General features: G+C 73.1%; 101 protein-coding genes and 1 pseudogene (1 of these 102 running past the window's edge). 44 read left to right on the top strand and 58 right to left on the bottom strand.

All coding sequences use genetic code 11. The features are described 5' to 3' along the window. Positions 1-142: 142 nt before the first annotated feature. From ACIRQF_RS02150 to ACIRQF_RS02120, 7 genes are all read right to left on the bottom strand, one after another. Entirely contained in the window at positions 143-2,377 is a 2,235-nt protein-coding gene (locus tag ACIRQF_RS02150; RefSeq protein WP_404088073.1) for a protein kinase, read from the bottom strand. Between the two features lie 109 nt (positions 2,378-2,486). Continuing rightward, positions 2,487-2,819 (bottom strand): hypothetical protein, encoded by a 333-nt coding sequence (locus ACIRQF_RS02145; protein WP_376627872.1) that lies wholly within the window; start codon positions 2,817-2,819, stop codon positions 2,487-2,489. A gap of 9 nt (positions 2,820-2,828) precedes the next feature. After that, positions 2,829-3,089: a DUF6296 family protein gene (locus ACIRQF_RS02140; protein ID WP_376627870.1), complete on the bottom strand. Its 261-nt coding sequence runs from the start codon at positions 3,087-3,089 to the stop codon at positions 2,829-2,831. 103 nt (positions 3,090-3,192) lie between these two features. After that, on the bottom strand, positions 3,193-3,969 hold the full coding sequence (locus ACIRQF_RS02135; RefSeq protein ID WP_404088070.1) for an alpha-ketoglutarate-dependent dioxygenase AlkB: 777 nt from the start codon (positions 3,967-3,969) through the stop codon (positions 3,193-3,195). Then, on the bottom strand, positions 3,953-5,185 hold the full coding sequence (locus ACIRQF_RS02130) for a hypothetical protein (RefSeq protein WP_404088069.1): 1,233 nt from the start codon (positions 5,183-5,185) through the stop codon (positions 3,953-3,955). Before ACIRQF_RS02130 ends, ACIRQF_RS02135 begins: the two co-directional genes overlap by 17 nt. Before the next feature lie 201 nt (positions 5,186-5,386). Continuing rightward, positions 5,387-6,214 carry an N-formylglutamate amidohydrolase gene (locus tag ACIRQF_RS02125; RefSeq protein WP_404088067.1) on the bottom strand — a complete coding sequence of 276 codons (828 nt, stop codon included), beginning with the start codon at positions 6,212-6,214 and terminating at the stop codon, positions 5,387-5,389. Positions 6,215-6,287: 73 nt separating this feature from the next. Next, on the bottom strand, positions 6,288-7,259 hold the full coding sequence (locus ACIRQF_RS02120; RefSeq protein ID WP_404088065.1) for an aldo/keto reductase family oxidoreductase: 972 nt from the start codon (positions 7,257-7,259) through the stop codon (positions 6,288-6,290). Positions 7,260-7,551: 292 nt separating this feature from the next. Between ACIRQF_RS02120 and ACIRQF_RS02115 the strand changes: the two genes are divergently transcribed. Then, a complete protein-coding gene (locus ACIRQF_RS02115; RefSeq protein WP_404088063.1) occupies positions 7,552-8,082 on the top strand; it encodes an HPP family protein in 531 nt (176 codons plus the stop codon). 102 nt (positions 8,083-8,184) lie between these two features. On the opposite strand, the gene ACIRQF_RS02110 is transcribed toward ACIRQF_RS02115, so the two are convergent. The 3 genes from ACIRQF_RS02110 to ACIRQF_RS02100 form a co-directional block, all read right to left on the bottom strand. Next, complete coding sequence (locus tag ACIRQF_RS02110; protein WP_376627862.1) at positions 8,185-8,883, bottom strand: beta-glucanase; 699 nt, start codon at positions 8,881-8,883, stop codon at positions 8,185-8,187. A 115-nt stretch (positions 8,884-8,998) separates the two neighbouring features. Next, positions 8,999-10,048, bottom strand: a complete 1,050-nt coding sequence (locus ACIRQF_RS02105) for a mechanosensitive ion channel family protein (protein ID WP_376627860.1) — start codon at positions 10,046-10,048, stop codon at positions 8,999-9,001. 103 nt (positions 10,049-10,151) lie between these two features. Continuing rightward, a complete protein-coding gene (locus ACIRQF_RS02100) occupies positions 10,152-10,586 on the bottom strand; it encodes an ATP-binding protein (protein ID WP_404088060.1) in 435 nt (144 codons plus the stop codon). 170 nt (positions 10,587-10,756) lie between these two features. Between ACIRQF_RS02100 and ACIRQF_RS02095 the strand changes: the two genes are divergently transcribed. After that, a complete protein-coding gene (locus tag ACIRQF_RS02095; protein WP_404089486.1) occupies positions 10,757-11,617 on the top strand; it encodes an RNA polymerase sigma factor SigF in 861 nt (286 codons plus the stop codon). Positions 11,618-11,757: 140 nt separating this feature from the next. Here ACIRQF_RS02095 and ehuA read toward each other — a convergent pair whose 3' ends face one another. From ehuA to ACIRQF_RS02050, 9 genes are all read right to left on the bottom strand, one after another. After that, on the bottom strand, positions 11,758-12,567 hold the full coding sequence (ehuA, locus tag ACIRQF_RS02090; protein WP_404089483.1) for an ectoine/hydroxyectoine ABC transporter ATP-binding protein EhuA: 810 nt from the start codon (positions 12,565-12,567) through the stop codon (positions 11,758-11,760). A gap of 67 nt (positions 12,568-12,634) precedes the next feature. After that, entirely contained in the window at positions 12,635-13,270 is a 636-nt protein-coding gene (gene ehuD, locus ACIRQF_RS02085; RefSeq protein ID WP_382477736.1) for an ectoine/hydroxyectoine ABC transporter permease subunit EhuD, read from the bottom strand. After that, positions 13,270-13,944 (bottom strand): ectoine/hydroxyectoine ABC transporter permease subunit EhuC, encoded by a 675-nt coding sequence (gene ehuC / locus ACIRQF_RS02080; RefSeq protein ID WP_382477739.1) that lies wholly within the window; start codon positions 13,942-13,944, stop codon positions 13,270-13,272. Before ehuC ends, ehuD begins: the two co-directional genes overlap by 1 nt. Then, positions 13,941-14,858, bottom strand: a complete 918-nt coding sequence (gene ehuB / locus ACIRQF_RS02075) for an ectoine/hydroxyectoine ABC transporter substrate-binding protein EhuB (RefSeq protein WP_404088058.1) — start codon at positions 14,856-14,858, stop codon at positions 13,941-13,943. The genes ehuC and ehuB overlap by 4 nt, the downstream gene beginning before the upstream one ends. A gap of 47 nt (positions 14,859-14,905) precedes the next feature. Further along, on the bottom strand, positions 14,906-15,805 hold the full coding sequence (gene thpD, locus ACIRQF_RS02070; protein WP_382477746.1) for an ectoine hydroxylase: 900 nt from the start codon (positions 15,803-15,805) through the stop codon (positions 14,906-14,908). A gap of 154 nt (positions 15,806-15,959) precedes the next feature. After that, on the bottom strand, positions 15,960-16,364 hold the full coding sequence (locus tag ACIRQF_RS02065; RefSeq protein WP_404088055.1) for an ectoine synthase: 405 nt from the start codon (positions 16,362-16,364) through the stop codon (positions 15,960-15,962). Positions 16,365-16,392: 28 nt separating this feature from the next. Next, on the bottom strand, positions 16,393-17,679 hold the full coding sequence (ectB, locus tag ACIRQF_RS02060) for a diaminobutyrate--2-oxoglutarate transaminase (protein WP_376627847.1): 1,287 nt from the start codon (positions 17,677-17,679) through the stop codon (positions 16,393-16,395). A 94-nt stretch (positions 17,680-17,773) separates the two neighbouring features. Further along, positions 17,774-18,307: a diaminobutyrate acetyltransferase gene (ectA, locus tag ACIRQF_RS02055; protein WP_382477749.1), complete on the bottom strand. Its 534-nt coding sequence runs from the start codon at positions 18,305-18,307 to the stop codon at positions 17,774-17,776. A 351-nt stretch (positions 18,308-18,658) separates the two neighbouring features. Beyond that, positions 18,659-19,120, bottom strand: coding sequence for a DUF5709 domain-containing protein (locus ACIRQF_RS02050; protein ID WP_376627843.1), 462 nt, complete (start codon positions 19,118-19,120; stop codon positions 18,659-18,661). Positions 19,121-19,673: 553 nt separating this feature from the next. Between ACIRQF_RS02050 and ACIRQF_RS02045 the strand changes: the two genes are divergently transcribed. Then, positions 19,674-20,663: a Gfo/Idh/MocA family protein gene (locus ACIRQF_RS02045; RefSeq protein WP_382477752.1), complete on the top strand. Its 990-nt coding sequence runs from the start codon at positions 19,674-19,676 to the stop codon at positions 20,661-20,663. A gap of 106 nt (positions 20,664-20,769) precedes the next feature. On the opposite strand, the gene ACIRQF_RS02040 is transcribed toward ACIRQF_RS02045, so the two are convergent. Next, positions 20,770-21,708 (bottom strand): GlxA family transcriptional regulator, encoded by a 939-nt coding sequence (locus tag ACIRQF_RS02040; RefSeq protein ID WP_404088052.1) that lies wholly within the window; start codon positions 21,706-21,708, stop codon positions 20,770-20,772. Positions 21,709-21,941: 233 nt separating this feature from the next. Between ACIRQF_RS02040 and ACIRQF_RS02035 the strand changes: the two genes are divergently transcribed. The 8 genes from ACIRQF_RS02035 (at position 21,942) to fusA (ending at position 32,137) form a co-directional block, all read left to right on the top strand. Further along, on the top strand, positions 21,942-22,400 hold the full coding sequence (locus tag ACIRQF_RS02035) for a hypothetical protein (protein WP_404088050.1): 459 nt from the start codon (positions 21,942-21,944) through the stop codon (positions 22,398-22,400). Then, a complete protein-coding gene (locus ACIRQF_RS02030) occupies positions 22,397-22,711 on the top strand; it encodes a DUF3817 domain-containing protein (protein WP_404088048.1) in 315 nt (104 codons plus the stop codon). The genes ACIRQF_RS02035 and ACIRQF_RS02030 overlap by 4 nt, the downstream gene beginning before the upstream one ends. A gap of 151 nt (positions 22,712-22,862) precedes the next feature. Continuing rightward, positions 22,863-23,435, top strand: a complete 573-nt coding sequence (locus ACIRQF_RS02025) for a hypothetical protein (protein WP_404088046.1) — start codon at positions 22,863-22,865, stop codon at positions 23,433-23,435. Positions 23,436-23,647: 212 nt separating this feature from the next. Further along, on the top strand, positions 23,648-25,078 hold the full coding sequence (locus ACIRQF_RS02020) for a tetratricopeptide repeat protein (RefSeq protein WP_404088044.1): 1,431 nt from the start codon (positions 23,648-23,650) through the stop codon (positions 25,076-25,078). Then, positions 25,075-26,136: a tetratricopeptide repeat protein gene (locus ACIRQF_RS02015; protein WP_404088042.1), complete on the top strand. Its 1,062-nt coding sequence runs from the start codon at positions 25,075-25,077 to the stop codon at positions 26,134-26,136. Before ACIRQF_RS02020 ends, ACIRQF_RS02015 begins: the two co-directional genes overlap by 4 nt. Beyond that, entirely contained in the window at positions 26,133-27,203 is a 1,071-nt protein-coding gene (locus tag ACIRQF_RS02010) for a tetratricopeptide repeat protein (RefSeq protein WP_404088040.1), read from the top strand. The genes ACIRQF_RS02015 and ACIRQF_RS02010 overlap by 4 nt, the downstream gene beginning before the upstream one ends. A gap of 278 nt (positions 27,204-27,481) precedes the next feature. Next, positions 27,482-29,743 carry an RICIN domain-containing protein gene (locus ACIRQF_RS02005; protein ID WP_404088038.1) on the top strand — a complete coding sequence of 754 codons (2,262 nt, stop codon included), beginning with the start codon at positions 27,482-27,484 and terminating at the stop codon, positions 29,741-29,743. A gap of 375 nt (positions 29,744-30,118) precedes the next feature. Further along, on the top strand, positions 30,119-32,137 hold the full coding sequence (gene fusA / locus ACIRQF_RS02000; RefSeq protein WP_404088036.1) for an elongation factor G: 2,019 nt from the start codon (positions 30,119-30,121) through the stop codon (positions 32,135-32,137). Positions 32,138-32,307: 170 nt separating this feature from the next. Here the strand turns inward: fusA and ACIRQF_RS01995 are convergent, their stop codons facing one another. The 3 genes from ACIRQF_RS01995 to ACIRQF_RS01985 all read right to left on the bottom strand — a co-directional run bounded on the left by ACIRQF_RS01995 (position 32,308) and on the right by ACIRQF_RS01985 (position 34,715). Beyond that, positions 32,308-33,540, bottom strand: a complete 1,233-nt coding sequence (locus ACIRQF_RS01995) for a nitric oxide synthase oxygenase (RefSeq protein WP_404088034.1) — start codon at positions 33,538-33,540, stop codon at positions 32,308-32,310. A gap of 127 nt (positions 33,541-33,667) precedes the next feature. Beyond that, entirely contained in the window at positions 33,668-34,105 is a 438-nt protein-coding gene (locus ACIRQF_RS01990) for a nitroreductase family deazaflavin-dependent oxidoreductase (RefSeq protein ID WP_376627821.1), read from the bottom strand. Between the two features lie 187 nt (positions 34,106-34,292). Further along, positions 34,293-34,715, bottom strand: coding sequence for a DUF2690 domain-containing protein (locus tag ACIRQF_RS01985; protein ID WP_404088032.1), 423 nt, complete (start codon positions 34,713-34,715; stop codon positions 34,293-34,295). A 210-nt stretch (positions 34,716-34,925) separates the two neighbouring features. On the opposite strand from ACIRQF_RS01985, the gene ACIRQF_RS01980 reads away from it, so the two are divergent. The 3 genes from ACIRQF_RS01980 to ACIRQF_RS01970 are packed head-to-tail and all read left to right on the top strand — an operon-like array spanning position 34,926 to position 37,369. Continuing rightward, complete coding sequence (locus tag ACIRQF_RS01980; protein WP_404088030.1) at positions 34,926-36,176, top strand: sensor histidine kinase; 1,251 nt, start codon at positions 34,926-34,928, stop codon at positions 36,174-36,176. Next, positions 36,173-36,859, top strand: a complete 687-nt coding sequence (locus ACIRQF_RS01975) for a response regulator (protein WP_404088028.1) — start codon at positions 36,173-36,175, stop codon at positions 36,857-36,859. The genes ACIRQF_RS01980 and ACIRQF_RS01975 overlap by 4 nt, the downstream gene beginning before the upstream one ends. A gap of 21 nt (positions 36,860-36,880) precedes the next feature. Continuing rightward, complete coding sequence (locus tag ACIRQF_RS01970) at positions 36,881-37,369, top strand: HIT family protein (RefSeq protein WP_404088026.1); 489 nt, start codon at positions 36,881-36,883, stop codon at positions 37,367-37,369. 166 nt (positions 37,370-37,535) lie between these two features. On the opposite strand, the gene ACIRQF_RS01965 is transcribed toward ACIRQF_RS01970, so the two are convergent. Further along, positions 37,536-37,907 (bottom strand): hypothetical protein, encoded by a 372-nt coding sequence (locus ACIRQF_RS01965; protein ID WP_404088024.1) that lies wholly within the window; start codon positions 37,905-37,907, stop codon positions 37,536-37,538. A 196-nt stretch (positions 37,908-38,103) separates the two neighbouring features. Between ACIRQF_RS01965 and ACIRQF_RS01960 the strand changes: the two genes are divergently transcribed. Together ACIRQF_RS01960 and ACIRQF_RS01955 are read left to right on the top strand one after the other, a co-directional pair. Beyond that, complete coding sequence (locus ACIRQF_RS01960; RefSeq protein ID WP_404088022.1) at positions 38,104-38,472, top strand: DUF6083 domain-containing protein; 369 nt, start codon at positions 38,104-38,106, stop codon at positions 38,470-38,472. A gap of 141 nt (positions 38,473-38,613) precedes the next feature. Next, positions 38,614-39,684, top strand: coding sequence for a chitinase (locus ACIRQF_RS01955; protein ID WP_376627809.1), 1,071 nt, complete (start codon positions 38,614-38,616; stop codon positions 39,682-39,684). Positions 39,685-39,808: 124 nt separating this feature from the next. Here the strand turns inward: ACIRQF_RS01955 and ACIRQF_RS01950 are convergent, their stop codons facing one another. From ACIRQF_RS01950 to ACIRQF_RS01930, 5 genes are all read right to left on the bottom strand, one after another. After that, positions 39,809-41,257 carry a cellulose binding domain-containing protein gene (locus ACIRQF_RS01950; protein WP_404088019.1) on the bottom strand — a complete coding sequence of 483 codons (1,449 nt, stop codon included), beginning with the start codon at positions 41,255-41,257 and terminating at the stop codon, positions 39,809-39,811. A 149-nt stretch (positions 41,258-41,406) separates the two neighbouring features. Continuing rightward, positions 41,407-43,005 (bottom strand): beta-N-acetylhexosaminidase, encoded by a 1,599-nt coding sequence (locus ACIRQF_RS01945; RefSeq protein WP_404088017.1) that lies wholly within the window; start codon positions 43,003-43,005, stop codon positions 41,407-41,409. A 100-nt stretch (positions 43,006-43,105) separates the two neighbouring features. Beyond that, positions 43,106-43,936 (bottom strand): carbohydrate ABC transporter permease, encoded by an 831-nt coding sequence (locus ACIRQF_RS01940; protein WP_404088015.1) that lies wholly within the window; start codon positions 43,934-43,936, stop codon positions 43,106-43,108. Then, entirely contained in the window at positions 43,933-44,853 is a 921-nt protein-coding gene (locus ACIRQF_RS01935) for a carbohydrate ABC transporter permease (RefSeq protein ID WP_389755686.1), read from the bottom strand. Before ACIRQF_RS01935 ends, ACIRQF_RS01940 begins: the two co-directional genes overlap by 4 nt. A 2-nt stretch (positions 44,854-44,855) precedes the next feature. Beyond that, complete coding sequence (locus tag ACIRQF_RS01930) at positions 44,856-46,136, bottom strand: extracellular solute-binding protein (RefSeq protein ID WP_404088013.1); 1,281 nt, start codon at positions 46,134-46,136, stop codon at positions 44,856-44,858. A 238-nt stretch (positions 46,137-46,374) separates the two neighbouring features. Between ACIRQF_RS01930 and ACIRQF_RS01925 the strand changes: the two genes are divergently transcribed. From ACIRQF_RS01925 to ACIRQF_RS01915, 3 genes are all read left to right on the top strand, one after another. Next, complete coding sequence (locus ACIRQF_RS01925; protein ID WP_404088011.1) at positions 46,375-47,220, top strand: GntR family transcriptional regulator; 846 nt, start codon at positions 46,375-46,377, stop codon at positions 47,218-47,220. A 109-nt stretch (positions 47,221-47,329) separates the two neighbouring features. Further along, positions 47,330-48,622: an MFS transporter gene (locus tag ACIRQF_RS01920; protein WP_404088009.1), complete on the top strand. Its 1,293-nt coding sequence runs from the start codon at positions 47,330-47,332 to the stop codon at positions 48,620-48,622. A 102-nt stretch (positions 48,623-48,724) separates the two neighbouring features. Further along, a complete protein-coding gene (locus tag ACIRQF_RS01915) occupies positions 48,725-50,203 on the top strand; it encodes a glutamate-cysteine ligase family protein (protein WP_382477810.1) in 1,479 nt (492 codons plus the stop codon). 79 nt (positions 50,204-50,282) lie between these two features. On the opposite strand, the gene ACIRQF_RS01910 is transcribed toward ACIRQF_RS01915, so the two are convergent. Next, complete coding sequence (locus tag ACIRQF_RS01910; protein ID WP_404088007.1) at positions 50,283-51,578, bottom strand: serine/threonine-protein kinase; 1,296 nt, start codon at positions 51,576-51,578, stop codon at positions 50,283-50,285. A gap of 300 nt (positions 51,579-51,878) precedes the next feature. Between ACIRQF_RS01910 and ACIRQF_RS01905 the strand changes: the two genes are divergently transcribed. Next, the gene (locus tag ACIRQF_RS01905; RefSeq protein ID WP_404088005.1) at positions 51,879-52,376 is read left to right on the top strand and encodes a hypothetical protein; all 498 of its coding nucleotides are present in this window, start codon (positions 51,879-51,881) and stop codon (positions 52,374-52,376) included. A 63-nt stretch (positions 52,377-52,439) separates the two neighbouring features. Here ACIRQF_RS01905 and ACIRQF_RS01900 read toward each other — a convergent pair whose 3' ends face one another. The 10 genes from ACIRQF_RS01900 to ACIRQF_RS01855 form a co-directional block, all read right to left on the bottom strand. Continuing rightward, on the bottom strand, positions 52,440-52,793 hold the full coding sequence (locus ACIRQF_RS01900; protein WP_376627788.1) for a UBP-type zinc finger domain-containing protein: 354 nt from the start codon (positions 52,791-52,793) through the stop codon (positions 52,440-52,442). Further along, positions 52,790-54,313 carry an ATP-binding protein gene (locus ACIRQF_RS01895; protein ID WP_376627786.1) on the bottom strand — a complete coding sequence of 508 codons (1,524 nt, stop codon included), beginning with the start codon at positions 54,311-54,313 and terminating at the stop codon, positions 52,790-52,792. The genes ACIRQF_RS01900 and ACIRQF_RS01895 overlap by 4 nt, the downstream gene beginning before the upstream one ends. Continuing rightward, the gene (locus ACIRQF_RS01890) at positions 54,310-55,986 is read right to left on the bottom strand and encodes an FAD-dependent oxidoreductase (RefSeq protein ID WP_404088002.1); all 1,677 of its coding nucleotides are present in this window, start codon (positions 55,984-55,986) and stop codon (positions 54,310-54,312) included. The genes ACIRQF_RS01895 and ACIRQF_RS01890 overlap by 4 nt, the downstream gene beginning before the upstream one ends. A 132-nt stretch (positions 55,987-56,118) precedes the next feature. Further along, entirely contained in the window at positions 56,119-56,856 is a 738-nt protein-coding gene (locus tag ACIRQF_RS01885; RefSeq protein WP_404088000.1) for a hypothetical protein, read from the bottom strand. Between the two features lie 115 nt (positions 56,857-56,971). Then, positions 56,972-58,159, bottom strand: a complete 1,188-nt coding sequence (locus ACIRQF_RS01880; RefSeq protein ID WP_404087998.1) for an SGNH/GDSL hydrolase family protein — start codon at positions 58,157-58,159, stop codon at positions 56,972-56,974. A gap of 23 nt (positions 58,160-58,182) precedes the next feature. Beyond that, on the bottom strand, positions 58,183-58,776 hold the full coding sequence (locus ACIRQF_RS01875) for a TetR/AcrR family transcriptional regulator (RefSeq protein WP_382477820.1): 594 nt from the start codon (positions 58,774-58,776) through the stop codon (positions 58,183-58,185). Between the two features lie 233 nt (positions 58,777-59,009). After that, complete coding sequence (locus tag ACIRQF_RS01870) at positions 59,010-60,323, bottom strand: low temperature requirement protein A (protein ID WP_404087996.1); 1,314 nt, start codon at positions 60,321-60,323, stop codon at positions 59,010-59,012. Between the two features lie 805 nt (positions 60,324-61,128). After that, the gene (locus ACIRQF_RS01865) at positions 61,129-61,656 is read right to left on the bottom strand and encodes an NUDIX hydrolase family protein (protein ID WP_376628438.1); all 528 of its coding nucleotides are present in this window, start codon (positions 61,654-61,656) and stop codon (positions 61,129-61,131) included. Positions 61,657-61,772: 116 nt separating this feature from the next. Further along, complete coding sequence (locus ACIRQF_RS01860) at positions 61,773-63,434, bottom strand: TROVE domain-containing protein (protein WP_404087994.1); 1,662 nt, start codon at positions 63,432-63,434, stop codon at positions 61,773-61,775. Between the two features lie 354 nt (positions 63,435-63,788). Then, on the bottom strand, positions 63,789-64,001 hold the full coding sequence (locus ACIRQF_RS01855) for a hypothetical protein (RefSeq protein WP_404087992.1): 213 nt from the start codon (positions 63,999-64,001) through the stop codon (positions 63,789-63,791). Between the two features lie 289 nt (positions 64,002-64,290). Between ACIRQF_RS01855 and ACIRQF_RS01850 the strand changes: the two genes are divergently transcribed. The 3 genes from ACIRQF_RS01850 to ACIRQF_RS01840 all read left to right on the top strand — a co-directional run bounded on the left by ACIRQF_RS01850 (position 64,291) and on the right by ACIRQF_RS01840 (position 68,389). Beyond that, entirely contained in the window at positions 64,291-65,502 is a 1,212-nt protein-coding gene (locus tag ACIRQF_RS01850; RefSeq protein ID WP_404087990.1) for a 4-hydroxybenzoate 3-monooxygenase, read from the top strand. A 134-nt stretch (positions 65,503-65,636) separates the two neighbouring features. Then, entirely contained in the window at positions 65,637-67,454 is a 1,818-nt protein-coding gene (locus ACIRQF_RS01845; RefSeq protein WP_404087988.1) for a methyltransferase, read from the top strand. Between the two features lie 116 nt (positions 67,455-67,570). Continuing rightward, positions 67,571-68,389, top strand: a complete 819-nt coding sequence (locus tag ACIRQF_RS01840; protein WP_404087986.1) for a class I SAM-dependent methyltransferase — start codon at positions 67,571-67,573, stop codon at positions 68,387-68,389. Positions 68,390-68,510: 121 nt separating this feature from the next. Here ACIRQF_RS01840 and ACIRQF_RS01835 read toward each other — a convergent pair whose 3' ends face one another. The 3 genes from ACIRQF_RS01835 to ACIRQF_RS01825 all read right to left on the bottom strand — a co-directional run bounded on the left by ACIRQF_RS01835 (position 68,511) and on the right by ACIRQF_RS01825 (position 70,846). Beyond that, positions 68,511-69,656 (bottom strand): RNA polymerase sigma factor, encoded by a 1,146-nt coding sequence (locus tag ACIRQF_RS01835; protein ID WP_404089480.1) that lies wholly within the window; start codon positions 69,654-69,656, stop codon positions 68,511-68,513. Between the two features lie 8 nt (positions 69,657-69,664). Continuing rightward, entirely contained in the window at positions 69,665-70,072 is a 408-nt protein-coding gene (locus tag ACIRQF_RS01830) for a YciI family protein (protein WP_376627769.1), read from the bottom strand. A 198-nt stretch (positions 70,073-70,270) separates the two neighbouring features. Beyond that, a complete protein-coding gene (locus ACIRQF_RS01825; protein WP_376627767.1) occupies positions 70,271-70,846 on the bottom strand; it encodes a TetR/AcrR family transcriptional regulator in 576 nt (191 codons plus the stop codon). 131 nt (positions 70,847-70,977) lie between these two features. On the opposite strand from ACIRQF_RS01825, the gene ACIRQF_RS01820 reads away from it, so the two are divergent. Beyond that, entirely contained in the window at positions 70,978-71,823 is an 846-nt protein-coding gene (locus ACIRQF_RS01820) for an SDR family oxidoreductase (RefSeq protein WP_389755632.1), read from the top strand. Positions 71,824-71,982: 159 nt separating this feature from the next. Here the strand turns inward: ACIRQF_RS01820 and ACIRQF_RS01815 are convergent, their stop codons facing one another. Beyond that, complete coding sequence (locus ACIRQF_RS01815; protein ID WP_404087983.1) at positions 71,983-72,645, bottom strand: TetR/AcrR family transcriptional regulator; 663 nt, start codon at positions 72,643-72,645, stop codon at positions 71,983-71,985. Between the two features lie 221 nt (positions 72,646-72,866). Here ACIRQF_RS01815 and ACIRQF_RS01810 point away from each other — a divergent pair, with 221 nt between their 5' ends. Both ACIRQF_RS01810 and ACIRQF_RS01805 read left to right on the top strand, forming a co-directional pair. Then, on the top strand, positions 72,867-73,898 hold the full coding sequence (locus tag ACIRQF_RS01810; protein ID WP_404087981.1) for a medium chain dehydrogenase/reductase family protein: 1,032 nt from the start codon (positions 72,867-72,869) through the stop codon (positions 73,896-73,898). A 170-nt stretch (positions 73,899-74,068) separates the two neighbouring features. Further along, on the top strand, positions 74,069-74,572 hold the full coding sequence (locus ACIRQF_RS01805) for a GyrI-like domain-containing protein (protein WP_404087979.1): 504 nt from the start codon (positions 74,069-74,071) through the stop codon (positions 74,570-74,572). Positions 74,573-74,739: 167 nt separating this feature from the next. Here the strand turns inward: ACIRQF_RS01805 and ACIRQF_RS01800 are convergent, their stop codons facing one another. Both ACIRQF_RS01800 and htpX read right to left on the bottom strand, forming a co-directional pair. Continuing rightward, positions 74,740-75,486 carry a hypothetical protein gene (locus ACIRQF_RS01800; protein ID WP_404089478.1) on the bottom strand — a complete coding sequence of 249 codons (747 nt, stop codon included), beginning with the start codon at positions 75,484-75,486 and terminating at the stop codon, positions 74,740-74,742. Between the two features lie 5 nt (positions 75,487-75,491). Further along, positions 75,492-76,409, bottom strand: a complete 918-nt coding sequence (gene htpX, locus ACIRQF_RS01795; RefSeq protein WP_404087977.1) for a zinc metalloprotease HtpX — start codon at positions 76,407-76,409, stop codon at positions 75,492-75,494. Between the two features lie 368 nt (positions 76,410-76,777). On the opposite strand from htpX, the gene ACIRQF_RS01790 reads away from it, so the two are divergent. The 6 genes and pseudogenes from ACIRQF_RS01790 (at position 76,778) to ACIRQF_RS01765 (ending at position 84,020) form a co-directional block, all read left to right on the top strand. Continuing rightward, complete coding sequence (locus ACIRQF_RS01790) at positions 76,778-77,545, top strand: GntR family transcriptional regulator (RefSeq protein WP_376627757.1); 768 nt, start codon at positions 76,778-76,780, stop codon at positions 77,543-77,545. Between the two features lie 229 nt (positions 77,546-77,774). After that, the gene (locus tag ACIRQF_RS01785) at positions 77,775-78,002 is read left to right on the top strand and encodes a ferredoxin family protein (RefSeq protein WP_376627755.1); all 228 of its coding nucleotides are present in this window, start codon (positions 77,775-77,777) and stop codon (positions 78,000-78,002) included. Between the two features lie 14 nt (positions 78,003-78,016). Continuing rightward, positions 78,017-79,360, top strand: coding sequence for an ABC transporter substrate-binding protein (locus ACIRQF_RS01780; RefSeq protein ID WP_376627753.1), 1,344 nt, complete (start codon positions 78,017-78,019; stop codon positions 79,358-79,360). Further along, positions 79,357-80,154: pseudogene (locus ACIRQF_RS01775) on the top strand (ABC transporter permease); the annotation flags it as partial. The gene ACIRQF_RS01780 and the pseudogene ACIRQF_RS01775, both read left to right, overlap by 4 nt. Before the next feature lie 320 nt (positions 80,155-80,474). Next, positions 80,475-81,218 (top strand): ABC transporter ATP-binding protein, encoded by a 744-nt coding sequence (locus ACIRQF_RS01770; protein ID WP_404087974.1) that lies wholly within the window; start codon positions 80,475-80,477, stop codon positions 81,216-81,218. A gap of 54 nt (positions 81,219-81,272) precedes the next feature. Then, on the top strand, positions 81,273-84,020 hold the full coding sequence (locus ACIRQF_RS01765) for a fumarate reductase/succinate dehydrogenase flavoprotein subunit (protein WP_404087972.1): 2,748 nt from the start codon (positions 81,273-81,275) through the stop codon (positions 84,018-84,020). A gap of 117 nt (positions 84,021-84,137) precedes the next feature. Here the strand turns inward: ACIRQF_RS01765 and ACIRQF_RS01760 are convergent, their stop codons facing one another. The 3 genes from ACIRQF_RS01760 to ACIRQF_RS01750 all read right to left on the bottom strand — a co-directional run bounded on the left by ACIRQF_RS01760 (position 84,138) and on the right by ACIRQF_RS01750 (position 86,627). Beyond that, entirely contained in the window at positions 84,138-85,088 is a 951-nt protein-coding gene (locus tag ACIRQF_RS01760) for an immunity 49 family protein (protein WP_404087970.1), read from the bottom strand. Positions 85,089-85,133: 45 nt separating this feature from the next. Continuing rightward, positions 85,134-85,688 carry a rhodanese-like domain-containing protein gene (locus ACIRQF_RS01755; RefSeq protein WP_404087968.1) on the bottom strand — a complete coding sequence of 185 codons (555 nt, stop codon included), beginning with the start codon at positions 85,686-85,688 and terminating at the stop codon, positions 85,134-85,136. Positions 85,689-85,868: 180 nt separating this feature from the next. Continuing rightward, complete coding sequence (locus ACIRQF_RS01750) at positions 85,869-86,627, bottom strand: TetR/AcrR family transcriptional regulator (RefSeq protein WP_404087966.1); 759 nt, start codon at positions 86,625-86,627, stop codon at positions 85,869-85,871. A 151-nt stretch (positions 86,628-86,778) separates the two neighbouring features. Between ACIRQF_RS01750 and ACIRQF_RS01745 the strand changes: the two genes are divergently transcribed. Continuing rightward, a complete protein-coding gene (locus ACIRQF_RS01745) occupies positions 86,779-88,002 on the top strand; it encodes a saccharopine dehydrogenase family protein (protein ID WP_382477858.1) in 1,224 nt (407 codons plus the stop codon). Between the two features lie 303 nt (positions 88,003-88,305). Next, a complete protein-coding gene (locus ACIRQF_RS01740; RefSeq protein WP_404087964.1) occupies positions 88,306-88,947 on the top strand; it encodes a hypothetical protein in 642 nt (213 codons plus the stop codon). Positions 88,948-88,977: 30 nt separating this feature from the next. Here ACIRQF_RS01740 and ACIRQF_RS01735 read toward each other — a convergent pair whose 3' ends face one another. From ACIRQF_RS01735 to ACIRQF_RS01705, 7 genes are all read right to left on the bottom strand, one after another. Continuing rightward, the gene (locus ACIRQF_RS01735) at positions 88,978-90,378 is read right to left on the bottom strand and encodes an aminobutyraldehyde dehydrogenase (RefSeq protein ID WP_404087962.1); all 1,401 of its coding nucleotides are present in this window, start codon (positions 90,376-90,378) and stop codon (positions 88,978-88,980) included. Then, positions 90,371-91,684 (bottom strand): flavin monoamine oxidase family protein, encoded by a 1,314-nt coding sequence (locus ACIRQF_RS01730; protein ID WP_404087960.1) that lies wholly within the window; start codon positions 91,682-91,684, stop codon positions 90,371-90,373. The genes ACIRQF_RS01735 and ACIRQF_RS01730 overlap by 8 nt, the downstream gene beginning before the upstream one ends. A 24-nt stretch (positions 91,685-91,708) precedes the next feature. Beyond that, on the bottom strand, positions 91,709-92,869 hold the full coding sequence (locus tag ACIRQF_RS01725; protein WP_404087958.1) for an ABC transporter ATP-binding protein: 1,161 nt from the start codon (positions 92,867-92,869) through the stop codon (positions 91,709-91,711). 5 nt (positions 92,870-92,874) lie between these two features. Next, positions 92,875-93,711 (bottom strand): ABC transporter permease, encoded by an 837-nt coding sequence (locus ACIRQF_RS01720; protein WP_404087956.1) that lies wholly within the window; start codon positions 93,709-93,711, stop codon positions 92,875-92,877. After that, entirely contained in the window at positions 93,708-94,598 is an 891-nt protein-coding gene (locus tag ACIRQF_RS01715; protein ID WP_382477868.1) for an ABC transporter permease, read from the bottom strand. Before ACIRQF_RS01715 ends, ACIRQF_RS01720 begins: the two co-directional genes overlap by 4 nt. A 1-nt stretch (position 94,599) precedes the next feature. Beyond that, a complete protein-coding gene (locus ACIRQF_RS01710; RefSeq protein WP_389755585.1) occupies positions 94,600-95,730 on the bottom strand; it encodes a spermidine/putrescine ABC transporter substrate-binding protein in 1,131 nt (376 codons plus the stop codon). A 209-nt stretch (positions 95,731-95,939) separates the two neighbouring features. Then, on the bottom strand, positions 95,940-97,223 hold the full coding sequence (locus tag ACIRQF_RS01705) for an aromatic ring-hydroxylating dioxygenase subunit alpha (protein ID WP_404087953.1): 1,284 nt from the start codon (positions 97,221-97,223) through the stop codon (positions 95,940-95,942). Between the two features lie 530 nt (positions 97,224-97,753). On the opposite strand from ACIRQF_RS01705, the gene ACIRQF_RS01700 reads away from it, so the two are divergent. From ACIRQF_RS01700 to ACIRQF_RS01655, 10 genes are all read left to right on the top strand, one after another. Beyond that, on the top strand, positions 97,754-98,269 hold the full coding sequence (locus ACIRQF_RS01700; RefSeq protein WP_404087951.1) for a hypothetical protein: 516 nt from the start codon (positions 97,754-97,756) through the stop codon (positions 98,267-98,269). Further along, positions 98,266-99,939 (top strand): NADH-ubiquinone oxidoreductase-F iron-sulfur binding region domain-containing protein, encoded by a 1,674-nt coding sequence (locus ACIRQF_RS01695; RefSeq protein ID WP_404087949.1) that lies wholly within the window; start codon positions 98,266-98,268, stop codon positions 99,937-99,939. The genes ACIRQF_RS01700 and ACIRQF_RS01695 overlap by 4 nt, the downstream gene beginning before the upstream one ends. Further along, a complete protein-coding gene (locus tag ACIRQF_RS01690) occupies positions 99,936-100,127 on the top strand; it encodes a ferredoxin (protein ID WP_404087947.1) in 192 nt (63 codons plus the stop codon). Before ACIRQF_RS01695 ends, ACIRQF_RS01690 begins: the two co-directional genes overlap by 4 nt. A 1-nt stretch (position 100,128) precedes the next feature. After that, a complete protein-coding gene (locus ACIRQF_RS01685) occupies positions 100,129-102,201 on the top strand; it encodes an acetate--CoA ligase family protein (RefSeq protein ID WP_404087945.1) in 2,073 nt (690 codons plus the stop codon). A gap of 135 nt (positions 102,202-102,336) precedes the next feature. Continuing rightward, positions 102,337-103,506, top strand: a complete 1,170-nt coding sequence (locus ACIRQF_RS01680; RefSeq protein WP_382477881.1) for an acyl-CoA dehydrogenase family protein — start codon at positions 102,337-102,339, stop codon at positions 103,504-103,506. A gap of 210 nt (positions 103,507-103,716) precedes the next feature. Beyond that, positions 103,717-104,889, top strand: coding sequence for an acyl-CoA dehydrogenase family protein (locus ACIRQF_RS01675; RefSeq protein WP_404087943.1), 1,173 nt, complete (start codon positions 103,717-103,719; stop codon positions 104,887-104,889). Positions 104,890-105,198: 309 nt separating this feature from the next. Continuing rightward, positions 105,199-105,810, top strand: a complete 612-nt coding sequence (locus ACIRQF_RS01670) for a TetR/AcrR family transcriptional regulator (RefSeq protein WP_404087941.1) — start codon at positions 105,199-105,201, stop codon at positions 105,808-105,810. Positions 105,811-105,940: 130 nt separating this feature from the next. Then, on the top strand, positions 105,941-106,786 hold the full coding sequence (locus ACIRQF_RS01665) for a class I SAM-dependent methyltransferase (RefSeq protein WP_404087939.1): 846 nt from the start codon (positions 105,941-105,943) through the stop codon (positions 106,784-106,786). A gap of 493 nt (positions 106,787-107,279) precedes the next feature. Beyond that, positions 107,280-108,116, top strand: a complete 837-nt coding sequence (locus ACIRQF_RS01660) for an undecaprenyl-diphosphate phosphatase (protein WP_404087937.1) — start codon at positions 107,280-107,282, stop codon at positions 108,114-108,116. A gap of 68 nt (positions 108,117-108,184) precedes the next feature. Beyond that, positions 108,185-108,424, top strand: coding sequence for a CsbD family protein (locus ACIRQF_RS01655; protein WP_376627708.1), 240 nt, complete (start codon positions 108,185-108,187; stop codon positions 108,422-108,424). Between the two features lie 105 nt (positions 108,425-108,529). Here ACIRQF_RS01655 and ACIRQF_RS01650 read toward each other — a convergent pair whose 3' ends face one another. Next, entirely contained in the window at positions 108,530-109,585 is a 1,056-nt protein-coding gene (locus ACIRQF_RS01650) for a pyridoxal-phosphate dependent enzyme (RefSeq protein ID WP_404087935.1), read from the bottom strand. After that, positions 109,506-110,050, bottom strand: the 3' portion of a protein-coding gene (locus ACIRQF_RS01645; protein ID WP_404087933.1) for a GHMP kinase. 505 nt of this gene lie beyond the right edge of the window; the window shows 545 of its 1,050 coding nt (coding positions 506-1,050); its start codon lies beyond the right edge, outside the window — the gene reads right to left on this strand; the stop codon is at positions 109,506-109,508. Before ACIRQF_RS01645 ends, ACIRQF_RS01650 begins: the two co-directional genes overlap by 80 nt.

Here is a 110,050-nt window from a genome sequence, read left to right as displayed (position 1 = left end):
CACCACCCCCCGGCCCCCCGCCCGTGCCCCAGCCCCCCCCCCCCCGCCAGCGCCCCCCCCGGGCGGGGGGGGGGCCCCGCGCGCCCCCCCCCCCCCCCCGCCGCGGCGTCTCGCACCGGCTCCTGGGAGCGGGCCGGGGGCGTCACCGCCAGGCCGGGTGGCCCTCCGACACCGTGCCGGTCGTGAGGCGCCGCTCGCCCGTGCCGTCCGCCCGGACCGCCCAGATCACCGGCTTCTCGTACGGCCCGCGCACGAATGCCAGCCAGTTGCCGTCCGCCGACCACGCCGGGTCCATCTCGTGCTCCGCCGTCCTCACCAGCGGCCGGTCCCCGGTGCCGTCGGCGCGCACCAGCCGGATGTCGCCCCGCGTGGCCCCCTGGTAGGTCCCGGCGGTGTACGCGAAGGTCTTGCCGTCCGGCGACCAGACGGCGTCCAGCGCCGGATGGGGCAGCCGGGTCACCTGCTCGGGCTCCTTGCCGGGGTTCGACGGATCCACGACGTGGACCTGCCAGTCGCCCGCGCCCGACGCCTCCAGCGATACCGCGATCCGCGAGCCGTCGGGCGACCACGACGGGTCCTCCACCCGGCCGGTCCCGTGGGTGAGCTGACGGGCCGAACCGTCGGCCACCTTCACCTCGAACAACTGCTGTACGCCGTCCTGCTTGCGCAGCACCGCCAGCCGTGTGCCGTCCGGCGACCACGAAACCCGCCCGCCCGAGACGGCCGCCACCCGCCGCGCGTCGGAGCCGTCGGCCTTCGCCGTCCACACCGCCGTACCCTCGGGCGTCTTACGGGTGAAGGCGAACGAGGCCCGGTCCGGCGCCCATTGCGGAAGGGTGTCGCACGAGCCGCCCGGAACCAGCCGCCGCGGCTCGTCCCTGGTCGACGGACGGACGGCGATCACCGCGTGACAACTCCGCGGCCAGCCGGGCGCGGTGTCCTCGCGCACCAGAAGCTGAGTGTCCGGGAAGGCGGCGGGCCCCGCGACGGCCGACGACGTGCCGCCCCCGGGCTTCGCCCCGGTGCCGGGCTCCCCCTTCCACGGCTGCCACACCAACAGCCCGCCGACGGCCGCGGCCGCGACGAGGGCGGCGAGGACCGCCGCGCGGCGGCGGCGGCGCCGGGGGGCCGGGGCCGGGTACGCGTCCGGGCCGCCGGGCGGCGGAACGGGCGTGGTCGGCTGCCCCGGCCCCGAGGGCCCGGGCGTGGGCGTGGGCGGCGGTGAGGGGACGGGCACCGGCGGCGTGCCCGGCCCGGCGGCCGTCGGTTCGCCGGCCGTCCCGGAACCGGACACGGCCGTCGGCTCGCTCCCTGTCCCCGGACCGGAGACCGGTGTCCGCCCGCTCCCTGCTTCAGGACCGGAGACGGGCGTCGGCCCGCCTGCCGCGCCGGGCCCGCTCGGGGCGGTGGGTGCGGGCGTGCCGCTCGCGGGCCCCGGCTCGACCGCCGTCGGTTCCGGAGGCGTCTGCGCCGGGCCCGGCTCCTCCCGGAGGACCGAGGTGCCCGGCTGCCCCGGGACGGTGCCGAGGAGACGGGTGGCGGCGTCCGGGAGCCAGCCGCCGTCAGGCCGGTGGTGGACCGTCAGGGCGTCGAGGAAGGCCGCGGGGGTGGGGCGGGCCGCAGGGTCCTTCGCCAGGCAGGCGGCGACGAGCTCCCGCAGGGACGCGGGCACGGCGCCGAGGTCCGGCTCCTCGTGGACGACCCGGTAGAGCCAGCCCACCGACGAGCCGTCGCCGAACGGCGAGCCGCCCGCGGCCTGGCTGAGCACGACCCCCAGCGCGAACATGTCGACGGCCGGGGTGATGGTGCCGGCGGTGAGCTGCTCGGGGGCGAGGTAGCCCGGGGTCCCGACCTGGAGGCCGGTACGGGTGAGGGCCGCCGTCCCGTCCAGGGCGCGGGCGATCCCGAAGTCGATGACGCGCGGCCCGTCCTCGGCCACGATGATGTTGGCCGGCTTGAGGTCGCGGTGGACCACCCCGGCCCGGTGGATCGCGTCCAGGGCCTCGGCCAGTCCGGCGGCGAGCACGGTGAGGCTGTCCTCGGGAAGCGCCCCCACCTCGTCGAGGACCGCTCGCAGCGTGGGTCCGGGCACGTACGCGGTGACCAGCCAGGCCGGATGCCCGTCGGGATCCGCGTCGACGACCGGCGCCGTGTGGAATCCGCCGACCTGCCGCGCCGCCGTCACCTCACGGGCGAACCGGCGCCGGAACTCCGGGTCGGTGCTCAGATCCGGCCGTACGACCTTGACCGCGACCGCCCGGCCGGACCGGGAGCGGCCGAGATAGACGACGCCCATGCCCCCCTGGCCGAGCCGTCCGACCAGCCGGTACCGGCCGTCTCCGACCGACTCCGGGTCCCCCGCCTCCAACGGCTTCATGCTGCCCCCTCACCAGACGTACTGTGCAGGCCTCTCCTACCAGCCGCACGGTGTCCGGGTCGAGCACCGCGCGGTCCGGGCGTCGGGAGCGGCCCGCGGCGGATCCCGCTCAGCCCTCCAGGGAGTGCTCCTCCCAGGTCTCGTCGTCGGGGTCGTACTCGGTCCGAGCGGACTCCCAGGTGGCCGAGGCCAGCTCCACGCCGGGGACGTTCCCGAGCAGAGCGATCGGGTCGATGAAGTGGGCGAGCGAACCGGACGGATCGAGGTCGATGGCCTCGACGGACTGGGCGCGCTCCCCTTCGTCCATGTACTCGTCGTCCCGGACCTGGGCGAGCGCGGCGTCCTTGAGGGCCTGCTCGTCGGTGATCTCGGCGACGAGTTCGATGGTGACCCGCACGTAGCGCGGGCCGGACTGCTCGGATGCGGGTTCGAAGGTGGTCATCCGCGAAGCTTAGGCGACGTCCGGAACTGCGTCGTCCGGGCCCTCGGGAAGCGGCCGGGCGACGACACCCTGGGGAGGCTGCTGGTGTCCGCCGGAGGCGAGGACGCGCACTTCGCCGCGGTCGCTGATCTCCGCGCGGACGATGCCGGTCGGGTCGGCGTACACGGGATGGCCGCCGGGCCCCGATGCCGAAGTGCGCTCGACGACCAGGACGTCGCGGGCCGAGCCCGCCCCGTCGAAGAACACCAGTTCGTACCTGCGTGCGCTCACCCGGCCAGTTTACGCCCGCCCGCGGATCCGGGGGCGGGCGTGGACAGCGCCAGGGGCCCCTCCGGAAGCGGCGCCCGGACCGGCAGGGGTGCTCCACGGGCCCTCACGGCCGGACCGGCGGCATCAGATCGCTCTCGCTGACGGTGTACGTCAGCGGAGGGTAGACGAAGTCCGTCTCGTCGTTCTCACGGCGCCGCAGTCGGTAGAACTCGCGCCGCTGCTCGTCGTCGGCCGACGTGAGGCGCGCACCCTGCGGCAGGTACACCTCGCCGTCGTGGAACCGGAGGGCGGTCTTCGACCTCCGGAACGTCACGCCGAGCCATTCGTTCTCGGTTGCCCGCCCGGGCGCCTCCAGCACGATCCTGTGCCTGAAGCGCCGGTTCGACGCGACGGAGAACGCGACGATGCCGTTGTGGACGAGGGGGATCTCGAACGTCTCGTCATCGCCCGCCTTCGAGACGAAGATCAGCTTCCTGGGCGGGCCGGCCTCGGGATGCCGGTAGCAGGAGAAGACGGCGATGAACGACTCGTCGGCCAGGTCGAGAGCCTGGTCGGAATGGCCGCCCATGGTCCGGTAGGCGTTCGTGTAGCGCTCGATGAGAGCGTTGTCGAAACCGACCGGCAGCGCAGCGCGTTCCCGGATCCGTCGCGCCAGCCGCTCGTGCACCGGCCGGAAATGCTGCGGCGGACCGCTGTACCGGGTGGTGGTGCGAACGAGGGGCACACCGCCCGACCCGTCGACCCTGGTGAGAACCGCGGCTCGCCGGCCCTTCCCCACGTCCTCCAGCCGAGCCGATGCGGACAGCTCCTCGAAGGGATTCCCCTCGATCGCCGAAGCGCACGAGATGATCTCGTCCGAAATCCTAGACGCGGGGGGCACGATAGTCTCCCGTGTTCATGCTGAAGGGGAATGCGTCGCCGTAGTCGATGAAGGACGCGGTCCTGTTCTCCTCGGCGTACAGCCTGCGCAGCTCGTCCATGCCGTCCGGCGTGGGCGGCCCCAGCTCCACCAGGTCTCCGCCCACCTTGAGGAAGGTCCGGCCGTCCCGGTGCACGGCCTCCGCGCTCGAACAGCGCACCACGTATCCCAGGCGGGTGGGGAGCACCTCGGGGTCCAGGGCCGCGGGCCGGATCTCGTGTGTGTAGAGGCGGTTGGTGGACAGCGGCATGAAGAACACCGAGCCGGGGTGGAGCGTCAGAGTGAACTGCTGCGGTAGCGCGCCCCCGTCGCGTCCCGCGGCCGGCTCCTTGAGGCGGAAGTGGAGCCGGGTCAGCCCGCTCGTGCCCTTCACACCGTGGTCGAAGGGGTCCTCGGCCAGGGGCCGCAGTTTGTCGAGCCGGTCGTAGAAGGTGCAGAAGGCCATGATGCCGTTGCCGGGCATGTCCTTGGTCTTGTCGGCGTGCGCCGAGATCCTGGCCTTCGACTGCCTGCGCTCCGGCGTGGCAGGGGTGTTGTGGTAGATCTGGGCGAGGACGTGGTTCAGCGGCGCCTGGTTCCGGAAGACGGTGGCGGCCTCGCGGTTCAGTTCCCCGACGATGTGCGTGTCGGTCGGGCGGAAACCCTCGGTCGGCCCCGAGAGGTTCGTGGAGCACCGGAGCAGGCGGAAATGCAGGTCGTCACCGCTCCGCGTGACGGGCGTCAGATAGATTCCGCTGCGACGGGCCGTTCCCGGCTTGGTGGACTCCGTCAGGGACTGGAACGCGTGCTCCGCACGGATCCGTCCGAAGTGATCGGCGTCGAGTCCGAAGAAGCGGCGGTAGTACACGCCGACGCCGTGTACGCGGAGGGGGACGCGACCGACGTCGACGAAGGTCCAGGGGCCGTCGGCATCCTCGTGACAGCCGTGCGACAGTTCCCGGATCACGAACACCCGGGCGGCCGCACGCAGGTGGCGGGCGTCGATCCGGGATATGTCGCCGCACAGGTAGACGGTCTTCCGCGCGAGGTCGGGCGAGCCGGAGGCAAGGGCCTCCGGCGTGATCGTGGAACCGAAGAAGTCCTTGAGCGCGTCATGGTCCCGCAGCGTCGCTGGCGCGACCAGGAGGGTGTGCGCGTCCTCGACGCGGGCCTCCGCGGACTCTGTCGTGCGGTTCAATCGGCACCTGTCCTTTCAGGATCTCTCGATGGATGGCCTACGTCGGCCCACGTCGGCCTACGTCGGCCGGTGTCGGTCGGTGTCGACCGGTCTCCGGCCGACCGCCGCCCGGGTCCCGGCGGAGGTCGGGATGACCGTGCGCGGCGCGTCCGCCGTGCCCGGTGGGGCGCAGGGCGCGACGCCCGCGCAGGGCTTCCGTCCCTACCCGCCCACCGCGTCCGTGACCGCGTCGACCAGGGCGGCCAGCGCGACGCCCAGGGCCCGCGCCCCCGGTCCGGCAGGGCCGCCGGGCTCGGTCATGTACAGGTCGCGGCGAAGCTCCACCATGAGGGCGCTCACCCGGGCATCCCGCCCGTAGTGCGCCAGCGGTACGTACGTGCCGGCGAACGGGCTGTCGGTGCCCACGCCGCCGAAACCGGCGAACGCCCGCCGCGCCGCCGCCAGCAGCGCGGGCGGGGTGTGGAAGGAGTCCGTGCCGAGGCAGACGGGAGGCCGGGAGCCGTCGCCGTGCAGCTCGTAGGGGAGCGCGGCGGTCGGGTACGAGTGCACGTCGACGATCACCGCGCGGCCCGTCGCCGCGAGCCGTTCGTCGACGGCGCGCGTCATCGCCTCGGCGTACGGGGCGAAGTAACGCTCCACGAGCGGCGCGGGGTCGAAACCGGCCGGGCGCAGCTCCGCCCGGTGCGTCGTCCGTGTGTACACGGCGCCCATCCCGACGGCGAGCATCTCCTCGCGCTCGTCGGGGAAGCGCTCGGGGTCGACGACCAGCCGCGAGAGGCGGTTGACGAACCGCCAGGGCGGGGTGGCGGCCGATGCCGCGGCCACGTCGGCGACGAGGTCCGTGTGCCCGTCGGTGATGTGGTCGAGCTCGCGCTCCAGCTCCGCGTCACCGAGGACGATGCCGGCGCGCACCTCCGCGGGGAGCCGCCGGGACGAGTGCGGCACGTGGAGCAGGACGGGGGAGTCCGGGGCGCCGGCGACGAGCTCGAAGGAGGGGTCGGCGGAGGACGGCGAGGCGGGGTCGGGCATCGAGCGGGGCTCCTTGGGACGGACGGACGAACGGGCGCTGGAGGAGGGACGGTTCGCTGCGGGTGCGGGCCCGCTACGGCAGGGCGGCGCCGCGAGCGGTGATCCACAGGCGGTACCACTCCTCGTGCCCCAGGTCCGGGTCGTCGACGGCCGCGCCCCGGCAGGCGCGGATCCGGTCGGGGTTGGTGGTGCCGATGACCGGGGAGATCCGGGCGGGATGGCGCTGCAGCCACCACAGCACGACGGTCTCCGGGGTGGTGCCCTTGGCCTTGGCGAGTTCGGTGACGAGCTCGGCGGTGGCGTGCTCCTCGGGGGTCTGCTGCCGTCCGGTGTAGCGTCCCTGCGCCAGCGGCGCCCAGGCCTGGAGGGCGACCCCGTGGTGCAGGCAGTGCTCGACCGTGCCCGCCGGGAAGCCGACACCGGCCGAGGCGGGCGTGTTGACCAGGACGCCGTCCTCCAGCCAGTCCCTGCGCAGCAGGCTCATCTCCAGCTGGTTCGCGGCCAGCGGCAGTTCCAGGTGTGCCTGGAGCCGGGCGATCTGGGCGGCGTTCATGTTGGAGACGCCGAACCGGCGCACGAGCCCCTGCCGGTGCAGCGACTCCAGCGCCTCCGCGATCTCGGCCGGATCGGCGAGCGGGTCGGGCCGGTGCAACAGGAGCACGTCCAGGGCGTCCGTGCGCAGCCGGGTCAGGCTCTCCTCGACCTTCCGTACGAGGGTCGCCCCGCGCAGGTCGTAGATGCCGGGCCGGTCCTCGTCGCCGAGCCGGATGCCGCACTTCGACTGGAGCGTGATCCGCTCGCGCAGTCCGGGCGTGCGGGCGAGTACCTCGCCGAACACGGCCTCGGCCTTGCCGTGGCGGTAGATGTCGGCGTGGTCGAAGGCGGTGATACCGCTCTCCAGGGCCGCCTGGATCGCCGCCTCGGCGGCGTCGACGTCGGCAGGGGTGTAGGGGCTCGGGTCCCAGCCGCCGCCGAGCCCCATGCAGCCGAGGAGGACACGGTCGGTGCGGACAGCAGGGCGCGAGGTGTCGGTCGTCGAGGTCACGGGCTCACCCTGCCACAGGCTGCCCGGCGCCAGAGCGGGGAGACCCGTGCCGGCGAGGGGCCTGCGCGCCGCGGGCCCGATGTGATCCCACCCACCCCGGCCCTCGCTGCTTCAACGATTTGTATACAATCTGGGTGGCGCGCCGCCCCTCACCGGACGGCGCAGGCGTGGGCGCAAGGGCGGGCCCGCTGTCGATCACAGCGTCCGTAAGCCCGCTCTCCCCGATCCCCGTCCTCTCTCCCGGTCTCCGGCTCCCGCCGGCCCGAGGCCGCCCGCCAGGAAACACCACCGCATGAGCACCGACACCGCAGCCTCCGAGACCCCGACCAGGCCCCGCATCGCGGGCCGAGCCCCGGCCCGCCCGGCCCCGGCGGCGGCCGTGCACAGCGTCAGCGCCGTCACGCTCGTCCTGCTGGGCCTCGTGGCGATCGGCGCGGCCATCCACGAGCCCGTCCTGATCCCGCCCCTGGCCGCCAGCGCCGCCCTCGTGCACAGCGTGCCCACGCTCCCCTTCTCGCAGCCGCGCAGTGTCGTCGTCAGCCACCTCCTCGCGGCCGCCGCCGGCTATGCGACCCTCGCCGTGGCGGGAGCCGGATCCGCCGCCGCGGCCGTCGCCGCCGGCGTCACCCTGGCCCTGACGACCCTCGCGCGCACCCCGCACGCACCCGCCTGCGCCACCGCGGTCGTGATCGTCCTCCAGTCCCCCTCCCCGGCCCGCTTCGTCCCCCTCCTCTTCGGCGCCTCGGTCGTCCTGGTCCTGATGGAGTTCGTCCTCTCCCGCATCCGCCGCGACGCTCCCCGCTACCCGTCCTACTGGTGGTGACCAGCGCCGTCCCCGTCGGGGCCGGTCACCGCCCCCGGCAGAGGAGCCGGCCGCCGGCCGTGCGATGCGTGGGTGCGGGCGCCGGCCGGAGGCCGTCCGTGGTCACCGGGGGTCGTCCGTGAGGGGACGGGCGCCGGGGCGGAGGACGCGGAGGTCGCGGACCTCGTAGGACATCGCCGTCGTGCCGGGGGACGGTGCCGGGTGGTAACGGCCCGCGCAGACCGACAGGTTCACGATCAGGTAGGCGTGCCAGGAGCGGCCGACGCCGCGGTGGTCCGCGAAGACCTCCTCGTCGTCGAGCCACCACACCACCGAGCGGGACCCGAACTCGGTCCGCAGCCGGATCCAGCCGCCCGGGCGGACGCCGGGGGAGCGGTGGTAGCGGTGGGTGCCGCGCACGTGGTTGGAGAGCTCCAGCAGGTCGGGGTTGTCGGGGTGGTACTCGAAGACGTCGACCTCCTGCCCGCCGTCGCGCCAGGTCCAGATCGCCGGCCACGCGCCCGTCTCCTCGGGCAGGCGCACCCGCGCCTCCAGGGTGTCGCCGGTGCGCACCTCGAAGCCCTGTGGGCTTCCCTCGGTCGTGAGGAGACCGGTGTCCCACAGTCCGTCCCGGCGGCGGGTCGCGCGGAAGACCCCGGACCGCGCGTAGGCGGGATCGGCCGTCAGGTGGTCCAGCTTGTTGTCGCCCGGATTGACCGGCCCGCCGTCGGGATAGGCCCACGAGCGGCCCGCGACCCACTGTTCCGACGAGCCGAAGTCGGCGGTGAAGACGGGCTCTCCGGCCCGTGACGATGTCGGCATGGCTGCTCCTCACTTCGGTGGCCGCGCGGGGCAGGCCGTCTCCGGCTGTACTGCCCGCAGGGCGCACCGAGATGCGGAACGCTCCGCTCCTTGTCTGCAAGTCGCCACGTCGGGGTCACGCCCGGGACATGGCGTCGGCCTGGGCGGTCACCACCCGGGGCAGCGCGCCGGGGTGCTCGCGCGTGAGCCAGCCGACCAGCTCCTCCCGTACCGCGCAGCGTGTGGTCCACAGGTCGTCGGCGTCCTTGGCGGTCACCAGGGCGCGGACCGTGACACAGGTGGGCGAGGTGTCGGTGACGGCCAGGTCCCAGGCCCGGCCGTCCCACGTCGGGCAGCTGTCCAGGAACTCGCGCAGCCGCGCGCGCATCCGCGCCACCGGCACGGTGTGGTCGCAGTGGACGAAGACCGTGCCCGTCATCTCGGCACCGCCGCGCGACCAGTTCTCGAACGGGCGCGAGGTGAAGTACGAGACGGGCAGCGTGACCCGTCGCTCGTCCCAGGTCCGTACGGCCAGGAACGTCAGGGTCACCTCCTCCACGATCCCCCATTCCCCGTCCACGACGACCGTGTCGCCGAGCCGGACCATGTCACCGAACGCGATCTGGAAGCCGGCGAAGAGGTTCCCCAGCGTCGACTGGGCAGCCACACCCGCCACGATGCCGATGATCCCGGCAGAGGCGAGCAACGAGGTCCCGACCGCCCGGAACGCCGGGAAGGTCACCAGCGCCACGGCCGCCGCGAGCACCCCCACGGCGACGGTGACCACCCGCATGATCAGCGTGACCTGGGTACGGACCCGCCGCACCCGTGCCGCGTCACGCGACCGCCCCGCGTAGCGCGTGTACGAGGACTCGACGACGGCCGAGGCCACCCGTATCGCCAGCCAGGCGCCGCCGCCGATCAGGCACAGCACCAGGAGATGGGCCACCGTGCCGGCGCGCTCCTCCAGCGGCGCCCAGCGCGTGGCGCGGAACGTCCAGCCGAGCAGGGCCGTGAACAGGACGACGTACAGCGGTGTGCGGCACCGGCGCAGCAGCCCCCACAGCGGGGTCTCGGGGTGGCGCGCGTCGGCTTTCCGCGCGACCAGGTCCGCGGCGCGGACCGCGGCCAGCGCCACCGCTGCCGAGCCGCCCAGGACGATGACCAGTCGAAGAAGGTTCTCCATGACTCCCCAGTCGATGTGTGCGAAATGCGGAACGAATGCGTGACGGATGCGAGGCGGATACGGGACGAATCGGGCGAACGAGTCGACGGACGCGCGCGCACGCTCAGCGGTCCACCGCCACCACCGCGCGCACCGTCTTGCCCCCGCGCCCCACGTCCACGGACACCTCACGGGACAGGCGCAGCACGATCGGCCACCCGAAGCCGCCCGGCCGCAGGTCCTTCGGCAGCGTGTACCGCGGTGCCCGCGGGCTGGAGTCGCTCACCGCCACCGTCACGCTGTCCCTCCCCACGCAGACCGCGAAACCCGTCACCCCGCCCGCGTGCCGCAGCGCGTTGGTCACCAGCTCCGACGCCACCAGCAGGACGTCCTCGACCTGTTCGGGCCTTCTCGCCGCGCCGGACCCCAGCGCGAGACGGATCTCCTGGCGTGCCTGTGCCGAGGTGCGTACGTGCGCCTCTCCCCGGTCCCCGAGGTCGTACGCCTCCCGCACGGGCGTCGACGGGTGGGACCGTACGTCGCCCTGACTGTTCATCATGAGCCCCTTTCCTCCCAGTTGGTGTGATTCGGGCACTTCCCGCCTGCCCTCGGGCACCCAAAAGATGCCTGCCGAAAATTGGTACGCGTGCCCGCGCGAAGTCGGGGTAGGCGATACGCCACAGGCGAACGTTCGGCGAAAAACAGGAGGTTGTCCCCGTGCGGACCGAGATGGCCAAGGCGACGACGACGGCCGTGAACGACGGCTCGTGCCAGGACCTGCCCGTGCTCGAGGCTCCTCACGAGGTCGCGCCCCAGGACGCGCGCGCCCTGTCGAAGGTGTTCCTGCGCGAGTTGGCGGCACGCGAGGAGGGGACGGAGGGACACCAGTACGTCCGCAACACCCTCATCGAGATGAACATGTCGCTGGTGCGGTACGCGGCGAACCGCTTCCGCGCCCGCGGCGACGAGATGGAGGACATCGTCCAGGTCGGGACGATCGGCCTGATCAAGGCGATCGACCGCTTCGACCTGAGCCGGGAGGTGGAGTTCGCGACCTTCGCGGTGCCCTACATCGTGGGTGAGATCAAGCGCTTCTTCCGTGACACGACCTGGGCCGTGCACGTGCCCCGCCGCCTCCAGGAGGCGCGCGTGGAACTGGCGAAGGCCAACGAGGAACTGGGCTCGCGACTCGGCCGGTCGCCGAGCGTCGCCGAACTCGCCGAGGCGATGGACCGTACCGAGGAGGAGGTGATCGAGGCGCAGATCGCCGCCAACGGCTATTCCTCCACCTCGCTCGACGCCGCCCTCGGCAACGGCGACGACGAGGACGTCGACGCCTCGCTGTCCGACTTCATCGGCGAGGAGGACCCGGCGCTCGAACTCTTCGAGGACTTCCACACCCTCGCCCCGCTCGTCGAGCGTCTCGACGAGCGCGACCGGCTGCTGCTGCACCTGCGCTTCGTGGAGGAGCGGACCCAGTCGGAGATCGGCGCCCGGCTCGGCGTCTCCCAGATGCACGTCTCGCGTCTCCTCGCCCGCAGCCTCGGGCGACTGCGCGAGGGCATGCTCGTCGACCCTCCCGCCAAGTGAGCGGCCGGCACGGGGGCGGCCCGGCCCGGTACGGCCGGGCGCGGGTGTGACCGGCCCGGCGCGGGCGCGACGACGGCCGGGCCGGGGGCGTACCACCTGACGGTGTACGCCCCCGGCCCGGCACCCGTCCCTCCGCGACCTCACCTGACCGAGCGCAGGAACGCCCTGGTCCGCTCGTGCGACGGCGCGTCGAGGAGTTCCCCGGCCCCTCCCGACTCCACGATCCGTCCCCGGTCGAACATCAGGATCCGGTCCGACACGTCCCGTGCGAAGCCCATCTCGTGCGTGACGCAGAGCAACGTGATGTCCGTGTCCCGCGCGATGTCCCGCAACACGTCCAGCACCTCGGCGACCAGCTCCGGGTCGAGCGCGGACGTCACCTCGTCGAGGAGCAGGATCTCCGGCCGCATGGCGAGCGCCCGGGCGATCGCCACCCGCTGCTGCTGGCCGCCGGAGAGCCGGGTGGGCCGGGCGTCCACCTTGTCGGCGAGGCCGACCATGGCGAGCAGGTCCCTGGCCCGGGCCGCCGCCTCCTCGCGGTCCTCGCGCAGCACGTGCACGGGCGCCTCGACGACGTTCTCCAGCACGCTCATGTGGGGGAACAGGTTGAACTGCTGGAAGACCATGCCGATCCCGCGCCGACGGTCGGCGAGATACCGCTCGCTCGCCGGCACGAGCTCGCCCCCGGGCCGGGCCGGCATGTGCGAGTAGGGCGCGCCGTCCACGTGGATGACGCCCTCCGTCACCCGCTCCAGGGTCATGAGGAGTCGCAGGATCGTGGTCTTGCCGGACCCGCTCGGCCCGATGAGCGTCACGCGCTCGCCGCGACCGACCGTCAGGTCGAGGCCGTCGAGCACCGTGTTGTCCCCGTAGCGCTTGCGGACGCCGTCGAACCGGACCGCCTCGGCGGCCCCCTCCCCGTCACCGCCGCCGGTCCTCTGCAGCGGCAGCCGGCTCGCCTGCTCCGTCTCCTCCGGGGCCACCGGCCCGTCCAGGGCCTTCCCCCCGCTCCTGTTGTCAGTGGGCAAGGCGTGCCTCCAGTCGTCGTACCAGCACGGACGTCGGCCAGCTCGCCAGCAGGAACACCACGGCGGCCAGCGTGAAACTCTCCAGATAGGCGAAGTGGGTGCTGCCGAAGGTGCTCGCCGAGTCGACCATCTCGTGCACCGTGATCACCGAGAGCAGCGGTGTCTCCTTGAACATGGAGACGGCGTAGTTGCCGAGCGGGGGCAGCACGTTGCGCACCGCCTGCGGCAGCACCACGGCCCGCCACACCCGCCGGCGCGGCAGGGACAGCGCCGTGCACGCCTCCCACTGGCCCCGGGGCACCCCCTCGATGCCCGTCCGGTACACCTCGGACAGATACGTGGCGTAGTGCACGCCGAGCACCAGGACCCCGAGCGCCAGGGCGTCCAGACCGGGGATCAGCACCCACGCCGCGAAGAGCTGCACCAGGAGCGGCGTCGAACGGACGAACGCGGCGGCGCCGTTCACCGGCGCGGCCACCCACCGCGGACCCGCGCGTCCGACGAGCGCCAGGACAAGCCCCAGCACCGCCGCCACCCCGAAGCCGAGCACGGTCGCCACCAGGGTGACCCCGAAGCCCTCCAGCACGACGGGCAGTGCGGCCCACGCGGCGTCCCCGTCCCACATCACGCACCACCGCCCATTCCGAGCCGCGCCTTGGCGGCCCGCTCCAACGCGTTCATCGACAGACTCAGGACCGCGGCCAGCGCCCCGTACACCGCCAGCAGCACCAGGTAGGCCGCCGCCGTGTCACCCGTCGCCGACCGCAACTGGTCGATCTCGAAGGTGAGGTCGGGCACCGTGACCAGCGACAGCAGCGGTGTCGCCTTCAACAGCTGCACCAGCAGGTTCTTGAACGGCGCGACCATCAGCGCGTGCGCCTGCGGCAGCACCACCCGCCGCAGGCGCAGCCCGGGCCCCATGCCCAGGGCGACCGCCGCCTCGGTCTGGGTGCGGGGCACCGCCGCGACGGCGCCCCGCACCACCTCGGCGCCGTACGCGCCGTAGTTGAGGCCGAGCGCGAGGACGGCGCAGGCCAGCGGCTCGAGCCGGAAGCCCAGCATCGGGAGCGCGAAGAAGAGCCAGAAGAGCTGTACGTAGAGGGAGGTGCCCCGGAAGAACTCCACGACGACCCGCACCCCGCCCCGTACGGCGAGGTGCCGGGAGCGCGAGAGGAGCCCGAGGGCGTAGGCCACGACGAGGGCGGAGGCGGCGCCCAGCAGCGTCGCCTCCACCGTGACCAGCAGCCCCTCGCCCAGCCGGGGCAACGCCCGCCGGAACTCCGGCAGGAACTCCGTCACGCCGGCCCCTTGCCCGCGCACAGGTCGGCGGTGCGCAGCGAACGGGGTGGTGCCTCCTTCGCGGTGAAACCGAAGCGGCCGACCAGCCCTACGTAGCGGCCCGCGTCACCGGTGATCTTCGCGAGTTCGCGGTCGAAGGCGTCCCGCAGGTCCCGCGCTCCCGGCCGGAAGACGGCCCCGCCGGCGCTCCACTGCCGGACCCCGCCGACCTCGGGGACGAACGGGCTGCCCACCTCCACCGCCGCGCCCTGGTTCGTCCGGGCGAGCCAGCGCAGCGAGATCCCCGTCAGCGCGAAGGCGTCGATCCGGCCCGCCAGCAGCGCGTCGAGCCCGTCCTGCTGCTTGGCCAGCGACTTCACGGCATCGTCGGGGACTCCCGCCGCCTTCGCGTAGGAGGCCTCCACCGCCGCGGTGAGCACTCCCACCGTGGCGCCCTCGCGGGCACAGGACGCGAAGTCGCTCAGCCGCTTCGGATTCCCCTGGCGGACCATCAGCGCGGTGGGGGAGACGAACTCCGGCTGGGAGAAGATCACCTTGCCGCAGCGCTCCGGTGTGATCGACATCCCCGCGCTCACGACGTCGAAACGGCCCGCGAGCAGGCCCGGGATGAGGGAGCCGAACTCGGTGAGCGCCGGTCGCAGCTCCGGTACGCCCAGGGCCTTGAATATCGCGCGGTGGAGCGTGGGCGCCTCGCCGGAGAGCTCGCCGCCGTCCTGGAAGCCGTACGGCGCCTCACCGGCGAAGCCGACCTTCACGAAGCCCTGCTCGCGCAGCTTCGCGAGCAGCCCGACGTCCTCCTTGGGCGTTCCCGTGCCCACCTCGGTGCGGCTGCAGGCCGCCAGCAGTCCGGCCGCCCCGAGCGCGGGAGCCAGGGCGAGGAAACCGCGCCGGTCGAGCTGTGCGGGACGGGACATGACGGTCCTTCCGGAGGGGGCGGGGGCGGTGCGGTGGGTGGGGGATGTCACCCGATGGGCGTGTAGTCGCGCGAGGCGATGAACGAGGGCCGCCGGACCGGCGCGGCGAACGGGGCCTCCGGGCGGTTCTCGACGCTGTTGAAGACGAGGAACACGTTGCTGCGCGGATACGGGGTGATGTTGTCGCCCGAACCGTGCAGCGCGTTGCAGTCGAACCAGGTCGCGGACCCGGGCGCGCCCGTGAACTGGCGGATGCCGCACGCCTCGGCGAAGCGCGTGAGAGCGGCGTCCGACGGGGTGCCGGCGTCCTGCATCTGCAGCGACTTCTTGTAGTTGTCCTTCGGGGTGGCGCCTTCGCAGCCGAGGAAGGTCCGGTGTGAACCCGGCATGATCATCAGGCTGCCGTTGGTCGCGTGGTTCGCGGTCAGTGCGATCGACACCGAGACGGTCCGCATCTGCGGCAGGCCGTCCTCGGCGTGCCAGGTCTCGAAGTCGGAGTGCCAGTAGAAGCCGCTGGCCCCGAAGCCGGGCTTCACGTTGACCCGCGACTGGTGGACGTACACGTCGGAGCCGAGGATCTGGCGGGCCCGCCCGACGACCCGGGGGTCGGCGGCCAGCCGGGCGAAGACCTCGCTGATCCGGTGCACCTCGAAGACCGAGCGGATCTCCTGCGAGTGCGGCTCCACGACGGCCCGTTCGTCCTCGCGCACCTTCGGGTCGGTGACGAGCCGGTCCAGCTCGGCCCGCAGCTCCACGACCTCGTCCGGGGTGACGAGCGCGTCGACCGTGGCGAAGCCGTCGCGCTCGAACTCCTCCAGTTCACGGGCCCAGAAGGGGCCGGGTGTCGCGGGGGCGGACCACACGACGGGGTCCTTGCGGCCGACGAGCACCTCTTCGGTGCCGCGGGTGGGGTAGAGGTCGACGGGACGGGTCGGTGCGGAGGTCATGAGGGGCGGTGCCTGCCTTTCTCGTGTCTCTTGTCGCGGGTGTCGCGTTGTGTCGTGTGCCATGTGTGCCGCGTGGGCTGTTCGTGTCGCGTGCGCTGCATGGGCCGCGGGTGTCTCGGGCGTCTCGTGGTCTCGTGACGGCCGAGACACGACGTCAGGCGGGGTCCGGCTCGGTGAGCAGCGGGTAGACGCCGTTCTCGTCGTGGTCCTCACGGCCCGTCACCGGCGGGTTGAAGACGCACAGGCAGCGGAAGTCCTCCTTGACCTTGAGCGAATGCCGCTCGTGTCCGTCGAGGAGGTACATCGTTCCGGGCACGATCGTGTAGGTGCGGCCCGTCTCGTGGTCGGTGAGCTCGGCCTCGCCGGCGGTGCAGACGACGGCCTCGACGTGGTTCGCGTACCACATGGACGTCTCGGTCCCGGCGTACAGCATCGTCTCGTGCAGGGAGAAGCCCACCCGCTCGCGGGCCAGGACGATGCGCTTGCTCTCCCAGGTGCCGGAGGCGGCACGCACGTGGCGGTCGGTGTTCTCGATCTCGGCGAAGCTACGGACGATCATGGATGAGGTCTCTCCTTCTTGCGGCGGGTCAGGCGGCGAGGGCGCGGTCGGCGGCGTGGCGTACGGAACGGGCCAGGATGCCGAGCCCCTCGTCGAGCTCGTCGTCCGTCGCCGTCAGCGGCGGCAGCAGCTTGACGACCTCGCCGTGCGGCCCCGAGGTCTCCAGGAGCAGCCCGAGCTCGAAGGCGCGCCGGCACACGGCCTCGGCGCGCTCGCCGTCGGCGAACTCCAGGCCCCAGACGAGCCCCCGGCCCCGGTAGCCGATGCCCGTCCGCCCGTCGTCGCCGCACAGGTCGCCGAGGGCCTGCTCGACCCGGTCGGCCCGGCTCAGGGTGCGCTCGCGCAGGGCGCCGTCGCTCCAGTACGCGTCCAGCGCGGCGGTCGCGGTGACGAAGGCCGGGTTGTTGCCGCGGAAGGTGCCGTTGTGCTCGCCCGGCTGCCACTGGTCCAGCTCCGGGCGGAAGAGGCACAGCGCCATCGGCAGTCCGTAGCCGCTGATGGACTTGGACAGCGTGACGATGTCGGGCGTGATGCCCGCCTCCTCGAAGGAGAAGAAGTCACCGGTGCGGCCGCAGCCCATCTGCACGTCGTCGACGATCAGGAGCATGTCGTGGCGCCGGCACAGGTCCGCGAGCCCGCGCAGCCATTCGGCCCGGGCGACGTTGATGCCGCCCTCGCCCTGCACCGTCTCCACGATGACGGCCGCCGGGTGGTCGAGGCCGGAGCCGGGATCCGCGAGGAGCTTCTCGAACCACAGGAAGTCCGGCACCTGGCCGCCGAGGTAGTGGTCGAAGGGCATCTGCGCGGCGTGGTTCAGGGGGACGCCCGCGCCGGCCCGCTTGGTCGCGTTGCCGGTGACGGCGAGCGAGCCGAGGGACATCCCGTGGAAGGCGTTGGTGAAGGAGACCACGGTCTCCCGCCCGGTCACCTTGCGGGCCAGTTTCAGGGCCGCCTCGACGGCGTTGGTGCCGGTCGGGCCCGGGAACATGACCTTGTAGGGCAGGGCGCGCGGTTCGAGGACCGTCGCGCGGAAGGTCTCCAGGAAGTCGCGCTTGGCCGTCGTCGACATGTCGAGGCCGTGCGTGACGCCGTCGCTCGCGAGGTAGTCGAGCAGGGCCCGCTTCAGGACCGGGTTGTTGTGGCCGTAGTTGAGGGAGCCCGCTCCGGCGAAGAAGTCGAGGAAGGGGCGCCCGTGTTCGTCGTACAGCCGGCTTCCCCGCGCCTGCTCGAAGACCACCGGCCAGGCGCGGCAGTAGCTGCGCACCTCGGATTCGACGGTCTCGAAGACGGACGGGGCGATGTCGGTGAGGGTCACGGTTCTCCCGGTTCTCGATGGGGTTGGTGAGGAAGTTCAGGCGTGCGTACGCCGCGGGCGGCGGGTCGGGACGACCTGCCGGGGGCGGCGCGGGTCAGGCCGCCGCCGGGCCGATGCGGTAGAGCACCTCGGGCTCGTGGACACCGGCGTCGGACGCGTCGGGGAACGAGGTGGTCGGAAAGAGGACCTCCCGGGTCACGGTCGCGCCGTGGCGGCGCGCGTAGGAGCGGAAGAGCCGGTCGGAAGGCACGTTCCCCGGGGTGACCGTGGCCTCGAGCCGGACCGGCCCGTGCTCCGCCGCCACCCGGGCGGCGAGAGCGTCGAGCAGGGCTCCGGCTACCCCGGTTCCCCGGTGCGAACCGTCCACGGCCACCTGCCAGACGAAGAGCGTCCCCGGCGCCTCCGGGCGCAGATAACCGGTCACGAATCCGACCGCGCGCCCCGCGTCGTCACGGGCGACGGCGCTGGTCGCGGCGAAGTCGCGGCACCACAGGAGGTAGCTGTAGGGCGAGTTGACGTCCAGGTCCCCCGACTCGCGGGCGATGCGCCAGAGATCGGCACCGTCCGTCACCTCGGCGGGTCCGATGGCGACGTCGGTCCTCGGGGATGTCATGTGTGCTGTGGTCATGTGGGCCGAAGCTACCCAGCGCGTCGATGAACTTCCTGGTCCGGAAGGGTTGCGCGAGGCGGGAAAATGCGATAGGTGCGCAACATTCGTTCGACCGGGAAGTCCGTCACTTCGCACCCGTAAAACGGGTGGGTAACGGGACAAAATGCCCGTTTATAACGGATGGGTAACGGCTCTGGGGTGTTTGGTACGCCCATCACGATCTTGTGCGAACCTGCCGCCCTTCACGTTTGAAGTGGCCCGGCGGGGTCAGAAGTACGCGTTCGGGCAACCGGCGGCTTCGGCGCGAGCCGGCTCGGCAGGGCGTCCGGGGAGAGGAGCCGGGGTCGGATCCGGTGGCGGATCCCGGGCTCACTCCTCGTCGACGAGGTGCACGGCCGCCTCCTCGGCGGACGCCGCGCCACCGTCGATGCCGACGTCACGGGCATAGCCCTCCAGCGGGGACAGGGCGAGGCCGTTGTCCGGTGCCACGAGGCGACCGGCCCGGTGGTCGCCCACCTCGCGGTCCAGCGGCTCGCCGTCGGTGTCGACGGAGTCGCCGATCCCGTCCCAGTCGGGGTCGAGGGCGTCCTCGGGCGTCTCCACGGCGAGCCGCTGGTCCAGCGTCTCGCCTCGCAGCCGCTCGGCCGCGGTGACCCCGATGCGCTCGACGGCCCACGGGCGGTCCGGCGGTACGTACCCCTCCTCGACGGGGTCGACGGGCCCGACCAGTGTGTCCGAGGCGTCGAGCAGGCCCGCGTCGTCCTGGATCTCGCTGCCGTCGGGCTGGTAGACGTCGTCGCCCCAGGCCTCGCCGGCGTCGTTCTCGATCATGCGGAACACTCCAGCCTCTTCGATCGGCACGCGCCGCACTTCCATGCTCCGTGTCCCGCCCGCGACCCGCCACCCCACGACCGGACCGGTCGGCGCCCAGGTGCCCCTGAGCCTCCGCCCGACCGGCGCCCGTGCGTCCCTCCGGTCCCCATGCCGGTCGGACCTCGCATCTCCTCGCGTCTCCCCGGGCCTCCCGGGGTGTGCGGGCCCGGGGCCCCTTCGCACCACGCCGCGGGGCCGGGGCCCGGCGTCCCCGTCAAGCCGGGACCGTGGCCCCCGCATCCCCCGACCCGCCGGGACCATCGCCCCCGCATCCCCCGTCCCGCCGGGACCATGGCCCCCGCACCCCCCGACCTGCCGGGACCTGCGGCCCGCCGTCCCCCGTCCCGCCGGGACCGTGGCCCCCGCATCCCCGACCCGCCGGGACCTGCGGCCCGCCGCGTCCACACACCGGTCGTACTCGGCCCGGGACACCCCGCCACCCCTATGCTCCGGTGCTCCGGGCAGCCGACGCGGGTCGGCAGCGGCCCGTGACACGAGGGGTGGGGACGGCATGGGCGGGACCGTACGGTGGGGTGTGCTGGCCACGGGAGGCATCGCGGCCTCCTTCACGACCGATCTGCTGGCGATGCCCGACGCGGAGGTCGTCGCGGTGGCATCACGCAGCGCGGAGTCCGCGGAAGCCTTCGCCGACCGGTTCGGGATACCGAGGGCGTACGGCGACTGGGCGAAGCTCGCCGCGGACCCGGACGTCGACGTCGTGTACGTGGCCACTCCGCACGCCGCCCACCGCGCCGCGGCGGGACTCTGCCTGGAGGCGGGGCGTGCGGTGCTCTGCGAGAAGGCGTTCACGCTCAACGCCCGCGAGGCCGGGGAACTCGTCGCGCTCGCCCGCGAGCGCGAGCTGTTCCTGATGGAGGCCATGTGGACGTACTGCAACCCCCTCGTCCGCGAGCTCACCCGGCTCGTCGCCGACGGCGCCGTCGGCGAGGTCCGCACGGTGCAGGCCGACTTCGGACTGGCCGGCCCGTTCGACCCCGGTCACCGGCTGCGCGACCCGGCCCTGGGCGGCGGCGCGCTGCTCGACCTGGGCGTCTACCCCGTGTCCTTCGCCCAGCTCCTGCTCGGTGAGCCCGATCGCGTGCAGGCGCACGCGCTGCTGTCGCCCGAGGGCGTGGACCTCAACACCGGCATGCTGCTCGGCTGGGACTCCGGCGCGAGCGCGCTCCTGTCCTGCTCGATCGTGGCCGACACGCCTCTCACGGCCTCCATCACCGGAACCGCCGGCCGGATCGACGTACCCCGCGGCTTCTTCTCCCCGGAGCGTTTCGTACTCCACCGCTACGGCCACGAGCCGGAGGAGTTCACCGCGCGAGGGCGCCACGACACCCTCCAGCACGAGGCGGCCGAGGTCATGCGCTGCCTCAGGGCGGGCGAGACGGAGTCGCCGCTGGTACCGCTGGACGGATCGGTCGCGCTGATGCGCACGCTGGACGCCGTACGGGAACGGATCGGCGTGCGCTATCCGGCGGACGCCGTGTAGGGGGGTGTCGCCCCGCGGCGGAACCGCCCCTACGGGCGGCGCGCCACGAAGACGGGCGGCGCGCCACGAAGACGGACGGCGGGCCACCGGGGTCGGCGGCCCCCGTTCAGCCGAAGCTGCGCCGATAGGAGTGCGGGCTCACTCCCGTGGTGCGCTTGAAGCGGTCCCGGAAGGCGGTGGGGGAGCCGAACCCGACCTGGGCGCCGATCCGTTCGACGGAGTGCCGCGTGGTCTCCAGCAGGTGCTGTGCCTGCCGGACCCGCGCCCGGTGCAGCCACTGGAGCGGCGTTGTCCCGGTCTGCTCGCGGAACCGGCGGATCAGCGTCCGGGTGCTCGTCCCGGCCCGCGCGGCGATGTCGTCGAGGGTGAACGCGCGGCCGAGGTTGTCCTGCAGCCAGGCGAGCAGCGGCTCCAGGTCGGAGCCCCGGGGCACCGGAGGGCGGTCGTGGACGATGAACTGCGCCTGGCCGCCTTCGCGTTCCAGCGGCACGACGGCCATCCGGGCGGCGTCGGCGGCGACCGCGGAACCGTAGTCGGCGCGGATCATGTGCAGACACAGGTCGAGCCCCGCAGCCGCGCCGGCCGAGGTGAGGAACTGCCCGTTGTCGACGTAGAGCACGTCGGGGTCGACCGTCAGGCGCGGAAAGGTCTCGGCCAGCAGATCGGCCGCGATCCAGTGCGTGGTCACCCGCAGCCCGTCGAGGAGCCCCGTCGCCGCCAGCGGAAACGTCCCCGCGCAGATGGACGCGATCCGCGTCCCGTCAGCCGCCGCCGCGCACAGCGCGTCGCGTACCTCCTCGGGCAGGGGCGCCGTCGGATCGGCCGTCCCCGGTACGACGACGGTGTCCGCCTCCCGCAGCGCCTCGAGCCCCCAGGGCGCGCGCAGAGCGAACGTCCCCGCGTCGATCTCGGGCCGCGCGGCGCACACCCGCACCTGGTAGCCCGCGCGTCCGTCGGGCAACCGGGCGCGCGTGAACGCCTCGACGGGCGTCGCGAGGTCGAAGGGGATCACCCGGTCCAGGGCGAGGACGGCGACGGTGTGCATGGCGGGAATATAGCCGTCCGCGGGAGGCGGCGGTGCCGGCCGGCGAGGGCCTGCATCCTGTCTTCTCGCAGTTCGGAGGGCATCGGATGCGCTTCGACGGCATGTGTCACTTTTCCGTTGACACCTGGCACTCCCGCCACTGGGACCTCGTGCGGCTACGGCATAGCGTCGGCACCGCCGGGCCGTCAGGTCGCCGGCGAAGCCCCCGCCATACGCTCCTCGAAGGCTCCCCCGTGACCAAGCTCTTCCTCACCCTGCACGTCCTGGCCGCGATCGTGGCCGTCGGACCCGTGACCGTCGCCGCGAGCATGTTCCCGCCCGCCCTCCGCCGCGCCCGCCGGGCGCCGGACGATCCGGATCCCCGCGCCGCCCTCCGCACCCTGCACCGCGTCTGCCGCGTCTACGCCGTCCTCGGCATCGCCGTACCGGTCTTCGGATTCGCCACCGCGAGCAGCCTCGGCGTACTCGGCAGTGCCTGGCTCATCGCCTCCGTCGTCCTCACCGCCGGCGCCGCCGCGATCCTCGCCCTGGCGATCCTCCCGGCCCAGGAGCGTGCCCTGGCCACCCTCGGCGAGGCGGGCGGCGAGGCGGCCGGCCGGCGCCTGGCGATGCTCGCGGGTGTCTTCAACCTGCTCTGGGCCACCGTCACCGTCCTGATGATCGTCCGCCCCGGCTCCACCACCGGAGCGTGACCGTGGACCCGGGCCTCCGCCCGCTGCGCCTCGCCGCGCACGCCGAACTCGCCACGCTCGTCGTGATGCTGGCCAATCTGGCGACCCTGCACCTGCGCCCCGTCTCGTCCCTGACGGGCCCGGCGCACGGCTGCGCGTACCTCTTCGTCATCGGCGCGACCTGGCGCCTCACCCGCGGCAGCACCCTGACCAGGGTGGTCGCCCTCGTGCCCGGATTCGGCGGTCTCCTCGCCCTCCGGCGCCTGCGCGCGCACCGCCTCTCCACCGGCTGGACCAATCCCGGATGTGAACCTGGGGCGCCCACGGGGTAAAACGAAGGGCAACACCCCTCTCATTCGAACGGACACGCGCGCGTTGAGCATGCTTCCTGGATCACGTCTGCCAGGCAGGACCTGGACGATCCGACTCAGCGGTCATCCCGACCACTCCGCGACGGTCACCTGCACCACGGCGGGCTGCCGCATGCCCGCCCGGTCCAGGGACGTCCAGGCCCTGCGCGTCTTCGCCTCCGAACACGCCCGGGCGCACGCCCGCCTGGCCACCCTCCGCCCGAACGCCGCCTGCGCCTGCGGCGCCAGCGGCTGCCGGCACCACACCGCCCGGGCCACCTGCACCGGCCGGACGCTCCTCGTCCTCATCCACAACCCGGTCCTCGCCGAGGTCTGGACGCTCGCCGAGATCTGCCAGGCCTGCGCGCCCCTGATCTCGCACGCCACCGTCGTCGCGGGAGCCGGCCCCGCCGGCGCCAACGAGTCCCTGGCCGCCCGGGCCGCAGCGGCGGCCGCTGCCGCTGCGACGGGTGGGACAGGGGCCACGGGCGGGACCGGAGCGCCGCCCGGCGCCCCTCCGGCGGCGTCGCCGGGCACCCCCGCGACCCCGCCCGCCGTGCCGATGATGTTCTCCTCGCCGGAGGCCGCGGGCGGCCCCGGCGTACCCCAGCCGCACCGCCGACGCCCGCGCCGGGACGGCGGCCGGGGTGGAAGGGGCGGTCAGGGCGGTCAGGGCGGGAACCGCCCGGCCCGCGGCCGTTCCTGACGCCTCGGCGCCCTCCGTCCCACGGCGGAGGGCGGACCAGGATCCGGTCGAGGGCCGCCTCGGCGGCCGTCGCGCGGACGGTGTCGGCGGAGGCTTCCGCATGGCCGAACGGCGCCGCCCGCGCGGCCGTCGGGGAGCGGAGAGCCGCCCACCGATGATCACGACCACACCCGGTGAACGGGGCCGTCGGCGCTTTTTCTAGGCTGACCCCCATGTCCGACGAGTCTCCCCTCATCCGTAGCCTGCGCGCCGCCGTCGCCGCCGCTCCCGAAGACGTACCTCTGCGGCTGCACTTCGCCGAACTGCTCCTTGCCGAGGGGAGAAACGACGAGGCCGTCAGCCAGGCCGCCGTCGCGCTCCAGCACGCTCCGGGCGACCCCGCGGCGCGGGACCTGATGGTCCGGGCCATGAACCTGCCGGCGCCCACCCCGCCGCCCGCCGCGCCCACGTCGCCGGCGCCCCGCCACACGGAGCCCCCGAAGGCCGACGCGACGGGCTCGGAGGCGGGACGCCCGGACAGCACGAGCCCGGACGGGACGGACGCGACCGCCACCGGCCCGGACCCGGTGGTCCCCAAGGCGCCCGAGGCGGACCCGCCGGGCTCGGAGTCCGCCGCCCGGCCCCCCGCCGGCCCGTCCGCCTTCGACTGGGCCGCCGCCGAGCAGGACGTGGCGGATCTCGTCGGCCCCCGGTTCGCCGATCACGCCACCGAACAGCCGCTGACCTCCGACGGCAGCGGTGACGCGGGCGACGCGTCCGCCTGGGACATCGACGGGCCGGGCGACGTACGCCTCGCCGACGTCGGCGGTATGCAGGAGGTGAAGGACCGTCTGGAGGCCGCGTTCCTCGCCCCCATGAGGAACCCCGAGCTGCGCCGTCTCTACGGCAAGTCGCTCCGAGGCGGCCTGCTCCTCTACGGGCCGCCCGGCTGCGGCAAGACGTTCATCGCGCGTGCCGTGGCCGGTGAACTCGGTGCCGGCTTCATGTCGGTGTCGCTCTCGGACATCCTGGACATGTACATCGGCACGTCGGAGAAGAACGTCCACGACATCTTCGAGGCCGCCCGGCGCCAGGCTCCCTGCGTCGTCTTCCTCGACGAGCTGGACGCCCTCGGCGCCAAGCGCTCCCGCACCCACCACAGCGGACTGCGCAACGTCGTCAACCAGCTCCTCACCGAGCTCGACGGCATCGACGGCGACCGCAACGAGGGCGTGTTCGTGCTCGCCGCGACCAACGTGCCCTGGGACGTCGACCTCGCCCTCCGCCGCCCGGGCCGCCTGGACCGCACCCTGCTGGTCCTGCCGCCCGACGCCCCGGCCCGGGAGGCGATCCTCCGCTACCACCTGCGCGACCGGCCCATCGAGTCGGTCGACCTGGGCAAGGTCGTCAAGGCCACCGAGGACTTCTCCGGCGCCGACCTGGCACACGTCTGCGAGACGGCCGCCGAGGCCGCGCTCCTGGACTCCGCGCGCAGCGGCACCGTCCGCATGATCGGCACCAAGGACCTGCTGCAGGCCGCCAAGCAGATCCGGCCGTCCAGCGAGTCCTGGTTCGCCTCCGCCCGCAACGTGGCCATGTTCGCCAACGACGGCGGCATGTACGACGACCTCGTCGCCTACCTGAAGAAGAAGCGCAAGCTGTGACGACGCACCCTCAGGTCGAACGGGCGCGGGTCCTCTACGAGATGATGCGCCCGGAGGAGGCCCACGCGCTGCTCGGCCCTGCCCTCGCCGAGGACCCCGACGACCACCGGGCGTGGAGCCTGCTCGGCCAGGTCCTGTGGACCCTGGGCCGGGACTCCGAGGCCTACGCCGCCGCCATGGAGTCGCTCCGCCTCGAACCCGGCTTCCTCGACGCGCACTGCGTCCGCGGCTACGCCCTGCGCACGCTGGGCCGGCTGGAGGAGGCCGAGGCGGCCCAGCGCGAGGCCATGCGCATCGACCCGTACGCGTGGGGCCCGCGCCGCCAGCTCGCCGAACTGCTCCTCGAGCTGGCCCCGGACCGCCCCGAGGAGGCGCTCGAACACGCGCAGGTGGCGGTGAAGGAGGGCCCCGAGGTGGCGTACTGCTGGGTGACCCTGCACAAGGTGGCCACCTTCCACCAGCGCCCTGACCTGGCCGAGGAGGCCATCCGGCAGATCATCCGGATCGACCCGACGCACACGCTCGCCGTCACCGTCTCCACCGAGCGCGAGGCCGCCAGGCCCGGCACGTCCGCCGCCCGCGCCGCCGACCTGTACGCGGGCGGACTCGCCGCGGCGCCCCACTCCGAGGCGCTGCGCGAGGACCTCGACCGGGCCGTCTACCGGATGCTCCGCGGCACCCGCTGGCTCGCCCTGCTCTGCCTCGCCATGGCCGCCGTCACCACCGACGTCTTCCCCACCGAGGGAGAGCCGAAGGAACTGCCGGTCGACCTCGGCACCCGCCTGTGGGCGCTCACCCTGATGGGCGCGGTCTGGGGCTTCGGCGCCTGGCGCCGCTACCGGCGCATGCGCACCGGCGCCCGGCTCACCGTGCTCTCGCTCGTCCGCCGCTCCTTCTGGCCCCGGGTCGTGCTGTGCCAGGCCACCTGGGCCACCCTGTGCGCGCTGCTCCTCGTCCTGGTGCCGTGGACCGACCGCACCGTCCCCCAGGTCCTCTTCTGGCTGGGACTCGTACCGAACCTGCTGAGCATCACCCACGACAGGGACAAGGTCGGATGAGCCTCGAACTGCGCCAGGCGGACGCACTCGTCGAACTCGGGCGCTACGAGCAGGCCGCCGCGCTGCTCGCCAAGCACCTCGCCACGGAGTCCGAGGACGCGGCCGCGCTCGTCCTGCTCGCCCGCTGCCGGCACCGCCTCGGCGACGAACAGCAGGCCCTCGCGACCGTCGAGCAGGCCCTGCGGGCCGAACCCGACTCCGTCGGCGCCTGGCTGATGCGCACCCACGTCCTGCTCGCGCTCAAGGAGTACGCGCAGGCCGAGGAGTCCGCCCGGCGGGCGGTGGAGATCGCCCCGCGCTACTGGGGCAGCCACTACACCCTCGGCACGGTCCTCGACCGCTCCGTCCGGACGGAACGCAAGCGCGCCGCGTACGAGGCCGCCCGCACCGCCGTGGCCCTCGCCCCGGAGGAGAGCGACGCCCACTTCCTGGTCGGCCTGACCGCCCAGCGCGTGGGCGACCTCCAGGTCGCCCAGCAGGCGTACGAGACGGCGCTCCGCCTCGACCCCGAGAGCAGCGAGGCCCACAACAACCTCTCGCTGCTGCACCTGCGCCACCGCTGGCGGCGCCCCGGGTCCTGGACCAGGGCGGCCGAGGGCTTCGTGCAGTCCGCGGCCCTGGACCTGAACGACCGGCAGGCCCGCTACAACCTGGAGACCATGGCGTGGGGCACCGTCGCCGGCTCCCGCTGGGTGGCCCTCGCCGGCTTCGCCGCCGCTTCCCTCGCCTCCGGCCGCCTGCGCGCCGGAGTCTCCGGCGGCGAGGCCGTCCTCAGCGTCGTGCTGTGCGCGGCCGTGCTCGTCGGCGGCTGGGGCGGCTGGTTCCTGTGGCTCACCCGGCGCGTGCCGCCGCACCTGCGGCGTCCGCTGCTCCTCGTCTCCCGGGGCTGCAAGCCGGTCGTCGCCATGGCGGTCGCCGTCTCCCTTCTCGTCCTGCACTCGGTCCTCACCCTGGTCCTGTGGCACGTCGAGGGCCTCGGGGCCCTGGCCTTCCCCCTGTTCTGGGGCGCGGTCATCACCTACTGGGTCAGTCGCGGTGCCCTCCAGCGCCGCGCACCGAAGCCGTAGCGGCACGCAGGGCCCCGAGGCCCCGCGGGACCGGCGTCGACCGCGCCGGCCCCGCCGTCAAGACTTCACATCCGCGCGGGGGTGAAGCTCAAGTGGCGGCGGACGTAGGGCAGTTCTGCGTTCAAGGTCTGAACGCGCACTCTTGACGTGCCTGGTTCAGACCTTTAGATTCGCCGGCCAGGAGGCTGAGTGGCGTTCACATACGTGGACTTCGTGTGGTGTTCGCCCCCACCTCGTACGGCACGCCCCCCACAAGGCAAGCCCCCATGAGGAGCCGCATGCCCACGCACCCGCCGCTACCGCCCGTGTCCGCCCCCGCGCGCCCTCCGGCACGCCCGCCCCGCCGACGCCTCGGCGCCGTCCTCGCCACCACCGGAGCGCTGGTCGGCTCCGCGCTGGTGGCCCTCTCGCCCGGCTCCGCGGCCGCCCGGCCCCCGGCCCAGGCCGCCGCCGCGCCGCCGTCCGGCTGGGTCACCGTCGTCAACGCCGGCAGCGGCAAGTGCCTGGACGCCCGCGCCGCCGCGACCACCAACGGCACCGCCGTGCAGCAGTACGCCTGCAACGGGACCGCCGCCCAGCAGTGGAGCGTCACCGCCGGCTCCGACGGCTACGTCAGGATCGGCAACCGCAACGACGCCACCCAGGTCGTCGACGTCAGCGACGTGTCCGCCGCCGACAACGCCCCCGTGCACCTGTGGACGTACGGCGGCGGCCTCAACCAGCAGTGGCAGGCCGTCGACGACGGGGGAGGGGCCTACCGCTTCGTGAACCGCAACAGCGGCAAGTGCCTCGACGTGCCCGCCGCCTCCACCGCCGACAGCGTGCAGCTCGTCCAGTACACCTGCAACGGCACCGCCGCCCAGCGCTTCCAGGTGACCCCGGCGAGCACCGCGCCCGGCGACGTCGACCTCGGGCCCAACGTGGCCGTCTTCGACCCGTCGATGCCCTCCTCGACCATCCAGGGCCGCCTGAACACGATCTTCCAGCGTCAGGAGACCAACCAGTTCGGGCAGGAGCGCTATGCCGTCCTGTTCAGGCCCGGCACCTATGCCAACGATGTCAACGTCGGCTTCTACACCCAGGTCCTCGGTCTCGGCCAGTCGCCGGACGCGGTGACGATCAACGGCGCCGTGCACGTCGAGGCCGACTGGTTCCCGCCGCAGAACGCCACCCAGAACTTCTGGCGCGGCGCCGAGAACCTCTCCGTCAACCCCACCGGCGGCACCGACCGCTGGGCCGTCTCCCAGGCCTCGGCCTACCGCCGCATGCACGTGCGCGGCAACCTGGAGCTGAGCGACGGCGGCTGGTCCAGCGGCGGCTTCATGGCCGACACGAGGATCGACGGACAGGTCCGTTCCGGCAGCCAGCAGCAATGGCTCACCCGCAACTCCCGGCTCGGCAGCTGGACCGGATCCAACTGGAACATGGTCTTCGTCGGAAGCCAGGGCGTCCCCGGCACGACATTCCCCGACCCGCCGTACACCACGGTCGACCGCAGCCCGGTCGTCCGCGAGAAGCCCTACCTCACCGTCGACGCCGACGGCGCCTACCAGGTGATCGTGCCCGCCGTCCGGACCGACTCCACCGGGGCGAGCTGGACCGCAGGGGGCACTCCCGCCGGAACGGCCCTCGGCATCGACCGCTTTCACGTCGTGAAGCCCGGCGCGACCGCCGCACAGATCAACGCCGCCCTCGCCGCGGGGAAGGACCTCCTCGTCACCCCCGGCGTCTACCACCTGAACCAGACCCTCCGGGTCACCCGCCCCGACACCGTGATCCTCGGCCTCGGGCTCGCCACGTTCGTCCCCGACAACGGCATCACCGCGATGACCGTCGCCGACGTGGACGGCGTCAAGATCGCGGGCCTCCTCTTCGACGCCGGCACCGTGAACTCTCCGACCCTGCTGGAACTCGGCCCCGCCGGCGCCTCCGCCTCCCACGCGACGAACCCGACCTCGCTCCACGACGTGTACTTCCGCATCGGTGGCGCCGGCGTCGGCAAGGCCACCACCAGCCTGGTCGTGAACAGCGACCACGTCATCGGCGACCACATGTGGATCTGGCGCGCCGACCACGGCAGCGGCGTCGGCTGGACCACCAACACGGCCGACACCGGACTCGTCGTCAACGGCGACGACGTGACCATGTACGGCCTGTTCGTCGAGCACTACCAGAAGCACCAGACCGTCTGGAACGGCAACCGCGGCCGCACGTACTTCTACCAGAACGAGATGCCGTACGACCCGCCCAACCAGGCCGCCTGGATGAACGGCGCCACCCAGGGCTACGCCGCCTACAAGGTCGCCGACTCCGTCACCAGCCACCAGGCCTACGGACTCGGCAGCTACTGCTACTTCAACGTCAACCCCGGCGTCACCGCCGAACACGCCATCGAGGCCCCCAACCGCCCGGACGTGCGTTTCCGGAGCATGGTCACCGTCTCCCTCGGCGGCACCGGCACCATCCGGCACGTCGTCAACGACCGGGGAGGACCGTCGAACACGTCCACCAACGTCGCCGACCTGGTGAGCTATCCGTGACCCGGCGATAAATCGGTGTTCCACCGCGCCCGTCGGTGCCTAGACTCCAGCCGAACCGACGAGCCGGAGATCGCTCCGGTCGCCCGGACCACCGGGACCAGCCGAGACGATCGAGATCACCGAAGGGAGACGACCATGCGCGCGACCACTCTCGTGACCGCGGCCACGGGCGTCTCCCGCGCCCGGTACGACGTGATCCTGGCCTCTTCGTCGCTCCGGTGCCGGCTGCGCGGCCGGTACCGCTGACCCGCGACGAGAGGCCCCCATGGGCCCGGTGCTCCTGACCGGAGGCCGCAGGCTCCCCCGCTCCGAGCGCCCGTCGTCACGGGAATCGCGCTGCCCTGCATCCGCATCGCACGCGAAACGAGACTGACCATGCGTCACCGCATCACCATCCGCAACCTCGGCATCCTCGCCCACGTCGACGCCGGCAAGACGACGCTCACCGAGCGTTTCCTCTACCTCACCGGCGCCACCCACAAGCGCGGCGAGGTCCACGACGGCACCACGGTCACCGACTTCGACCCGCAGGAACGCGACCGCGGCATCACCATCTTCAGCGCCGCCGTCAGCTGCGACTGGGACGGACACCGGCTCAACCTGATCGACACACCAGGACACGTCGACTTCGCCGACGAGGTCGAACGCGCCCTGCGCGTCCTCGACGGCGCCGTCGCGGTCTTCGACGCCGTCGCGGGCGTCGAGCCGCAGAGCGAGTCCGTGTGGCGCCAGGCCGACCGGCACGGCGTCCCGCGCATCGCCTTCGTCAACAAGCTCGACCGCGCGGGCGCCGACCTCGACGCCGCCGTGGACAGCATCCGCACCCGCCTCGGCGCCGTACCGCTGCCGGTACAGCTGCCCATCGGACGCGAGGACGCCTTCACCGGCGTCGTCGACCTCGTCCGCATGCGCGCCGTCACCTGGCCGGCCGGATCCGACACCTACGAGCTCGGACCCGTACCCGGGGACCTGCGCGACGAGGCCGTCCGCCGGCGCCGCCGTCTGGAGGAGACCGTCGCGGAACTGCACCCCGCCGCCCTGGAGGAGTTCTGTGCCGAGGACACGATCGGCGAGGAGACCATGGTCTCCGCCCTGCGCGACCTGACGCTCGCCCGCGAGGCCGTGGTCGTGCTGTGCGGCTCGGCCTACCGCAATCGGGGTGTCGAGCCGCTGCTCGACGCCGTCGTCGCCTACCTGCCCGCACCCGCGGACGTGCCTCCGGTACGCGGCGAGCACCCTGCCGACCCGGACGCGCCGCTCACCGCGCTCGCCTTCAAGGTGACGACGACGTCCACCGGCCGCATGACCTACCTCCGCATCTACGCCGGAACCCTGAGGAAGGGGGACACCGTGCTCGACACCGCCGCCGGCCGCACCGAACGGATCGCCCGCATCCTCAGGGTCCAGGCCGACCGCACCACCGAGGCCGACCTGGCCGTCGCCGGCGACATCGTCGCCGTCGTGGGCCCGAAGGCGGCCCGCACCGGCGCCACGCTGTGCGCGCCCAGCGCACCGGTGCTCCTGGAACCGCCCGTCCCGACCACCCCGGTGGTGTCCGTGGCGGTCGAGGCCCGGAGCGGCCGGGACACCGAACGCCTCGCCACCGCCCTGGCCCGCCTCACCGAGGAGGACCCGTCGCTGACCGTACGGACCGATCCCGAGTCCGGTCAGACGGTGCTCTCCGGCCTGGGCGAGCTCCACCTGGAGGTGGCCGTGGAGAAGCTGCGCCGCGCCCAGGACCTCCACGTCACCGTCGGCCGGCCCCGCGTCGCCTACCGGGAGACCCCCGCCGGGCCGGTGACCGGCCTGACGTACCGGCACGTCAAACAGGACGGCGGCGCCGGCCAGTTCGCCGTCGTCGTCCTGGACGTCGCGCCCCTGGAGGAAGGAGACGGCACGGACGACGGGGAGAGCAGCTTCGCCTTCCGGTCGACCGTGACGGGCGGCCGTGTGCCGCAGGAGTTCGTGCGCGCGGTCGAGGCCGGCTGCCGCGACGCCCTGACGGAGGGACCGCTCGGCGGTCACCCGGTCACGGGCGTGCGCGTCACCCTCACGGACGGAGCCACTCATGTGAAGGACTCCTCGGAACTCGCCTTCCGCGCGGCCGGTCGCCTCGCGCTGCGCGAAGCGCTCCGGACGGGCGGCACGGCCCTGCTGGAACCGGTCGCCGAGGTCACCGTCACGGCACCCGAGACCGCCGTGGGCACCGTCCTCGGCGACCTGACGGCCCGCCGTGCCCGGATCACCGACTCCACCACCCACGCCGGCACGGCGGTCCTGACCGCGACCGTCCCGCTGGCGGCCCTGTTCGGCTACGCGACCCACCTGCGCAGCCGCACCCAGGGCCGCGCCACCTTCACCACCCGGCCCGGGGGCTACGCCCCGAAGGCCTGACCTTCTCGGGGCCGACGCCCCCTCGGTGCCCCGTTCCGGGGTTCGGCGCCACCAGCGCCGGGTCCCGGGCGGGCGCGCCGGGACGGTGCGGAACCGGTCCGGACGGGTGCGGAGCCTGTCCGGACGGAGGGCCTGGGCCGGGTGGTCTTGAGGATCGTGCCGGGTTCGGCCTACGTCTCCCGGGCGAGGAACGCCGGTCGCAGGGACGGGTCCACCGGGTCGTAGTACCGGTGGAAGACCGGGGTCACGGAGCCGGAGACCGGCGGGACGATCCAGCTCCAGTCGGCGGGGGTGGGCCTGCCGTGGCGGCTCTCCTGCGCGATGTGCCGGAGGAACCGCTCCGACTCGGTGTGGTGGTCCGCCATCGTCACCCCCGCCTCCTGGAAGGAGTGCAGCACCGCCACGTTGAGTTCGACCAACGCCCGGTCGCGCCACAGCGACCGCTCCGAGGAGCGGTCAAGGCCGAGACGGTCGGCCACCACCGGCAGCAGGTCGTAGCGCTCGGCGTCCGCGAGATTCCGCGCGCCAATCTCGGTGCCCATGTACCAGCCGTTGAACGGCGCCGCCGGATAGCGCACACCACCGATCTCCAGGACCATGTCACTGATCGCCGGCACCGTGTACCAGCGCAGCCCCAGTTCGGCGAACCAGGCGTGGTCCGGGTGTCGCAGCGGCACCTCCTGCACGGCGCCGTCCGGCAGCTCGAACCACTCCGGGCGGGCCCCGGGCCGCTCCCGCACCATCAGCGGCAGTACCTGGAAGGGCTCTTCGCTCCGCTTCCACCCCAGCTCGCGCGCGCGGGTCGTCAGCGGTGCGCTGCGCGGATCACCGACCCGGCGGCCCGTCTCCGCACGGTGCCCGGCGTAGCGCACCAGTTGGTCGTTGACGATCTGCGGCCCCGGCCGATCCGGCCGGTCCGGGGCGAACACCGAGATGACCGGCCGGATCCGGCCCCCGTTCCCGGCCAGCCGGAGATGTTCGAAGCACTCCTCGGCGACGGCGTCGGGCGCCGTGACCTGCCGCAGGTCCCGCACCACCAGGCTGCGCCAGTAGAGCCTGCCGATGCATCGCGCCGCGTTCCGCCAGGCCACACGTGCCCCGAACGCCAGCTCCGCGGGGGAGTGCACGTAGGTCCCGGTCCGGTCGATCTCGGCCGAGACCTCGCGCACCCGCCACTCCACATCGCCCGCCTGCGGCTGCTCATGGTGGAACTGACGGATGAACCGCTCCGCCTCCTGCCGGACCGACGCCGACGGGTCGACGCCGGCAGGCGGCGGAGGTACCGGCGGCGGCACGTGCGCGTGCGAGTACGGGCAGGCGCCGCTCTCGGGCACCGGCTTACGGCGACGACTCAGACTGAAGACCAAGGTGTTCCCTCCCTGGCCCATGACTACCGTACGCATGCACGCAAGCGTGGAGAGTAATCCCTTTTCCGGTAGAGGAGCCCCGGTCCTGGTAGAGTGCCCGCTTTGTGCCCGGCCCGGCGGTCGCGCCGCGCTCGATCCCGGTGCTCCGCCCCGGTCGATGGATCTAGGCGACCGGCTCCACCACGAAGAGCGGAATCTCCCGTTCGGTCTTGTGCTGGTAGTCCGCGTAGTCGGGGAACGCCGCGACGGCCCGCTCCCACCATGTCCGCCGCTCCTCGCCGGTGACGATCCGGGCTGTCATGTCCCACACCTTCGGGCCGTCCCGCAGTTCGATCCGCGGTGACGCCACCAGGTTGTGGTACCAGACCGGATGCTTCACCGCGCCGGCGTTCGACGCCACCAGCGCGTACGCCCCCTCGTGCTCCACCCGCATCAGCGGGGTCTTGCGGATCTTGCCGCTCTTCGCCCCGAGGCTGGTCACGAGGACGACGGGCAGACCGCGGATGGTCGTCCCCTTCGTGCCGCCGGACGCCTCGTACAACTCGACCTGGTCCCGGACCCACTGCGAGGGGCTCGGCTCGTACACACCTTCAAGTGACATGAATGACCTCCCGGCACACGGCAACCCCGGGAGCCCGCGACGCTATTCCCGACATCCGCTGCCGGTCCTGACTCCGTGGTGCGGTTGCCGGTGCGGGTGCCGGTGCCGGTGCCGGGGCAAGGGCCGGTGCCGGTGCCGTGGAGCGGCGGCCGCCCTCCCCCCGTGGAAGGGCGGCCGCCGGGCCGACTCAGTACCAGCCCGTGCAGCGGATGTTGGTCGTGGTGTCGTTCCAGGCACACGCCCGCATCTTGTAGCCGGCGTCGTTGTACGCCGGGGTGTGGGTGTCCGAGCCGGTCTGGACGGTGGTCATGCCCAACGGGCCCTCCCAGGAGGAGCCTCCGTTGCTGGAGCGGTCCACCCAGACCTTGTCGCCCGGGTCGGCGTGGGTGATCCGGCCCCAGGCGCAGCGGCTGGACGTGCTGTAGCGCAGCTCGATGAAGATGCCGTCGACGCTCGCCGTCCTCGGGGAGGTCGCGTTGCTGGTGCTGCACGCCAGGGCTGCCGCCTGGCCGGGAGCCGGAGCGGCCTGGGCCGCCGTGGCCGCGCCGCCGAGGCCGAGCAGCAGGGTGGCCGTCGACAGCAGGACGCCGGTCCGCTTGCTGATGTTCATCAATTCCCCCTGTGTGGTCGAAGGGTGGGACGGGGCACCTGCATCGCTGTCCGCAGGCGCCGAAGCCCGACCACCATCGCGCGGCGACCCCGGCCGGGGCGTCCACCACGGAGTGGAGACGCGGGGTAAACCCGTGCGGCAGCGGGCTCCGGCGCAAACTGCTCCTCTGGTATGACGATCTCCCGACGAGCCGGCACGTAGCATCGCGCGATGCGCATCACGGCCCTCTGGGCGAGGTGGTTCGGCGGCGTGGATCCCCGGCTCGTCGACGCGACGGTGGCCGTGGGGCTGGTGGCGGCGACGGTCGCGATCGGTCACCAGTACCACCCGGCCGGCTGGCCGCCGTTCGATGCGCCCGCCTACGCCCTGAGCGCGCTGGTCGGCCTGCCACTGGCCCTGCGCCGGGTCGCCCCGGTCGGCGCGCTCGTCGCCTCCTGCCTGGCCTTCGCCTGCTACCTGGCCGCCGGCTACCAGCCCTCGCTGAACTTCTGGGGGCCGGCGATCGCCCTGTACGGCGTCGCCGCCCAGCGGCCGCCCCGCACCGCCGCCGCGGCCGCCGCACTCGTCGCCTCCGTCATCCTCTACAGCGGCCTGACCGCTCCCGAACTCGGCGTCGCCGTGGCCGTGATCCAGGCCCTGGCGGTGCCCTCGGTCATCTGGGTGTTCGGCAACGGTGCCCGTCGGCTCGCCCGGCGGAACCGGCAACTGGCCCAGCTCACCGCGCAGCTCCACCTGGCGCAGGAGGAGCGGGCGAAGCGGGCGGTCGCCGAGGAGCAGCGCCGCATCGCCCGCGAGCTCCACGACGTGGTCGCCCACCACATGTCGGTCATCAACGTGCAGGCGGGGATGGCCGGATATGTCTTCCGGTCCGAGCCGGACACCGCCCGCGCGGCCCTCGACACGATCACGCAGACCAGTCAGGAGGGGCTGCGGGAGCTGCGCCGCATCCTCTCCCTCCTGCGCTCCGAGGCCGCCGGGACGGGAGGGACGCCGCTCGCGGGCGGCGACTCGGGCACGTGGTACGCCCCGATGCCCGGCCTCGCCGGCCTCGCCGACGTGGCGGAACGCGTCCGGGCCGCGGGCGTCCCGGTCGACCTGACGACCACGGGCACGCCCCGGCCGCTCCCTCCCGGCACCGAACTGTGCGCGTACCGGGTGGTGCAGGAGGCGCTCACGAACGTCCTCAAGCACGCCCGGCCGGCCCGGGCCGAGGTGCTCGTGGAGCACCGGCCGACCGAACTGCGCGTCACCGTCACCGACGACGGCCGTCCCCACGGTCAGGATCCGGCCAAGCTTCCGCCACGCCCGGGACACGGCTTGATCGGCATGCGGGAACGCGCCAGGCTCTACGGCGGAACAGTGGACGCAGGCCCTCGGGCCGAGGGGGGATTCCGCGTGTGCCTGAGACTTCCCGTCACCAGCGAGAGCTCCGACCGGTGGGGGAGCCCGCCTCCGGCATGACCAGCGTGCTCGTGGTGGACGACCAGGACCTGATCCGGGCCGGGCTCGTCGCGCTCCTCCGCGCGGCCCCGGGCATCGAGGTCGTCGGTGAGGCCGCCGACGGCGAGTCGGCGGTCGCCTGCGCGGCGCGTCTCCGGCCCGACGTGATCCTGATGGACATCCGCATGCCCGGCATGGACGGCACGGTGGCCACCGAGCGCATCCTCGCGGACGCCGCTGCCGCCGACTCCGCCGCCCCGCCGCCCCGGATCCTGGTCCTGACCACCTTCGGCCTCGACGAGTACGTCTACGCCGCGCTGCGCGCGGGAGCCTCCGGCTTCCTCCTCAAGGACACCGGCCCGCAGCGCCTCATCGACGCGGTCTCGGCGGTGGGCCACGGCGACCTGCTCTTCGCGCCGAGCGTCACCCGCCGCCTGATCGAGACCTACGTGAGCAACGCCGACCCCGCCCCCGACCCCGGGAGCGACCTCGACCTCCTCACCGCCCGTGAATGCGAGGTCCTGCGCCTGACCGCCCGGGGGCTGTCGAACACGGAGATCGCCGAACAGCTCTACATCGGGGAGGCGACCGTCAAGACCCACCTCAACCGCACCATGAGCAAGCTGAACCTGGACAGCCGCGCCCAGGCCGTCGTCCTGGCCTACGAGACCGGCCTGGTCGTCCCGGGCGGCCCGGCCGCCTGAGCGGACCGGTAGCGTCGCGGCATGACGGACGACTGGCGAACAGACCGCATCGGAACCGCCCTTCGGGGCGAGAACCCGACCGTGCTCAGGCGACTGCGATCCGGCTTCGCGGTGATGGGCGACGTGCAGTTCCTGCCGGGCTACACGGTGCTCCTCGTCGACGAACCCGGCGTCCAGCGCCTGTCGGACCTGCCGCGCCCCAAGCGCCTCGCCTTCCTCTCCGACATGGACCGCCTCGCGGAAGCGGTCGAACGGGCCTGCCGGCGCCTGGACCCGGCCTTCCGCCGGGTCAACATCGAGATCCTCGGCAACACGGACCCGTTCCTGCACGCCCACGTCTGGCCGCGCTACACATGGGAGCCGGCTGACCTGGTCGGCGGGCCGGTGTGGACCTATCCGCGCGACCGGTGGACCGACGACCGCTTCGCGCTCGCTCCGCGGCACGACGTGCTCCGCGAGGAGATCGGGACGGAGCTGGACCGCCTGGGCGGGGCGCCCGGGGACGGGTGACGGACCGCCGCGAGCGGCCCGTGCCCGGCGCGCGCAGACGGATCGTCGCCCAGGCCGGGCGGGCGCGGGACGAAGCCGTCAGGCCCGGACGAGCGCGTCGACGACCTCGTACACGTGCTGCTGGTCATGCTCCACCGCCCCGGTCCGCACCGGGCACGGGCCGTGTCTAGATGCCGGGCCCGTAACCGGGGTCGGGTGTCCGGCGGGGGTGCCAGACCGCCGGCACCCCCCACAGGAACAGGGCGAGGACCGCGAGTGAGGCGAGGGCGGCCGGCCAGATGCGGCCGGTCCGGCGCAGCGTCAGGACCCAGGCGACCAGGGGCAGCACGGAGGCGCCGACGAGGATGAGCGGGAGGTCGACGAAGACGACGCTCAGGTCGCGGGCGTGCCCCTCGAAACCACCGTCGATGCTGTAGGCGGCCCGTGGGGTCCACAGGAGCAGCCCGGCGAGCGCTCCCAGCGCGGGCAGCAGACAGCCGCCAGCGCTCTCGACGATCGCTCCGCCTCGTGTCCTGTCGGTCGCGCGCTCCCGGTTCATGACCGGGAAGGACGCGCCTCCCCTCGCCGTGGTTGCGGTGGGCGCCGGGTCCCGGCTCGGCCGTGACGCCTGGGGCGTGGCGTGCGGTGGGGCGCCTCATGGGGCGGCACGCGGCTCCGCCCGCACCACCGGTCACCGTCCGGCGCGCCCGGATCCCGCCTCGCCGCCGCGGCGGGGGAGCGCCGACCCTCGCCTTATGGGGGAACTCGAGGCCGTACACCTGCCGGTCGACACCGGTGCCGCCTGGGAGAACGTGGACCGGCAGCAGGCCCGCGACGAGGGGGCGGACGGGCCCGCGCCGCCCGCCCCGCCGGTGTGCCCGCGATGCGGATACCGGTGTGAGCGGCGGCCCACCTACTACGGCGCCCACGTCCTGTTCGAGAACGCCGAGAGGCAGCCGGCGCACCTCGTGCCCGTCGGCCACAGGTGGTACGTGGACCCCGGCGGACGGGTCTGGAACGGGGGCACCGGCGAACCGGCGCCCGGGGCGCGCTCGTTCGTGCCGCACCGCCTGAGGTGCCCCGCCCTGGCGCTGGTGGACGCGCCCGGCGCGCCGCACGGCTGACCGGGAGGGGAGTGACGCCGGCGGCGGGCCCGTAACCGGCGGACCCTCCAGGGCGGTTGACGAAAGGTATGGACCAATCTACGGTCTGCGTGAGCATCGCACGCCATGCCCAGGGTCACCCCCACGTCCCAAGGAGCACGCATGCCCGGCCGTCGCATCGCCAAGGTTCTCGGAACCGCCCTCGCCACCCTGCTCGCCGCCGCCACCGTCCTCACCACCGTCCCCGAGGCCGCCGCCGCACCCTCCGCCGATCCGGAGACCTGCGCCCTCAAGCAGAAGCCCGCCGGGAAGGTCCTCCAGGGCTACTGGGAGAACTGGGACGGCGCGGCGAACGGCGTCCACCCGCCCTTCGGGTGGGCGCCCATCGACGACCCGCGCTTCGCCGCGCACGGCTACAACGTCATCAACGCCGCCTTCCCGGTGATCCGTTCGGACGGCACCGTGCTGTGGGAGGACGGCATGGACAGCACCGTCCGGGTGGCCACCCCGGCCGAGATGTGCCGCGCCAAGGCGGCCGGCGCCACCGTCCTGATGTCCATCGGCGGGGCCGCCGCGGGCATCGACCTGAGCTCCCGAGCCGTCGCCGACCGGTTCGTCGAGACCGTCGTACCCCTCCTGAAGAAGTACAACTTCGACGGGATCGACATCGACATCGAGACCGGACTCGTGGGCAGCGGCAGCATCACCACGCTCTCCACCTCGCAGGCCAACCTCGTGCACATCATCGACCAGGTGCTCGCCCGCATGCCCGCAGGCTTCGGCCTGACGATGGCACCCGAGACGGCCTACGTGACCGGCGGCAGCGTCGCCTACGGGTCGATCTGGGGCGCGTACCTGCCGATCGTGAAGAAGTACGCGGACAACGGACGCCTGTGGTGGCTCAACATGCAGTACTACAACGGAAGCATGTACGGCTGCTCGGGCGACTCGTACTCCGCCGGCACCGTCGCCGGATTCGTCGCCCAGACCGACTGCCTCAACCGCGGCCTCGTCGTCCAGGGCACGACCGTCCGGGTGCCCTACGACAAGCAGGTCCCCGGCCTCCCCGCCCAGCCGGGCGCGGGCGGCGGCTACCTGGCACCGTCGGCGGTCGCCCAGGCCTGGAGGAACTACAACGGAGCGCTCAAGGGCCTGATGACCTGGTCCGCCAACTGGGACGGGTCGAAGGGCTGGACCTTCGGCGACAACGTCAAGAGCCTCCAGGGCCGCTAGGGGTGCCTCGCCGGTCAGGTGGGGCACGCGGCGCATGCGCCACCTGAACCGACCGCCGCGCCGTCCGGTCCCGTGTCCCGCACCTTCGGAAGGTGCGGGACACGGGACCGTTGTCGGTATCCCGTCAGGACGCCGGGACGTCGTCCACGTAGGCCGTGCCGGCGCTCCGGTACGCGGCGACCTTCGCCGCCACCTGCGCCGGGGTGAGCACCCGGTCCTTGACGTGGAGGACGTAGTCGACCTGCTGGTCGTAGGCGCGCGGTGTCGTCGACGTCTGGCCGTTGAGATCGATCAGCCACTGGTTGAAGTTGATCGACATGGGCCGCTCGGGCAGGTACGCCGCACCGTGCGTCCCGAAGGGCTGTCCGTCGATGTAGTACGTGATCGCGCTGTTGTCGATGGTCACGACCAGGTCGTGCCAGCCCGCGAAGCTCTGCCGGCTCTCGCTGTGCTGGTTGACCGCCTGCCACGGGTCGGGGTTGTAGGTCTCCCACGAGGTCGTGTAGAGGATGTTGCCCGGCTCGCCCCAGCCCCCGTTGGGCAGGTACTCGAAGTCGTACTCGGCGTAGTCGTCGGCCATCGGGGCCTTGAGGTCGTTGATGGTGAAGAAGGTCTGCACGACGTGGTCGCCGTCGGGCCCGGAGTTCGGCGCGTCGGAGAACCGGACCCGGGCCGCGTAGGTGCCGTTCCGGAACTTCGTCGCCTTCGTGAGGACTTCGGTGTGGCGGGTCGACTCGCCGGTCCCCGCGGTGGACGTCTCCAGGTTCATCACGGTGCCGCCGCCCTGGGCGGAGAAGGTGACCTTCGACGGGTCCCACGTGGCCCCCGGCACGCCGGGGCCGCCGGAGTTCGCGCGCACGTTCCAGCCGTGGGCCGCGAGCGCGGGATCCGCCGACGAGGCGTACGTGAAGTCGTCGAACAGCGTCTGACCGCCGCCCGGCGGGTCGGTCGGGTCCGTGGGCGGGTCGGTGGGTTCGGTCGGGTCGTTGCCCCCGGGGGCGACGCCCCAGACGCGCGTGCCGGCCACGTCGGCCGTCACCTTGCTCCAGTCGGCGTACGAGGTCTGGCCGCCGCCGAAGGAGTAGTCGTCGCTCTGGTTCAGCGGCTGCCACGTCGACCGGTAGAAGCGCAGCTGCATGTCGCCCGTGTCCGCGCCCGGCGCCAGCGAGCCCGCGGCCGAGGTGAACCCGATCTCCAGATACCGGTCGGCCGTGGCGGTCGGCTTCGCGAGGGTCCCGAAGGTGCCGGTGATGGCGGAGCACCCCCTGACCGCCCAGGAGCAGGCGAACCGGTAGGCGGCGTCAGGAGAGTCGGCCTTGAAGTAGTACCGGATCCTGACCTGGCTCAGCTGCACGGCGGAGGAGCCGGTGTTGCGGACCTTGAACCAGGGCTCGCTCTGGTCGGCGCTGCCGCCGCCGGCGCTGGTCCGGTACTGCACGGCCACGCCTTCGCCGGCCGCGGACGCGGCGGTCACGGGAAGGGTGGCCAGTGCCGCGCTGCCCAGGAGCGCGGTCAGGGCGAGGGCCGCGCGTGAGCGACGGCCGGCGGTGCCGGTGGTGGGACGCGTACTCATCCGTGGGTTCCTTTCGGTGCTCCCGCCTGCTGCGGGAGAGCGGAGGGGGTGGTGCACGGTGGATCGCGGAGGGGGTCGGTCGGAGGAGGCCGGTCAGAGAGGGCCGGTCAAAGGTGAGGGAGGGGGAAGCGGTCGGCGGAGGCGAAGGGTCACGCCGACGCATGGGCCGGCGGCGCGGGTGGCTTCGGAGGCCGCGGCAGGCTCGGCGGTGTCGCGTGCGGAACCCCCAGCGCGTCCAGCCGCGCCGCGTGCCCGCCGAGGCGGGCACGGAACTCCGGCCAGCCGGCCGCCGGGTTCCACAGGCGTTCGGCCAGTGCGCAGAGCCGGGGAAAGCTCAGGTACTCGATGTGCTCCGGCGTCGTGACGAACTCGGTCCACAACTGCCCCTGTGCGCCGAGCACCCGGGCCGCCAGTTCGGGCTCCGAGGGCGGGGCCGCGAGGTCCAGGTCGTGCACGGTCCGCAGCCCGACCACGTGGCCGGGCTGCCCGGGCGGCTCCAGCGGCCCCTCGCCCCGGGCGTAGTCCAGGTAGGTCGTGCGATGGTCGGCGTACACGACCTCGTGACCGCGCCGGGCCGCCGCCCAGGCGTGCTCGGGCTCGCGCCAGCTCATCACCACGCAGTCCAGGGGGAGCGTCGTGCCCGTCTCGGCCCAGGCCACCGGCCGACGCCCGGCCCGTACGAGGTGGTCGGCGACGCGCCCGAGGAACCAGCCGTGCAGCTCCCGGGGGCCGGAGAGGTGCTCGCGGGCCGCGCGGGCGACCGCGGCCGGGCTGTGCTCCCACTCCGTCGTCGGGCACTCGTCGCCGCCGATGTGGACGTACGGGGAGGGGAAGACGTCTGTCACCTCGTCCAGGACCGTACGGAAGAAGTCCAGGACGTGATCGCCGACGCCCAGCACGTTCGGGCAGACACCCCACCGCGTCCAGACGTCGAGGCGCCGCCCTGGACGGTTACCCAGCTCGGGGTAGGCGGCGAGCGCGGCGCGCACGTGCCCGGGCACCCCGATCTCCGGCACCACCGTCACGCCCCGCGCGCTCGCGTAGGCCACGAGCTCCGCCAGTTCGCCGCGCGTGTACGCCCCGGAGTGCGGCCGGCCGTCGAAGCGGTTGCTCCCCGCCGGGCCGATCATCGACTCGGCCCGCCGGCCGCCGACCTCGGTGAGCCGCGGGTAGGCGGCCACCGGCATCCGCCAGCCCTGGTCGTCGGTCAGGTGCAGCTGCAGCACGTTGAGCTTGTGCAGCGCGAGCAGGTCGACGTAGCGGCGCAGGTACGACACCGGCTGGAAGTGGCGGGCCACGTCGAGCATCGCGCCCCGCCACGCGTGCCGCGGCACATCCGTGATCTCCACGCCGGGGAGGTCGAGACCGGCCGGGCCACCCGTCACCGGCCGGTCCGCGGACAGGACCTCGTACGGCAGGAGTTGACGCACCGTCTGCACGCCGCGGAACAGTCCGGCGGACTGGGCCGCGCGCAGCAGCACCCCTTCGGGGCCGACGGTCAGCCCGTAGCCCTCCTCGCCGAGTCCGGTGAGCGAGGCGTCGACGGCGAGGACGAACGTTCCGTCCGGGCTCTGCTCCGGGCGCCGTCCCAAGGCCGCCTCCAGATGGTGGCGCAGCAGATCGGCGGCGGGTTCGGCGCCGGGAGTGACCCGGAGCCGGGTGCCGGTGTCGAGGCGGAAACGCCCGGGGCGGGCGGAGAGCTTGCGGGGGCGGGGTACGAGGGCGAGTTCGGGGCGAGCGGGTTCCACGGGCTCTGTCTCCGGTGGTGGTGTCGGGGGCGGCGGGAGTGACGGTCGGCGTCGGTGCGGGGGCGGGGCCGGGCGTCAGCCCTTGACCCCTCCGGACGGGTCAGCCCTTGACCCCTCCGGACGCGAGTCCCGAGGTCACGTGCCGCTGCAGGGCGAGGAAGACGACGAGGGCGGGGAGGGCGAAGAGCGTGGAGGCGGCCATGGTCGCGCCCCAGTCGGTGCCGAAGGTCGACTGGAAGGAGGAGAGCCAGACCGGCAGCGTCCGGCTGTCCTGCTGCTTGATGATGAGGAAGTTGGCGTACGTGAACTCGTTCCAGGCGGTGATGAACCCGAAGAGCGAGGTGGCCATGAGGCCGGGCGCGAGCAGGGGGAACGCCACGCGGCGGAAGGCGCCGACCCGGGTGCAGCCGTCGACCTGTGCCGCCTCCTCCAGCTCGGGCGGGATGCCGGCGATGAAGCCCCGCAGCACCACCACCGTGAACGGCAGCGTGATCATGAAGTAGACCAGGGTGAGGGTGGGCAGCCGGTCGAGCATCCCGGTGTCCCGGGAGATGATGTAGACCGGGATGACCAGCGACTCCCACGGCGCCATCTGCGCGATGAACACCGCCAGCATGAACTGTCGTCGGCCTCGCCAGCGCAGCCGCGCCACCGCGTAGGCGGCGCCGAGCGCCACGACGAGCGCCAGGAGGACCGCGCTGAGGGTCACGAGCACGCTGTTGCGCCAGAACAGCGCGAATCCGTCCGCGTCGACGGCCCGCCGGAAGTGGTCGAGGGTCCATTCCCGCGGAATCAGGCGCGGCTCGTAGGACTGGATGTCGCGCGACGGCCGGAACGCGGTCGCCACCATCCAGTAGACGGGGAAGAGGCAGACGGCCACGGTCAGGGCGGCCGCCGCCCGCAGCGGCAGGCGGCGCAGTGCGGGGCTCACGGGCTCTCACCCTCCTGACGGAACAACTGGCGGAAGGAGAGGACGAGGACACCGCTCATCAGCAGCACCGTGAGCATGGACGCCGCGGACCCCAGGTCGTAGCGCTGCTGGGCGAGGGCGGTCTGCACGGCGTACACCGGCAGGATGGTCGTGGCGTCACCCGGCCCGCCCCGGGTCATCACCCAGATCTGGACGAAGGCCTTGAAGGTCCAGATGACCTCCAGCGACAGCACCAGCATGAAGATCGGCCGCATCAGCGGGAAGGTCACCGAGCGGAAGATCCGGACGCCGCCGGCACCGTCCATCCGCGCGGACTCGTAGAGCTCGACCGGTACGGTCGTCAGCGCCGAGTACAGGGTGATCGCCGCGAACGGCACCGACTGCCAGACGACGAGCAGGACGACGATGGCGAACGCGGCGCCGCCGTGCGCGAACCAGGGATAGCCCTCGAAGGAGCTGAACCCCAGACCGGTGAGCGCCTCGTTGACGATGCCGAACTCGGAGTGGAAGAGCCACTGGAAGACCGTGGTGGCAGCCACCACCGGCACCGCCCACACCAGGACCAGCGAGCTGAGGACGGCGGTCCTGCCGACCTTCCCCAGCCGTTCGGTCATCAGGGCGACCAGCGTGGACAGGAACATGATGGCGACCACGTTGACCGCCATGAAGGCGAAGGTACGGCGGACCACCTCCCAGAAGCGGGGGTCCGACAGCAGCGTCTCGTAGTTGTGCAGTCCCACGAACTCGGCGTCACCCAGGATGAGTTGCCGGAGGCGGAAGTCCTGGAATGAGATGAGGACGGCGCGGGCGAGCGGATAGAGCAGCAGGTACAGCATCCCGGCGACCGCGGGGGCGATCAGGAGATAGGCCCAGGGTGAGCCCGGGCCGCCCGCGCGGAGCGGGGCGGGGCGGCCCATGCTCAGGAACCGCTGTTCAGGGTGGTGGTGATGGCCTGTGCCGCCTTGGCGGCCTCGGTACGCGGGTCACCACCGGTCAGGACGGCCGTCATGTAGTCCTTGATCGGGTTCTTGGCCTCGACCGCCGCCCACTGTGGTGTGTTCGGCGTCGCGTGGCCGTTGGCGGCGCCGACCGCCATCGCCGCGGCGCCGGGATCGCCGGCGACGGCGCCGGCCAGGGTGGTCCGGTTGGGCACGTAGCTCATCGCCGTCGCGAGCTTCGTCTGCCAGGTGTCGCCGGTGAGTTCCTTGAGGAAGGTGAAGGCCTCCCTCTGGTGCCCGGCCGCGGCCGGTACGACCAGGTCGGAGCCGCCGGTGAAGACGGCGCCCGGTCTGTCCGCGGTCTTCCCGGGGATCGGGAAGAAGCCCAGCTTCCCCTTCAGGGCGGGGTTGTTCTGGGCGACCACGTGGGCTCCGCCGGGAGCGGCGATGATCTGGGCGATCTGCCCCTTCGCCATCACCTCGGCCTGCGGCGGCTGCGCCTCGTCGGAGTCCTTCGGGCCCCTGCCCAGGGACTGGAGCCGCTGGTAGAAGGCCATGGCCCGCATGGCCTCGGGGCTGTCGAGCGCGCCCTTCCAGCGGCCGCCCGTCTCGACCGCGAGGTCGCCGCCCTCGTCCCAGATGAACCCGGACAGGGCGTACCAGTTCTGGCCGGGCAGGTAGATGCCCTGGGTGTCGCCCCGGTCGAGCTTCTCCGTCGCCGCGACCCACTGCTCCCGTGTCCTGATCCGCTGGGCGTCGACGCCCGCCCGCCGGAAGAGGTCGGTGCGGTAGACGACGACGCGGTTGGCCGCGTAGTACGGGATGCCGTACTGCTTTCCGTCGTACGCGCCGGGCTCCGCGAGCCCCTTGAGCCAGGTGTCGCCGCCCAGTTCGCCGACCTTGTCCGTGAAGTCGGTGAGGCCGCCGCTCTGGGCGTACCGGGCGACCTGGGTGTTGCCCACCTCGATGACGTCGGGCGCGTCGTTCCCGGCGAGGGCGGCGGTGACCTTCTCGCCTATCCCGTCCCATTCCTGGACCTGGATCTTCAGGTCGATCTCGGGGTGGTCCTTCTCGAACCCCGTTTCGAACTCCTTCTGGAAGGCCTCCGAGACGCTGTCGCGCATCAGCCAGACGTCGAGGGTGGTCCTGCCGGCCGAGGCGCCGCCCTGCGCCCCGTCGGTCGTGGTGCGGGGGGAGGAGCAGGCGACGAGTCCGGCGCTCAGGAGCAGGGCGGCGAGCAGAGCGGGGGAGCGGTGCTTCACGGTTCACCTCGGGAAGTTGACCAGTTGACCACTGGTTGCTTACCAGTTGTCGCGGGGATGAAGGTGGCATAGACCAATGGGGGCGTCAAGCCCCTTGGAATGAGCGGCATTTCGGGAGTCCTTCATCTCTCTCGCCCGGTCCGAAGGATCCGTCGCCTGCTCTGGTTCCTTGACCAGATGACCAGTTAGGATGACCAGTGCCTTTCCGGGAGCTGGACCGACGAGAACGAGGACCCGAATGGAGATCGACGCCGCCGCCTCCGGTGCGATGCTCAAGCGCGAGCGCGTCCGCGACGCGATCCTCGAACTCGTCGAGGCCCGGCGGGCCGGTGAGGCGATCCCGTCCGAGCGCGTCCTCTGTGCGGAGCTGGGCGTGTCACGCCCCACCCTGCGCGCCGCGGTCGACGAACTCGTGGTCGCGGGACTGCTCGTGCGGGAGCACGGCCGGGGCATGTTCGTCGCCCAGGAGAAGATCACCCAGGAGCTGGTCTCCGACCGCCACGCCTTCAGCCTTCCGCAGGCCGGCGGAGTGTGGACCAGCAGACTCCTGGAGTTCCGCACCCTGCCCGCCGGCGCCCGCGTGGGCCGCAAGCTGCGCGTCTCCCCGGCCGCCGAGATCCGTTACGTGGCCCGGCTCCGGCTCGTCGACGGTTCCCCCATGGCCATCGAGCACCTCCACGTCCCGGCGGACCTCGTGCCCGACCTGACCAGTGAGGAACTGGAGCAGGGAGACCTCTACGAGCACCTGCGCGACCGGCACGGCGTGCACGTGAGCGAAGGCGTGCAGTCCATCGAACCGACCGTCGTCACCCGCGCCGAGGCCGACCTGCTCGACGTGCCCGAACTCTCCCCGGCGCTGTTGTTCGAGCGCCTCACCACCGACACCGGCCACCGCCCCGTGGAGTACGTGCACTCGCTCTACCGCGGCGACCGCTACCGCATCGTCTCCCGTCTGGCCCTGGGCCCAGGCACCCCCACCCCGCCGCCCACCACGGGCCATCACCCCGGCATCCCCCCGGGCGACTTCGCCGGCGGGGACCCGGTCCCGTTCTCCACCCGCGGGGTCGTCCAGCACGGCCTGTGAGGCCGCCCCCGTCGGGCCGCCCATCCGCGGGCCGCGCGTCCTGCGTCCGGAGGGCCCGCCGGTGAGCCGCGACGGGTGGGTGGCCGGTCGCGGGGTTACGGTCGACGCCATGATCGATGACGGCGAGGGCGACGGCGCTGGTGACGGTGGGGCCGCGGCGGCGCGAGCGGAGTCACCGGCGGATCGGGCGGACGCGACGGACGACCCTTCGGGCCGGGCCGGGCGAGGCTGGACCCGCTGCCTGCTCGCCGGCGCCGTCTTCGCCGTCTGCATGGCCGGCACGACGCTCCCCACCCCGCTCTACCCGCTCTACCAGGAGAAGTTCGGCTTCTCCGAGCTCACGGTCACCGTCGTCTACGCGGTCTACGCCTTCGGCGTCATCGGTGTCCTGCTCCTCGTCGGCAACGCCTCGGACACCGTCGGCCGACGCCCCGCCCTCTTCTGGGGCCTCGGCTTCGCCGCGGCGAGCGCCGTCTGCTTCCTGAGCGCCTCCGCCCTCGGCTGGCTCTACGCGGGCCGGTTGCTGTCCGGGCTCGCCGCCGGACTGTTCACCGGCGCCGCGACCGCGTACGTCATGGAACTGGCCCCGCCCGGCGGCGCCTCACGGGCCACCTTCGTCGCGACCGCCGCCAACATGGGCGGCCTGGGCTGCGGCCCCCTCCTCGCGGGACTGCTCGCGGAGTACGCGCCCGCGCCGCTGGTCCTGCCCTTCGCCGTCCACCTCGCCCTGGTGGCCCTCTCGGCGCTCGTCCTCCTGCGGCTCCCCGAGACGGTACGCGACCCGCGCCCGCTCAGCACCGTACGTCCTCGGCGCCCCGCCCTGCCGCCGCAGGTCAGGGCGGTGTTCGTGCCCGCCGCGATCGCGTCCTTCGTGGGCTTCGCCCTCTTCGGGGTGTTCACGTCGGTCAGCCCCGCCTTCCTCGGCCGCTACCTCCACGTCGACAACCACGCCGTCTCCGGCCTCGTCGTCGCGCTGGCCTTCTTCGCCTCGACCGCGGGACAACTCGCCGTCTCCCGGGTCGGAGTCGCCCGCTCCCTGCCGCTCGGCTGCGCCGTCCTCTTCGTCGGCCTGCTCTTCCTCGCCGGCGCGCTCTACGCGGACCTGCTGGTCCTCGTCGTGCTCGCCGCCCTCGTCGGCGGGATCGGGCAGGGCCTCGCCTTCCGTGCCGCCCTGTCCGCCGTCGCCCAGGCCGCCCCGGCCGCCCATCGCGCCGCGGTCATCTCCACCCTCTTCGTCGTCGCCTACACCGGCATCTCCCTGCCGGTCATCGGCGTCGGCCTCCTCGCCGACCCCCTCGGGCTTGAGGAGGCCGGCCTCGTCTTCATCGCCACGATGCTGCTCCTGATCGTCCCGGCGGCCGGATACCTGCTGCGCCGCCCGGTGCGGGAGGACGGCCGCTGAGCCACGGACCTGCGCGGTCCCGGGCGCGGTGGTCGTGGGAGCCCCCTCGGTGGCACGCTGAGGGTATGCAGGATCCGTGCCGACGAGACGCGGGAGGATCCGATGGGCCGAGACGTCCCGGCGCAGGAGTTCACCCGTGACGACCGCCGCCGCTTCCGGGACCGGCTGCACGCCTGCCTCGACGCGTTGGCCCGGATGCTGCGCGAGTCACGCTTCGAGATCGACCGACCACAGGTCGGGCTGGAGATCGAGCTGAACCTGGTCGACGAGGCGAGCCGGCCCGCCATGCGCAGCACGGAGGTCCTCGCCGCCATCGCGGACCCCGCCTGGGCGAGCGAGCTCGGCCGGTTCAACCTGGAGATCAACATCATGCCCCGGCGGCTCACCGCGGGCGGTCCGGACGCCTGGGAGCTGGAGATCCGCGAGGCCCTCGACCACGCCGAGGCCAAGGCGGCGTCGGTCGGCGCGCACCTCGTCATGATCGGCACCCTGCCGACGCTCGAACGCACCGACGTCGACCATGCCGCCCTCTCCGAGGACCCCCGCTACCACCTCCTCAACGAACAGATCTTCGCCGCGCGCGGTGAGGACCTGCTCATCGAGATCGACGGCGTCGAGCGGCTGCGCACGTACGCCGACACCATCACCCCCGAGGCCGCCTGCACCAGCACACAGTTCCATCTCCAGGTCGCCCCGGACGAGTTCGCCGACCACTGGAACGCCGCCCAGGCCATCGCCGGCGTGCAGGTGGCGCTGGCCGCCAACTCGCCGTTCCTGTTCGGTAAGGAACTCTGGAGCGAGACCCGGATCCCCCTGTTCGAGCAGGCCACCGACACCCGCCCCGACGAGATCAAGGTGCAGGGCGTACGGCCCCGCGTCTGGTTCGGCGAACGCTGGATCACCAGCGTCTTCGACCTCTTCGAGGAGAACGCCCGCTACTTCTCGGCCCTCCTCCCGCTCTGCGAGGACGAGGACCCCGCGGCGACCCTCGACGAGGGCCGCATCCCCCAACTCGGCGAGCTCTCCCTCCACAACGGCACCGTCTACCGCTGGAACCGCCCCGTGTACGCCGTCGTCGACGGCGTCCCGCACCTGCGGGTCGAGAACAGGGTCCTGCCCGCCGGCCCCACGGTCGCCGACGTCCTGTCCAATGGCGCCTTCTACTACGGACTCGTCCGCGCCCTCGTCGACGAGGACCGGCCCGTCTGGACGCGCATGTCCTTCTCCGCCGCCGAGGACAACCTCCACACGGCGGCCCGCCGAGGCATCGACGCCGAGCTCTACTGGCCCGGCATGGGGCAGGTCCCGGTCACCGAACTCGTCCTGCGCCGGCTGCTCCCGCTCGCCCACCGCGGCCTCGAACGCCTGGGCCTCAACGCCGACTGGCGCGAACCCCTCCTGGGGATCATCGAGCAGCGCTGCGTCTCCGCGCGCAACGGCGCCGTCTGGCAGTCGGAGATGTTCCACCACCTCCACGACATCGCCCACCTCGACCGCTCCGAGGCCCTGCGCCGCATGACCCGTCAGTACGTCGAGTACATGCACCTCAACGCGCCGTGCCACACCTGGCCGGTGGACTGACCACACGCTCGGCTCCGGAAGGACACCGTGCGCCGGGCCGATGCACGGCACCCGCCCGTGGGGCGGGACCCGCGGTCGCTCAGGCGAAGCACTCCAGGATCATCGGCAGGTCCTCCAGCCACTGCTGCAGGCGGCCCCGTCTGCGCGCGGCGATCAGGCACTGGCGCGCGGTGCCGTTGTGCAGGTGCACGGTGACCAGGAGGTGCTTCGTGCCCCAGGCGTGGTACGCGACGTGCCGGATCTCGGGCCAGGCCAGATGCACGTCACCGATGTCGGAGCCGAGCGACACACCCGCGGAGTCGATGAGCAGGGACGCCTTCGCGTCGACAGCCATGAAGGACGGGTCGGCATCGGACGCCACCACGGGGGCGGGGACGGCCGGCGGCCCGAAGGGCGTCGGAGCCTGGTGCGAGGGGAGCGCGTAGGGCGGGACGACACCCGGGGGCACGGACCGCTGCGGCCCGGGAGCGTTCGACGGCGCGTAGGCGGGCGGCGGCGGGGGCGCCACCACGGTCGTCGGGGGCGCCACCACCGTCGTCGGGGGCGCCACCACCGTCGGCGGGTGCGGGGCGGTCTGCGGCGCGAACAGGTCGAGCAGGCCCTCCGGTGTCGGCCGGCTCCCCGGCTCCTTGGCCAGACAGGACTCCACGGTCGGCCGCAGCCCGGCCGGCACGGCGGTCACGTTCGGCGGCTCGTGCACCGACCGGTACATCAGCCCTATCGGTGTACCCGTGCCGAACGCGCTGCCGCCCGCCGCCGCGACGAGCACCGCGCCGAGCGCGAACACGTCCGCCGCGCCGCCGACCTCCTGGCCCAGCGCCTGCTCCGGCGCCAGGAATCCCGGCGTCCCGAAGGCGGTCCCGGTCGCGGTGAGACGGCTCGACTCCAGCGCCCGCGCGATACCGAAGTCGAGGACCCGCGGTCCGTCCGCGGCCATGATGATGTTCCCGGGCTTCAGATCGCGGTGCACCAGACCGCAGCCGTGGATCGCCTCCAAGGCCTCGGCGAGCGCGGCGCCCAGCTGCCGCAGCCGCGCCTCGTCCATCGGCCCCTCGGCCTCGAGCAGCGCGGCGAGCGTCGGCCCGGCGACGTACGCCGTGGCCAGCCAGGGCAGCGCCGCCTCCGGGTCCGCGTCGACGACGGGCGCCGTGTGGAACCCGCCCACGCTGCGCGCCGCGGCGACCTCGGCCCGGAACCGCTCCCGGAAGTGCGCGTCGGACGCGAGCTCCGGGCGCGCCACCTTCACGGCCACGGCCCGTCCGCCCCGGGACCGCGCGAGATAGACGGTGCCCATCCCCCCGGCGCCCAACACCCGCTCCACGGCGTACGCGCCGATCCGCTCGGGTAGGGCCGCTACGCCCGCCCAGTGCTCCATGTGCTGCCCGTCTCCCCTGTGTTGAGCCGCCCCAGTATGACGCAGCCGGGGCGGTCCGCCGACCACCTGTCCGGCGGCGAACATCCGTGATCGGGAAGGGGGTGGCCGAGTGGGACCGCGATGGGACAGCGGCGGGGGGAGCGCGCTCCCCCCAAGAGGGGGCGCGCGGCCCACGCGCGCGCTACCGATTGCCTCTGGCATATGACCGAATCGCCTGCGGGGTGCCGCCGGTCCTCTGCATCGTGGTGTCCGGCGGCCGCGGGGAAGCGGCCGGCCACGGTCGAGACGGAGGAACCCGTGATGCTGCCCTGGGTACGTGAGGGATACGAGTCGCACGAAGGAACGGCGGACGTGCGGTCGGTGAACGGCGAAGAGCCGCCGACGTCGACGCGCGGGAGGTGCGCCTGCGGCTGGCAGGGCGAGCACACCTACCCCGTGGACGGAGACCAGGTCCCGGGCGGCGCCCGGGCCACCCACGACACGCCCGGTCCGAAGCGTGACTGGGACGCCCACATGGACCGGGTCGCCGCCCGCGCTGCCCCGCTCCCCGACGATGTCGCCGCCCTCCTGGACGAGCTCCGCGACCGCCTGGACACACTCCTCGACCACGCCCCGCTGATCGCACTGAAGGCGGCCGACGCGCTCCAGGGCGTCGTGGCGTCCACCGGGCCCGTCGCTGCCCTGTTCCTCACCCGCGCCGCGGAAGTGCTTCCCATGTCGCGCCTCGCCGAACTCCTCGGCATGACCGAGGAGGCGGCCGGCTCACGCCTGGCCCACTACCGGCAATTGAACCGCTGACTCCCTGCCCCGCGCGGTGTCCGCCCGGAACCGGGGCCGGGGCTCGCCGAAGGGGCGCCGTTCTCAGCGGTGAAGGAGGTCCGGCCAGTTCCGGGGGACCCGGTCGGCCGGACCGGGGGCCGTCTGGTCGGCCGGGTGGGCGGTCGGCGGGGCCAGTTCGGGGCCCGACTCGTAGAGGACGTCGGTGGCGTAGTTCCAGAACCACTCCTCGCCCGGCTCGAAGCTCTGCACCAGGGGATGCCCGGAGGACTTCCAGTGCGCGGTGGCGTGCTGGGCCGGCGACGAGTCGCAGCAGCCGACGTGACCGCACTGGGCACAGCGGCGCAGGTGGAACCACCAGCCGCCCACCGCCTCGCACTCCGTGCAGACGCCGCCGCTCGGCGGGACGCCCGGGTCGATGCCTTCGATCGTGGTCATGCGGGCTCCTCCGCGCTCGTGGTTTCCGGATCCGCTTCCCCGGCCGACTCCGTGAACGGTGCCGCCTCCGCATCCGGTTCCCCCTCGGTCCCGGGGCCGGTCAGCGGGAGCAGCACCTGGAAGCGGGTGTCTCCCGGCACGGACTCGACATGGAGGCTGCCGTGGTGCTTGTTGACGACGATCCGCCGGGAGATGTCGAGACCCAGGCCGGTGCCCTCACCGACCGGCTTGGTGGTGAAGAAGGGGTCGAAGATGCGGTCGCGGATGTCGGCGGGGACCCCCGGCCCGGTGTCGCCGAACTCCACGAGCAGCCGGTCGCCCTCCCGGGCCGTGCGGACGGTCAGCGTGCCGTCGCCGCCGGTGCCGGCGATGGCGGCCACCGCGTTGTCGATGAGGTTGGTCCACACCTGATTGAGCTCCGCCGGGTAGGCGGGGACCTGGGGGAGAGAGCGGTCGTAGTCCTTCACCACCCGCACCCGGGGGCCGATCTTGCCGGACAGCATCAGCAGGGTGCTGTCGAGGAGTTCGTGGACGTCGACCTCCCGGTGCGGGGCCCGGTCGAGCTGCGCGTACTGCTTGGCCGCGTCCACCAGATGGGAGATGCGCGTGGTGGAGTCGTCGATCTCGTCCATCAGCAGCTCGGTCTCGACCGTGTAGTTGAGCCAGCCGATCGCCCCCGGCAGGATGTCCTCCGCCACGGTCGCCGCGACCTGTTCCAGCCAGTCCGTGTCGAGGCCCGCCTGGACGAAGGTGGGAGCGACCCGCCAGCCCTCCTGGATGCCGTGGTCCGCCAGCCAGTCGGCGAGTTCGTCCTCCCGGTCGGAGGCCTCCAACGGGGTCAGCACCGGCGCCTTGGCGACGCGTTCGGCCGTGCGCTCCTGGATCTCGATGAGATCGGCGAGCGCCTCCCGGTCGTACGGGCCCTGGGCGATGATCGCCAGCTTGTGCCGCATCTTGCCGACCCGCTCCCGCAGCGCGGCGGTGGCGCGGACGGCGGCCGCGGCCGGGTTGTTGAGCTCGTGCGTGAGCCCGGCGGACAGCGACCCCAGCGCCAGCAGCCGTTCCCGCTGCCCGATGGCCCGCTGGGTGTTCTTCGAGCCGAAGAAGAGACCTTCGAGCAGGTGCGCCGCCATCGGGAACCACTCCCGCATGATGTCCGCGAAGGACTCGGCGGGCAGGACGAAGAAGCGGGTCGGCTCGGTCACCCGCATGGTGTTGACGTACGTCTGCGGGACCCGGTCGCCCAGATACGCCTGCATGGCCCCCGCGTACACGCCCCGCTGCGAGGTGCGGCTGACCTCCACGTCGTCGCCGCCGACCCGGCGGAACAGGACCACCGTGCCCTCGACCATCACGTAGAAGCAGGTGGCCGGGTCGCCCTCGGTGTACACCGGACCCGGTTCGAAGCGTTCCATCCGCCCCTCGGCGCACAGCCGCCCGAGCTGCTCCGGGGAGAGCTTCTCGAAGAGGAACAGCGAGCCGATCTCGTGCGGGTCGCAGGGCATCGCCGGTGTGCTCATGACTGCTCCAGGTAGCGGTGGACGAGCATCACGGCCATGGCTCCCTCGCCCACGGCGGAGGCGACGCGCTTCGCCGACTCGGCGCGGGCGTCGCCCGCCACGAACACGCCGGGCACGCTGGTCTCCAAGTGGTACGGCGGCCGGTCCAGTTCCCACTCGGGCGGCGGCCCGCCGTCCGGTGTGAGGTCCGGACCGGCCAGGATGAAGCCGTCCCCGTTCCGCAGCACGGTTCCCTCCAACCAGTCGGTCAGCGGGGCCGCGCCGATGAAGACGAACAGCCACTGGGCGTCGACGACCTCGGTCGTGCCGGTCCCGACGTCCCGCAGGGCCAGCCGTTCCAGGTGTCCCGCGCCCTGTGCCTCCTCCACCACGGTCCGGGGCCGCACCGTGATGTTCGGGGACTCCTCGATCTGCTGCACGAGGTAGTACGACATCGACGCCGTCAGGGAGTCGCCGCGCACCAGCAGGGTCACCGACTTCGCGCCCCGCGCCAGGAACAGGGCCGCCTGGCCCGCGGAGTTGGCGCCGCCGACGATGTACACGTCCTGGCCCTCGCAGGACGACGCCTCCGTGAGGGAGGAGCCGTAGTACACCCCGCGCCCGGTCAGGTCGTCGCAGCCGGGCGCGCCGAGCTGCCGGTACGACACTCCCGTCGCCAGGATGACGCTGTGCGCGGCGACCGCCGAGCCGTCGGAGAACCGCACGACGCGCGCCGATCCGTTCACCTCCAGGGCCGTGACCTCGCGAGCGGTGAGGATCTCGGCACCGAAGCGGCTCGCCTGGCGGCGGGCTCGCTCGGTGAGCTGTGCGCCGGACACGCCGTCCGGGAAGCCGAGGTAGTTCTCGATGCGGGAGCTCTGGCCGGCCTGCCCGCCGGTCGCCGACCGTTCGACCAGCACCGTCCGCAGCCCTTCGGAGGCCCCGTACACCGCCGAACCGAGCCCGGCCGGCCCGCCGCCGATGACGACCAGGTCGTAGAACTCGGCGGCCGGCGTGGTCGCCAGCCCCACCCGGGCGGCCAGCTCGGGCGGTTCCGGCTCGATCAGCGCGGTGCCGTCCGGAGTGAGGACCAGGGGCAGCCGGCGGCCGTCGGCCCCGGCCGCCGCGAGCAGCCGGAGCCCCTCCGGCTCGTCGGACGAGTACCAGCGGTACGGCACCTGATTACGGGCCAGGAACTCGCGCACCCGCGAGGACGGGGCCGACCAGCGGTGCCCGACCACCTTGGTGGCCGGCACCGGCCGGTAGTCGCTGGACCGCCAGGCCGTGAGCAGGTCGTCCACGACCGGGTAGAGCTTTTCCTCCGGCGGGTCCCAGGGCTTGAGGAGGTAGTGGTCGAGGTCGACGACGTTGATCGCGTCGATGGCCGCGTTGGTGTCGGCGTACGCGGTCAGCAGCACGCGCCGCGCCCCCGGATAGACGCCGAGCGCCTGCTCCAGGAACTCGATGCCGTTCATCTGCGGCATGCGGTAGTCGGCGAGGATCACCGCCACCAGATCGCCGCGCAGCTTCAGCTCGCGCAGCGCCTCCAGCGCGGACTCGCCGGACTCGGCCCGGACGATCCGGTGGCCGCCGCCGTACCGGCGCCGCAGGTCGCGGGCGATCGCGCGGGACACCCCCGGGTCGTCGTCCACCGTCAGGATGACGATCCGCGCCGCGTCGGTGCCCTGTGCCATGCCTCGTCCGTCCTGCCTGCTCGGACCGGCGGTCCCCACCTACCCGAGCCGGCTCCCGCCCATCGTATGTTCGATCGCCCGGCCCCGCTTCGGCTGCACCGACCCGCATGGGGCCGGCCGGGGACGAGCGGGTCAGAGACGGTCGGTCCCGAACGCGTTCCGTGCGGCGGCCACCAGCTTCCGGCGGGCCTGGTGATGGTTCTCCTTGTGCTCTTCCCTGTCCCGGCGGGCGGCGTCCCGTTGTTCCCGCGTACTGCTCAGCAGGAGAGAAGCGGGCTCGCGGCCGAAGCCGGGCAGGGCGTCCAGGGCCTGGCTCGCTCGGGCGTACTCCGGCGACGACTCCCGCACGGAAAGTGGCGCGCCCTCGTGCGTCGCCCACAGCCGCTCGACGGCCTCCTTGGCTCGCACCGCGTCCGCTTCCCCTTCCGCCACGCGCCTGCGCAGCTCTTTGAGAGCCCGGTGCGCCGGGGCCGACAGCTGAGACGTCCAGTACATCCGGCCCACCGCCTTGCGGAGGTCGTCGATCCGGGGGAGCAGCGCGGTCGGCGCCGCAAGCTCGGCCTCGGCGTGCGCGAGGGCGAACGCGTACCAGTGGCGCCGGGCCTCCGGCAGCGAGTCCGCCGAGTAGAGCCGGTCCGCTGCCTCCAGACATTCACTGGCGGAGCGCAGGTACGCCGCCAGGACCGCCCAACGGCGATCGTGCAGAGCCTGTAGGTGCGAGGCCTCGGCGGCTATCCGGGCCGCCTGCTGGGCGGCCCGTGCCTGAGCCTGGCCGCCACGCGCCTGGACCCACCCACCGAGGACCGTGCCCAGCGCCGTGCCACCCACGGCGACGGCCCCGATCAGTGCCGACGTGATGCTCGCGTCCAAGACGTGCTCCCCCGAATCGAGTGATGTGGTGTGCTGCGGCATTCCCTGCCCATGAGGAGCGCGCCCGAGACGCGCATCCGGTGCCGACCTGCCGTCCCGGCCGCCGTGGGTGTCCCTACGGTGCGAACGGCCCGTCCGGCGCGAAGGCGTACCGGGCGAAGCGCTCGCCCATGTGACGGTGGGTGGTGGCGTCGGGGTGGAGGTTGTCGGGGAGGGGGAGCGCGGTGGTGTCGGCCGGGCCGTAGAGGTGTCTGCCGTCGAGGTGGAAGAGGTGGGGGTCGTCGGCCGAACGCTGGGCGACGATACGGGCCAGTTCCGCTCGTACGGTGCTCAGCGTGAGCTTGCCGGCGGCGGTGTCGGCGGGGTCGCCGGCCGCTCGGAAGGAGAGGCGGCCGGAGCTCAGCGCGGACATGTCCGGGAGGGTCGGGCCCGGCGTCTCCTCGTGGATCGGGCACTCGATGGGCGACACGACGAGCAGCGGTGTCGTCGGATGCCCCTCGCGGATCGTGTCGAGGAAGCCGTGCACCGCCGGGCCGAAGGCGCGCAGCCGTAGCAGATCGGTGTTCACCAGGTTGATGCCGAGCTTGAGGCTGATCAGGTCGGCGGGCGTGTCCCGCAGGGCGCGGGCGGTGAAGGGGTCGAGCAGCGCGCTGCCGCCGAAGCCGAGGTTCACCAGGTGCACGCCGCCCAGGCGGGAGGCGAGCGCGGGCCAGGTGGTGCTCGGCCCGGCCGCGTCGGAGCCGTGGCTGATCGAACTGCCGTGGTGCAGCCACACGCGGCGGTCTCCCGCGCCGACCGGCGCGACGGGCGCGTCCGTCCGCAGCGCGACCAGTTCGGTGGTCTCGTTGTGCGGCAGCCAGATCTCCACGTCCTTCTCGGCGCCGGAAAGTCCCGCGAAGCGCAGCGTCGCGACCGGCCCGGGCTCGGTCCGTGCGCTGCCGGTGGCCAGGTCGACGGTCATCACGTTGCCGCCCCGTGCGACCGCGCTCGCCGCCAGGCGTCCGTCGGCGTACAGCTCGTACACGCCGTCGGGGCGCGGGGGAGCCCCCGGATAGACCCGCTTGGTGGGCAGGGTGTCCAGCTCCACCACGGTCGCGCGGGTGCGGAACCTCAGCCGCACACCCGCCGGTTGGGCCTCGGCCATCGCCAGTTGCGGGTCGGTGTTCTGGACGCGGGCCCGGGCGGGCAGGCGGTGCGGGAGCAGGCCGTTCGCCGTGCGCTCCAGCTCCAGTGCCCCGAGCACGAGGTCGGGGTGGAGCGGCGTGGGGGTGAGGGAGGGTATCGGGCCGGGTTCGGTGTTCATGGGCTCACTCGTTGTCGTTCGGGTCAGGGCTGCCGGTGCGGCGCGGGGCCGGCCGGCCAGGTGCGCAGGGCGAGGTCCAGGACGTCGATGATCCGGGCCCAGCTCTCCCTGCTGTCCGGGGCGCTGTGGCTGAAGGCCCCGGACAGTTCCAGGTCCGCGTATCCGTGGAAGACGCTGCCGAGCAGCCGTACGGCATGCGTCCCCTCGGGTTCGGCCAGGTCGTAGCCGTGCAGGATCGCCCGCATCATCCGGGCGTGCCGGGGCCCCGCGCTCGCGGCCGCGGTCTCCGGGCTCAGTGGCAGCCGGGCGGCTGCGTAGCGGCCCGGATGCGACCGGGCGTAGTCGCGGTACACCTCAGCGAACGCCTCCAGCGCGTCCCGGCCCGCCCGTCCGGCCAGCGCGGCGGCCCCCAGATCGGCCATCTCCTCCAGCGCGAGGAGGGCGATCCGGGTCCTCAGGTCCTCGGAGTTCCTCACGTGCGAATAGAGGCTCGCGGGCTTCACGCCCACGTGCCGGGCCAGTACGGAGACGGTGACCTGGTCGAACCCGAGCTCGTCGGCGAGGTCCGCGGCCGTCCGCACCAGTCCGTCCGCGGTGAGTCCTACGCGTGCGGCCACCCTCGCTCCTCTCCGTGCACCTCGTGTCTCAGCCTTCAAGGCTTTTGCCTACGACTATTAGGCACCATCCTGCGTCATTGAGGCAAGCGGCCTCGGTCCAGCAGAACGCGCACGTCCGGGAGCGAGGGCCTGCCGCCGCTCGGGAGCGCCGTACGCACGCCGTCCCGTCTCTCCACCGGGGACGAGGTGGCCGTCACGCTGACCGTCCGCCTGTACCGCACCGCGGCCCGGCGTCAGCCCCCGCCGAGGCCCCCGCCGAGCGCATTCGCCGCCGCGATCCGCTCCAGCATCCGCCGCTGGTGGCGATGCCCGACCGTCTCGTAGCCGATCACCGTCACGAACGGGGCGAGCATCACGACCAGGAGGCACACCGAGGTCGCCACCCCCGCCGCGGACAGCAGCACCGCCGTCAGCAGGACGCAGGTCGTCAGGGAGATCAGCAGGAGGTGGAAGCGGTCCGCCGTGGACATCAGCAGCGTGTGCAGCAGGTACACCATCAGCAGGTACAGCCCGACCGGGATCGCGAGCGACAGGACGACCGCCGCGTCGCCCAGCTCCGCGTGGTGCTCCAGGTGCAGCCCGGCCACGTGCAGACCGGCGCCGGCTCCCGCCACACCGATGAACAGCGGGATGTGCCCGTACCCGAAGAGATAGCCGCGGCTGCGCCGGTGCACCAGGATGTCGCCGAACGGGGTGGCGAAGTACACCCACCACATGCCGAAGGTGAGCCCGACGCCGGCGACGACGACGGCGACGGCGTTCGCGGTCCACTGCGTCCCGTCGGCGCCGCCGAGCAGGTCTCCGGACGACGCGACCGTGCCCACCACCCCCTCGCCGAGGGTGATGATGGCGAAGAGCCCGTACCGCTCCGCCACGTGGTGCGGGTGCCACGGGGTGTCGCCTGACGCCCCCTGCGTGAGCACCGGCAGCAGCAGCTCCAGCGCGCCCAGCACGAGGCACGCCACGAGCACGACCGGCGTCGGCGCCTCGGCGAACGCCACGACGATCCATCCCGCCTGGGCGATCACCGTCCACCGGATGTTCGCCATGCCGACGGCGTGGAACGGGGCGGACTCGCGAGCGGCCCGCCACCACTGGAGGACCATGGCGACGCGCATCACGACGTAGCCGATCACCATGGCCCGCAGCTCCAGGTGCCCGCCCTCCTCCACGGAGTGGAACATGGCGGGAATCCCGAGCGAGAAGACGACCACGCCGATCATCTGGAGCATCGTCAGGCCCCGGTACAGCCAGTCGTCGGTGCCGAACGCCGACGCGAACCAGCTGAAGCTGATCCACGCGATGCTGACCGCGAACATCGCCAGCACGAACGCCCCGACGGCCTGCCAGACGTGTCCCGCGGCCAGCATCTCGGCGAACTGCGACGCCGCGGTGCCGACGGCCACCACGAAGGTCAGGTCGAAGAGCAGCTCCAGGGGAGTGGAGACCCGTCCGGGCTCGCGCGGGTCACGCCCCGTCATCGGCACGCGGCTGTGGGCGAGTCTGGGCGTGCTCGACGCGTCGTCGCCGGAAGCGGAATCGTTCACCCCCGGCACGATGCCCAATCGGATGCGGTCCCGCGGTCAGGAACCGCGGCGGACCGCCCCACGAACACCCGGTTGGGCCGACCGGCCGTCGCTCTCCGCAGCCGTCACTCGGGATCCTGTTGCTTGCGGTTCCGCATGAAGAGGTGCCACAGCAGCGCGAGTACGGGTTGGAGGACGATCCATGTGACGAGCAGCCACCCCCACCAGCTCACCGCGCCGGCCGTGCTTCGGCTCGCGCGACGGCGGGGCCGTCGAGTCCCGTCGAGGTGGGCAGAAGGTCACGACAGGGCATGCCGCGGATCATGCGGGCCTCCTGGTGAGCGGGCGAGCCCGCCGTCCGTACCGCCGGGCCTCCATGGCCCGGCACGGGCGACGATCTCTCGCGACGCCCCGCCCGACACTAGGGCACGATCGAGTGCGCGTTTCCGCCGTCCACCCGCACGCACGCTCTTCGCCGCGGTCCTCGGTGCGGGAGCACGCCCGCGCCACCAGGCAGGCGGTCTCCTCGGGCTCGACCGGGCTGTCCCACGGCAACCACTGCGGACGGTGACGGCGCACGTGGGCGCGCAGTTGACTTCGCGGCGTGCGCCGCGTGCGCCCGCAGGTCCCGACCCGGGCGTGCCGGACCCCGTACCGCGGTCGACGGGAGCGGCTCGTGCCCGTACCGGACAGCGGCCCGGCGGTGCCGCCGCACCGTCACCGAGCGAACTCGGCCAGGCAGACCCCGGAAGCGCCGGAAGGCCGCCCGACCACCTCGATCAGGCGGCTGGGCGGCCTTCCGGCGTGCCGAGGCCCTTACGGCCGCTCAGTAGATGTGTCCGACGTGGGCGAGCGCCTGCCTCAGGAGCACACCGTGCCCCCCGGGCATCTCGCCCTGCACGGCGGGAGAGGCCGCCTCCTGCGGGCTGAGCCACACCAGGTCCAGGGCGTCCTGCCGAGGGCGGCAGTCTCCGGTCACGGGCACGACGTAGGCGAGTGACACCGCGTGCTGGCGCGGGTCGTGGTACGGCGTGATGCCTGCCGTGGGGAAGTACTCGGCGACCGTGAAGGGCTGCAGGGACGCCGGGATCCGCGGCAGCGCGACCGGGCCCAGGTCCTTCTCCAGGTTGCGGAGCAGCGCGTCACGGATCCGCTCGTGGTGCAGCACGCGGCCGGACACCAGGGTGCGGCTGATCGTTCCGTCGGCGCCGATCCGCAGGAGCAGTCCGATGCTGGTGACTTCACCGCTGTCGTCCACCCGTACGGGTACGGCCTCGACGTACAGGATCGGCACCTGGGTCCTGGCCGTGTGCAACTCGTCGGTGCTCAGCCAGCCGGGCGTGGTCTCGGTCATGTCGGACATCTCTTGATCGTACTTTCCCTGAGGGGACTTCGGTACGGATTGTGTGTCAGCCGACCGGGTGTCCGGGCAGGCCGACGCGGCGCGGGCGTCCTCCGGGACGTCAGGAGTCAGTCCCGTGCGGGCTCCCAGGGCCAGTGGGCGTCCCGGCCGGCGTCGAGGAGCGGGATCATGCGGAACGCCGCGTCGGTCAGACCGCCCAGCGCGTGCCGGTTGCCGCCGCCGGACGGCAGGGCGGCCTCGCGGTATCCGGCCATGTTCCACATGTACACGGGCACGCGCTTCGGGACGAGGTCGTCGATGAGGGTCTCGGGCATGCCGTCGCCGTACCCGTGGCAGTTCGACGGCAGCCAGCCGGGCCGCGTCTGCTCGTCGGTGACGACGACCACCCGGTCGTGACCGGCGTAGTGCCGCCTGACCGCCGAGGGGATGTCCGTGCCGGGGATCTGCCCGAAGCCCTCGACGAGGCGCAGCACGCTCGCGCCGCGCGGTACGTCGATCCGCCGCGAGCTCTGCCCGAACTCGACCAGCGTCGGCGCCTGGGCGCGCGCGGCGAGAGCCGCGCCGAACACGGCGGCCTGCTCGGCGAGCGGGATGTCGGACCGGTTCGGCGTCGAGTAGCCGTAGCCGGGGAACATCGACGGGGACCGGTCGACCAGGATCAGCGTGCGACCGGACAGCACGGGCACCTGGGCGAGCGAGTGGTTGAGCGCCTGCTCCAGGGCGTGGCCCCAGCGCAGGGAGGGCGCGGCCTGGTAAGCGGCCCAGAAGCGGAACGGGAACATGCGGGACCGGCGTACCTCCTCGGCATCGGCCAGGCGGGCGGCGATCCGCGCGGCCACCTCGTCGGAGACGCCGGCCTGGTCGAAGTTCCGCAGGTTCCGGACGAGCGCCATCAGACCCATGGACGGGATGACGGCCTCCCACGCGTCCTTGTCCAACGGCCCCTGGAGCCAGCCCGCGAGCGCCTCCCAGGTCATGCCCGCCGCCGCGAACCCCTCCCTCTTCGCCGGGTCGTGCAGGGCGCCGCGGCGCTCCTCGACGGGCAGGGCCATCAGCGACGCCCGCCGAGCGAGCGTCCGGAGCTGCGGCGGGACGGCGTCGCCGCGACCGTGGCGCCGGTCGATGGCGTGCCTGAACAGTTCGCCCTGCCACGGCTTGTCCGGGTGCGGCGCGGCATGGACGAGCTCCAGGACGTCGCCGAAGCGGTAACTCCGGGAGTCCGTGTCGTACTTGAGCAGGGACCGCTCGTCGTAGAGACGCCGGACGGCGTCGGCGATGCCGCGCTTCACGGGCTTCGGGAGCCGGCGTCCGTACCGGCCGGTCCAGTACCCGAGCAGCTCACCGGGCTCGTCGGCGCGCTGCAGCACCGAGTCGATGACCGAGCGGTTCGACCCGGGCGCACCGTCGCCGACGGCCGCCCCGGCGGCGGGGGCCGCGTCGAGCCTGGCCTTGACGAACTCGGCCGCCCCGACGAGGGAGGCGCTCCGCATGTTGCCGTCGCGGCGCAGCCAGCCCAGCAGTTCGGAGGTCCACGTGGGGTCTTCGACGGCGAGCTGCCGTACGAGAGTGGTGAAGCGGTCGTCGCGCTCCGCGGCCTTCTCGTAGAAGGTGTCGGTGCCGACGGTGTGGGCGACGGACAGGAGGAAGAGCTCGCTCCTGGCATCGCGAAGAAGGGCGCTAGCGCCCTCGTGGGTCCTGGTCCGCTCGCCGGTCGTGGTCACCGGCGAGCCGGCGGCCGGACGGGTGCCGCGGTGGTTGAAGCGAGCCATCGGCCCCTCACCTGTGGAGGGGAGGCAAAGCGGAGGGTGCCCGAGATCGAATCGGTAGGGGAGACAAGGTGCTCTGGCCGCTGAGCTACCGGCGCCCGAAGCGCCGGACGGGATTCGAACCCGCGACCGCCCCATTAACAGTGGAAGTATCCCCGGCCTGCGCACCGGGCACCCCGCCGCTATGTGCCTCCCGAGATCAGAAGTGGCCTGCGGCGTGGTTTCTTTGGAAGGAAGTAGCCGCCTGCCCGCGCACCGGGAGGTGCTTGTGGGCTTCACCGTAGCGACGCGTCTCCCTGCCGCCAAAGGGTTTTCCGCGGTGAGCGCCGGACACCGGGGACGTCCCCGGACGAAGCGTCAGGCCGGGGCGGCGCCGACGGCGTCGAGCGTGACGGGGATGTCGCGCCCGGCGGCGTCGAGTGTGACGGGGATGTCGCGTCCGACGGCGTCGAGCGTGACGGGGATGCCGAGCCCGGCGGCGTCGAGTGTGACGGGTTGTCGCCCGCCCGTCGAGCGGGCCGAGCCGCCGCCGACATCGCCCTCTCCGCCGACGTCCGGAGGGGGACGCACGTCAACGGCGACGGCGACGGCGACGGACGCGTGACGGCGGCCCTCGGCTCCGCGGGTCCACCCCGTCGAGGAGCCGGTCGTAGGTCAGGCCGGGCCAGGTCCCGGCGGCGGAGCCGGCCAGGTCGGGGCCGGTGCCGGCGGGCCCCCGGGCCCCTCGATTCGTCCCGCTTTGTCGCGCCAGGGCGAAGTGATCGTTTCCTGGCGATAGAAGAATCCTTTTCGCATTCTGTAGTGCATTCGGGTGATAGATGACGATCAAGGTCCGGCGTCATGCCTAAGATCCACCGTTGTGACAGAGAGTCAATACGCCTGGTCCGAGCAGGACTCGGCCGATGTGGTGATCCTCGGGGCGGGTCCCGCGGGGCTGGTCCTCGGGAACCTCCTGCTCCGCGCCGGGGTCGACTGCGCCATCCTGGAGCGCGCCGGCCGCGAGGACGTACAGAACCGGCACCGCGCGGGATACCTCGCTCCGCACACCGTGCGGATCCTGGCACGCAACGGCCTCGACGAAGGACTGCGGCGGAGGGGACACGAACACGGCGTGTGTGAATTCCGCACCGAGGACGGGCGGTTCCGTCTCGACTACCGACAGCTCGGCCAGGGCGAACCGCACACCGTCTACCCCCAGCACGAACTGGTCACCGATCTGCTCGCGCAGTTCGTCGACGCCGGGGGCCGGATCCGCTTCGGCACCGAGGCGCAGGCCGTGTCCGACGCGGACGGCCCGGCACCCTCGGTGACCGTACGGGAGCGGGACGGGCGCCCCGGGCGCTGGCGGGCCCGGTTCGTCGCCGCCTGCGACGGCCGCCACGGCGCCGGGCGCCGCTCGGTCCCGCCCGGGGCGGTGCGCCGGCACCACCGGGACCACGGCGTCTCCTGGCTGGGGCTGCTCGCCGAGGCTCCGCCGAGCCTGGACGCGGTGGGCTACGCGCTCCATCCGCGGGGATTCGCCGGGCACATGGCCCGCTCCGCCGAGACCACCCGCTACTACCTGCAGTGCGAACGCGGCACCCACGCCGACGCGTGGAGCGAGGAGCGCATCTGGGACGAACTCGACCTGCGCATGCGCTCGGCCGAGTACGGCGCACTGCGGCGCGGCCCCGTCATCCAGCGGGCGGTCGTCGACTTCGAGTCCGACGTGCTCGAACCGCTGCGCCACGGCTCGCTGTTCCTGGTGGGCGACGCCGCCGGTCTGCTCAGCCCGTCCGCCGCCAAGGGGGCGAACCTCGCGGTGCTGGAGGCCGAGATCCTGGCCCTGGCCCTGACCGACGACCTGGTCCACGGCGACTCCGGGGGGCTCGCGCGCTACTCCGATCGCTGCCTGGTCCACATCTGGCGGGCGCAGGAGTTCTCGCACTGGATGATCGGGCTCCTGCACGACACCACCGGCCCCGAAGACCCCTCCCTCTTCCACCGGCGGCTGCGCCACTCGCGGATCACCTCGCTGCGCACGTCACCAGCCCAGCAGGACTGGTTCGCCGAGAACTACGTCGGCATCTGACGGGCGTTCCCCTTCCTCACCTCGCGTCCTTCTCTCCTCCCTCTCACCCCGGGCTCGGCCCGCGGTCACCCATGCCCGCGCACGGCACGTTCCAGGTGCCGGCCCGGGTCTCCTCCTGCGCTTACGGACAGGCCATGCACTGCGACTACTCCCCTTCCTTCGCCATGCCCACGCCCGCGACGACGGCGAGCGCCGTCGACGACGCGGAACGACTCGGGGCGGCAGCCGGCTTCGTCCGTGAACAGGACACCGCCGTCCTGCTCTCGCGCGTGCTGCCCGGTCTCGACGGCCCCGAACTGCGGGCGCTGACCGACCGGTGCCGGTTCGCTCACGCCGCCGTGCTCGTGTTCCCGCCGGACGAGCACGCCCTGCGCAGGCAGCTCGCCGCGTGCGGGCTGCCTGCCGATGTCCCGGCGCAGCCCAGCGTCGTCGTCCGCGACCGCCTTGCCGCACGTCATCACCGCGACGCCGCGGATCTTGACGTAAGGATTCTCCGGCCCGCCGTCCAGGGCCCCGACGGCGAACACCGGGTGGTCGAGGTGTTCGCCCTGACCGTGCCGCCGGGTTCGGGCCTGTTCGGCATCGCCACCGACGAACGCCGGGCGGACCACGAGGCACACCTCGCCTTCGACGTCGCGCGCCCCGACCCGCTGCTGCTGCGCGGGCTGCTGGCGAGCTTCGAGCGCCACGGTGCCGCGGCCGACGGAGGCGGCTACAACCCGCACGAGGACGGCACCGTGTTCTACTTCACCGCCCCTTCCGGTACGAAGACGCCTTACGGGCGAGTGGAGTTGTACGCGAGCGGCGACCACCGGGACGTACTCGCCGAGCACCTCGGCCGGCCGGTCGGGGAGCGGGTCGACCGGCGGGCGGGTGCCGGGCAGCCCGATTCCCCGCGGCCCTCCTCCGCGCAGGCGAGCCCGGCGCAGCCGGACGGGTTCCAGGCCGCCGAGACGCTTCTGCGGCTGCTGACCGGAGCCTGGACCACCCAGGCCCTGGCGACCTGCGGGCAACTGCGGCTGCCGGAGGCCATGGACCGCGACACCGGCATCGGGGCCGCGGAGCTGGCACGGGCCGTGGGCGCCGATCCGCGGAGCCTGGCGACCCTGCTGCGGTACCTCGCGATGCTGGGCGTGGTCAGCGAAGGCCCGGACGGGTTCCGCCTCACGGACGTCGGCGCGCTGCTGGAGGCCGAGGCCCCCAGTTCCATGCGGCCGCTGGCGCTGATGTACGGCGGCCCCTTCTACCAGTCCTTCGCCCACCTGACCCACGCGGTCCGCACCGGGCAGCCCGGCTTCGAGCACCTCTTCGGCGAGAACCACTTCGACCACTTCGCCCGCGACCCCGAACTCCGTGCGCTCTTCGACCGGTCCATGACGTCGAGCGCCCCCCTCTTCGAAGCCGTGCCCGCCCACCCGGTGCTCACGGCCGCCGCCACCGCGCCCGGCCGTGCCCGTACCGTCGTCGACATCGCCGGCGGCACCGGAGAGCTCCTCGGCCGCATCCTGTCCGCGCACCCGACCCTGCACGGCGTCCTTCTGGAGCTTCCCCACGCCCTCGCGGCGGCCCGCGCCCGGCTGGCCGGCACCGAGGTCGGCGCACGCTGCGGCTATCTGGCCGGCGACTTCGCCGACGTGCCCCCGGGCAACGACGTGTACATCCTGTCCCGGGTCCTGCACGACTGGGACGACGAACGCTGTCGGAGCATCCTGCGGCACTGCGCCGACGCCATGCCCCGGGACGCCGACCTCCTGGTCGTCGAACGCCTCCTGCCGACCGACGGCACCGCCTCGCTCGCCGTCGCGTGGGACCTCCACATGATGTGCAACACCGGCGGCCGCGAGCGCACCGTCGCCCACTACGCCCGCCTGTTCGAGGACTCCGGGCTCGTACTCGTCGGACACAGCCCGCTCGCCCTGGGCGCGCACACGCTCCACGCCCGCCGGGGCTGACACCCGGGGACCGGAGCCGGGACGGACCCTTCCGGCTCCGGTCCCTCCCGACGAGAACCGTGTCGCAGCGCGCTTCGCTCGGGGGAGTCACGCCGGGGCGTCGGTACGCTCGGGCCATGTCCGAGACGCCTGTGGCCCGCTTCTACGACGAACTGGCCGCCGACTACCACCTGATCTACGCCGACTGGGAAGCGAGCGTCCGCCGACAGGGGGAGGCCCTGGACGCCCTGATCGGACCGGAGCGCGTACGGGTGCTCGACTGCTCCTGCGGCATCGGGACCCAGGCCATCGGCCTCGCCCGGCGCGGACACCATGTCGTCGGCACGGACCTCAGCCCGCGCGCCGCCGCCCGCGCCGCCCGTGAGGCCGCCCGCCGTGACCTGAGCCTGCGCACGGCCGCCGCCGACATGCGACACCTGCCGTTCTCCGAGCGCCGGTTCGACGCCGTCGTCTGCGCCGACAACTCGCTGCCGCACCTGCTGACGGAGCGGGACGTGCGTGCCGCGCTCGCCGAGATGCGCCGTGTGCTGCGCCCCGCCGGCCTGCTGATGGTCAGCACGCGCCCCTACGACGACCTGGTGCGCGACCACCCGCCGTCCACGCCGCCGCAGGTCCACGGGAGCGCCGACGACCCCGGCGGGGAAGGGCGGATGGTCACCTTCCAGCTCTGGCACTGGCACGACGACGGAGAGCGCTACGACCTGGAGCACTTCCAGCTCCTCCGGACCGGGGGCGAGTGGCGCGTCCAGGTCCGCCGGACCACCTACTGGGCGCTCGGCCGGGACACGCTGTGCGCCCTCGCGGCCGAGGCGGGGTTCGTCGACATCGAGTGGCGGCTGCCCGAGGAGACCGGGTTCTTCCAGCCGCTGCTCGTGGCCCGTGCCGGTGAGCGGCGCCGAGGGCGCGGCGGCCCTTCCCGGGCACCCGGGCCGTGATCCGATGCCCGCCTCCACTGCCACGGGCAGCCCGGTACGGCCTTCCGGGAGCGAGCGAGCGGGCGCCCGGCGCCAAGGACACCTGACCCGTGCCGCGGGAGGAGCCGGGCGCGCGAAGCGGTCAGGGTGATCGGCGGGCGTTGAGACGGGCGGCCTGACGCGTCAGGTGGTCGCGCTCGGCGAGGTTGGGTGCCTGGTGAGCCGCCTCGGCGTACAGCCGCGCCGCCGTCGCCAGGTCGCCGTCGCGCTCGTGGAGGTACGCCGCCACCGCGGTGTGGCGGGGAAGCGAGGCATCCAGCGTCGCGAGCGCCGCGAGGCCGGCGCGCGGCCCGTCGGCCTCCCCGACGGCCACGGCGCGGTTGAGCCGGACGACGGGGCTGTCGGTCAGGCGAGTGAGTTCGTCGTACCACTCGACGATCTGCACCCAGTCGGTCTCCTCGGCGGTGGGCGCGTCGGCGTGGAGTGCCGCGATGGCGGCCTGGGCCTGGAACTCGCCCAGCCTGTCGCGGGCGAGGGCGGCCTGCAGGATCACGACGCCCTCGGTGATCAGCGCCGTGTCCCACCGGCCGCGGTCCTGCTCGGCCAGCGGCACAAGGCTGCCGTCCGGTGCGGTCCTGGCGGCGCGCCGGGCGTGGTGGAGCAGCATCAGGGCGAGGAGCCCGGCCACCTCGGGATGGGCGATGCGCGCCGCGAGTTGCCGGGTGAGCCGGATGGCCTCGGCGGCGAGGTCGACGTCGCCGGAGTAGCCCTCGTTGAAGACGAGGTAGAGGACGCGCAGCACGGTGGCGACATCGCCGGGCCGGTCGAGGCGCACACCGGAGACGGTGCGCTTGGCGCGGCTGATGCGCTGCGCCATGGTCGCCTCGGGCACCAGGTAGGCCTCGGCGATCTGTCGGGTGGTCAGCCCGCCGACGGCACGCAGCGTGAGGGCGACCGCCGAGGCCGGGGTGAGCGACGGGTGGGCGCACAGGAAGTAGAGCTGGAGCGTGTCGTCCACCGCGGGCGCCGCGCCGGGCGCCGGTTCCTCCTCGGCGCGGTCCTCACGGCGACGCCGGGCGGCGTCCGCCCGGGTCGCGTCGAGGAACTTGCGCCAGGCCACGGTGACCAGCCAGCCCTTGGCGTCCCGCGGTGGGTCCGCGTGCCAGACCCGTAGCGCCTCGACCAGTGCGTCCTGCACGGCGTCCTCGGCCGCCGCGAAGTCGGCTCCGCGGCGGACGAGGACGGTGAGCACGCTCGGCGTGAGGCTCCTCAGCAGGACCTCGTCCATCGGTGAGGTCACTCCGTGATGGTGGGCGGAGCGGCCAGGAAGGGGCGCACCTCCAGCCATTCGTGGATCGGCTTCCCGCCCGCCCCGGGGGCGGCCGAGAGCTCCCCGGCCAGCTCGACGGCCCGCTCGTAGTCGTCGACGTCGATGATCATCCACCCGGCGATGAGGTCCTTCGTCTCCGCGAACGGCCCGTCGGTGACCGGAGGGCGTCCTTCGCCGTCGTAGCGGACCCACGCTCCCTCGGGGGCGAGGGCCTGACCGTCGACGAACTCGCCGGTCTTCTCCAGCCGGGCCGCGAAGTCGTGCATGTACTGCATGTGCGCCGAGATCTCCTCCGGGGTCCACTGGTCCATCGGTACGTCGTTGGCCGGAGCCGGGGCGCCGCGGTAGTGCTTCAGGAGCAGGTACTTCGCCATGGTGATCCTCCTCGCGGTTGCGACCCATTGTGGTCGCGTTCACCCCTGGGACGGAGCCGGACGCGGCTTCTCGACATCGCCGTACGAACTTCTTCGAGATTTTCCCGGACGAGTTTGCCGAGCCCCGTCGCGGCATCGGGATCCCGGTCGTGGCACCAGGGCGAGAACGGCTCACGGGCGCTGTCCGCCTGTGGGGGACTATCCCCGCGCCCCGTGGCGGAGTCCGTCGAGGAGCAGGTCGAGAAGGCGGCCGGACCGGTCCCGCTGGGCGGGCGAGCTGGTGATCAGCGCGACCCCCGCGAGGCTGAGGCCGACGTCGAAGGGATCGATGTCCGAGCGCAGGAGGCCGGCGTCGGCTCCCGCGTGGAGCAGGGAGTCGATCGCCGCGCCGAGCCGGTCGAGGGTCTCGGCGAAGGGGTCCGCGCCGGAGGCCACAGCGGCCCGCAGGGCGTCGGCCATGCCCTCCTTGGCGGCGAGGTAGTCGATGAAGCGGTCCATCCACAGGCGCAGCGCCCGGTCCGGCGGGAGCTCGGCCAGCAGTTCGGCGGCGCTGTCGCAGACCCGGGCCAGCTCGTTGCGATACGCCGCCTCGACCAGTGCCTCGCGGGTGGGGAAGTGGCGGTAGAGCGTGGCGGAGCCGACGCCGGCGGCCTTGGCGATCGTGTCGATGGGGACGTCCGCGCCCTTCTCGGCGAAGGCGCGCACGGCCGCTTCGAGGATGCGCTCCCGGTTGCGGCGGGCATCGGCGCGCAAGACGCTCGGCTGGGTGGTCAAGGCTGCTCCCTTCGTCGGTATCCAGTCTATCTGGACAACCGGGGAGTTCCCCGGTTAGCCTCCGGGATTAAATGGGGAGTTCCCCGGTTATCGGGCCGGGCGCTCCGTCGAACGGACGAGGAGAACCCTTGATGCCCAGCGAGAAGACCGTCCTGATCACCGGTACGTCCTCCGGTATCGGCCTTGCCGCGGCCGTGGCCGCCGCCCGGGCCGGCTGGACCGTCGTCGCCACCATGCGCGACACCGGCAAGGCCCAGACCCTGCTCAAGGAGGCGGCCGAGCAGGCGGTCACCGACCGGATCCAGGTCAAGCGCCTGGACGTCGTCGACGCCGACAGCATCGCCGCATGCCTGGAGGAGGTGATCGCCGAGCACGGGCGCCTCGACGCCCTGGTCAACAACGCGGGCGCCGCCCAGGTCGGGACCATCGAGCGGATGAGCCTCGACGAGGTCCGCGCCGCCATGGAGGTCAACTTCTTCGGTGTCGTCGCCGCCACCCGCGCCGCCCTGCCCCACCTGCGGGCGTCCCAGGGCCGCGTGATCACCGTCACCAGCGTGGGCGGCGCGGTCGGACAGCCCTTCAACGAGGCCTACTGCGCCGCGAAGTTCGCCGTCGAGGGCTTCATGCAGTCGCTCGCCCCCGTGGCCGCCACCGTCGGCGTCGGTGTCACCGTGATCGAACCGGGCGCGGTGGCGAGCGAGTTCGTGGCCAACATCGGCCTGGACATCCCGGCCATGCTTGCCGCGGCCGGACCGTACGCCCCGGCCCTCCAGGCGTACCTGGCGCGAACCCAGCAGTCCTTCGGCAACGCCCAGACGTCGTTCGAGGCCGCCGCCCCGATCGTCGAGGCCCTGAACGCGGACGCGCCCGCGTTCCGCGTCCAGACCTCCGAGTGGGCCCGCGAGTTCGTCGGCACCACCCTCGCCGACCTGGACGGCTCCGCCGTGCAGACCCTCACCCGCGCCTGGGTCCGCTGAACGGCTCCGCAGGTCGAGCAGGGTTCCCCGACGGGCAGCCGGACGGGCTCACGGGCGGGCGCGGCGGGGGCGCCGGGCCCGTAGCGGGCGGGGGTGTGCGGATTCCGGTTGGCGCGGCGGGTGTCGGCGCCCGGGGGTGACCGGCGTGCCGTGTGGCGGTCAGGCGCTCGAGGGGCCTGGGCCGGTGAGTTCGTCGACTTCCGTGGCGTACAGCTGGGCCGGGTCGAAGCCCATGCCGGTGAAGTGGCCCGCGAGTTCCAGGGAGAGCGCCCCGTGCAGGCGGGTCCAGAAGGCGAGGGCGCGGCGGAGGGCCGCCGGTGGGGCCGGGTGGGGGTCGGCCCACTGGCGGTGGGTGGCGAGGTGAGTGTCGAAGGGCGCTGCGGAAGTGGCGCCGTCCGGCCGTGCGGCGCATGCGTCGAGAAGGACGCTCATGATCTCCTGGGTGATCCCGGTGACGTCGTCGGGCGCGTGGTACCCGGGAACGGGAGTGCCGTACACGAGGAAGTAGCGCTGGGGGTCGGCGAGCGCCCAGTCGCGCAGTGCGTGGGCGAGCGCCGCGAGGTCGGCACCGTCCGCCGCGGCGGCGTGGAACGTGTCCGCGAGGCTGCGGTAGGCGTCGCGGATGAGCTCGGTGATCAGCTCGTCCCGGCCGGCGAAGTACCGGTAGAGCGCAGGGCCGCTCATCCCCAGCCGCTTGGCGATGGCGTTCAGTGACAGGGCCGAGGCTCCGGCCTCCGCGATCTGCGCCCACGCATGCTGCTTGATCTCCGCGCGCACCTGGTTCCGGTACCGCTCGCGCGGGGTCGCCGTCGTCTCACTCATCGCTCGTCACCCATCGCCCTTCGCGCGTCCACTTCCCGCCTCCGCCTCCCTCGCTATCGGCAGGCGTCGGCGCCGTCGCACGCCCACCGTCCGTTACACCCTATCGCGATGTCGAGATGGGCTAGCGGTCCGTTTCGGGCAAGTGCTTGACAGTCTCACTCGCCCTTGTCATTTTAGTTATAGCTTCTAACTCAAGCGAAATGCTCTTGGGAAGGTGTGAGATGGAAACCAAGGAACTGGTCGAGGTCGTCCTGCCCGGCACCGTCGAGCCCGAGGGGCTCCGGCTGCGGCGAGGTCCCGTGCCCGCCCCCGGCCCGGGACAGGTGGTGGTCGCCATGGAGGCCACCGGCGTGTCCTTCGCCGAACAGCAGATGCGCCGCGGCCGCTACTACGATCAGCCGCCCTTCCCCTTCGTGCCGGGCTACGACCTCGTCGGCACCGTCGCGACGGTCGGCGAGGGGGTCGACGCCGGGCTCGTGGGCCGCCGCGTGGCCGCGCTCGTCAAGGTCGGCGGCTGGGCCAGCCACGTGGTCGTCGACGCGGCCGACGCGGTGCCGGTGCCCGACGGCATCGGTGCGGCGGAGGCCGAGGCGCTCGTGGTCAACGGGATCACCGCCTGGCAGATGCTGCATGGCAAGGCCAGGGTCCGGGCCGGCGCGACCGTCCTGGTGCACGGGGCGAACGGCGGTGTCGGCACTGTCCTGGTCCAGCTCGCCCGCGCGGCGGGTGCGACCGTGATCGGCACCGCCTCGGCACGGCACCACGACGCCCTGCGCGCCCTGGGCGTCACGCCGGTCGACTACCGCACCGAGGACGTGCCCGCCCGCGTCCGGGAACTCGCGCCCGGGGGAGTGGACGCCGTCTTCGACCACATCGGTGGCCGCAGCGTGCGCGACTCGTGGCGCCTGCTCGCCCCCGGCGGCACGCTCGTGTCGTACGGCAGTGCCGCCACGCGCGACGACACCGGCTCCAAGCAGTGGCCGGTGCTCAAGATCCTCGGCCGGGTGTGGCTGTGGAACGCCCTGCCCAACGGACGCCGCGCCTGCTTCTTCAACATCTGGGCCGGCCGGGCCTTCGCCGCCGACCGCTTCCGCGCCCGTCTGCGCGCCGACCTCACGGACGTGTTCGCCGCCCACGGGCGCGGCGAGATCACGGCCCGGGTCGCCGCCGTCCTTCCGCTCGCGAGGGTCGCCGAGGCGCTGCGGCTCGCCGAGTCGGGCACGGTGACCGGCAAGGTCGTCCTCACGCCGTGAGGCCGTACGCCGCGAGGCTCCACGGCGCGAGGCCCCGCGCCCTACGGGGCGGGCGCGGCTCCGGGCGCGGCTCGTGGCGCGGCTCCGGGCGCGGCGATGACTTTCCGACGCGCGTCCGGTCGGTACGTTCGCCGTAAGCCGTCCACGTGGACCGGAGCGTCGGGAGCGACATGAGCATGCAGAGCGACCACGGCAGCACCACCCCGGACCCCGGGCAGCAGCCCCGGCTCGTGGATCTCGAACCCGAGATCACCGCCGTCGTGCGCGGCGTCGTGCCCCCCGAGGAACTGCGCACTTTTTTCGACGGGGCCTTCGGGGCGCTCGGCCGGGTCCTGCACCGGCAACAGGTCCCGCCCAGGAGTGCCGCGTTCGGGCTCCATCACGGAGGGCCGGGGGAGAAGCTGAACCTGGAGGTCGGATTCGTCACGGGGCGGGCGGTGCGGCCCGAGGACGGGGTGGTCACCGGCGAACTCCCCGGCGGGCGGGTCGCGAGGGTGACCCACCACGGCGGGTTCGACGGGCTCGGTGAGTCCTGGGAGCGACTCGCGGTCTGGATCGAGGCGCAAGGACTGCGCGGTGGTGCGGACCGGTGGGAGGTGTACGTGACGCGGCCCACCCCGGACATGGACCCGCGTGACCTGCGGACCGAACTCAACTGGCCGATCGCCGACTGACGGCCCCGCACGATCCGTACGGACGAGCGGCCCACATCACCCCGCCCAGGCGCCGGTCGAAGCGGGCGACGCGTACCCCCGGCGCCGTACCCGGTGCCCGGTACGCCCGACGACCACGGCCCCCCGCGCCGGAGCCGGCCCCCCGGTACGGCCCGGTCGCACGGCGCTCACGTGCCCGGGAGCCGCTCCTCCCCGCCGAGTCCCGGCGCACCCCAGACCGGGAACCACCGCTCCATGTCCGGCTCCATCGCGAGATCGCCGGCGAGCAGCCCTCTGACCTGGAGCTCCAGGGCGTTGTCGCGGCTCTCGGCGCGATCGGTGCGCGGCGCGAAGGGATAGAAGGTGCCGCGTTTGTAGAGGTACACGAGCGCGAGGTCGCGCGCCCGGTGCCCGTCGGCGCCCGGATCGTCCGACCACGCACCCTCCGTCCGGACGGCCCCCGTCCGGACGCCCTCCGGCGCAGGGGCCTGCTCCCCTGCCGCCGGAGCGCGGAACGCGGTCAGGGAGCAGAGCAGGTTCGGGCCGAAGCCGGCCTCCTCAAGGAGTGCGTTGACCGCGTGCAGGTCGTTGACCAGCGTGATCAGGTCCTCCGCGGGCCGCCGGACGGTGAGCCACGTGTAGCCGTACGCGTCCGAGGTGTACGTCACGGGGTACGCCTCCGCTTGGGCGCCCTCGCCGCCCGCACCCCGATCGGGCTCGGCCGCCACCGCGACGTCGAGGAGATCCCGTACCTCTCCCTTCAGACGTGCGAAGGCACCCCCCTCGACCGCGGCGAAGCACACCGACCCCGCTCCGGCCGGGACGAAGCCCGTGCCCGCCTGGAGGGTGAGCGCCGCGGCGGCCAACCCGAAGAGACGGTCCAGATCGGGCCGCACCGGCCGGCTGCGCCCGAGGATGCTGTCGAGGAGCCCCACCGCCGTCACGCCCCACCGAGCTGCGCCGAGATCCGCGCGAGCTGCTCGAGCCGCTGCTCGAGGGTCGGGTGGGTGGAGAGCAGTCGGCTCAGGCTCTCCTTGGACGAGAAGGCCGGCGCGAACCAGAAGGCGTTGTACGGCTCCGCCTTGCGCAGGTCCTTCGTCGGGATCCGGGCCATCTCGCCGCTCACCTTGGTGAGCGCGGAGGCGAGCGCCGACGGACGGCCCGTGAGGAGTGCGGCGGCGCGGTCGGCGGCCAGTTCGCGGTACCGGGACAGCACCCGGGTCAGCAGGAAGCTGACGACGTAGACGGCGGCGCTGACCACGGGGACGAGGATCACCGCGAGGCCCATGGTGCTGTCCCGGCTGCGGCCGAGACCGCTGTAGAGCGCGACCCGCGTCATCATCCCGGCGAGGACGCCGAGGAAGGACGCGATGGTCATGACCGCGACGTCCCGGTGCGCCACGTGGGACATCTCGTGCGCGAGGACCCCCTCCAGCTCGTCCGGCTCCAGGCGCCGCAGCAGGCCGGTCGTGACGCAGACGAGCGCGGTCTTCTCGCCGCGGCCCGTGGCGAACGCGTTCGGCACGTCGCTCTCGGCGATCGCCACCTTCGGCTTGGGCATGTCGGCGAGCGCACAGATCCGGTCCACGGTGCCGTGCAGCTCGGGCGCCTGGTCGCGGCTCACCTCGCGGGCCCCCATGCCCAGCGCGGCGATCCGGTCGCTGAACCAGAACTGCCCGACGAACAGCGCACCCGTGATCAGGAGGATGACCGGCCAGGAGCCGCGCAGCAGGACCAGCAGGACGCCGACGAACACCACGTACAGCAGGCCGATCAGGAACATCGTCGTCGCCATGCGCGTCGTGAGCCCCCTGTCGGGGGCGTAGCGAGAGCGGGACGAGGTCCGAGTTCTGGGCATCCACGCACCCTCTTCCACGAGCGGGCGGGACCGGCCGGACCCCGGGCGGGGCAGGCCTTCCGCCCCCTCCTGCCAGTGTGCCCCTCCGCACGCCGGAACGGAGGGGCGAAGCCGGGTCGCACCGGGGCCCGGGCGCCGTCCCCACCACCCCGTGCCGCCTCCCGGCACGCCGGTGAGGGTGAGCCCGCTCCCCGTCGGGAGCACCGGCCGCCTGGTGGGTGGTCGCGTGTCCACGTGGTGGACGCGGACGTGGCGGATCTTGTCGCAGCGTCCGGGAAAGTGCAGGTCAGAGCCGTGCATACAAGGTGTCAGGTGGCGCAATACTGCGGCAACACCACCGGTGGCGCTCCCCGGGTACGTTCCCTGCCATGCCAGCCGAACCCACCCCCGCAGCCCGCCCCGTCGCCGCCGCGCGCCGTCGACGGCTGCGTGCGGACCGGGCCCGACAGCTCGCCGATCTGCTGCGTCACCAGATCCTGACGGGTGGCTTCCCCCAGCGGATCCTTCCCCTGGAGGACGTCATCGCCGCGGACTACCGGGCCAGCCGCAACACCGTGCGTCAGGCCATGGACCTGCTCCGCGGTGAGCAACTGGTCGAGCGGCAGCCCGGCGTCGGCACCGTGGTGGTGTGCGAGAAGTACCCGCACGGCCTCCAACGGCTGCAGGGCCTGGCCGAGACCCTGCGCGAGCACGGCCGGGTCACCAACGAGGTACGCACGGTCGGCCCGGTCGCCGCCCCGGGGCCGGTGGCGCACCGACTGGGACTGCCCGAGCACAGCGACGTGCTCTGTATCGAGCGGCTGCGCCGCCTCAACGGTCTGCCGCTGTCCCTGGACCTGTCCTACCTGCCCATGGACCTGGGCGGTGAACTCCTCGGCTGCGACCTGGAGAACACGGACGTGTTCCGGCTGCTAGAGGTGCTCACCGGCGGCCCGCTGGGCCACGCCGAGATCACCCTGGAGGCGGTCAACGCCGACGCCCACTCCGCCGCGGTGCTCCAGGCCCCGCGCGGCGCGGCCGTACTGATGCTGGAGCGGCTGACCTGTCTGCCCGACGGGCGCCCTGTGGACCTGGAGTTCATCCGCTTCCGCGGCGACCGCATCACCATGGGCGGCGTGCTGCACCGGTCACTCTGATACGCGGGGCCGGTCCGCCGGCACCTTCCGCCGCGTCCCTTCCCCGGCGCCAGGCGTGCCCGGTCTCCCCGGTCGCCCTCGCCCCTCTCCGCGGCTTCGGCCTCATCCCTCCGTACCTCCTCCCCGCCCCTTCCCCGGTCCGTCCGAGGGCCGGCCCGTCGGGCCTTCCGGCGTTCCCGGTTCCTCGTTCCTCCCCCTTCCCGCCCCCTTTCGGGTCTTGGAGACCGCCATGCCTCTCGTTCCGCAGCGCTCGGACGTGCCCGTGACCATCGACGAGTCCCGGTGCATCGACGGCTGCACCCTCTGCGTCGACATGTGTCCGCTCGACTCCCTCGCCATCCGCGAGGACAACGGCAAGGCGTACATGCACGTGGACGAGTGCTGGTACTGCGGCCCGTGCGCCGCGCGCTGTCCCACCGGTGCGGTCACCGTCAACATGCCCTATCTGCTCCGCTGAAAGGCCGGCCTTCCATGTCCCGCAAGAGAATTCCGCTCCTCGCGCTCCTTGCCACCACGCTGCTTCCCCTCGCGACCGGTTGCGGCGGTGCGGCCGGCGCCGACAGCGACGGCAGGACGGTCACCGTCACCGTCGGCTACCAGTCGAAGACCATCAACACCGTCACCGCCGGCACGCTGCTGCGCTCCCTCGGCTACTTCGAGGAGGAGCTCGCGGCACGCGGGAAGAAGGACGGCGTCTCGTACAAGGTCGTGTGGCAGGACTACGCCACCGGTGCCCCGATCACCGCCCAGATGACGGCCGGGAAGATCGACATCGGTTCGATGGGCGACTTCCCCCTGCTCATCAACGCCGCCCGGGGCAAGCAGCTGCGGCAGCCGACCCGGCTCGTCGCCGTCACCGGCTACAACCTGCGCGGCGGGCTCAACACGGTGGTGACCGCCCCCGGTTCGTCCCTGAAGTCACTGGCCGACCTGCGCGGCAAGAAGGTGTCCACCAGCATCGGCTCGGCCGCCGACGGCACGCTCGTGCGCGCGCTGGAACGGGCCGGCCTCGACCCGGAGAAGGACGTCCGGAAGCTCAACCAGCAGCCCAGCGTGGGCGCGTCCGCACTCACCGCCGGCAGCGCCGACGCGCTGTCCCAGTTCGTCGCCTGGCCGGGCCTCCTGGCCTTCCAGGGCCGAGCCCAGGCCCTCTACGACGGAGCGGTGCTCGACCTGCCGACCTTCCACGGGGTCACCGTGCGACAGAAGTTCGCCGAGCAACGGCCCGGGATCCTCGACGACTTCCTCACGGCGCAGCGCCGGGCAACCGACCACCTGCGCACCCGGCCCGTCGCGGCCGCCGAGTCGGTGGCGAAGGCCACCGGCCTGCCCGCGGAGGTCGTCTACCTCTACAACGGCGCCAACGGCATCTCCACCTTCGACCCGCAGCTGCGCCCCGAGCTGATCGCCGCGCTGAAGCAGGACGTCCCCCTGCTGAAGGCGGCCAAGCTGGTCGGCGACGTGGACGTGGACGCCTTCGTCGACCCGGCGCCGCTGAAGCGGGCCGCGGCGGGCCCCGCGTACCCGAAGGCGGGCACGGCCAAGTCGGAACTGTGGCTCAAGGGGCAGTCCACCACGCGTTCCTTCGACACTCCCGAAGAGCTGCTGAAGGCAGTCAAGGCTGCCGACGTACGGGCCGCCTACGTGCCCGACGCGCTGACCGGCACGCTGTGGTTCGCCGACAAGGCCGTTTGGGTAGCGGACGGCAAGCGGCTGCGGGCCTTCGTCACCCCGGCCAACGCGGAGGCGTACGTATCCGGGCACCCAGGCGCCCGGACCGTGGGATACACGGACGCCGTACGGCTGGCGTCATGAGCGCGGGCCGTCGGCTGGTCCGGGCGGGCTCGCTCGTCGCGGCCCTCCTGCTCTGGCAGCTGCTGACCTCCCTGGACGTCAACCTCTGGCTGCGGTTCGAGCAGTTCCCCACCGTCGTCGAGGTGGCCTCCGCCTTCGCGGACCGGATCGGCACCCCGACCTACTGGCAGGACCTCGGCCACAGCCTGAGCCGGATCACGGTCGGCTTCCTGCTGGCCTCCGTCCTGGGGGTCGCGGCCGGTACGGCCGTTGCGCGCTCCCGCTGGGCCGCCGACCTGCTGGGGCCGCTGGTCGAGGTGGTGCGGCCCGTGCCGGCCATCGCCCTGGTCCCCGTCGCGATCCTGCTGCTGCCCACCAACGAGCAGGGCATCGTCTTCATCACCTTCACCGCCGCGTTCTTCCCCGTGCTGGTGTCGACCCGGCACGCCGTCCGGGCCCTCACGCCGGCCTGGGAGGAGGCCGTCCTCACCATGGGCGGCGGCCGGCTGAGGGTGCTGCGCTCGGTGGTGCTGCCGGGCGCGCTCCCCGGCATCTTCGGCGGCCTCTCGGTGGGCATCGGCGTCGCGTGGATCTGCGTGATCTCCGCGGAGATGATCTCCGGCGAGTACGGGGTCGGCTACCGCACGTGGCAGGACTACACCGTCGTCGACTATCCGGGGGTGTTCGTCGGCATGGCGACCATCGGCGGCCTCGGCTGGCTCACCTCGACGGCGGTGGAGTTCCTGGGCCGGCGTGCGACCGCGTGGCTGCCACGTCCGGCCGGACGCGGGGGAGCCGACGTCCCGCGCCCGCCGTTCGGCAGAGGCCGCCGGTCCGCCCGCCCGACGGAGGCCGCAGGTACGGAGTCCGATTCCGCCCCTACGGCGTCCCATTCCGCCCCTACGGCGCCGGGGTCCGCCCGTACGACCTCGCACGCCGAGGTCGCCGACACGGACGCCGAGGGCCGCACGACCCCGCCTGCCGGCTTCGACGACGCCGAAGCCGATGCCGAAGCCGGCGCACGGACGCATGCCCGTGCCGGCGAGGGCGCCGACGCCGACGCCGACGCCGACGCCGACGCCGACGCCGTCACCGAAACCGACACCGTCACCGTCCCCCGCAAGGAGCCCGTCCCATGAGCGTCGCGCCCGCGCCGCCCACCGGCGCCGAACTCACCCTGGAAGCCGTGCGGCTCGGCCACCCGGACGGCGCCGCCGTGCCGGGCACGGTGACGCTGAGCATCCCGCCCGGAGAACTGCTGGCCGTGGTCGGACCTTCCGGCTGCGGCAAGTCCACCCTGCTGCGTACGCTCGCGGGGCTTCTGCCCCCGCTGGCGGGGCGGGTCGGTCAGGACGGGGAGCCGATCGACCGGCCCGGTGCCGACCGGGCCCTGGTCTTCCAGCACGACGCGCTGCTGCCCTGGAGGACCGTCCGCGCCAACGTGGAACTGCCGCTGGCCGTCCGACGGGTCCCGCGTGCCGAGCGGCGGCGTTCGGCGGTCGAGTGGCTGGACCGGGTCGGCCTCGCCGACCACGCCCACAAGCTGCCGCACCAGCTGTCCGGCGGCCAGCGGCAACGGGTCCAGCTGGCCCGCGCCCTCGCCGGACGCCCCCGTGCGGTCCTGATGGACGAGCCCTTCGGCGCGCTGGACGCGCACACCCGGGCAGGGATGCAGGACCTTCTGGTGGACATCCTGCGCGGCACCGGCGCCACCGTCGTCTTCGTCACCCACGACGTGGACGAGGCCCTGCACCTCGGCGACCGGGTCCTCCAGCTCGCCTCCGGGCAGGTGCTGGACGTACCGCACCCACGGGAGCGCGAGGCCCGTACGGCCCCCGGCACCGTCGAGGCGCGACGCCGCATCCTCGCCTCCCTCTGAGCCCCCTTCCCGAACCCCTCTCGGCCGTCCGAGAGCCACCCGAAAGGCAACCCCGTGGACACGCTGGTGGACACCCCTCTGCCCGTCCCCGCGCTCGCCGACGCGACCGAACTGACCTGCGACGTCCTGGTCGTCGGCGGCGGCACCGCGGGCACGATGGCCGCGCTGACCGCTGCCGGACGCGGTGCGTCGGTGCTGCTGCTGGAGAAGGCGCACGTCCGACACTCCGGCGCCCTCGCCATGGGAATGGACGGGGTCAACAACGCGATCGTCCCGGGGCGGGCCGAACCCGACGACTACGTCGCCGAGATCACCCGCGCCAACGACGGCGTCGTCGACCAGTCCACCGTCCGGCAGACCGCGGTCCGCGGCTTCGGAATGGTCCAGCGCCTGGAGTCGTACGGGGTGAAGTTCGAGAAGGACGAGCACGGCGAGTACGCCGTGCGCCAGGTGCACCGGTCCGGGTCGTACGTCCTGCCGATGCCGGAGGGCAAGGACGTCAAGAAGGTCCTCTACCGGCAGCTGCGGCGGCGGGAGATGCGCGAGCGGATCCGGATCGAGAACCGGGTCATGCCGGTACGGGTGCTCACCCACCCGGACGACGGGCGGGCGATCGGCGCGGCGGGGTTCCACACCCGCACCGGCGAGTTCGTGATCGTCCGGGCGGGCGCGGTGATCCTGGCCACCGGCGCCTGCGGCCGGCTCGGCCTGCCCGCCTCCGGCTACCTCTACGGCACGTACGAGAACCCGACCAACGCGGGCGACGGCTACGCCATGGCCTACCACGCGGGGGCCGCGCTCACCGGGATCGAGTGCTTCCAGATCAACCCGCTCATCAAGGACTACAACGGACCGGCGTGCGCGTACGTCGCGAACCCGTTCGGCGGGTACCAGGTGAACCGGCACGGCGAGCGCTTCGTGGAGTCGGACTACTGGTCGGGCCAGATGATGTCCGAGTTCGCGGCCGAACTCGCCTCCGACCGGGGCCCGGTGTACCTCAAGCTCAGTCATCTGCCCGAGGAGACCGTCGGCGCCGTCGAGTCGATCCTGCACACGACGGAACGCCCCACCCGCGGCACCTTCCACGCGAACCGCGGCCACGACTACCGCACCCATGACATCGAGATGCACATCTCGGAGATCGGGCTGTGCGGCGGTCATTCGGCCTCCGGGGTACGCGTGGACGCCCACGCCCGGACGACGGTGCCCCGGCTGTACGCGGCCGGCGACCTGGCCTGCGTCCCGCACAACTACATGATCGGCGCGTTCGTCTTCGGCGACCTGGCCGGCGAGGACGCGGCGCAGTACCAGGCGTACGAGGGCGAGCTGCCCGCGGACCAGCTGGCCGCCGCCCACGCCCTCGTCTACCGGCCCCTGCGCAACCCCGATGGACCGCCGCAGCCGCAGGTCGAGTACAAACTGCGGCGGTTCGTCAACGACTACGTGGCTCCGCCGAAGACCGGCGCGAAGCTATCCCTGGCGGTCGAGGCGTTCACCCGCATGTCGGCGGACATCGAGGAGATGGGGGCGCGCACACCGCACGAACTGATGCGGTGCGCGGAGGTCTCCTTCATCAGGGACTGCGCGGAGATGGCCGCGCGGGCCTCCCTGGCCCGGACCGAGTCGCGATGGGGGCTGTACCACGAGCGACTGGACCATCCGGGCCGGGACGACGACGGCTGGCTGCACCACCTCGACCTGCGCAAGTCGGCCTCGGGGACGATGGAGTTCACCGCCCGCCCGGTCGAGCCGTACGTGGTGCCGGTGCCGGAGTTCACGCCGTCACCGGGCCCGGAGCGGCACCTGGGCGAGGTCGCGCTGGTGCCCGTCGCCACGGCGGGCCCGAGGGAGGCCGCGCCGGCCCCGCTGACGGCGGCCGGCGACGCCGAAGCCGTGGGTGAGGCTCCGGAACTGGCGGCCGCACCCAGCCCCGCCCTTCTCCGCCTCCTCTCCCTCGCCGAGGAGTCTCCCGAGCTGGAGGACCTCCGTCCGTATCTCGCCGACGCCGACCCCGCGGTGCGGGCGGCCGCCGTGGCCGCCCTCGGAGAGACGGCCCCGGCCGGCTTCGGCCCCGTCCTCGCCGCCCGCCTGCGGGACCCTGCACCGCCGGTCCGGGCCGCCGCCGCGGCGGCACTGCGGGAACTGGTCGAAGTGCTGCCCGCCGAAGCCGAGTCGGGCACCGCGCTGCGCGCGGCGCTGGACGTCGCCGACCCCCTGGTGAGGGGAGCCGCGCTCGACGTGCTGCGCGCACTGCGCCTGGGCGATGCCGTGGTCTACGCGGCCGCGCTGACCGACAGTGACATCGACGTGCGCATCTCCGCCGTGCGGGCGCTGGTCTCGGTGGACGCGGTCGGGGAACTGGCGGCCGCCGCCGCGGACCCGGCCCGCGAGGTGCGGGTCGCGGTGGCCCGTGGCCTCGCGGCCGTGCACGCCCCGGCCCCGGCGACGCTCGACAAACTGGTGGACGACCCCGACCCGGTCGTCCGGGGTGCCGCCCTGGCCGCACTGGCCACGACCGGCTGCCCGCCGCCGTACGCGGCGCGGGCGGCGGCCGCCCTGCGCGACCCGGCCTGGCAGGTCAGGGCGGGTGCCGCGACCGCCCTCCGGGCGGCCCCGCCCGCGGAGGCCGTCACCGCCCTCGCCGGCATCCTCACCGCCGACCCCAACGCGGACGTCCGCAAGGCCGCCGTCCTCTCCCTCCTGGTCCACCGCACCACCCCCGGAGCCCGGAACGCCCTCACCGCAGCCACCCACGACCCGGACGCCGACGTCCGCGCGTACGCGTCCCGCGCGGCTTCGTGACCCCGCGCCCGGCGGGACGCCTGTGTGACTGCTGCTCCACGGGAACCGGCTGGGCGGGCCGCCGGTAGTGAGCCGTGAGCGTCGCGTCGGGCGACCCGAAGGGGCAGCCGACCCCGGCTAGGCCGGTCGGTGGCCGAGGTCGTTCCGCCCGGAGTCGCCGGCCCGCCGGAGCGCGTCAGGGCGGCCCACGATCCCCTGGGGCAGATAGCCGGAGCGGACGCGCAGTTCCCACCCGTGGACCTGGACCGCCAGGGCTGTCAGGGCGAGCGGCTCCAGAGGCAGCAGGGTCCGCGGGGCGGGGTCCGCGTCGAGGCTTTCGCGGTGCGCGACCAGCCGGTTCACGAGGGCCTGCTCGAAGGCTGCCTGGTCGTCGTCGAGCAGGACGCGCAACAGGCGCTGGTCCGGCGTCAGTTCGCCCGCGGCGTCCAGTCGCCGGGCGGCCTCGGCCCGCTCCTCTGGGGAGGGCTTGCACAGGGGGACGGCCGGCCAGTCGCGGGGGAGGTGCCCGCTCGCCTGCGTCAGGTAGCCGCACAGCGCTTCCATGGCCGCCAGGTCGGCCGGCTCCGACGTCGACGTCAGCTTCGCGTACGGCAGCCCGTCCCGGACGGACGACGCGTAGCTCTCCCGCAGCAGCAGCCCGGCGACCCGCTGCCGGTCCCACACCAGGCCACTGACCACGACGACCGCGAAGGTGTCCAGCCACGTCCGTGCCGTGGGCGCCTCGTCGACCACGTCCTCGAAGGCCAGCTCCTCGCTCGTGAGCTCTTCGCCGACCAGCGGAAACGCTATCTCCTGATCGCCGTTGGGAAAGCAGCCGAGACTGATCACCCCGAGGACGCACTCCGCCGCGGTCCGCAGAGCGGCGCGTGACGCGTCGTCGAGTTCCGGCGCGCTCAGACTGCGTGCGGCGACGTGGTCGAGCAGGTCGTCGCTCATGTCCCGCAGACGGCCGAGGGCGAAGGAGCCGTAACGCATGTCGTGCCAGTGGCCGAACGCCCTCCTCCCGATGCCGTCGAGCGCCTCGGTCACGCGCTTCTCGCTCACCTCGTGCTGTGCCACTTCCTGCACGACCGCCGCCTTCCATGGATGATCCCGACCGGCGGTGGCACGCTCTCAACGAGGTCGGACATCCCCTTCTCCTCGCCGGTTCCACGGGAGCCGGCCGAGGACCACGGCCATGCCGCAGGTGTCGGTGAGCGCCGAGAAGACCAGACCACCGGCGATCCCCGCCGACATCAACGAGAAGGCCGGGTGCACCGACAGCCCCAGAAGCAGGCCGAGGAGCACCACGGCCCCTGCGGTGAAGCGCACTTGACGCTCCATCGCCCAGACGCCCCGCACCGGGCCCGGCGGGTACGTCAGCGGGTGGCCGGCGGTGCTCCAGCCCCGGGTCCCGCCGGCCAGGCACGTCGCGGGGATCCCATGGGAGGCGAGGGTCACGGCCGCCTTCTCGGAACGGGCGCCGGAGGCGCACACGAGGAGGAGCGGTCGCCTGTCGGCAGCCTGCCGCAGATCCGCCAGACCGGCCTCGACGCGGTCCAGCGGGATGTTGACAGCGCCCGGCAGATGCCCGGTGGCGAACTCTCCGGGCGTCCGCACGTCCACGACGCTCAGCTCGGACAGGCGAGGCAGCGCCTCGTCGACGGGGAGGGTGGGGGAAGTGCTCACGGGAACCTGCCCTTGGCGGAGACGGGGGACGGTCCTGCGCAGACGACGCCAGGGCCGTTCTCCCGGATGCTAGGCGCCCCGGCGGCCGTGACTCGGGGACAGGGCGGCATCGCCACGCGATCGCCACGCTGCGGCAACAATCCGCTCGCCCCGGACGCGGAGGAATCCGGCCGGCTCCCCTCAGGTGCCCGGTCCCGGCCGCGCACCCGTCCGCTTCCCCTGACCCGTCCCGCGGTTTCGTACGGTCGCCAGCCGCGCCTCCGCCCGGTCCAGGAGAGTGTCCAGAACCACCGGGTAGGCGCTCTGGTTCATCCGGTCGGCCAGCAGGTGCGCGGTGGCGGCGATGTGGGGGTGGGTCGTGGGGGACAGCCGGGCGTAGGTGGTGGTCCACATCTCCTCGTCTGCCGCCCGGGCCTCGTCCTTGATCGCCAGTGCCCCCGCGTCCAGGGCCGCGAAGGCCAGAGCCAGGTCGATGAAGGCGTGGTACACGCCCACCGCGTCCGCGTCGCCGAAGCCCGCGCCGCGGAGGATGCCGAGGATCGTCTCGTCGACCTGGATCTCCCGGGGCCGTCCCGTGACCCGGCTGGCGGTCAGCAGCGCGGCCTGGGGATGGGCGAGATAGGAGGCGTGGATCGCCAGGCCGAGGGCATGGAGGTCGGCGCGCCACTGTCCGGTGGCCACCCAGCTGTCCAGCGCCCGTCCCATCAGCTCCTCGCCGATGGCCCGGGTCAGGTCGTCCAGACCGGCGAAATACCGGTACAGGGTGCTCGGGTCGGCGCCCAGGGCGCTCCCCAGGCGGCGGGCGGTCAACCCGGCGCTGCCGTGCTCGCGCAGCATGCGCAGCGCCGTGTGCACGATCAGCCGTTCCGACAGGACGGTGCCCTGCCGGGTCGGCCGCCGCCTGCGCCGGTCCGCCTCCGGCACCACCTTCTTCGCCACGGGACCCACCCTCCGCGTTCGCGAGCTCTCGTTTCGGGCTCTCCTGCCGAGCTTATGCCAACGCCGTAGACCTTAATCGCCGAGCCGGTGTTCCATCGAAGTGTCCCCGGGCTCCCGGCGCCCGGACCGTCTCAAGGAACTGGTGTGTGACATGCGCGTACTTCTCGTGGGTGCGGGCGGCGTCGGAACCGCCGTCACCCGTATCGCGGCCCGCCGTGACTTCCTGGCCCACATGGTCGTCGCCGACTACGACCCGGCCCGGGCCGAGGCGGCCGTCGCCGCGCTCGGGGACGCGGGGAGCCGGTTCAGCGCGCGGCGCCTGGACGCCTCCGACGAGGACGCGGTACGCCGTGTCCTGATCGAGGAACGCTGCGACGTGCTCCTGAACGCCACCGATCCGCGGTTCGTGATGCCGCTCTTCACCGCGGCCCTCGCGGCCGGTACGCACTACATGGACATGGCGATGTCGCTGTCCGCGCCGCATGCGACCGCCCCGTACGCGCGGTGCGGGGTGAAGCTCGGGGACGAGCAGTTCGCCCACGGCGAGGCCTGGGAGCGGGCCGGGCGCCTCGCCCTGGTCGGCATGGGGGTGGAGCCCGGCCTGTCCGACGTCTTCGCCCGGTACGCGGCCGACGAGCTCTTCGACGAGATCGAGGAGGTCGGCGTCCGCGACGGCTCGAACCTCACGGTCGAGGGTTACGACTTCGCGCCCTCCTTCAACATCTGGACGACCATCGAGGAGTGCCTCAACCCGCCCGTGGTCTACGAGAAGGACCGCGGATGGTTCACCACGGCGCCGTTCAGCGAGCCGGAGGTCTTCGACTTCCCCGAGGGCATCGGCCCGGTGGAGTGCGTGAACGTCGAGCACGAGGAGGTGCTGCTGATACCGCGCTGGGTGGGGGCGCGCCGGGTGACGTTCAAGTACGGCCTCGGCGACGACTTCATCGCCAAGCTGAAGACCCTCCACGAGCTGGGACTGGACGCGACCGCGAAGGTCACCGTGCCCGGCCCCGAGGGGCCTGTCGCCGTCTCGCCGCGGGACGTCGTGGCCGCGTGTCTGCCCGACCCGGCGACGCTGGGCGACCGCATGAAGGGCAAGACCTGCGCGGGCACGTGGGTCAAGGGGACGAAGAACGGTGCGGCGCGCGAGGTGTACCTCTACCACGTCGTCGACAACGAGTGGTCGATGCGCGAGTACGGTTCCCAGGCCGTGGTCTGGCAGACGGCCGTCAACCCGGTGATCGCCCTCGAGCTGATCGCGGCCGGTACGTGGAAGGGCAGCGGAGTCCTCGGCCCCGAGGCCCTGCCGCCGCGCCCGTTCCTCGACCTGCTCACCGCGTACGAGTCCCCGTGGGGGCTCCGAGAGGGGCACTGACCTGCCCGGCCGGGCGTCGGCGGGCCGCACGTGGTCGACCTCGGCGGACGGACGCCGCAGGCCGGTGCCGGCCGGCCCCGGGAGTCCCGTGGCGTGAGCCCGCCGAGGGAGGCGACGGCCGGGCGGACCGCCCCGGGTGGGGGAGCACCCGCGCGAAATCCCCGCGCTCCGGTGGGCCGCGCCGCCTACCCTGACGATCTTGAGAGCTGAGAGCTGAGAGCTGAGAGCTGAGAGCTGACAGCTGAGAGCCGGGAGCCGAAGGCCGGCAGCCGAGAGTACGGAGCGTTAGTGGAGCTACCCGTCGTGATACACCGGGCCCGCCTGGGTGCTGCCGAGTTCAGAGTCGTACGCCCGGGCCGGCCGCTCACCCGCGCGGTGCTCGTCGACCACGACCGGCACCTGGACGTCTACCTGGACCGGGAGACCGCCCGTGCTCTCGCCGGCCTGTGGATGCTGGCGGCCCGCTCGCCGCGTTCCCTGATCCACGTGCCGCTGCGAGCCAACCGCGCGCCCGGCGGGGACGTGCCGGACGACAGCGGCTCCCGGCTCGACCTGGTACTCCTGCACCACTCGCTGCAGTTCGCCCCCTCGCGCTGGAAGCAGGTGCGGGGCCGTCTCGGCCCGGGGCGCCCGCACACCGTGAGCCTTCCCGAGGCGGAGCGGGACCACGAGATGACCGACGCCGACCACGAGGCACGTCACCACCGGGAGAACCGCGACCTGTTCCACCAGCACCTGCACGCCGAGACCCTGTTCATGACCGGCAGCGCGAAGGTGTTCCGCGGGACCGCGGGACACTTTCTCGACGTCGCCCGCGAGGGGCCTGGCCACGTCCCGGTGCACCCGAACCACCCACACTTCTGCACGCAGTTCCACGGGAACGACGGCACCCTGGGCGACGCCCGCGAGATCCACGTCGAATACTGCGACCGGTGGAGCTCATGAGCGTCGCCCGCCCGCGGTGGGAGCCGTGGGTCATAGCATGACGTGCTTGGGCCGGGTGTAGTCGAGGAGGCCCGAGAGCGACAGGTCGCTCCCGTACCCGGAGTGCTTGACCCCGCCGTGAGGCATCTCGGAGACCGTCGTGCCGTGGGTGTTCACCCACACGATCCCGGTGTGCAGGGACCTGGTCGCCCGCATCGCCCGGTCGTGGTCCGTCGTCCAGACGCTCGCGGCGAGTCCGAAGCGGACGTCGTCGGCGAGCCGCAGCGCGTCGGCCTCGTCGGTGAAGGCCTGCACGGTCACGACGGGGCCGAAGACCTCCTCCTGGACGATCTCGTCGTCCTGGCGTACCCCGGCGACGACGGTGGGGGAGTGGAAGAAGCCGGGTCGGGCGGGGCGCGTCCCGCCCGCGACGATCCGGGCGTGGCCGGGCAGCCGTTCGAGCAGGGCGCGGACGGAGGCGAGTTGGGCGGCGCTGTTCAGGGGCCCGAGGTCGGTGCCGGGGCGCAGGGCGCGGGCGCCGGTGGCGAGGGCGTCCAGGAAGGCGTCGTGGATGCGGGTGTGGACCAGGAAGCGGGTGGGGGCGGTGCAGTCCTGGCCGGCGTTGTAGAAGGCGACCTGGGCCAGGGCGGCGGCCGTGGCGGGGACGTCGACGTCGTCGTGGACGATCACGGGCGCGTTGCCGCCGAGCTCCAGGTGGAGCCGCTTGAGGCCGCTCGCGGCGGCCGCGGCGATCTCCTGCCCGGCGCGCACGCTGCCGGTGAGCGCGACGAGGGCGACGGCGGGATGGGCGGTGAGCGCGCGACCGGTGTCTCGGTCGCCGCAGACGACGTTGAGGACGCCCGGGCGAAGGTGAGGGGCCGCGAGGCGGGCGAGCAGGACGGTCGAGGAAGGGGTCGTGTCGGCGGGTTTGAGGACGGTGGTGTTGCCGGCGGCGAGCGCGGGGGCGATCTTCCACGCGGCCATCATCAAGGGGTAGTTCCACGGCGTGATCTGGGCGCAGACGCCGACCGGTTCGCGACGCAGCAGTGAGGTGCGGCCCTCGGTGTACTCGGCCGCGGCGGGTCCCGGGAGATTGCGGGCCGCCCCGGCGAAGTAGCGGAAGGCGTCGGCGATCGCGGGGAGTTCCTCGGCGCGGAACCGGTCCACCGGCTTCCCCGTGTCGGCGGTCTCCGCCGCGGTCAGCTCGTCGGCGTGGGCCTCGACGGCGTCGGCGACGGCGAGCAGCGCCCGCTGCCGCGCGGCCGGGGTGGTGGCCGACCAGGGCCCGTACGCGGCCGCGGCGGCCACGCAGGCAGCGTCGGTGTCGGCCCGGCCGGAGCGCGGGGCGTGCCCGTGCACGCGGCCGGTGGCGGGGTCGACCAGCTCGGTGGTCGCCCCCGAGGCGGCGGGGCGGTCCCGACCGCCGATGTGGTTCAGCAGACGGTCAGCCACGACGCAGGGCCTCCTTCGCGGCGGCGCGGGCGGTGCGGACGGCGCCCTCCATGTATCCGGCCACCCACTGGTCGGAACCGCAGACGTAGAAGGGCGGTTCATGAGTGCCGTGGCGGGGGCCGACGGCCATGACGTCGCCCGGGGCCCACTGGGTGACGTACCCCTGGGTCCAGGGGTCGGTGCCCCACAGGCGCAGGTACGCGGCCCCGGGCCGGCGGGCCTCGTCGCCGTACAACCGGGCCATCTCGGCGAGGAGTTCGGGGGTGCGCAGGTGGGCGGGGGTGCCGAGCAGGACGCCGTAGCGCTCCGGCGGCACCAGGGCGGACAACACACCCTCGTTCTGCGGCCAGGTGCTGCCCAGCACCCCTTCGCACTCGGACAGGCCGCTGAGTCCGCGGTCGCGCCAGAACGGGCGGTCGTACGCGGCGACGAACTTGGCGGCGAGCGCGTGGCGTTGCCGGTGCAGTGCGGCCAGGCGCTCCTCGCCGACGCCGCTGACGGCGAGCGCGCGGAGCGGGCCGGCGGGCAGGGCGCTGACGACGGCCCCCGCGGTGAGGGTCTCGCCGCCCGCGAGACGCACCGAGCAGCCGCCGCGGCGGACCACGAGCGCCTCGACGGGCGCGCCGGTACGGATCCTGCCGTCGAGCCCGGCGGCCATCCGCAGGGCCACGGTCGCCGAACCCTCGGCCACCCGCAGCCCCTCCCAGGCTTCGTACTCGTAGTGCCCGAGCCCGGGAACGGCCGCGTGCTTGCGCAGGGCGGCGAGCAGCGAGGTGCGCTCGAACGAGGCGTCGGCCAAAGCCAGTTGGCCGATCTCCCAGAGGCGTACGACGGCAGGGCTCGCCCCCTCGTCGCGCAACCAGGCCCCCACGGAGAGCCGGTCGAGGGCGGTGGCCTCGGGATGGGACCAGGGGTCGTTGGGGTCGACGCCGGCCGCGAGCGCGGCGAAGGCGGCGGTGACCTTGTGGTGGGACGCGTCGTCGCCGGGGCCGAACCAGTGCGGCGGGTCGCCGGCGCCGACACCTTCGGGCGTGGCCCGGGCGAGGGCGCCGGGCTCGGCGACGTAGCTGGGCACGAGGGTGAGCCCGAGTTCGGCGACGAGACCGGTGTACGCCGTGTGGGCCGAGCCGACGACCTCCCCGCCGAGCTGGACGATGCGCCCGTCGGGCAGGGCGGTCTGCTCGACGCGGCCGCCGACCCGGTCGCGGGCCTCGACGACGAGGACGTCCGCTCCGCCCGCGGCGAGGTCGCGGGCGGCGGCGAGTCCGGCGAGTCCGGCGCCGAGCACGATGACGTCGTGGTTCATGGTGTTCCTCCGGTGGGGCCGTCGTCAGTCCAGGACCAGGCAGTGCTCGGGCCGCCAGCCGAGCTCGACCTCCTCGCCGCCGCTCCAGCGGTCCTCCATGCGGGAGCGGGCCGTGTTCTGCTCCAGGACGTGCACGGTGACGCCGGGGGCCAGTTCGATGAGGTAGGTGGTGGTGGGGCCGGAGTAGACCGTCTCCCGGACGACGCCGGTGACCCGCGCCATCCCGGGCTCGAAGTCGGACAGCCAGATCTTCTCCGGGCGCAGCGAGAGGCTGACCCGGCTGCCGTCGGTCACGCCGGGGCGGTGACCGACGGGGAGTTCGGGCCCCTGGTCGAGCAGCACCCGCCCGGCGCGGTAGGTGCCGGGGACCAGGTTGGAGGTGCCGAGGAACGAGGCGGTGAAGCTGCTGGTGGGCCGCTCGTACACGTCCTCCGGCGTCCCGCACTGCTCGATGCGGCCCGCGTTCATGACGGCGAGGCGGTCGGACATGGTGAGGGCCTCGTCCTGGTCGTGGGTGACGAACAGGAAGGTGATGCCGACCTCCCGCTGGATCTGCTTGAGCTCGACCTGCATGCGGCGCCGGAGCTTCAGGTCGAGGGCGGCCAGCGGCTCGTCGAGCAGCAGCACCTGTGGGCGGTTGACCAGGGCACGGGCGAGGGCCACGCGCTGGCGCTGGCCGCCGGAGAGGGTGGGCGGTCTGCGGCCGGCCAGCTCGCCCAGCTGGACGAGGTCGAGCATGTCGGCGACCCGCCGACGGATCTCGGGGCGCGCGACGCCCTTGCGCTTCAGGCCGAAGGCCACGTTGTCGGCGAGAGTGAGGTGGTCGAAGAGGGCGTAGCTCTGGAAGACGGTGTTGACGTTGCGCCGGTGGGGCGGCAGGCCCGTCACGTCCTCGCCGTCGAGCAGGACGCTGCCCTCGGTGGGGTCCGCGAAGCCGCCGATCATGCGCAGCAGGGTGGTCTTGCCGCAGCCGGAGGGGCCCAGCAGGGAGAAGAACTCGCCGGCGGCGACGTCCAGGCTGATGTCGTGGACGGCGTACGCGGCCGGGCCGCCGGAGCCGCCGGGGTAGCGCTTGCCGACCCGGTCGAGCCGTACGGCGGGGCGGGGGAGCGTGGCCTCCGGGGAGGACGGGCGGGAGGACCGGTGGTGGGCGGGGCGAGGTGTCTGCGGAGGCTGCGGGTGCATGGCTTTCACTTCCCGGAGAGCAGGTCGAGGCCGCCGCGCCGGCCGAACAGGCGCGGGATGGCGAGTGCGAGGGCGACGAGTCCGACGGAGCCCGCCAGCATCAGCGTGCCGACGGCGTTGATGGTGGGCTGGACGCCGAACCGGATCGCCGAGTAGATGCGCACCGACAGGGGCTGCGGATCGACGCCCGTGGTGAAGTAGGCGAGGACGAAGTCGTCGAAGACCAGGGCGAAGACGAGGACGGCGGAGGCGAGGATGCCGGGGAGCAGGGCGGGCAGGGTCACCAGCCGGACGGCCTGCCGGCGGGTGGCCCCGAGGTCCATGGCCGCCTCTTCGATCTCCGGGTTCAGGGCGGCGATGCGGGAGCGCAGGATGACCGTCACGTAGGAGATCGAGAAGGTGATCTCGGCGAGCGTGACCGTCGTCGTGGACAGGGCGATGCCGAGGCCTTTGAACAGGAGCATCGCGGCGACACCGGTGACGATCTCCGGGGTGATCAGCGGGACGAGCATCACCAGTCCGGCGAAGGAGCCGAGCCGGCTGCGGGCGCGGACCAGGCCGAGCGCGAGCGCCAGGCCCAGCAGCACCGAACCGGCCATGGCGGCGAGGGAGACCCGCAGGCTCATGCCGAGCGAGTCCAGCAGCACGTCGTCGCGCAGGAACGCCCCGTACCAGCGCAGGCTGGCGTGGTCGAAGACGGTCAGGGACTTCTGCGAGTTGAAGGAGAACAGGACGACGACGCCGATGGGGACGTAGAGGAGTGCGAAGAACACCACGGTGGCGGCGATCGCGAACCGGGGCCGGCGCTCGGCGCCGCGGCGGCGCCCGCGGGCCGCCGTCATCGGACCGCCTCCGCCTCGTCCTTGCGGGTGCGCCGCAGGTAGCCGAGCATGCCGACGAAGAGGACACCCATCAGCAGCATGGTGAGGGCGGAACCGAGCGGCCAGTTCTGGCCCTGGAAGAACTTGTCCTGGATCAGGTTGCCGATCATGATCTGGTCGGGCCCTCCCATGAGTTGGGCGCTGACGAAGTCGCCCATGGCGGGCAGCAGGACGAGGACGCAACCGGCGGCCGCTCCCTGCCGCGTGGCGGGGACCGTGACGAAGAGGAAGGTCCGCAGCGGTCCGGCGTAGAGGTCGCGGCCGGCCTCGACGAGCGAGGTGTCCATGCGCTCCATGGCCGCGTAAAGGGGGATGATCATGAAGACGACGAAGCCGTAGACGAGTCCGGCGACGACGCCCGCGCCGGTCTGCAGGATCCGGGTCCCCCCGTCCGCCAGACCGATCGCGCGCAGCGCCCTGAGCAGCGGCCCGTCGTCGGACAGGACGACGGACCAGCCGTACATCCGCACCAGGTAGTTGGCGAAGAACGGCACGACGATGGCCGCGATCAGGAGGTGCTTGTACCGGCCGCCGCTGGTGGCGATGGCGTAGGCGACGGGATAGGCGACGACCAGGCAGACGGCGCAGGTGACCAGGGCGTAGCCCAGCGAGCGCAGCAGGACGGTGAGGTACGCGGGGTCCGCAAGGGCGGTGAAGTTGTCGAGGACGAGGCCGAAGCGCGGGTTGCCCAGCGGGTCGGTGGTGCCGAACGCGAGGGTGGCCACCAGGATCAGCGAGGCGACCAGGAAGACGCTCATCCAGAGGGTGCCGGGAAGCATCAGCCAGGTCCACAACCGGTCCTGGGCGCGCCGCCTGACGGTGCGGGGAGTACGGGCCGTGTCGGCCATGTCAGCCCGCCTTCACATCGGTCCACGCGGCGTCGCGGGCCTTCTCGCCCGTCGCGCTGCCGTTGCGGAAGTACCGGTCGTCCCTGAGGTCGGCCGCGGTCACCAGACACTGGGGGAAGGGCTCCACGAGCGCGGAGTAGGTGTCCTCCGTGCCGTGCACCGGCATCGGGTACCCGATGTACTCGATGTTCCGCTTCACGTTCTCGGGCCGGAGCATGTAGTCGATGAAGAGCATGGCGGTTCCGGGGTGCGGTGCGTCGGCGGGAATCGCGTAACAGTCGGAGTTGACCGGGGCGCCCTCGCGCGCCGTCTCGAAGCCGAAGACGGACGGGTCCTTCGCCTGGGCGAGCATCGCGGCCATGTCCCCGCTCCACGCCTGCGTCATGTCGGCGTTGCCGTTGAGCAGGTTGTTGTAGCTGTCGCTCGAGAAGCCGCGCAGCCGGGGGCGCAGGGCGCGCAGGGTGCCGGTGACGCGGTCGAGGTCGCCCGGCGCCTCGGTGGTGAGGGGGAGGCCGTGTTTGAGCGCGCCGATGCCCAGCACCTCGTCCCGGTCGTCGAGGACGAACACCCTGCCCTTGGCGTGCTCGTTCCACAGGTCGTCCCAGGACCCGGTGAGGTCGCCCAGCCGGTCCCGGCGCCAGCCGATGCCGGTCTTGTACATCGTGAACGGGACGGTGTGCGCGGAACGGGGGTCGTACCAGGGGTCCGCGAAGTAGTCGTAGGCACCGAACACGGCCTCGGCGTTCCTCAGGAGCCCGTGGTCGATGCGGCGCAGCCGGCCCCCTCGGGAGAGGCGCTCGGCCCACTTCGCGGTGGGGAAGACGATGTCGTAGCGGTTGCCGGCGTTGAGTTTGGCGGCCATGCCCTCCATGGAGTCGTAGTTCGACTGGACGACCTTGACCCCGTACTCCTTGGAGAAGCCCGCGAAGACGGCCGGGTCGACGAAGTCGGCCCAGTTGAAGTAGACGAGGTCGCCGTCGACCTTGACGTCGATGGGGGCCTCCGCGGCCGCCCGGCCGGCCTCGTCCGAGGCGGTGGAGAATCCGCAGCCGGTCGCCGTCCAGCCGAGGACGGCGCCGGTGCCGGCGCGGAGCAGTGAGCGGCGGGACAGGGAAGGTGCCTCGGGGGACATGGGGTCCTCTCCGTAGGGGCCGCTGGGGGACGGCGGGCGAACGACGGTGCGTCGGCGCGGGGGTACGGCCAGGCGCGTTCGGGTGGTTCGGGTGGTTCGGGTGGTGCGGGTGGTTCGGGTGGTGCGGCGGTGAGGTGCGGTGGTCCGCTGGTGGGAAGCGGTGCGGTGCTGGGGCGCGGCGCGGTGGCGTGCGGGTGGGGCGGGCCGGCTCAGGGACCCCCCGGGTCCGTGCCGGGAGCGGCCGGGGCAGTCTCGGTGGGCTCGGTGAGGCGCGCGGGTTCGGCGACGCCGGCGGGTCCGGTGGCGAGGGCGGCCTCGGCGACCTCGATGGAGGCGGCGAGGTCCGCACGGATGCGGTCGGCGAACCAGCCGACCGCGAGCTCGCGCCGGGACAGCGGTCCGGGCTCGAACCCCGGGGTGGCCAGGCCGCGTTGGACACGGGCGACCAGCTCGGCGTCCTCGTCGTTGGTGATCCAGCCGATGTGCATGTTCAGGCGCCGGGCGAGCCGGGTGCGCAGTCCGGTGCCGCGACGGGTGTAGAAGGCGCCGGGAACGGCGACCCGGTCGACCGCGGTCGGAAGGGCGGTCCAGGCGAGCACGTGGTCGGGGTAGAAGTCGATGAGGGTGTTGGGGTAGATCACGGCGTACCGCCAGACCCTGCGGTCGGCCTCGGTGAGCCCCGGCATCGGCGCGGCGACGCGCTGATACAGCCGCTCGGCCCAGTTGGAGGACGGCTTGTCGCGCAGCGGCGAGGTGAACAGCACGTAGGACTCGTGGATCTCGCAGCCGTAGCCCTGGTAGTCGAGCAGCCGCATCAGCCCGGGGTGGGCGACGGGTACGTGGTACCCCTCCAGGTAGTTGTCGACCGCCACCTTCCAGTTGGCGTCCTGGACCTCGGCGCGGGCGAGGTCGTGGATTCGGTCCCGGCCGACCGGCACCAGGTCCGCTCCGGCGTAGTGGCCGACGGCCTCGGCGAGTCCCGCGCAGCTTTCGGCGAGCGGTACGGCGTCGGGGTCGAGGTTGACGAAGACGAAGCCGAGGAAGGATTCGACCCGGGCCGGGAGGAGACCCAGGCGGGGCCGGTCCAGGCAGGGGATCTGCCGGGCCTCGGGGGCGCCGACCAGGCTGCCGTCGAGGCGGTAGGTCCAGCCGTGGTACGGGCAGCGGATTGCCTTGCCGGCCGGTTCGGGGGCGGCGACCAGGCGGGTCCCGCGATGGCGGCAGACGTTGAGGTGCGCCGCCAGGCCGCCGTCCTCGGTGCGGACGACCAGGACCTCGCGGCCGGCGACGGTGGCGGCGAGCCGCGCCCCCGGGGCGGGCAGGTCGGACTCGTGGCAGACGAGCTGCCAGGACCTGGCGAAGACCTGACGGGTCTCGGCCGCGGCGAGGGCGGGATCGGTGTAGTGGCGGGCCGGCAGTGCGGGCGCGGGGAGGTCCCGGACAGCCGTGTCGGGTGCGGTAGGCGCGGTGGCTGCGGGGGCTCTGGGGTGCATCGGTGACTCCTCGTGCCGCGGGTGCGGCGATCGGTGTCGGGCGTCGATGTCGTGCGAACCGGGCTGCGGACAGCGGGGCGGGGCGGGAGCCGGGGCCAGGCTGACCGATTGGACAGTCAGCGTGGTGGCTGAATTCCGCTGGGTCAAGACTTGTACGCTGACCGATCGGTCAGCTAGCTTGGTTATTGCCTGACCGATCGGTCAGCAAACGCGTTCCTGTCGCTGTTCCGCCGCCACACCGTCTCTGACCTGCGCATCTGCTCGTCACCCCGGGGAGTGGCCCTGGCGCTGGGCTCTCAGCCTTCGCGCCGGAAGCAGCCCTGCGTGCCACGGCACCGACCCCGGCACGCATCTCCCTCGCCCTACCCCCTTCACCCCCTCCTCCGCCCTCCGCCGTCGATGTGAACGGGCCCCGGGCTCGTCGCGCCAGGCCGGCTCGGCAAAGCGCGGGCCGGGTCCGGATCCGGGTCCGGCAAGCGCACGAGCGGCCCTCCCGGTCCACGGCACCCCTCACCCTTCAGGAGGCACCCATGAGCGGTCGTCGACACCTGGACTGGCTCGGGCTCACCCCCGAACCGGAGCGGGAACTGCCCGCAGCCGTCGCCGAGTTGCGCGCCTCCCTCGACACCACCCGCCACCCGCCGACGAGCGCGGCCCGGCTGGCGGCCGGCGAGCGACGCCGGGTGGAACGTCTGGTCCTGCGGGGCAGCCGGCACAGCTGGCTGCGCTACCTCGCCGAGGCCACCGCCCTGGTCACCGCTGTGACGGCCCGGCTCGACGGGGCGAGGACCCAGGCGGACCCGGCCACTGCGGAGGCCAGTTCGGAGGGGGCCGCGGACCCGGCGGCCGGCGTCTCGACGGCCGCCGCGCTGCTCGCCGCCGAGGTGATCCTGGACCACCACCGCATGCTCATCGGCCTTCCCGGAGCAGGGTACGGCCGCACCGCCGGAGACCGCGCCGCGCTCGAGAGCGCGCTGCGGCTCCTGCGCACCAGGTCCCGTACCGCAGGATCCGCCCCCACCGCCCGTACAGGAGACGGCACATGACCACCGGCCGCCGCCGTACCGCCCACCGCCCTCCGGCTTCCGATCCCCCGTCGACCCCACGCCGCTCCTCGCCTTCCGGCAAGGAGTCGACCGTCGACGGCTCCCGGACTGCCGGTCTCGCCTCGCCCACCGACCTCGCCTCGCCCACCGACCTCGCCTCGCCCGCCGACGGCTCCTCGATCGTCGGCAGCTCCTCGGTCCTCGACGGCTACCCGCCCACCGGCAGCGCCTCGATCGCCGACCGCCGCCCGACCGCCGTCCTTCGCCCGACCGCCGTCCTTCACCCGGCCGCCCCGGTCCCGGGCTCGCTGCTGGGCGCGACGCCGTACGCGACGGAGAGCGCCGAGGCGTACGAGGCCACCGGCGGTTACACGGTCGCCGTCACGCCCGACGAACTCCTTCGCCACCTCGATGCCTGCGGCCTGCGCGGCCGCGGTGGCGCGGGCTTCCCGGCGGCCGTCAAATTCCGCACCGTACGGGAGCAGGGACGACAGGCCCGGCGGAGCGGGGCGCGCGGCGAACACCCCACGGCAGGGTTCGGCGCCCCGGTCGTGGTCGCCAACGGCGAGGAGGGCGAGCCCGGTTCGGTCAAGGACCGCTGGCTGCTGCGAGCCCGCCCGCACCTGGTCCTCGACGGCCTCGTCCACGCCGCCGCGATCACCGGCGCCGAGCGCGGCTACGTCTACCTCTCCGACCCGGTGGCGGCCGAGCGCGTCCGCAGGGCCCTCGCCGAACGCGAACCGCCGCTGCCCGTCGAGGTCGTGGAGACCGCCCCCGCCTACGTCGCCGGTGAGGAGACCGCGGTCGTCCGCCGCATCGACGGCGGGCCGGCCCTGCCGACCGCCAAGCCTCCCCGGCCCTTCGAGCGAGGAGTCGGCGGCCTGCCGACCCTGGTCGCCAACGTCGAGACACTCGCCCGGGTCGCGATCGTCGCCGCCCGTCCCGACCTGCGGGAAACGATCGCTCACACCACTCTCGTCACCCTGTCGGGCGGGACTGCCCCACCCGTGCTCACGGAGGTGCCGTACGGGGTCCCCCTGCGCACCCTCGCGGCCTCCCACGGCACCTGGGCCCCCGAGGGCGCGCTGATGGGCGGGCTGTTCGGCGGGCTCGTCGACGCCCGTGCGCTGGACCTCCCCCTCGAACCCGGCGCACTCGCCGCCGCGGGCACCGCGCTCGGCTGCGGAGCGATCCGCTTCCTCGCCCCCGGCACCTGCCCGGTGGGCGCCGTCGGTGACGCCGTGGGACACCTCGCGGCCGAGAGCGCACGGCAGTGCGGTGTGTGCGTGTCGGGGACGGCCGCGATCGACGACGCCCTCGCCCGCCTCGCCGCGGGGACGGCAGCCGCCGACACCGTGGAGCGGCTGCACCGCTGGGCACGGGGGCTGCCCGGGCGGGGCGCCTGCGGACTGCTCGACGCCGCCGCGGGCCTCGCCGGAAGCCTGCTGCGCGCCTTCCCCGGCCAGGTCCGCGCCCACCTCGACGCGCCCTGCCCGCTCTGCCGGGACACCGCCGACGTAAGAGAACCGCACCGCCCGAACCGGTCCCCCCGCCTGACCGTCCCGGTTCCCGCCGTGACCGCACCCGCGCCGACCGCACCCACGCCGACTCCACCCACCCCGACCGCGCCCGCCGATCCCACGGCCGCCGTACCGGAAGGAACGTCATGAAACTGCTGCTGGACGCCACACTGTGCAACGGCTACGGCCTCTGCCACGAGAACACCCCCGAACTCGTCGAGCTCGACGAGTGGGGCTACGCGCAGGTCGTCGTGGCCGACGTGCCGCCCGGCGCCGAGGACCGGGCCCGCGCCTGCGCGGACAGCTGCCCCAACTCCGCCCTCCGCGTGGAGGGATGAGGTGGCCCGAGACCTGACCGCGCTCTTCGACCCCGGCTCCGTCGCCGTGGTCGGCGCCAGCGACGACCCGGCGAAGTACGGCCATGCGGTGGCCGCCCAGGCCCTGCGCGCCCCTGACCGGCGACCGGTGCACCTGGTGAACCGGCGCGGGGGCACCGTCCTGGGCCGGGCTGCGGCCACCTCCCTCGGCGAGATCGGCGAACCGGTCGAACTGGTGGTGATCTCCGTGCCGGGCGCCGGCTTCGAGGAGGCCGTCGACGACGCCCTCGCCTGCGGGGCGAAGGCGATCGTCGCCATCACCGCCGGCTTCGCCGAGGCCGGGCCCGCCGGTCTGGCGCGCCAGCGAGCCGTCGCCGAGCGGGTCCGGGCCGCCGGAGCCGTGCTCGTCGGCCCCAACTGCCTGGGCATCGCCGACAACAGCACCGAGCTGTACCTGGCCTCGGACCGGTTCGCGCCCGGCCGGGTCGCCCTGCTCAGCCAGAGCGGCAACCTGGCCCTCGAACTCCAGCTGCGCGGTGCCGCGCACGACCTCGGCTTCTCCCGCTTCGTCTCCCTCGGCAACCAGGCCGACGTCACCCTCGTCGACCTCGTCCAGGACTGCGCCCGCCACGCCTCGACCTCCGTCATCGCCGTGTACGCCGAGGACTTCGGCGACGGCCGGGCCTTCGCCCGCGCAGCCGCCGCGGCCGGCAAGCCCGTGGTCCTCCTCACCGCCGGCCGCGGCAGCGCATCGGCCCGGAGCGCCCGGTCGCACACGGGAGCACTGACCACCTCGGCCGACGTGGTGGCCGCGGCCTGCCGCGACGCCGGTGTCGAACTCGTGCGCACGCCCAGGGAGATGACCGTGGTGCTCGCGGCCCTGGCCGGCGGGCGTCGCACGGCCGGCCGACGGGCCGCGGTCCTGACGGACGGCGGCGGCCACGGTGCCGTCGCCGCCGACGCCGCAGAGGACGCCGGACTGGACGTCCCGGAACTCGGCGTCCCCGCCCAGGACCGGCTGCGGAGCGTGCTGTGGGAGCAGTCCGCCCTCGGCAACCCCGTCGACCTCGCGGGAATGGGAGAACAGCGCCCCCTCTCGTACGCCGACGCCGTCCGCGAACTGATGGCCGCCGACGAGGTGGACGCCGTTCTGATGACGGGCTACTTCGGCGGCTACGCCGCCTCCGAGGGCGGTCTGGGCGGCGGACCGGCCGGCGGATCCGTCCTCGCCGAGGGCGAGCGACGGGCCGCGAAGGAGATCGCCGGACACCTCGCCGCCGCCTCGAAACCGCTGGTCGTGCAGTCCATGTACCCGAAGTCGCCCAGCTGCCGGGTGCTCGCGGAGGCCGGGGTCCCGGTGTTCGCCGCCACCGAGGACGCGGCCCGCGCGCTCGCCGCGCTCACCGGCAGGAGGGCCGGCTCCTCCGCCCCGGTGGTGGCACCGGAGCCGCCGCCCGCGGCACCGCTGGAGGATCCCTCGTACCACGGCGTGCGGGCCTTGCTGGCCGCGGCAGGGGTGCCGTTCCCGCCGGCCCGCGAGATCACCGACGAGTCCGGACTGCTCGCCGCCGCAGCCGCGTTCGACGGCCCGTACGTCCTGAAGGCCCTGCACGTCCTGCACAAGTCCGACGCGGGCGGGGTGGCGCTGCGGCTCGCCGACCGGGACGCCCTGCTGGCCACGTACCGGGACATGCACGCCCGGCTCGGCGCCCCCGCGTACTCCGTCGAGGCCATGGCCGACCTCTCGGACGGCGTCGAACTGATCGTCGGGGTCCAGCGCGACCCCCGGTTCGGCCCGGTGGCGATGGTCGGCCTCGGCGGGGTGCTCACCGAGACCCTGCGCGACGTGGCCTTCGCCCTCGCCCCCGTGGCCGCCGGTACCGCCGGGGAACTGCTGCGGGGGCTGCGCACCGCCGCCCTGCTGGACGGCGTGCGCGGGCGGCCCCCGGTGGACGTGACCGCGGCGGCCGCCGTGATCGCCCGCATCACCGAGGTCGCCGCGGCCCATCCGGAGATCGCCGAACTGGAGGTCAACCCGCTGCTCGTCCGCCCGGACGGCGCCCTCGCGCTGGACGCGCGCGCCGTCCTCGGCTGAGCCCCGACCGCTGACCAGGCGGACCACGCCCTCGTCCATCCGGGCGCGGAACTCGCCCAGCCGCCCGGTCAGGGCGCCCCGACCCCGGCGCCCCTTCCCGTACATGCGTTCCCGCTCCCCGAGGAGACACGCTCCATGGACTTCCGCTACACCCCCGAGCAGACCGAACTCAAGGCGCGCGCCGCGGCCTACACCCGGCTCCTGATGAGGTACGAGGAGCAGTCCGAGGAAGCGGGCGGCCCGCTGCCGGCCGACACGGTGCGGGAACTCACCCGGGCCGCGATCGACGCCGGCGTCTACGCCATCAACATGCCGGCCGCATGGGGCGGCGCCGGGCTCCCCCTGCTGGACCAGGTGATCGTCGAGGAGGAGTTCGGCAAGGTCACCAACTGCCTCTGGGACATTCCCTGGCGGCCCGCCAACGTCCTCGCGTACGGCAACGACGCCCAGCGTGAGAAGTACCTGCTGCCGGTGATCCGCGGCGAGCGCTTCGACGCCTTCGCCGTCACGGAGCCCGGGGCGGGTTCCGATCCCGGCTCGGGCACGAGCACGGCGACGCGCACGGCGGGCGGCTGGCTCCTGAACGGCGAGAAGTGGTTCGTCACGTGCGGCGACATCGCGGACTTCCTGCTGGTGCAGGCCGATGCCGGGCCGGAGCGCGCCGCGACCCTGTTCTTCGTGGACAAGCAGGCCCCCGGCGTCGAGATGACCCGGGTTCCCCGCTTCATGCACTCCGCGGTGAACGGGCACCCCGAGTTCCGGTTCACCGACGTCTTCGTGCCCGACGAGGACGTGCTCGGCGGCGTCGGCAACGGCTACGAGCTGACGAAGGAGTGGTTCACCGACGAGCGTCTGATGATCGCCGCCCGGACCGTCGGCGCCGCCGAGAGGGCGTTGGAACTGGCCCGTGACTGGGCCGTCGGACGGCGCCAGTTCGGTTCCCGCATCGCCGACTTCCAGCTGATCCAGGGCATGCTCGCCGACTGCGCCGTCGACATCGCGGTCAACCGGGCGTACACCCATCAGGTCGCCTGGGAGGCCGACCAGCCGCACACCGACCGCAAGACCCTGCACGCAAAGGCCTCCACGGCGAAGCTCGCGGCGAGCGAGGCCGCCGGGCGGGTGGTCGACCGGTGCCTGCAGATCTTCGGCGGCCGCGGCTACGACCGCTCCTACCCCGTCGAGCGCATGTACCGGGAACTGCGCGTCGACCGCATCTGGGAGGGCACCTCGGAGATCCAGCGGCTGATCATCGCCAACGAGCTGATCAAGCGCGGCACCGGGGCGCTGGCGCTGCCGCGCTGAGACGGCTGCCGCGGGCCCCCAGGCCCTGCCGGGCCCTGCACGACCCGCAAACGATCCGCCCGTTCCCGACCCGATCCGCCCGTTCCCGACCCGACCCGATCCGCCCCTTCCCGACCCGACCCGACCCGACGCGTCCGTCCCGACCGACCGCCCCGGGTCCCGTCCGTCACCGACATCCGACATGCGACATCCGAGAGGACCAGGACTCCCATGGACTTCCGCCTGACCGCACGCCAGCAGGAGCTCAAGGCATCGGCGCGCGACCTCACCGAGTTCATCATGAAGTTCGAGCTCGACTGCGAGGAGAACAACGGACTGCCGCCGCGGGCCCACACCGCGATCCGGGACGCCGTCCTCGACAGCGGTCTCCAGGCCGTCAACATGCCGGCCGAGTGGGGCGGTGCCGGACTCACCGTCCCCGAGCAGGTCGTCGTCCAGGAGGAGCTGGGCCGGTTGACCGGCGCCCTGTGGGACATGGTGTGGCGGCCGGCCAACGCCCTGTCGCACTGCACACCCGAGCAGCGCGAGCGCTACCTCGTGCCCGTGATCCTCGGGCGCCGGCGCGACTGCTACGCGGTGAGCGAGCCCGAGGCCGGTTCCGACCCGCAGAACCTGCGCACCACCGCGACGCCGACCTCCGACGGGTGGGTGCTGAACGGCGAGAAGTGGTTCGTCACCGTCGGCGACCACGCCGATTTCATGATCGTGCTCGCCGCAGCGGGGGAGGAGGGGGCGCCCACACTGTTCCTCGTGGACAAGGACACCCCGGGAATCGAGATGACGCGGGTGCCCCGCTGGATGCACACCTTCGTCTACGAACACCCCGAGTTCACGTTCACCGACGTACGCCTCCCCGCGGACGCGGTGCTCGGCGGGGTCGGCAACGGTTACGACCTCACCCGCTCCTGGTTCTCCGAGGAGCGTCTGATGATCGCCGCCCGCACGATCGGAGCGGCCGAACGCGCTCTTGGGCTCGCCCGTGACTGGGCCGTCGGACGGCGCCAGTTCGGTTCGCGCATCGCCGACTTCCAGCTGATCCAGGGCATGCTCGCCGACTGCGCCGTCGACATCGCGGTCAACCGGGCGTACACCCACCAGGTCGCCTGGGAGGTCGGCGAGGGGCGCACCGACCGCAAGACCCTGCACGCCAAGGCGGCGATCGCCAAGCTGGCGGCGAGCGAGGCGTCCGGCCGGGTGGTCGACCGGTGCCTGCAGATCTTCGGCGGCCGCGGCTACGACCGCTCCTACCCCGTCGAGCGCCTCTACCGCGAACTGCGGGTCGACCGCATCTGGGAGGGCACCTCCGAGATCCAGCGGCTCATCGTCGCTGGCGAACTCGTCAAGCGCGGCACGGGTGTCCTCCAACTGCCGGTGACCTGGTGAGCGGTCTCGCCCCGGTGGTGGACGCGGGACGCCTCGGCCACAAGAGGGGCCGGGGCGTCCACCCGTACCGGCGCGTCCGGGGAGGGAGGATGGGCAGGGGATGATGGCACGACACCGGTGCACGGAGCCGGATCATGACCCGGCTCCTGGCCCGGCCCCGGCCCGCCGGCAGCCACCGGGGCCGGCCGTCGAGCCGGACCGGGACCGAGACCGAGACCGAGACCGAGACCGAGACCGAGAACGGAACCGGGACCGAGACCGGGACGGGGCCCGCGACCGGGACCGAGACCGAAAGGGGGAGTTGACGACGTGACCAAGGCCGAGCGCGCACTCGAGACACGGGAGCGGATCCTCAAGGCCGCGTGCGAGGTGATCGCCGACATCGGCTTCGAGAACGTGAGCATGCGCAAGGTCGCCGAGCACGCGGGGGTGTCGAAGGCCCTGCTGCACTATCACTTCGACACCCGCGAGAAGCTCTTCGCCGAGGCGATGACGCACTCCTTCGCGCAGACCGGAACGGATCTGGACGGCGGCGACGCCGACCTGCCGGCCGCCGTCCTCCTCGCCCGGATCGTGCGCACGATGCTGCCCACGGACCAGGAACTGCGCCAGGACTGGAAGCTGTGGCAGGAGCTGTGGGTACGCGCCCAGCGCGACGAGGCGGCCCGGCACCTGGCCGTCGACCTGTACGACCAGCTCCACGCCTGGGTCGGTGGCGCGGTGGAACGGGGCGTCGCGTCGGGGGAGTTCACCCCATGTGATGTCGCCGCCGTCAGCACCCTGGTCCTCGCCCTCTGCGACGGTCTCGGCATCCGGGTCATGCTCGCCGATCCGCGGGTCGGGCTGCCCGCGGCGCAGGCCACGATCTGGGCGGCCATCGCCCCGGCCCTGGGCATTGCTCCGGCCTTCCCCGAGGTCTGACGCGGCGGAGGATCCGCCCGCCGGACACCCTCCGGGAGAGGAAACCCCGCGCCCACCCCCGCTCGGGTCCGCCGCGGGGCGCGAACCCGGTACGGCGGGCCCGCGCGCCTGCACCGCCCAGGGGTGGCCGGTGGGAGATCGTGAAGGGGTGGAAGAACAGCGGGTCGGCATGTGGGCCGCCGGTGATGCCTACGACCGGTACATGGGCCGGTGGAGCCGTCCGGTCGCGGGCGGTTTCGTGACATGGCTCGACGCCGGGGCCGGTCTGCGGTGGCTGGACGTGGGGTGCGGCACGGGCGCCCTGGCGGCGACGGTGGCTGCCCGGTGCCGACCCCGGGCCGTCGTGGGGGTGGACCGGTCCGTCGGGTTCGTGGCCTCGGCCGGTGCCGCCGCCCCGGAACCGGCCCGCTTCGTGGTCGCCGACGCGCTGGCGCTGCCCGTACACGACCAGGCGTACGACCTGGCCGTGAGCGGACTCGCGCTCAACTTCCTTCCCGACCCGGCCGCGGCGGTGGTCGAAGCGGCACGGGCGGTGCGGTGTGGCGGCACCGTCGCCGCGTACGTGTGGGACTACGCCGGGGGCATGGGGTTCCTGCGCGCGTTCTGGGAAGCCGCGGTCCAGGTCGATCCGTCGGCTGCCGTACAGGACGAGAGCCGCCGCTTCCGCCTGTGCCGTCCGGATCCGTTGCGTGCCCTGTGGGTACGGGCGGGCCTGGAGGACGTGGCTGTCGCGCCGATCGACGTGGACACCGTCTTCGCCGGTTTTCCGGACCTGTGGGAGCCGTTCCTGGCCGGTCAGGGCCCCGCTCCCGCGTATGTCGCCTCCCTGGCTCCCGGTCTGCGGGACCGCCTGCGGGACACCCTCGGCCGGGCGGTCCCCACGCGGCCGGACGGGTCGATCGCCCTGACCGCCCGCGCCTGGGCGGTCCGCGGGAGACGACCGGGCGGTACCGCCTCGGGCCGCGCGCCGGGGTGACCCGGACACGCGCCGGCGCTACCGGGGCGCGGGTTGCGCTCCGCCCCTGCGGGGGCCCGTGACGCGCAGCAGCGCATGCGGATGGTGCGCGGCAGCTGGACGGCGAGGCGCATGGCCGCGCGCCCTTCTACCCGCGTCAGGGTCGTGACCACGGTGCTGTACGTCAGCTCGCCGTCGAGCCGCTCTGCCACCTCGCCCGGTTCAGCGCGGTGTCGGCCTGCTGGAGCAGCGCGAGGATCTCGGTCTCCCGGCCGCCGTTGGGCCGTCTGGATGTCCGGTCGCGCGTGTTGCCGTCCAGGGGGTGGGCCGTTCTCCCGACCGTCTTCTACAGTCGCGCAGAAGTTCTGCGCCCGCGTCAATGCTGTTCCCGAGTGTGCCACGCGCCCCTGCCCAGGGGCGGCCGCCACCCCCGGCCGGGCGCCCGGCGGAGAGGACTCCGGGGCCGCGTTCTCCACCGCTCCTGCCCCTCTCCCCTCCCGCAGACAGGACCCCGATGAGTGCCATCAGTCTCGGTCAGGCCACCATCCTCGGCATCGTCGAGGGCATCACCGAATTCCTGCCCATCTCCTCCACCGGGCACCTCAAGATCGCCGAAGGGCTGATGGGCATCCCCGTCGACGATCCATCCGTGGTCGGCTTCTCCGCCGTCATCCAGGTCGGCGCCATCGCCGCGGTCCTCGTCTACTTCTCCAAGGACATCGCGCGCATCGTCACCGCCTGGGTCCGCGGCCTGGCCGACAAGGAGCAGCGCTACCACCACGACTACAAGTTCGCCTGGTGGATCATCTTCGCGACCGCCCCGATCGTGGTCGTCGGCCTCGCCGCCAAGCCCCTCATCGACGGCCCGCTCGCCTCCCTATGGGTGGTGGCCGTCTCGCTCCTCGTCGGCAGCGGCGTGATGTGGGCCGCCGACCGGATGGGCCGCCACAAGCGCGGCGAGGACGACACCGACCTCAGGGACACGATGCTGGTCGGCAGCGCGCAGATCCTCGCCCTGCTCTTCCCCGGCTTCTCCCGCTCCGGCGCCACCATGTCCACCGCCCTGATGCTCGACCTGGACCGGGTCGCCGCCACCCGGCTCTCCTTCTACCTCGGCATCCCCGCCCTCACCGGCGCCGGCCTCTACGAGCTCAAGGACGCCGTCGGCACCGGTGCGGGCGCCGCCCCTCTCGTCGTCGGCACGGCCGTCTCGTTCGGCGTCGCCTACGCGTCGATCGCCTGGCTGCTCAAGTACGTGGCGCGCCACTCCTTCAACGCCTTCGTGGTCTACCGCGTGGTCGTCGGCGTCCTCCTGCTCGGCCTCCTCGCCACGGGCGTCCTCTCGGCCTGACCGACACGGACCCGCGCGCGGGCATGCTCGCGCACGCCGACAGGCGCAAAGCGCCGCGTCCTCCTACCGTGGACGCCGTACCCGATCCAGCGACGAAGGGGATCGACGCCATGGGCCGCAACGCCGCCATGGGCAAGGTCACAGGGAAGATCAAGGAATCGGTCGGCAAGCTCACCAGCAACGAGCGACTGCAGGCCGAAGGCAGAGCCGACCAGGCGAAGGCCAAGGTGCGCGAGGCCGCCGAACACGTCCGCGAACGCGCAGCGGGCGTCATGGACTCCCTCAAGCGCCACGACCACCGCCGGTAGGCCTCGGGCGCTCCGTCCGGCAGGAACGCCGGACGGAGCGCACGGCCGGGCCCGTACGCGGCGGGCCGAGGTACGCGTGACGCCGACGCCGACGCCGACGCCGGCTCACGGCACCGCCACGCCCGCACCGCTGCCCGGCGCACGGTTCCACCGCATGCGGCACCACGGCAGCGTCAGCTCGCTTCGGTCCCGGACGTCGCGCGGCACCAGGCTCGTGACCGGTGCGGCCTCGCGATGCCGGGCGAACACGGTGTCGACGTAGCGGTGCCCCGTGTCGGCCGCGATGAAGAGGACCGTCCGCTCGGGTGCGCGGTCGCGCTCGTGGCGGGCGGCGAGGTAGGCGGCGCCGGTCGAGAGGCCCGCGAAGACGGCGTGCCTCCGCAACAGGTCGACGCTGCCGGACAGGGCCGCGTCGAACGCGACCCAGTGGAGGGTGTCGTACAGCTCGTGCACGACGTTCCCGAAGGGGATGGAGCTGCCGATGCCGGCGATGATGATCTCTGGGTCGGAGATGTGCTCGGCACCGAAGGTGACGCTTCCGTAGGGCTGGACACCCACGAGTCGGACATCACCACCCCCACGGTCGGCGCCGTCGGCACCGAGGCCGTCCCCGCCCGCGCGCAGGTACCGGGCGAGGGCGCCGGTCGAGGCTCCGGAGCCGACTCCGCCGACGACGGTGAGGCGGCCGGCGCCCGCGGTCGCCGTGCGGATGTGGTCCGCGACCGCCTGGTAGCCCAGGTAGTGGATGTCGTCGTGGTACTGCCGCATCCAGTGGTACTCGGGGTGCGCGGCGAGGATCTCGTGGATCCGCTCGACCCGCCGCTTCTGGTCGAGCTTGAGATCCGCGCACGGCTCCATCTGTTCCAATGTCGCCCCGAGCACGCCCAGTTGGGTGCGCAAGGTGTGGTCGACCGTGGTCGAGCCGACGATGTGACAGCGCATGCCGTGCCGGTGGCAGGCCAGGGCGAGGGCGTAGGCATAGATGCCGCTGGAGCTGTCCAGGAGGGTGTCTCCCCGGCGCACCGCACCGGTGTCGAGCAGGTGACGCACCGCGGCGAGCGCGGAGACCACCTTCATCGTTTCAAAGCGCAGGCACACGAGCCGGTCGTCGAGCCGGATCAGGTCCGGCCGGCCGATCGCCTCGGCGATGTGCTGGTCCATCGAGGAGCTCCTTGACGGTGACGGCGGGGGTGGTCGTGAAGGTGCGGGTGGTGGGGATGCCGTCGGCCTGCAGGTCGTGCACGCAGCGGCGGACGCGAGTGCGCAGATCGGGCACCCAAGGGTCGAAGAGGACACCGGCGACCGCGCCGCTGTGCGCGATCTGGACCCCGACGGCCCCGGCCCGCCGGGCGATGGCGCACAGATCGTCGAACTCGGGATGGCCGAGGACGAGTTGACCTCGCCGCGCGCTGGCCGTGGCGACCTCGCCGACCAAGGCCGCGTCCCCGGTGGCGACGGCGCGGCGCAGCAGGCCGCGCAGCTGCTCCCACGCGCGGACCTCGCTGTCCCCGACGTCTGCGGCGGGCAGGGAAAGGGTGTCGACCGGTCTGCCTCCCCCGAGCGTGCAGCCGACCACCAGCAGCGGCGGCAGGGCGGGGCCCAGGACCTCCAGGACGCGGCCTTCCC

Source organism: Streptomyces sp. NPDC101191 (assembly GCF_044767915.1).
Classification (GTDB): domain Bacteria; phylum Actinomycetota; class Actinomycetes; order Streptomycetales; family Streptomycetaceae; genus Streptomyces.
This window is presented reverse-complemented; position numbering and strand designations above follow the sequence as displayed.

Excerpts from the sequence above, each read along its gene's own strand:
- ACIRQF_RS02150 (WP_404088073.1), bottom strand. The coding sequence starts at position 2,377 with ATGAAGCCGTTGGAGGCGGGGGACCCGGAGTCGGTCGGAGACGGCCGG.
- ACIRQF_RS02145 (WP_376627872.1), bottom strand. The coding sequence starts at position 2,819 with ATGACCACCTTCGAACCCGCATCCGAGCAGTCCGGCCCGCGCTACGTG.
- ACIRQF_RS02125 (WP_404088067.1), bottom strand. The coding sequence starts at position 6,214 with ATGCCCGACCCCGCCTCGCCGTCCTCCGCCGACCCCTCCTTCGAGCTC.
- ACIRQF_RS02115 (WP_404088063.1), top strand. The coding sequence starts at position 7,552 with ATGAGCACCGACACCGCAGCCTCCGAGACCCCGACCAGGCCCCGCATC.
- ACIRQF_RS02110 (WP_376627862.1), bottom strand. The coding sequence starts at position 8,883 with ATGCCGACATCGTCACGGGCCGGAGAGCCCGTCTTCACCGCCGACTTC.
- ACIRQF_RS02105 (WP_376627860.1), bottom strand. The coding sequence starts at position 10,048 with ATGGAGAACCTTCTTCGACTGGTCATCGTCCTGGGCGGCTCGGCAGCG.
- ACIRQF_RS02100 (WP_404088060.1), bottom strand. The coding sequence starts at position 10,586 with ATGATGAACAGTCAGGGCGACGTACGGTCCCACCCGTCGACGCCCGTG.
- ACIRQF_RS02095 (WP_404089486.1), top strand. The coding sequence starts at position 10,757 with ATGGCCAAGGCGACGACGACGGCCGTGAACGACGGCTCGTGCCAGGAC.
- ehuD (WP_382477736.1), bottom strand. The coding sequence starts at position 13,270 with ATGTGGGACGGGGACGCCGCGTGGGCCGCACTGCCCGTCGTGCTGGAG.
- ehuB (WP_404088058.1), bottom strand. The coding sequence starts at position 14,858 with ATGTCCCGTCCCGCACAGCTCGACCGGCGCGGTTTCCTCGCCCTGGCT.
- thpD (WP_382477746.1), bottom strand. The coding sequence starts at position 15,805 with ATGACCTCCGCACCGACCCGTCCCGTCGACCTCTACCCCACCCGCGGC.
- ACIRQF_RS02065 (WP_404088055.1), bottom strand. The coding sequence starts at position 16,364 with ATGATCGTCCGTAGCTTCGCCGAGATCGAGAACACCGACCGCCACGTG.
- ectA (WP_382477749.1), bottom strand. The coding sequence starts at position 18,307 with ATGACCACAGCACACATGACATCCCCGAGGACCGACGTCGCCATCGGA.
- ACIRQF_RS02050 (WP_376627843.1), bottom strand. The coding sequence starts at position 19,120 with ATGATCGAGAACGACGCCGGCGAGGCCTGGGGCGACGACGTCTACCAG.
- ACIRQF_RS02045 (WP_382477752.1), top strand. The coding sequence starts at position 19,674 with ATGGGCGGGACCGTACGGTGGGGTGTGCTGGCCACGGGAGGCATCGCG.
- ACIRQF_RS02040 (WP_404088052.1), bottom strand. The coding sequence starts at position 21,708 with ATGCACACCGTCGCCGTCCTCGCCCTGGACCGGGTGATCCCCTTCGAC.
- ACIRQF_RS02025 (WP_404088046.1), top strand. The coding sequence starts at position 22,863 with ATGCCCGCCCGGTCCAGGGACGTCCAGGCCCTGCGCGTCTTCGCCTCC.
- ACIRQF_RS02020 (WP_404088044.1), top strand. The coding sequence starts at position 23,648 with ATGTCCGACGAGTCTCCCCTCATCCGTAGCCTGCGCGCCGCCGTCGCC.
- ACIRQF_RS02010 (WP_404088040.1), top strand. The coding sequence starts at position 26,133 with ATGAGCCTCGAACTGCGCCAGGCGGACGCACTCGTCGAACTCGGGCGC.
- ACIRQF_RS02005 (WP_404088038.1), top strand. The coding sequence starts at position 27,482 with ATGCCCACGCACCCGCCGCTACCGCCCGTGTCCGCCCCCGCGCGCCCT.
- fusA (WP_404088036.1), top strand. The coding sequence starts at position 30,119 with ATGCGTCACCGCATCACCATCCGCAACCTCGGCATCCTCGCCCACGTC.
- ACIRQF_RS01995 (WP_404088034.1), bottom strand. The coding sequence starts at position 33,540 with ATGCGTACGGTAGTCATGGGCCAGGGAGGGAACACCTTGGTCTTCAGT.
- ACIRQF_RS01990 (WP_376627821.1), bottom strand. The coding sequence starts at position 34,105 with ATGTCACTTGAAGGTGTGTACGAGCCGAGCCCCTCGCAGTGGGTCCGG.
- ACIRQF_RS01985 (WP_404088032.1), bottom strand. The coding sequence starts at position 34,715 with ATGAACATCAGCAAGCGGACCGGCGTCCTGCTGTCGACGGCCACCCTG.
- ACIRQF_RS01980 (WP_404088030.1), top strand. The coding sequence starts at position 34,926 with ATGCGCATCACGGCCCTCTGGGCGAGGTGGTTCGGCGGCGTGGATCCC.
- ACIRQF_RS01975 (WP_404088028.1), top strand. The coding sequence starts at position 36,173 with ATGACCAGCGTGCTCGTGGTGGACGACCAGGACCTGATCCGGGCCGGG.
- ACIRQF_RS01970 (WP_404088026.1), top strand. The coding sequence starts at position 36,881 with ATGACGGACGACTGGCGAACAGACCGCATCGGAACCGCCCTTCGGGGC.
- ACIRQF_RS01965 (WP_404088024.1), bottom strand. The coding sequence starts at position 37,907 with ATGAACCGGGAGCGCGCGACCGACAGGACACGAGGCGGAGCGATCGTC.
- ACIRQF_RS01960 (WP_404088022.1), top strand. The coding sequence starts at position 38,104 with ATGGGGGAACTCGAGGCCGTACACCTGCCGGTCGACACCGGTGCCGCC.
- ACIRQF_RS01955 (WP_376627809.1), top strand. The coding sequence starts at position 38,614 with ATGCCCGGCCGTCGCATCGCCAAGGTTCTCGGAACCGCCCTCGCCACC.
- ACIRQF_RS01950 (WP_404088019.1), bottom strand. The coding sequence starts at position 41,257 with ATGAGTACGCGTCCCACCACCGGCACCGCCGGCCGTCGCTCACGCGCG.
- ACIRQF_RS01935 (WP_389755686.1), bottom strand. The coding sequence starts at position 44,853 with ATGGGCCGCCCCGCCCCGCTCCGCGCGGGCGGCCCGGGCTCACCCTGG.
- ACIRQF_RS01925 (WP_404088011.1), top strand. The coding sequence starts at position 46,375 with ATGGAGATCGACGCCGCCGCCTCCGGTGCGATGCTCAAGCGCGAGCGC.
- ACIRQF_RS01920 (WP_404088009.1), top strand. The coding sequence starts at position 47,330 with ATGATCGATGACGGCGAGGGCGACGGCGCTGGTGACGGTGGGGCCGCG.
- ACIRQF_RS01915 (WP_382477810.1), top strand. The coding sequence starts at position 48,725 with ATGGGCCGAGACGTCCCGGCGCAGGAGTTCACCCGTGACGACCGCCGC.
- ACIRQF_RS01910 (WP_404088007.1), bottom strand. The coding sequence starts at position 51,578 with ATGGAGCACTGGGCGGGCGTAGCGGCCCTACCCGAGCGGATCGGCGCG.
- ACIRQF_RS01905 (WP_404088005.1), top strand. The coding sequence starts at position 51,879 with ATGCTGCCCTGGGTACGTGAGGGATACGAGTCGCACGAAGGAACGGCG.
- ACIRQF_RS01900 (WP_376627788.1), bottom strand. The coding sequence starts at position 52,793 with ATGACCACGATCGAAGGCATCGACCCGGGCGTCCCGCCGAGCGGCGGC.
- ACIRQF_RS01895 (WP_376627786.1), bottom strand. The coding sequence starts at position 54,313 with ATGAGCACACCGGCGATGCCCTGCGACCCGCACGAGATCGGCTCGCTG.
- ACIRQF_RS01890 (WP_404088002.1), bottom strand. The coding sequence starts at position 55,986 with ATGGCACAGGGCACCGACGCGGCGCGGATCGTCATCCTGACGGTGGAC.
- ACIRQF_RS01880 (WP_404087998.1), bottom strand. The coding sequence starts at position 58,159 with ATGAACACCGAACCCGGCCCGATACCCTCCCTCACCCCCACGCCGCTC.
- ACIRQF_RS01865 (WP_376628438.1), bottom strand. The coding sequence starts at position 61,656 with ATGACCGAGACCACGCCCGGCTGGCTGAGCACCGACGAGTTGCACACG.
- ACIRQF_RS01860 (WP_404087994.1), bottom strand. The coding sequence starts at position 63,434 with ATGGCTCGCTTCAACCACCGCGGCACCCGTCCGGCCGCCGGCTCGCCG.
- ACIRQF_RS01845 (WP_404087988.1), top strand. The coding sequence starts at position 65,637 with ATGCACTGCGACTACTCCCCTTCCTTCGCCATGCCCACGCCCGCGACG.
- ACIRQF_RS01840 (WP_404087986.1), top strand. The coding sequence starts at position 67,571 with ATGTCCGAGACGCCTGTGGCCCGCTTCTACGACGAACTGGCCGCCGAC.
- ACIRQF_RS01835 (WP_404089480.1), bottom strand. The coding sequence starts at position 69,656 with ATGGACGAGGTCCTGCTGAGGAGCCTCACGCCGAGCGTGCTCACCGTC.
- ACIRQF_RS01830 (WP_376627769.1), bottom strand. The coding sequence starts at position 70,072 with ATGGCGAAGTACCTGCTCCTGAAGCACTACCGCGGCGCCCCGGCTCCG.
- ACIRQF_RS01820 (WP_389755632.1), top strand. The coding sequence starts at position 70,978 with ATGCCCAGCGAGAAGACCGTCCTGATCACCGGTACGTCCTCCGGTATC.
- ACIRQF_RS01815 (WP_404087983.1), bottom strand. The coding sequence starts at position 72,645 with ATGAGTGAGACGACGGCGACCCCGCGCGAGCGGTACCGGAACCAGGTG.
- ACIRQF_RS01810 (WP_404087981.1), top strand. The coding sequence starts at position 72,867 with ATGGAAACCAAGGAACTGGTCGAGGTCGTCCTGCCCGGCACCGTCGAG.
- ACIRQF_RS01805 (WP_404087979.1), top strand. The coding sequence starts at position 74,069 with ATGAGCATGCAGAGCGACCACGGCAGCACCACCCCGGACCCCGGGCAG.
- htpX (WP_404087977.1), bottom strand. The coding sequence starts at position 76,409 with ATGCCCAGAACTCGGACCTCGTCCCGCTCTCGCTACGCCCCCGACAGG.
- ACIRQF_RS01790 (WP_376627757.1), top strand. The coding sequence starts at position 76,778 with ATGCCAGCCGAACCCACCCCCGCAGCCCGCCCCGTCGCCGCCGCGCGC.
- ACIRQF_RS01785 (WP_376627755.1), top strand. The coding sequence starts at position 77,775 with ATGCCTCTCGTTCCGCAGCGCTCGGACGTGCCCGTGACCATCGACGAG.
- ACIRQF_RS01780 (WP_376627753.1), top strand. The coding sequence starts at position 78,017 with ATGTCCCGCAAGAGAATTCCGCTCCTCGCGCTCCTTGCCACCACGCTG.
- ACIRQF_RS01770 (WP_404087974.1), top strand. The coding sequence starts at position 80,475 with ATGAGCGTCGCGCCCGCGCCGCCCACCGGCGCCGAACTCACCCTGGAA.
- ACIRQF_RS01745 (WP_382477858.1), top strand. The coding sequence starts at position 86,779 with ATGCGCGTACTTCTCGTGGGTGCGGGCGGCGTCGGAACCGCCGTCACC.
- ACIRQF_RS01730 (WP_404087960.1), bottom strand. The coding sequence starts at position 91,684 with ATGAACCACGACGTCATCGTGCTCGGCGCCGGACTCGCCGGACTCGCC.
- ACIRQF_RS01725 (WP_404087958.1), bottom strand. The coding sequence starts at position 92,869 with ATGCACCCGCAGCCTCCGCAGACACCTCGCCCCGCCCACCACCGGTCC.
- ACIRQF_RS01720 (WP_404087956.1), bottom strand. The coding sequence starts at position 93,711 with ATGACGGCGGCCCGCGGGCGCCGCCGCGGCGCCGAGCGCCGGCCCCGG.
- ACIRQF_RS01715 (WP_382477868.1), bottom strand. The coding sequence starts at position 94,598 with ATGGCCGACACGGCCCGTACTCCCCGCACCGTCAGGCGGCGCGCCCAG.
- ACIRQF_RS01710 (WP_389755585.1), bottom strand. The coding sequence starts at position 95,730 with ATGTCCCCCGAGGCACCTTCCCTGTCCCGCCGCTCACTGCTCCGCGCC.
- ACIRQF_RS01705 (WP_404087953.1), bottom strand. The coding sequence starts at position 97,223 with ATGCACCCCAGAGCCCCCGCAGCCACCGCGCCTACCGCACCCGACACG.
- ACIRQF_RS01700 (WP_404087951.1), top strand. The coding sequence starts at position 97,754 with ATGAGCGGTCGTCGACACCTGGACTGGCTCGGGCTCACCCCCGAACCG.
- ACIRQF_RS01695 (WP_404087949.1), top strand. The coding sequence starts at position 98,266 with ATGACCACCGGCCGCCGCCGTACCGCCCACCGCCCTCCGGCTTCCGAT.
- ACIRQF_RS01690 (WP_404087947.1), top strand. The coding sequence starts at position 99,936 with ATGAAACTGCTGCTGGACGCCACACTGTGCAACGGCTACGGCCTCTGC.
- ACIRQF_RS01680 (WP_382477881.1), top strand. The coding sequence starts at position 102,337 with ATGGACTTCCGCTACACCCCCGAGCAGACCGAACTCAAGGCGCGCGCC.
- ACIRQF_RS01675 (WP_404087943.1), top strand. The coding sequence starts at position 103,717 with ATGGACTTCCGCCTGACCGCACGCCAGCAGGAGCTCAAGGCATCGGCG.
- ACIRQF_RS01660 (WP_404087937.1), top strand. The coding sequence starts at position 107,280 with ATGAGTGCCATCAGTCTCGGTCAGGCCACCATCCTCGGCATCGTCGAG.
- ACIRQF_RS01650 (WP_404087935.1), bottom strand. The coding sequence starts at position 109,585 with ATGGACCAGCACATCGCCGAGGCGATCGGCCGGCCGGACCTGATCCGG.